Source organism: Bradyrhizobium sp. CCGB20 (assembly GCF_024199855.1).
Taxonomy (GTDB): Bacteria; Pseudomonadota; Alphaproteobacteria; order Rhizobiales; family Xanthobacteraceae; genus Bradyrhizobium.
Window position 1 is genome coordinate 3,367,606 of sequence record NZ_JANADN010000001.1, and the last position, 115,343, is coordinate 3,482,948.

Genomic DNA, 115,343 nt, shown 5'->3' on the forward strand with positions numbered 1-115,343 from the left:
AACTTGCTTCTTTCTTAACCTGCCTTGCTGGCGTTTCTTGTCGACATCTTGGGGAAATCGAATGCGTTTTGTGTCTTTCAGGCCCGCGACCTCAGTCCTCGCCGCCACCGCGCTGTTGCTCATCGCCACCGCGCCTTCGCAGGCACAAACCAGGGCGGAGACGTTGCGCTACGTCACGGGCTCGGCGGTCAATACGCTCGATCCCAACATACCCGGCTCGACGCGCGAATCCTTCGCGCTGAGCATGAGCACGTACGATCGGCTGGTGGCGTTCGGCCGCAAGCAGCTCAACGGCAAATGGGTGTTTGATCTCGACACGATCACGGGCGAGCTCGCCGAATCCTACGATGTCAGCCCCGATGGCCTGAAGCTCACCTTCCGCCTGCGCAAGGACGCGAAATTCCAGGACGGCTCGCCGGTCACGGCGGAGGACGTCAAATGGTCGCTGGATCGCTGCGTCACCGCGCCGATCCTCGGCAAGGCGCAGCTGCTCACGGGCTCCCTGACCTCGGCCGACCAGTTCAAGGTGATCGATCCTCTCACCATCGAAGTGACGCTGCCCAAGCCCGACAAGCTCGCGCTGCCTAATCTTGCGACCGTCTATCCCATGATCATCAACTCGAAGCTCGCCAAATCCCATGCGACGGCGGATGATCCCTGGGCCACCGCATGGCTGAAGGAGCACACCGCCGGCAGCGGCGCCTATGTGGTCGAAACCTTCAAGCCGGGCGAGCAGGTCATCCTCAAGCGCGACGAGGCCTGGAATCGCGGCTCAGCCAACAAGCCAGCGTTCTTCAAGCGCGTGATCGTGCAGTCCGTGCCGGAGCCGGCGACCCGTGCCAATCTGGTCGAGCGCGGCGACGCCGACCTCGTGGTCGACCTCCAGGCCAGCGACGTGCAGTCGCTCGAGGCCAAGGGCAAGCTCAAGGTGGTCTCGACGCCGCAATACAATGCGATCACCTATGTCTCGATGAACAACCAGATGCCGCCGTTCGACAACGTCAATGTGCGCCGCGCCATCGCTTACGCGCTACCCTATGACGACATGTTCAAGGCCGCTCTGTTCGGCCGCGGTGCGCCGCTGTTCGGTGCGACCTGGCCGGACGGCAAGCCGCTGAACGGCATCTATCCGTTCCAGCAGCCGGTGAAGCTCGACCTCGACAAGGCGAGGGAATATCTCAAGGCCGCCGGGCTTCCCGAGGGCTTCTCGACCACCTTCAGCTTCAACGTCGGCCAGTCCTCGACGGCGGAGCCGATGGCGGCGCTGGTCAAGGAGTCGCTCGGCAAGATCGGGATCAAAGTCGACATCCAGAAGCTGCCGGATGCGCAGATGTCGACGCAGATCAACGAGAAGAAGCTGCCCTTCTACACCGAAGGCATCGTCGCCTGGCTGCCCTCGACCGACTACTTCTACCGCAACTTCTACACCGGCAATCAGCGCTGGAACTACAGCTCGATCAACAATCCCGATCTGGCCGCGATCGCGCAGGAAGCTCGCTTCGAGCCGGATAAGGCCAAGTACGAGGAGGCCGGCCGCAAGCTCAACGCGATGCACGCCGATCTGATGCCGCAGATCATGCTGTGGCAGCCGAACCAGGATGCGGTGATGGCGGCGTCCGTCGAGGGCTACACCTACGAGTTCCACCGCCAGGTCGACTATCGCGACGTCAGCCGCAAGTGATAGCGTCAAGCGAAGGGAGCTCTGACAGGTGACGACCGGTCTTGGTGCAACATTGCTACGGGCGGGCAGGCGGCTTTTGTCGTCGCTGCCGGCGTTGTTCGGCGTGCTGGTCTTCACCTTTCTGCTGATGCGCGTCCTGCCGGGGGATCCCGCGGTGTTCTTCGCCTCGGGGCCCAACGCGGGCAAGGAGGAGATCGAGCAGATCCGCAAGCAGATGGGGCTCAACAGGCCGGTGCCGGAGCAGCTCGTGTTCTATCTGTCCGACATCGGCCACGGCAATCTCGGCCGCTCCATGATGACCGGGCAGCCGGTCCTCAAGGATCTGCGCGAACGGCTGCCGGCTTCGCTGGAGCTCACCTTCACGGCGCTCCTGATCGCGCTGATCGCGGCGGTGCCGCTCGGCGTGCTCGCGGCGCTCAGGCCCGGATCGGTCGTCGATCACGGCGTGCGGCTGTTCTGCGCGCTCGGCGTCTGCGTGCCGACCTTCGTCTCGGGCCTGCTGCTGATCTATGTCTTCTACTATCTGCTCGGGCTCGCGCCTGATCCGACCGGACGGATCGACGTCTTCACCTCGCTGCCGCCGCAGCGGACCGGCTTCCTGTCGATCGATTTCCTGCTCGCCGGTGACGTCGAGGGCTGGTGGGCGGCCTGCAAGCAGTTGATCCTGCCGGCCGTGAGCATGGCGCTGTTCGTGATCGCGCCGCTGGCGCGGATCACGCGCGCCTCGATGCTGGTGTCGCTCGGCAGCGATTTCGTGCGCACCGCGCGCTCGGTCGGGCTGTCGTGGCACAAGGTCGTCGTCACCTATGCGCTTCGGAACGCGATCCTGCCCGTCATCACCATCGCGGGCATCGTGTTCTCGACCATGCTCGGCGCCAATGTCCTGGTGGAGAAGGTGTTCTCCTGGCCGGGCGTTGCCTCCTACGCGCTCGATGCGCTGCTGTCCTCCGATTATGCGCCGGTGCAGGGTTTTGTGCTGCTGATGGCCAGCCTGTTCGTGCTGGTCAATCTGGTGGTCGACATCTGCTACGGCATCGCCGATCCCAGGGTGTCGATCGAATGACCAGTGCAACTCTCCGCCATTCGGTCTGGATCCTGCGCGGCAATCCGCTCACCGGCGTCGCTGCGGCCGGTGTTGCGCTGTTCGTCCTGCTTGCGATCTTCGGGCCGTGGATCGTGCCCTATGATCCCGTGGTCTCCAATGTCTCGGAGGCCTTGCAGCCGCCGAGCGCGGCGCACATCGCCGGTACGGATCAGCTCGGCCGCGACGTGTTCAGTCGCCTCGTCATCGCGGCACGGCTCGATCTCGCGATCGCGGTCTCGGCGGTCGGCATCTCCTTCGTGATCGGCGCGGTCGTCGGCGCGTTCTGCGGCTATTCCGGCGGCCGGCTCGATCGCGGCGTCGGCCGCTTCGTCGACGTGATGATGGCCTTTCCGCTGTTCGTGCTGGCGATGGCGATGGTTGCGGCGCTCGGCAACCGGATCGAGAACATCGTGATCGCGACCGCGATCATCAATCTTCCGTTCTACATCCGCTTCGCGCGTGCCGAGGTCAACGTCCGCCGCAATGTCGGCTGGGTGGAGGCCGCGCGCGCCTGCGGCGAGAGCCATTTCTCCGTGGTGTTGCGCTTCCTGCTGCCAAATATCCTGCCGGCGATGGCGGTGCAGATCTCTCTCAATCTCGGCTGGGCGATCTTGAATGCCGCCGGCCTGTCCTTCATCGGCCTCGGCGTCAAGCCGCCGACGCCGGAATGGGGCATCATGGTCGCGGAGGGCGCGCGCTTCATCTCGACCGGGCGGTGGTGGCTGGTGGCCTTTCCGGGCCTCGCGCTGATGATGGCCGTGCTGTGCTTCAATCTCCTCGGTGACGGAATGCGGGACATTCTCGATCCCCGGATGCGCACATGAGCGAGCAGCTGCTGGGGATCGACGACCTCCACGTCGCGTTCTCGACGCGGCGCGGCATGGTCGAGGCCGTGCGCGGGGTGACGCTCTCGGTCGAAAAGGGCGAGATGCTCGGCCTCGTCGGCGAGAGCGGCTCGGGCAAGTCGGTCACCGGCTTTGCGACGACGCGCTTGCTCGATGCGGCCGGGCGCGTCACCGGCGGAAAAATCCTGTTTCGCGGCCAGGACGTGACGAAGCTCAGGGGCGACGACCTCCGTCATCTCCAGGGCGCCGCGATGTCCATGATCTTCCAGAATCCGCGGGCGGCGCTGAACCCGATCCGGACGATCGGCCTGCAGATCGCGGATGCGATCCTCACCCACAAGCGCATCTCGAAGGAGGCCGCGCGCGCCGAAGCGCTGGATTTGCTGCGCGCGGTCCAGATCCGCGATCCCGAGACGCGGATGAACGCCTATCCGCACGAGCTCTCCGGCGGCATGTGCCAGCGCGTCATGATCGCGATCGCGATCTCCTGTAATCCGGCGCTCCTGATCGCGGACGAGCCGACCACCGGCCTCGACGTCACCACGCAGAAGGTGGTGATGGATCTGCTCGCGGACATCGCCGCCGCGCGCGGCATGGCGACGATCCTGATCACGCATGATCTCGGGCTTGCCGCTCGCTATTGCCGCCGCATCGCCGTGATGGAGCGCGGACGCATCGTCGAGGAAGCGAGCCCCAAAGCGCTCTTCACCGCGCCGCAGCATGCCTATACCAGGCGGCTGGTTGCGGCATCGCCGACCGCGACCTCCCGGATCGAGGACCTCGTGACGGAGGAGGAGCGGGAGCGCCACGCGACCGCTGTCAGCAAGCCGAGGCAGGAGCCCGCGTACGGCACGCCGCCGCTGCTGGAGGTGCGCAAGCTGGCAAAACGTTTCGACCAGGGCGCGGCGGCGGTTGCGGACTTCTCGATGACCATGGTCGGCGGCGAGAGCGTCGGGCTCGTCGGCGAGTCCGGCTCCGGCAAGAGCACGACCTCGCGGATGATCTGCCGGCTGATCGACCCGAGCGAAGGCGATATCGTGTTCGACGGGCAGTCGATCGGCCACGTCGCGGCGCGCGATTTTCACCGCTCTCCGCTCCGCAAAGACATCCAGATGGTCTTCCAGGACCCGAACGAGAGCCTCAACCCGCGCTTCACGGCGTTCGACTGCATCGCCCATCCGCTGATGCGGCTCGACGGCATGCGTGCGGGTGATGCGTTGCGCAAGCGGGTGGAAGAATGTGCGGAGCGCGTGGGTCTGCCGCTCGATCTGTTGCCGCGCTTTCCGCACCAGCTTTCCGGCGGCCAGAAGGCGCGTGTCGGCATTGCCCGCGCCATCGCCTGCCGGCCGCGGCTGCTGGTTCTGGACGAGCCGACCGCCGCGCTCGACGTCTCGGTGCAGGCGGTGGTGCTGCAACTGCTCGACCGGTTGCGGCGCGAGAACGACATCGCGCTGCTGTTCGTCAGCCATGATCTCAACGTCGTCCGCATGCTCTGCGACCGCACCATCGTGCTGCGCAATGGCGGCATCGTGGAGCAGGGGGAGAGCCGCGCGCTGTTCGATAATCCGAAGACGGACTACACGCGCAAGTTGGTCGAGGCGATTCCGCATATCGAGACCGGGCCGGCGCTGGCGGCTGCTCTTTGACGCCCGGGCGAGCCGAATTGGTGGTGAGATCCCGCTGGCGAAGGTCCGGTTAGTGGCATACCATTTGCACGCCAATGGGCTCTGGTTTCACCTGCCTTTGGCCAACGATGGCCGGCATCACAGCATTACTGGGAGGACTTCATGGATCGCAGGACCGTATTGAAGGGACTGGCTGGCGTGGGCGGTCTGGCATTGACCGGCATCTCGGCCCCGGCGATCGCACAAGGCGCATCGGCCCGCACCCTCCGCTTCGTGCCGCAGGCCAATCTCGCCAATTTCGATCCGATCTGGGGCACGCAATATGTCGTGCGCAACGCGGCGGCGCTGGTCTGGGACACGCTCTACGGGATCGACGCGCAGCTTCAGCCGCAGCGACAGATGGTCGAGTCCGAGGAGACCTCCGACGACGGCAGGACCTGGACGTTCAAGCTGCGTCCAGGTCTCAAATTCCATGACGGCGAACCGGTGCTGAGCAAGGACGTCGTCGCCAGCCTGTCGCGCTGGGCCGCGCGCGATCCGATGGGCCTGATGATCCTTGCGATCCAGCAGGAATTGACTGCCGTCGATGACCGCACCTTCAAATGGGTTTTGAAACAGCCCTTCCCGAAGATGCTCTATGCGCTCGCCAAGAACAACGCGCCGTGCTCCTTCATCATGCCCGAGCGCATCGCGAAGACCGACCCGTTCAAGCAGATCACCGAATATGTCGGCTCGGGACCGATGAAGTTCGCCAAGAGCGAATGGGTCCCCGGTGCCAAGTCGGTGTTCGAGAAGTTCGCCGATTACGTGCCGCGGCAGGAGAAAGCATCGTGGCTCGCCGGCGGCAAGCAGATCCTGGTCGATCGCGTCGAGTGGCTGGTGATGCCGGATCCGGCCACTGCGGCCGCCGCCTTGCAGAACGGGGAGGTCGACTGGTGGGAGAACCCGATCGCCGATCTTGTGCCCGTGCTGAAGAAGAACAAGAACATCAGCGTCGATATCGGCGATCCCCTGGGCAATATCGGCTCGTTCCGCATGAATCATATGTTCGCGCCGTTCAACGACGTGCGGGCGCGGCGCGCGGTGCTGATGGCGCTGAGCCAGGAAGACTACATGCGCGCGATCGTCGGTGACGACGATGCGCTGTGGAAGTCGCTGCCGGGCTTCTTCACGCCGAATACGCCGCTCTACAGCGAGCTTGGTGGCGAAATCCTCAAGGGCAAGCGCGATTTCGACGCCGCCAAGAAGCTGCTCGCCGAGAGCGGCTATTCGGGCCAGCCGGTGACGTGCCTCGTCGCGCAGGACCAGCCGATCACCAAGGCGCAGGGCGACGTCACCGCCGACCTCCTCAAGAAGCTCGGCATGAATGTCGACTTCGTCGCCACCGATTGGGGCACGGTCGGCTCGCGTCGCGCGGCGAAGACGCCGCCGGGGCAGGGCGGCTGGAACATGTTCCACAGCTGGCACGCCGGCGCCGACTGCATCACGCCCGCCGCCTACACCGCCATCCGCGCCAATGGCGAGAAGGCCTGGTTCGGCTGGCCCAACAGCCCGAACACCGAGAAGGAGATCGTGACCTGGTTCGACGCCAAGAATCTCGAGGAAGAGAAAGCGGCGATCGGGCGGGTCAACAAGTCGGCGCTCGATGACGTCGTCTATGCCCCGACCGGCTTCTTCCTGACCTACACGGCATGGCGCAAGAACGTCTCCGGCATCACGAAAGGGCCGCTGCCGTTCTTCTGGGGCGTGTCGAAGTCCGCATGATCGTGCGTTGAGGCCAGATGCTCTCCTACATCCTCCGTCGCATCGTCGCGACCCTGCCAGTGATGGCGATCGTTGCGTTGTTCGTGTTCAGCCTGCTTTATATCGCGCCGGGTGATCCCGCCGTGGTGATCGCAGGCGACCAGGCAAGCCCGGAGGATGTGGAGCGCATCCGCCAGAGCCTCGGCCTCGACCGGCCTTTCCTGATCCAGTTCGGAAGCTGGGTCTGGCGCATCCTGCACGGCGATCTCGGCACCTCGATCTTCACCAACCTGCCGGTCTCGACCATGATCGGGCAGCGGTTGGGGCCGACGCTGTCGCTGATGATCATCACGCTCCTGCTGACCATCGTCGTCGCCGTGCCGCTCGGCGTGGTGGCGGCGTGGAAGGCCGGCAGCCTGATCGACCGCGCGATCATGGCCTTCGCCGTGTTCGGCTTCTCGCTGCCGGTCTTTGTCGTCGGCTACATGCTTGCGTATATCTTCGCGCTCGAGCTCGAATGGCTTCCCGTGCAGGGCTATACGCCGCTGAGCGAGGGGTTTTGGCCGTGGCTGCAAAACCTGATCCTCCCCGCGATCGCGCTCGGCTGTGTCTACATCGCGCTGGTCGCGCGCATCACCCGTGCGACCATGCTCGAAGTGCTGCAGCAGGATTATATCCGCACCGCGCGCGCAAAAGGTCTCGGGCAGGGCGGCATCCTGTTCATCCACGCGCTCAAGAACGCGGCGGTGCCGATCGTGACCGTGATCGGGATCGGCATCGCGCTGCTGATCGGCGGCGCGGTCGTCACCGAAAGCGTGTTCGCGATCCCCGGCCTTGGCCGGCTCACGATCGACGCGATCCTGCGCCGAGACTATCCCGTCATCCAGGGCATCGTGCTGCTGTTCAGCTTCGTCTACGTCCTCGTCAACCTGATGATCGACGTCACCTATACGCTCGTTGACCCGAGGATCCGCTATTGACCGATACGACCCTCAATCCGCAATCGCTGCCGGCCGGTTTCGTTCTCGCGCCGCAACTGCCTGAAATCCAGCGGCCGGTCAGGATCCGGCGGGGCTTCATCGGGTTGCTCCGCGGCCATCCCACGGTCGCGATCGGCGGCGCGCTGCTGCTGACGCTGGTTCTGATCGCGGTCTTTGCGCCGTATCTCTGGACGGTCGATCCGACGGCACTCGCGCCCGCCAAGCGCACACGCGCGCCGTCGGCGCTTTACTGGTTCGGCACCGACGTGCTGGGCCGCGATATTTATTCGCGCGTGATGTTCGGCGCCCGGGTCTCGCTCACGGTTGGCCTGTCGGTTGCGCTCCTCGCATCCGCGGCGGGGCTTGCCATCGGCATCGTCTCCGGCTTCGTTCGCTGGGCCGACGGCATCCTGATGCGCTTTATGGACGGCCTGATGTCGATCCCGCCGATCCTGCTCGCGATCGCGCTGATGGCGCTGACACGCGGCAGCGTCGGCAACGTCATCCTGGCCATCACCATCGCCGAAATCCCGCGCGTCTCGCGTCTCGTGCGCAGCGTCGTGCTGTCGCTGCGCGAGCAGCCCTATGTGGACGCGGCGGTCGCCTGCGGCACGCGCACGCCGATGATCATCCTGCGCCACATCCTGCCCAACACGCTGGCGCCGATGCTGGTCCAGGCAACTTATATCTGCGCCAGCGCCATGATCACGGAGGCGATCCTGTCCTTTATCGGTGCCGGCACGCCGCCCACCATCCCGTCCTGGGGCAACATCATGGCCGAGGGCCGCGCGCTGTGGCAGGTCAAGCCCTACATCGTGTTCTTTCCGGCGGCGTTCCTCTCCGTCACCGTGCTCGCCGTGAACCTGCTGGGCGACGGCCTTCGCGATGCGCTCGATCCGCGCATGGCCAAGAGCCTGTGATGTCGGGGAGCTGATCGCGATGGCTTTGCTCGAAGTCGAGAATCTCCAGACCCACTTTCGCACGCCGGGCGGGATCAACCGCGCGGTCGACGGTGTCTCCTTCCATGTCAACGAGGGCGAGACGCTCGCCATCGTCGGCGAGTCCGGCTGCGGCAAGTCGGTGACCTCGATGTCCTTGATGCGGCTGATCCCGGAGCCGCCGGGCAGGATCGCGGGCGCGATCCGCTTCGCGGGCCGGGACCTGCTGCAACTGCCCGACCGCGAGATGCGCGCGATCCGCGGCAACGACATCTCGATGATCTTTCAGGAGCCGATGACGAGCCTCAACCCGGTCCTTACCGTCGGCCGCCAGATCCGCGAGACGCTGATGATCCATCAGGGTCTCGAGAAGCAGGCCGCCGAGGCGCACGCGATCGAGATGCTGACGCTGGTCGGCATTCCCGAGCCGAAGCGGCGCGTACGCGAATACCCGCATCAGCTCTCCGGCGGGATGCGCCAGCGCGTGATGATCGCGATCGCGCTGGCCTGCAATCCAAAGCTCCTGATCGCGGACGAGCCGACCACCGCGCTCGACGTGACCATCCAGGCGCAGATCCTCAAGCTGATGCTGGACCTCAAGCGCCGGGTCGGTGCGGCGATCATCCTGATCACCCACGATCTGGGCGTCGTCGCCGAGATCGCCGAGCGCGTCATGGTGATGTATGCCGGCCGCAAGGTTGAGGAGGCGCCGGTGGCCGAGCTGTTCCGTTCGCCGCGTCATCCCTATACGCAAGGCCTCCTCGGCGCAGTGCCGAAGCTCGGTTCGTCGCTGGCCGGCACCACGACGCGCCTTGCCGAGATTCCGGGGCAGGTGCCCGATCTCAGAAAGCCGATCACCGGCTGCGTCTTCGCCGGCCGCTGTGCGCTCGCGACCGATCTGTGCCGGCAATATGCGCCGGGACTCGAAGAGAAGGGCCCCCGTCACATCGCCGCCTGCCACTACGCCGCCAAGGGAGCGGTCGCAGCATGAGTCCTCCGCTGCTCCAGGTCAACGACCTCAAGAAACATTTTCCGGTCAACAAGGGCCTGTTCGGGCGACAAACCGAATGGGTCTATGCCGTCGACGGCGTCTCCTTCGAGATCGCGAAGGGCGAGACGCTGTCGCTGGTCGGCGAATCCGGTTGCGGCAAATCCACGGTCGGCCGCGCCATCCTGCGCCTGTTCGACATCACCGCAGGGCAGGTGATCCTCGACGGCCAGCGTATCGACGACGCACATCCGAGCACGATGCGCCAGATGCGCCGCCGCATGCAGGTGGTGTTCCAGGACCCGTTCTCAAGCCTCAACCCCCGCATGCGCGTGCGCGACATCCTGGCCGAGCCGATCCGCAATTTCGGCCTGGCGAAGTCCGCGACCGATCTCGAAACACGCGTGACGGCGCTGATGGACACCGTGCGCCTGCCGCGCGAGGCGCTGAACCGCAGGCCGCACGAATTCTCCGGCGGCCAGCGCCAGCGCATCGGCATCGCGCGGGCGCTCGCGGCGGAGCCCGAGCTGATCGTCTGCGACGAGGCCGTCTCCGCGCTCGACGTCTCGGTCAAGGCGCAGATCGTCAATCTCTTGCAGGATCTCCAGCGCGAGTTCGGCCTGGCGCTGCTGTTCATCAGCCATGATCTCGCGATCGTCGAGCACATGACCCACCGCGTCGCGGTGATGTATCTCGGCAAGATCGTCGAAGTGGCGCCGCGCCGCGAGATATTTGCAGCGCCGAAGCATCCCTACACGCAGGCGCTGCTCTCCGCGGTGCCGCTGCCCGAGCCCGGCGCCCAGCGCAATCCGATCATCCTCAAGGGCGACGTGCCGAGCCCGATCAATCCTCCGCGGGGATGCCGCTTCCACACCCGCTGCCCGCTGGTGTTCGACCGCTGCCGCACGGTGGAGCCGACGCTGCGCGCGATCGGACCGGAGCAGTGGGTGGCGTGTCACCTCGAAGACGGTGCGCCGGCGACGGCTTGATAGCCGCCGCCGCGCGCCGATCCCGATCTACTCGACCGTGACAGCCGTGACCTGGACCCAGTCATTGCCGTCGAACTTCTGCACCACCAGCCGCTTGAACGGGACATAATTGTCCGGCGTCGTGCTGTAGGTGGTGCCCGGCAGCAGTGAAGGCGCCGGGACGTTGTTCAGATGCGTCGCCTGGTACAGCAGGTTCTCGCGCGTCAGATTGTCCCCGCAGGCCTCGATGATTTTCCCCATGATGTAGGCGAAGGAATAGACGGCAAAACCGATCTCGTTCTTGGGGTCTTCGTTGGGAAGATACTTCTTCATGAAGGCCTGATAAGCCACGACATCAGGATCCTCCGCCCATTTCGGGCTCGACACCTGCTTGTAGGGCGTTGCCGCGATGATACCGGTGACGGAATCGAAGCCTGCGGCCTCAAGGAATTGCCGGCCGACCGACGGGCTGACGACGAGCTGCAGCGGCTTCCAGTCGAGCTCGAAGGCCTTCTTCATCGACTGCGAGGCGGCCTTGCCGAGCGAGACGTTGAAGAACACGTCGGCGCCTGACGATTTGAGCTGTGCGACCTGCGAGTCCATCGTGGGATCGGTCAGCTCGTAGGTGACCTCTTTGACGATCATGGTCGAAGCCTTGTCGCCGAGCCCCTTCTTGAAGCCGGAGACGTAGTCGCGGCCGAAATCGTCGTTCTGCATGAGGATCGCTACCTTCGCGTCCGGCTTCACCGACAGCAGGTACTTTGCGAGGATCTCGCCCTCGGTGCCGTAGAGATGGAATGCCGGCGTCGACCATTTGAACGCCTTCGGCTGGTTCCACTTGTTGGCGCCGGTCGAGACCAGCAGCTGCGGAACGCCCTTGCTGTTGAGATATTTCTGCACGGAGGACTGCGCTGCGGTCCCGGACGAGCCGAACAGTGCGAGTACGCCGTCGCTCTCGACCAGCTTGCGGGTCTGTTCGACGGTCTTGGGCGGCGAGAAGGCATCGTCGAGCGAGATCAGATTGATCTTGCGGCCGTTGATGCCGCCTTTCTCCTCGTTGAGCATCTTGAAATAGGCGACCTCAGTGCGGCCCTGGATGCCGTGGACCGACAGCGGGCCGCTATAGGGCATGGTCTGGCCGAGCTTCACCTCGGTATCCGAGGCGCCTTCGTCGTATTTCTTCTCGGCGGCATTCGCGCCTGTGACGAAGAGGAGCCCGGCGGATAAGACCGCCATCGCCGACAACAATCTCTTCATTTCATCCTCCCGATCGTGTTTTGTTATTCACCCTCATCCGGGTGCACTTGCCCTTGCGGCGAGTTCTTCGCGGAGCTGCCGCTTGACGATCTTGCCGCTCGCCGTGCGCGGCAGCTCCTCGGTGCGGATGTCGACATGGACGGGCAGCTTGAAGGCGGCGAGCCTCGGGCGCAGGTGCTCGATCACCTGGTCCGCAGTCAGACGTGATCCGGCCTTGGCGCGCACGACGGCGCCGACGAGCTCGCCGAGCACGCGATCGGGGATGCCGACGATGGCGGCCTCGAAAATGTCGGGGTGCGCGAGCAGGGCGTCCTCGATCTCGACGCAATAGACGTTCTCGCCACCGCGGATCAGCATGTCCTTGGCGCGGTCGAGCAGATAGACGAAACCTTCCGCGTCCATCCGGACGATGTCGCCGGTGCGGTACCAGCCGTCGCGGAACGCGGCTGTGGTCGCCTGCGGATTGTTCCAATAGCCCTTCACGACGTTGCCGCCGTAGATTTCGAGCTCGCCGACGGCGCCCACGGGCAGAACGTTTCCGGCGTCGTCGATGACGCGCAGGTCGCATCCGGGAACGGCGGGCCCGACGGAATCCGGGTGCGCGAGATAGTCCTCCGCCCCGTTCGACGTCGAGACCGAGGAGGTCTCGGTGGCGCCATAGCCGGTGCCGCCGAACTTGCCGGGGAACAGCGCTGCGACCTTGCGGGTCAACTCCGGCGATGCGGCGGCGCCGCCGTAGGAGAGACCTTCGAGGCTCGACACGTCGCGCCGTTCGAAATCCGGCGATTCCAGCAACTGCCACGTCATCGACGGTACGCCGGACATGCCGTTGATGCGCTCGCGCTCGATCAGCTCAAGCGCCGCTTCCGCGTTCCACTTGTACATCAGCACGATCTTGGAGCCGTTCGCCAGCGCCGGGATCATGATCGAGTGGCATCCCGTGACATGGAAGAACGGGACCGGAAGCAACACCGCTTTCTGCACGTTCGGCGGCGCGGGCAGGGGATCGCCGCGCCGGATCGCCGCACGCGCGCCCGAAAACGCGATGTTCACGAGGTTGCACATGATGTTGCGATGCGTGCCCAGCGCGCCCTTGGAGCGACCTGTGGTGCCCGACGTGTACAGGATGGTCGCGTCGTCGTCGGGATGGACGTTCCGATCGGGCGGCGCGCGGTCGAGCAGGGCGCCGTATCGCGACGGCGGCCCGATCAGATCCTCCAGCGCGGTCGTTTCGCCCCGGGCCTCGGGCGCAGCTCGCACCGCGATCAGAGCGGCAGCGTGATCGGCCGTGAGCGATTTGAGGCGTGCCAGCCGCTCGCCGTCAACGATGGCCACGTTCGCGCCGGAATCGCGCAGACCATAAGCGAGATCGTCCCCGGTTCCCCAGGCATTGAGCGGCACTGCGATCGCGCCGATGATCGTCGCTGCCCAGAATGCGATCGGCCATTCCGGGAAGTTCCGCATGGCGATGGCCACGCGGTCGCCCTTCTTCACGTCGAAATCATCGGCAAGCCGCCACGCCAGCGCGGATGCCGCGCGATAATGTTCGGCAAAGGTGAGACGTTCGTCCTCGAAGGCGATGAAGGTGCGGTCGCCCCACGCCTTGCTGGCCTCGAAGATCGCACGGAGATCGCGGTGGGCCTTCTTGTAGGCGCGGATGGGGCGCCCCGCGACGGTGATCGTCTCCATCTCGAACGGTGCGCCGGGAGAGGTGAGGATGCGATAGGTTTCGTCGAGCGAGACCGCCGGCCATTCGCGTCGCTCGCTTGTCATGAGAGCAATCTGCGAGGCGAGGCCACGAGTGACGGCATGCGCTTCCCTCCGCTGAACACGGCTTGTCGAGCACCGAGCGTTGTTGGCGCGACGCAATCCTCGACGCGCGTCAAGAGCTTGGGTGATGCGGAAGAGTCTGACTTGCGCTGACTTGCTGGCGAGCCCTCACCAAAGCGGGAGGGGTGATATGCAGCCGGCGGCTGGTCGACGCGAAAGCGGGCCGTCGCGGTCAGCCGCGGTGCGTTTGGATTGCATCAGGTCTGGATCGAGACGCGCAGGACGGCCATCCTGCGACGATGCCATTATCCCCGTGTTTGGCCCGACGGGTCAAATCCGTTTGCCCGTGAAAATTCGTAAGTCAAAACAACGCCATCTCTACTGTGCATGGGGTTGTTTTCGAGCTTCTTGTTTTGAGCGCTCAGCTCTTTTCCGACCAATCAGCCCTGGCGGCGCAAGAAACCTGTTATCGTGACTTTCTCCCAGATGCCGGCCGCCGCAAACGGATCGGCGCGGTTGAAGGCTTCGACTTCGGTGCGGCCGGGAGCCTCGATCAGGAACAGGCTGCCGATCATGCTCTCGCCGTCGTCGGAGACGAGCGGCCCCGACATCACGATCTTGACGCCGAAGCGCGAGGTGTCGCTCAGGAAAGCCTTGTGAGCGTCGTAGTTGGCGAGCCGCGTCGGCAACGCGCCGCTGCGGTCGAGGGCGTGAATGGCGAACAGCATGGTGTCTCCGTTTTCTTGGTTCGGTTCTTGGGACGGCCGCGAGCGCGGCCGTCCGGATATGTCGTGATCGGCCGACTTACTTGGCGCCGAGCTTGCCGGCGTCCTCGAAGGTCGGGCAGGTCCGCTGTTCCAGCGGCACGTCGAACGGCTGGTAATTGTCCTTGGTGATGACGGTCGGTTTCAGCACGATCTCGTTGATGACCGGCTGGTTGCGCAGGGAGCGGATCGCCATCATGGTGCCGAGGCATCCCTGCGCAAATCCGTTGTAGTCGCCGCTTGCGAGCAGCTTGCCGGACTTGATCGCGTCGATCGCCTCCTTGGTGCCGTTGATGCCGATCACCTGGGCCTTGCGGTTGGCGCCGTCGAGTGCCTCGATTGCGCCGACTGCCATGGCGTCGTTGGCGGCGAGCACGCCGTCGATCTGCGAATTCGACTGCATCAGGTTTTCCATCACCTGGAGCGCCTGCAGCCGCTGGTAGTTGCCGGGCTGCGAGGCCAGCAGTTTTGCGCCGGGCGTTTCCTTCAGCGCGTCGTTGAAGCCGCGGACGCGGTCGACATTGGTCAGCGAACCCTTGACGCCCTCGATGATGACGATGTTGCCCTTGCCGCCCAGCGTCTTGAGCAGGAAGCGCGCCGTCTCGAGCCCGAGGCTGTAGTCGTCGGCGCCGACGAAGGAGAGGAATTTGCCGCCCGCCGAGCGGTCGGTGATGTTGACGACCGGGATCTTGGCTTCGTTGATCTTCTCGACACCGGGCACCATCGCCTTGTAGTCCACCGGCGTGAACACGATGGCGCTCGGCTTCTTCACCACGACATCCTCGATCTGGCTGAGCTGCTCGGGGATCGAGTCCGGCTTGGTCGGGATGTACTGAAGCGTCTTCGCGTTCAGCGTCTTCGCCATGTTGTCGGCGCCGACCCGCACCGTCTGGAAGAACGGGTTGGTCTGGTTTTTGGTGAAGACGGCGATGGTTTCGCCGTCGGCGCGCGCCTCCGTGGTGAGCGTAGCCGCCATCAGCAGCGGCAGCGCCAGATAGCCCAGTTTCCGTGTCATGTTGCCTCCATCCCTCATTTTGCTTGTTGGAACTCTAGAAACTCATTGCGCGCGGCGGCGGGTCTTCATGTCGAGCCAGACCGCGAGAATGACGATGATGCCGGTGACGAGCGGCTGCCAGTTGGCGCTGACCGACAAGAGGTTCATGCCGTTCAGCACCAGCGTCAGGATCAGCGCGCCGATGAAGGTGCCGAACACGGTGCCGACACCGCCGAACAGCGAGGTGCCGCCGATCAGCACGGCCGCGATCGCGGGCAGTGTCAGGCTTTCGCCGATGTCGGCCTCGGCCGAATTGAGCCGCGACAGGAAGATGATCGAGGCAAGGCCCGCCATGGTGCCTGATACCGCGTAGACCAGCAGCAGGCGCCGCGCGACCGGAATGCCGGAGAGTCGGGCCGCGACCGGATTGGCGCCGATCGCATAGATCTCCTGGCCCCAGATCGTTCGCTGCGCAAACAACGTCCCGATCCCGAGGAACACCAGCAGCAGATAGACCGGGATGGGCAGCCCGAACAGATAGCCGCTGCCGATCTGGCGGAAGCCTGCCGGGAAGCCGTGCAGCGTCTCGCCCGCCATGTACCAATAGGTGAGGCCGTTCAGCACCCAGAGCATGCCGTAGGTGGCGATGAAGGAGGGGATGCGCAGCGCGGTGACCATGATGCCGTTGAGGAGGCCGACGAGGCCGCCGCAGGCAAGCCCGGTGAGGATGCCGAGCGCCGGCGATCCCGTCTTGTGGATCACGGTGCCGGCGATGCAGGCCGACAGCGCGACATTGGCGCCGATGGAAAGGTCGAGGCCCGCGGTCAGCACCACCAGCGTCAGGCCGGAGGCGATGAAGAAGGTCAGGCTTGCTTGTCTCAGCACATTGAGGATGTTGCCGAGGCTCAGGAAGGAATCGCTGAGCACGGCGAGCACGGCGCAGATCAGCAGCGCCGCGAGCAGGCGATAGAACACCTGGACGGCATCCTGCGACAGGAACGAGCGGGGCGGCATCATCGCCTCTTTGGAGATGTCGGTCATGCGCGGCTCCTGAGGCCGTCGAGGAACAGGGCAACGATGACGAGGACGCCGACGCTTGCGACCTGCACCGAAGAGGGCATCGAGATCAGGTTGAGCCCATTGCGCAACACGCCGACGGCGATCACGCCGAGCAGGGTACCGAGCAGCCAGCCATTACCGCGCTCGAACGAGGTGCCGCCGACGGCGACAGCCGCGATGGCATCGAACTCGAGCCCGAGGCCTGCGGTGGGATGACCGGAATTCATGCGGGCGGTCATCAGCAGGCCCGCAATGCCGGCCATGGCGCCCCCGATCGCGTAGACCGCGATCAGCAGTCGGTTCGGCGAAAGACCGGCATAGCGCAGCGCCTCACGGTTGCCACCGAGCGCGAAGATGTAGGTGCCGAAGCGGGTGTGGTAGAGCAGGCCGTGGAAGGCCGCGTAAGTTACGAGCGCCATCACGATCGGAACCGGCACGCCCAGAAGCGTCGCCGAGTAGATGTCGCGCACGCTGTGGGGGATACCGACCACGCTCTGGCCGTCGCTGACGATCAGCGACAGGCCCTGCGCCATGCCGAGCGTGCCGAGTGTCGCGACGAAGGGCGGGATGCCCAGGATCGCGACCAGCCAGCCATTGGCGACGCCGAAGGCTGCGCCGACCAGCAGGCCGGCGCCGAGCCCCAGCAGCATCGACTTGGTCGCGAGCGACACGATGGCGACGCAGAGCGAGGTCAGCGTCAGCACCGCGCCCATCGACAGGTCCAGCCCCTCGGTCATGATGATCAGGGTCATCGGCAGCGCGAGCATGGTCAGGATGGTCGACTGCACCAGCACGTTGGAGAGGTTGGCAACCGACAGGAAGCCGGGCGCGATCGCGCTGAACAGCGCGATCAGCAGCACCAGCACGATGGCAACGCCGGGAATGCGTTGCAGCGGATTGGGCTCTGAGACGACCGCGGCTTCACGCATGATGCATCCCCAGTCGCACGATGTTCTCCTCGGTCAGCTCGTTGCGGGTCAGGTGTCCGGCGATGCGGCCCTCGCGCATCACATAGGCGCGGTCGCAGACGTGGCAGATCTCGACCTGCTCGGACGAGATCATCAGCGCCGCCGCGCCTTCCGCGACGAGACGGTCGATCAGGGCAAAGATCTCCGATTTGGCGCCGATGTCGATGCCCCGCGTCGGCTCGTCGAAGATGAAGAGCTTTGAGCCGGCCGCCAGCCACTTGCCGATGACGACCTTCTGCTGATTGCCGCCCGAGAGCAGGCCGACGGTCTGGCGTGCACTTGGTGTGGCAATGCGCAGCTGCCGGATCAGGCCGTCGGAGGTGCGTTGCGCGCCGCGCTGGTCGAACAGGCCGCTTGGGAACAGTTTGCGCAGCGCCGACACCACGAGATTGTCGCTCACCGAGCGCAGCAGCGCGAGACCTTCGCTCTTGCGGCTCTCCGGGATCAGCGCGATGCCGCGGCGGGCGGCGAGGTCGGGCTCGCCGGACATGCTCTTGCCGTCGAAGATGATCTCGCCGGAGCTGACGGGATCGGCGCCGAAGATGGCGCGGGCGACCTCGCTGCGGCCGGAGCCGACCAGACCGCACAAGCCGACGATCTCGCCCCGGCGCACCTCGATATTGATGTCGGAGATGCCGGTGGACGCGCTCAGGCCCTTGACCTCAAGCAGCAGCTCGCCGGGCTTGTCGGCAAAAGTGCGCGGATAGGTCATGTCGACGTTGCGGCCGACCATCATGCGGACGAGCTGGTCCGGCGTGACGTCGGCAGGGCGCACGCCGTCGATGCGCCGCCCGTCGCGCAGCACCGTGATGCGGTCGCCGAGCGCGAACACTTCGGCCATTCGGTGGGAAATGTAGACGATGGACACGCCGTCGGCCTTCAGCCGCGCGATCAGCGCAAACAGCAGCTCAGTCTCTCGGTCCGACAGCGCGGCTGTCGGTTCGTCCATCACGAGGATTCGGGCGTTCTGGCTGATCGCCTTGGCGATCTCGACCATCTGCTGCTGTGCGACACCGAGCTTGTCGACGGTGGTGGAGGGATCGATGTCGAATCCGATCGTATCAAGCACGCGCTTCGCATCGGCCAGAATCTTGCGGCGGTCGAGGGTGCCGGGAATGCGGCCCTTCGGCTCGCGGCCAAGGAAGATGTTCTGGGCGATATCGAGATAGGGGACCAGCGAGAATTCCTGGAAGATCACGGCAATGCCGAGCTTCTGCGCATCCGCGGTCGAAGAGATCGCGACCTTGTCGCCCTTGTAATAGAACTCGCCGGCATCGGCGCGGTAGGCGCCGCAAAGCACCTTCATCAGGCTCGACTTGCCGGCGCCGTTTTCACCGAGCAGCATATGAACTTCGCCCGGATAGACCGCGAAGGACACGTCATCCAGCGCCTTGACGCCGGGAAACTCCTTGCTGATGCCGCGCAGTTCCAGCAGCGGCGTGGGCTCGGAGGGCTGAATGGCCAATGCGGCGTTGCTCATGCGCGCGCTCCGCTCGCAAAGATCTTTCCGGGGTTCATCAGACCATTCGGGTCGAGTGCGGTCTTGATGGATCTCATCACATCAACGGCCTCGCCGAGCTCGTCGGTGAGATAGCCGATCTTGCCGAGCCCGATGCCGTGCTCGCCGGTGCAGGTGCCGTCCATGGCGATGGCGCGGGCGACCATGCGGGCCTGCAGCGCTTTGGCGCCTTCGGCTTCGTCCGGCCTTGCCGGGTCGATCAGGATCAGCATGTGGAAATTGCCGTCGCCGACATGGCCGACGATGGGCGCAGTAAAACCGTGCTCGTCCGCATCGCGCCGCGTCTCGGTCAGGCATTCCGCCAGCCGCGAGATCGGCACGCAGACATCGGTGATCACGGCGCGTGCGCCGGGCCGGAGGCCCAGGCCCGCATAAAGTGTGTTGTCGCGGGCGTGCCAGAGCCGGCTGCGGTCCTCCGGTGCTTTCGCCCAGGCAAAGCCATGGCCGCCATGGTCGGCGGCGATCGCCTGCGCGGCTTCGGCCTGCTCGGCAACTGACGTCTCGGAACCGTGGAATTCGAAGAACAGGGTGGGGGCTTCGCGATAGCCGAGCTTGGCGTAGGCGTTGATGCCGCGCATCATGACGTCGTCGAGCAGCTCGATGCGCGCCACGGGGATCGCGGACTGGATCACGGAGATCGCGGTGTCCACGGCATTATGCAGGGTGTCGAAGCTGCAGACCGCGGCCGAGATCGCCTGCGGCACCGGGTGCACCTTCAGCGTGATCTCGGTGATGATGCCGAGCGTGCCTTCCGCGCCGACGAACATGCGGGTTAGATCATAGCCCGCGGCTGACTTCCGCGCGCGTTTGGCGGTGCGGATGATGCGGCCGTCGGCCAGCACGACCTCGAGCGCCATGACGTTGTCCTTCATGGTGCCGTAGCGCACCGCCATGGTGCCGGAGGCCCGCGTGGACGTCATGCCGCCGATCGAGGCGTCCGCGCCGGGATCGATCGGGAAGAACAGGCCGGTGTTACGAAGCTCTGCGTTCAGTTGTTTTCGCGTGATGCCGGGCTGCACCACGACATCCATGTCGCTGTCGTGCACCGTCAGCACCTTGTTCATGCGCGCGAAGTCGAAGCAGACGCCGCCGGCGACCGCGGCCGCATTGCCTTCGAGCGAGGTGCCGGCGCCGAACGGCACGATCGGCATGCCCGCGCTCGCGCAGAGCTTGACGATCTCCGCGACCTCCTGCGTCGTCTCGGGGAAGACGACGATATCGGGCGGCAGGCTCTGATAATGCGATTCGCTCTGCCCGTGCTGATCGAGCACGCCGCGCGCAACGCTCGCGCGCGGGCCGATCATGCCGGTGAGGCGATCGGCCAAGATGCTCGTGCTGACCCGCGGTCCCATCCTTAAGCTCCCGTCTGCTCCCTGTTGCCGGACTCTTGTTGGTCCGCGGCCACCCAGTCTAGGCGGCTCTTGCGTTGCTCGCGACCTGCTTCAGGCCGAAATCATAGTTGAGATGAAAATAGTCGCGCTCCACCATGCGACCATCCGGCGCACGGCCGGCGGGATGGTGGGCGAACTCGCGGATCAGGCTGTCCTTGACGCCGAACACCACGTCGGAGTCGAGGTATTTGTCGCCGGCAACGAACACGTGGGTCACCAGTTGCTCGAAGCCGGGCGCCGAGATCATGAAATGCACGTGCGCGGGGCGCCAGGGATGGCGGCCCTGCACCTCCAGCATTTCGCCGACCGGCCCGTCATGCGGGATCGGATAGGCCGCCGGCTTGATCGACCAGAAATGGAAGCGGCCGTTGGCGTCGGTGTGAAAGCGCGCGCGCATCGCGAGATCGCCGATGTCGTCGAGCTGCTGCACGTCGTAATAGCCGTCATCGTCGGAGTGCCAGACGTCGACAATGGCGCCCGCCAGCGGTTGTCCATCCACCGTCGAGACCGAGCCGGTGACCAGCATCGGGTCGCCCTCCATCGGGCCGGAGATATCGGCGCCGCTGTCCTTCTCCGGCGCGGCCTGGACGAAGAACGGGCCGAGCACGGTGGTCTCGGTCGCGCCTTCCGGCACCGGATGGTTGATCGCATCAACCAGCATGGAGACGCCGAGCGTGTCCGACAGCAGGATGAATTCCTGGCGCTTGTCGTCGCACATGTGGCCGGTGCGGGTCAGGAAGTCGATGCCGTATTCCCATTCCTTCTGGGTCGGCCGGATCTCGCGGACGAAAGCATGGAGGTGCCGGACCAGCGCCTCGCTGACCTGCTTGATCCGCGGATCGGTTGCGTCCGCGATCCGCTCCAGCACCGCATCCGTGATGGTGTTTTCGTTGAAGTTGCGCATGGGTGTCCCCGTTGATCAGACTTTCGGCTCGCCGAGGCCGGACAGCCGTTCGAGATGCTTGACGGTCGCGATGAAGTCGGTGTCGCCATCGCCCTGCGCGACCAGCGAGCCATAGGTCTCACGCACTTGCGCGGCGAGCTGAAGCGGCACGCCGACGGCATGACCGGCGCCAAGGATGAGATCGAGGTCCTTGGCCATCTGCTTGCAGGAGAAGGTGGACTCGAAATCACGGTTGCGCAGCGGCGCGGTCTTGTACTTCACCATCGGCGAGGCCACCGCGCTTTCGTCCAGCACCTTCAGAATGTCCTGCCAGGCGATGCCGCCCTTGCGTGCCAGCGCCAGGCTCTCGGCCATCATCGCCGCCGACACCGCGATCATCAGGTTGACCGAGAGCTTTGCGTAGCGCGCTTCCTCGGCGGGTCCGAGATAGGTCTGGGCGCGGGTGAAGGCCGCGAACAGCGGTTTTGCGTTGTCGACGGCGTCCTTCGGCCCCGAGACGAAGCAGGTCAGCGCGCCCGTGTGAACGATGCTGGCATTGCCGGAGACCGGCGAGCGCAGATAGGCAATGCCGCGGGCTTGTGCCGTGGCTGCAACTTCGGTGGAGGCCTCGACGCTCACGGTGCTGGTTTCGATCAGGACGGCTCCGGGCGCCATCGCGACAATCAGTCCGGCGGGGCCCAGCAACGCGCCACGCAAGGCAGCGTCATCGGGCAGGGATGTGATGACGGTGGCCTTGCCGCTTACGGCTTCGGGCGGCGAGGCGGCAATCGAAATGCCTTGCGCACGCGCCTCGCTGATCCGCGCTGCACTCTGGTCGAATGCGGTGACGGCATAGCCGGCCTTGGCGACAAGCGCCGACATCGGCAGGCCCATCTTGCCGATGCCGATGAAAGCGACGTTTTTTGAAGTGTCTGTCATTGGTCTTGTCCCTGGGACGCTCAGGCGCGGTGTCCCTGTCGTTCGATGTCCTGCACCAGTCGCCGGCCGGATTGCGCCAGCAGTTCTTTCTTCGTCTCCAGCCCCTCGACCGACAGCTGGCCGTTCCGTTTCTTCCAGGCGCCGCCGATCATGACGGCCTCGATGTTGGCGAGGCTCGTCTGCATCACCACGGTGGCGACGGGATCGTGCACCGGAAAGAGGTTGAGGTCGGAGGCGTTGATGACGACGAGGTCGGCGAGTTTTCCGGGCGTCAGCGACCCGATCTGGTGCTCGCGGCCAAGCATGCGGGCGCCTTCGGTCGTGATCCAGCGCAGCGCCTCGCGCACCGGGATCGTGGTCGTCGCCGGAATGGTGCCGCTGGCCTTGCGGCTCTCCGCATTGTCGAGCGCCCGCTGCATCGACAGCGCGACGCGGGCGGCGGAAAACAGGTCGCCGGCCAGAATGGATTCGAGATCGATCCCGATCGTAGGTCGCACGCCACGTTTCAACAGCCTTCCGGTGATCGGAAAGCCATGGCCCTGGATCATCTCGTTCTCAGGCGTCACCGAGAACGACACGCCGAGATCGACCATCCGGTCCAGAAGATCGTCCGGCAGATCGTTGCCGTGGACGATGTTGATGCCGGGACCGACGAGACCGGCCTCGACCAGCTTGTCCCAGCCGCCGGGCGTCTTGGCCGGACCGCCGCCCTGATGCATCGATGCGATCAGGTCGAACTCATGCGCCAGCCGGAAATCCTGCATGGCGACGTCGAGCGTCGAATAATGCGGGCCGAGAATGGCGAGCCCGAGCGTGACGAGACCCTCGCGGTCGGCGAGGGGGCCTGCGAGCAGCCGCTCGACCTCGCGGCGCGGATGCGGCACTTCCGAGAAGTGCGGCTCGCCCGGTTTGGGCTCAGGCTTCGGCGAACCATGGAAGAACGCGGCGCGGATGCCGCTTTCGATCAGGCCGCGCACGGCAGCGTCGGTATGATCGGGCGTCGGGTTGTTGTGGCACCAGTCGACGAGGGTGGTGGTGCCGCAATTGATCTGGTTCAGCGCACCGACCAGCGTCGCGATGTGGATGTCGTCAGGCCGGAACGCGGTCGCGAGACCGGCATGCATGCGGCGGAAATATTCGAGCAGCGTCCAGTTCGCGGCATAGCCGCGCAAACCCGTCTGCCATGTGTGCATGTGCGCGTTGATCAGGCCGGGGATGACGATCCGGCCTTTGCCGTCGACGATCTCGGTCTCGGCCGCACCGCTGCCGAGGTCGATCGATGGACGCACATCGACGATGCGGCTGCCCTCGACCAGCACATCGCCGGTGCGGAGATCGCCGATCGCGTCATCCATGCTGATGACGGTGGCTGATTTGATCAGCGTGCGCCGCATCGCTTCACGCCGCCGCTTTGATGGTTACAGGCGGCTCGCCGGCCCAGGCGCGTGCGATGAGGTCGCGGATGGCGCCGCGCTCGAGTGGCCGCGGATTCCAGTAGGCGTTGGTGACGGCGAGATCGGCCGCCTTGTCGATGCCGCTCTCGGGCATTCCGATGTCGCGCAACGCCAGCTTCGCGCCCAGCCGCTTGGCGAGGTCGTAGAGCCCCTGCGATGCATCGGCCGCACCGATCGCGCGCGAGATGCGTGTCATTGCCTCGGGCACCGCCGGCGCGTTGTAGGCCAGTGCATGCGGCAGCACGATAGTGTGGGTCTCCGCATGCGGCAGGTCGAAGGTGCCGCCGAGCGTGTGGCAGAGCTTGTGATGCAGCGCCATGCCGACGGTCCCAAGGCAGACGCCGCACAGCCAGGCGCCGTAGAGCGCTTCGGTGCGGGCCTCGCGGTCGTCGCTTTTCGCCGCGATGGCGGGCAGGGCGCGAGCCAGCGCCCGAATGCCTTCTTCCGCCATCAGCGAGGTCACGGGATTGGTGTCGCGTGCGTAGAGCGCCTCGACCGCATGCGCGATCGCATTGATGCCGGATGTTGCAGCTAAGCTCGCCGGCAGCGTCAGCGTGAGGTCGACATCGTAGATCACGGTCTCCGGCAGCACGGCCGCGTCGCGCACCGTGGTCTTGAGGCCGTTCTCGGTCTGGCCGACGATCGGCGTCATCTCCGAGCCGGCATAGGTGGTGGGGATGCAGAGCTGGTTGACGCCGGTGCGCAAGGCCAGCGCCTTGCCGAGGCCGGTGGTCGAGCCGCCGCCGAGCGAGACGACGCAGTCGGCCTCGCACGCTTTCATCGCGGTGAGCGCGCGCTCCGTAACGTCGACCGGCGTATGCATGGTCGCGCCGGGAAAGATGCCGGCATAGAGGGAGCCGAGCGCAGCCCCCAGGCTCTTGCCTTGCGCCTCCTGCTGCGGCGTCGTCAGCACCAGCGCGCGCTTGCCGCCGAGCCGCTCGACCTCGGCCCTGGCCGAGCCAAGCGTTCCGCTGCCGAACACGACGCGGCAGGGCAGGTTTTCAAAGGTGAACGAACCGATCATGCGCCGGTCTCTTTGATGGGATAATCGACCTGGAAGCGTCCGATCCGCAAGTCACCCAGCGCCTCGCGCACGCGCAGATGCTCCGGGTGGGTGGCATAGGCCGCGAGCGCGGCGTGGTCGGTGAACTCGGAGAACAGCACGACGTCGCAGGCGTAATCGACATCGCTGACGTCCATACCGACTTCGATATGGGTGAGGCCGTCGATCCGGCCGCGCAGCCCCTCGAACAGGGTCTTGACCTTCACCCGGGCCGCGGAGCGCTCCGCGGGCGTCTCCCCGCGCAGCCGCCACATCACGATGTGCCTGATCGGGCCCGACATTTCCTGATTTCCTCGCCTGCTATCTTGCTTGTGTTCTGGCCATTTTGACTTGCGGGATACGGAAATAAAGGCCAATAATTGTAAGTCTCTTTTTCTATAAGTGGAAAAATGGATCGTTTGCTGCAATTGGAGGTGTTCTCCAAGACGGCCGAGCTCGGCAGCCTGTCAAAAGCCGCCGAGGCCTTGCGCATGTCGAATGCGGCGGCGAGCCGCCATCTCAGCGCGCTCGAGGAGCGTCTTGCGGTCAGGCTGATCGAGCGCAACACCCGCCGGCTGTGGCTGACCGAGGCGGGGCAGGAGCTGCTGGAGCGCTCCAGCCGGGTGCTGAGCGAGCTGGCGGAAGCCGAGGACATCGTCAGCGATCGGGCGCTGTCGCCGCAGGGCACGCTGCGGGTCACGAGCTCGCTGTCCTTTGCCGTGATCTATCTGGCGCCGATGCTGCCGGCCTTCCGCGCGCGCTATCCGAAGCTCAACATGCAGATCACGACCGCCAACCGGTATCCCGATTTCATCGAGGCCGGCATCGACGTGGCGATCCGGACGCGCGAGCAGGAGCCGGATTCGAACATCGTGGTCCGCCGCATCGGCCAGATGCGGCGCGTGCTCGCGGCCGCGCCCTCCTATCTCGCAAGCGCCGGCGCGCCGGAGCAGCCCGCCGATCTCGCGCGCCACAATATGCTGGTCTACAATCTCGCGAACGATCCCTTCTCGCTGCGCCTGCGCAGGGGCCACGGCGCGCAGACGATCCGCATCACGCCAACGCTCGACAGCAATGACGGCCAGGTCATCCGTGGCGCGGCGCTGGCAGGCCTCGGCATCCTGATCCAGCCGCTCTACATCGTTCAAAGCGACATCGCCGCGGGCCGTCTTGTTCCGGTCCTGGTGGATTGGGAGCTGCCACTGCTCACCATGAACATCGCATACCAGAACCGCGCCGGGCTGCCCGCCAAGATCAGGGCCTTTTCCGACTTCCTGGTCACCCACATCCGCGAGCATTCGGAGCCGGGGATCTGGATGGACGCGACGAAGTGAGCAAGTAGCATCCATGTATCTGGGCATCGATCTCGGCACTTCGGCGGTCAAGACCGTTCTCGTCGACGGTGCCCAGCGCGTGATTGCCAGCGAGAGCCGGCCGCTCGCGATCGCCTCGCCGCAATCAGGCTATTTCGAGCAGGATCCCGCGCAGTGGATCGATGCAACCTTCGCCACGCTGGATGCCTTGAAGGCGACACATGCCGCCGAGCTGGCGGCAGTCGAAGGCATTGGACTGTCCGGCCAGATGCATGGCGCCACGCTGCTCGATGCGAGCTCGAGACCGTTGCGGCCTTGCATTCTCTGGAACGACGGGCGCTCGGCCGCCGAGTGCCGTCTCCTCGAACGACGCTGGCCCGCCTTGCGTGCGATTTCAGGCAACAAGGCGATGCCGGGATTCACCGCGCCGAAGCTGCTCTGGATCGCGGCGCACGAGCCTGAAATTTTTGCGGCGACGCGGCTCGTTCTGCTGCCAAAGGCCTATTTGCGGCTGGTGCTGAGTGGCGAGGCGATCGAGGACGTCTCGGATGCATCGGGGTCGCTCTGGCTCGACGTTGCGCGCCGGGACTGGTCGGACACAGCACTGGCGGCGACCGGCCTGTCGCGCGATCACATGCCGCGTCTGGTCGAGGGATGCGCGCCCGCAACGACACTGCGTGCCGAGCTCGCGCGGCGCTGGGGCATGGCGAGGCCGCCGATCATCGCGGGCGGCGCCGGCGACAATCCGGCGGGCGCGGTCGGCATCGGTGCGATCCGGCCGGGAACCGCGTTCGTGTCTCTGGGAACCTCAGGTGCCTTGCTGGCACCGACCAGCAGGATCGCCGCCAACCCGGACCGCGCGGTGCATACCTTCTGCCACGCCATTCCCGCCATGTGGATTCAGGCCGGCGCGATCCTCTCGGCGGCCTCCTGCCTGGCCTGGATCGCGCGCCTGTTCGGCGTCACCGAGGCCGAATTGCTGGCGCCGCTTGGATTGCACCCGCAGGCGCCGTCGCCCGTGAGCTTCCTGCCTTATCTGGCGGGTGAGCGGACGCCGCACGACGACCCCGCCGTGCGCGGCATGCTGGATGGCTTGAGCCATGGCACCGATCGCGGGACGATCGTGCAGGCGGTGCTGGAGGGCGTCGCCTTCGCGCTTGCCGATTGCCGCGACGCGCTCGCGGATGCCGGCATTGCGATCATGGAAGCCGACGCCATCGGCGGTGGTTCGCGGTCGCGGTTCTGGCTCTCGGTTCTGGCAAGCGTGCTGAATGTTCCGGTCCACCGCTTTGCCGGCGGTGAAACCGGCGCGGCGTTCGGTGCGGCGAGATTGGGGCGGCTTGCTGTCACCGGTGAGGCGATCGCGGCCGTGTGCACGCCGCCGCAGCGCATCGAGACGTTCGAACCCGACGCAGGACTGGTCGATGCTTATGCCGAACGGCTTCCCGCGTGGCGTGAACTGTATCGGCCGCGCAACTAGCGTCGCCCCGATGTCGCATTCCCCTGTGTTCGCTATTGCTCCGTGCGGCGGCCTTTTGTTTAATGCGTGAACCGCGCTGACGAAAAGATTGAGACGCGGGTAGGAAACGCATTGTGCGTCGGGAGGCACGATGAACGATCCGATCCTCGAGATGCGTGGGGTCTCGAAATCCTTCTTCGGCATCAAGGCGCTGCGTTCCGTCGATCTCACCGTCTATGCCGGCGAAATTCATGCCCTGATGGGGGAGAACGGCGCCGGAAAGTCGACGCTGATGAAGATCCTGTCGGGCGCCTACAGGCCCGATCCCGGTGGCGAGATCCGCATCGAAGGAAACCCGGTGCGGATCGAAGGTCCGCTCGGCGGCCGCACGGCGGGTATCTCCATCATCTACCAGGAGCTGTCGCTGGCTCCCAATCTCAGCGTTGCCGAGAATATCTATTTGGGACGGGAGATGTCGCGTGCAGGTTTGCTGGCGCGCGGCGCCATGCGTGAGGGCGTCGGTCCGATCCTGAAACGGCTGGGCGCAGACTTCCTGCCGTCGACGCTGGTGGCGCATCTCTCCATGGGCCAGCGGCAGCTGGTCGAGATCGCGCGTGCGCTGCACGCGAGATCAAAAATCCTGATCATGGACGAGCCGACCACCGCGTTGTCGGCCGGCGAGAGCGCGCGGCTGTTCGCGCTGATCCGCCAGCTCCGCTCTGAGGGGCTCGCCATCATCTACATCTCGCACCGCATGGACGAGGTCTACGCGCTCGGCGATCGCGTCACCGTGCTGCGCGACGGCCGGCTGGTCGGGTCGCTCGACAAGCAGGACATCCGCGCCGACACCATCGTTCGGCTGATGGTCGGGCGTGACGTCTCCTCGTTCTACAAGAAGGATCACGATCCGGAGGCGGGGCGGGGGCATCCCGTGCTCGCAGCGATCGACATGGCCGACGGCCAGCGCGTCAAGGGCTGCTCGCTGACCGTGCATGCGGGCGAGGTGGTCGGCCTTGCCGGCCTGATCGGCGCGGGTCGCACCGAGCTTGCGCATCTCATCATCGGCGCGGCGCCCAGAACCTCCGGCCGTCTCGAGCTGGAAGGACGCCCGGTCGATATCAGCACGCCGGGTGAGGCGCTCGACGCCGGGATCGCCTATCTGACCGAGGACCGCAAGGCGCTCGGCCTGTTCCTGGACATGTCATGCCAGGACAACATCAACCTCGCGGTGCTCGGCCGCGATGCCCGGATCGGCTACATCCTCGACCGCGACAAGGCCCGCGACCGTGCCAGGAGGGCGTTCGCGGCGCTCGGCATTCGTGCCGCCAATATCGGCGTCACCGTCGGTGCACTGTCCGGCGGCAACCAGCAGAAGGTGCTGCTGTCGCGCCTGCTCGCGACCACGCCAAAGGTCCTGATCCTCGATGAGCCGACGCGTGGCGTGGATGTCGGCGCCAAGTCCGAGATCTATTCGATCATCGACAATCTTGCCAAATCCGGCACCGCGATCCTCGTCATCTCGTCCGATCTGCCCGAGATCATCGGCATCTGCGACCGCGTCGTCGTCATGCGGGCAGGGCACATCGCCGGTGAAATCGAGCGTGGCGCGACATCGCCCCTGAACCAGGAAGACATCATGGCGCTCGCCACGGGGATGGAGCAACTCGATGCATGACAGCCCTCCGAAGGCAGACACCGCCGCCGCTGCGAGCCTCGCGGCCGCGCAAGAGACGAAGCGTCAGCGCATAAGGCTTCTGATCCGCGCCGCCGGCATGTTGCCGGTGCTGTTGATCCTGTGCGGCGGCTTCCATTTTCTGTCGGAGGGCCGCTTCTTCACCGGACAAAATCTCGGCATCGTGTTGCAGCAGGCCGCCGTGAACACCGTGCTCGCCGCAGGCATGACCTTCGTCATCCTCACCGGCGGAATCGACCTCTCGGTCGGCTCGATCCTGGCGGCCTCCGCGATGGCCGGGTTGACACTCTCCAAGCTGCCGGAGCTTGGAATGCTGTGGCTGCCGGCCGCGCTGCTCACGGGCCTTGGCTTCGGCGTCATCAACGGCGCGCTGATCGCGCTCCTCCGCCTGCCGCCTTTCATCGTCACGCTCGGCTCTCTCACCGCCGTCCGCGGCCTGGCGCGACTGCTCGGGGCCGACACCACCGTCTTCAATCCTTCCATTCCCTATGCCTTCATCGGCAACGGTTCGCTGACGCTCATTCCAGGCGTGGCGTCGATCCCGTGGCTCTCCGTGATCGCCTTGCTCGTCATCCTCGTCTCGTGGCTGGTGCTGCGCCGGACCGTGCTCGGCGTGCACATCTATGCGGTGGGCGGCAATGAAAGCGCGGCGCGGCTTGCCGGCATCAAGGTCTGGGCCGTGCTGATCTTCGTCTACGGTGTTTCAGGGCTTTTCGCCGGGCTCGGCGGCGCCATGCAGGCGGCGCGGCTCTATGCGGCCAACGGCCTCCAGCTCGGCCAGTCCTACGAACTCGATGCGATCACCGCCGTGATCCTGGGCGGCACCTCGTTCGTCGGCGGCATCGGCTCGATCTGGGGCACGCTGGTCGGCGCCTTGATCATCGCGGTTTTGTCGAACGGCCTGATCCTCGTCGGCGTCTCGGACATCTGGCAATATGTGATCAAGGGCCTGGTGATCATCGGCGCCGTGGCGCTGGATCGCTACCGGTTGCAAGGCTCCGCCAGAACTTGAAAAGGCTCCGCCAGAACTTGAAAGGGCTCGGTCAGAACCTGTGAGGCTCGGCGCGTAGCTACGAGATTCCGCTGCGGCAACTGGTCTGCCGTGCCGGGGATGAAGACAGACCAGGGAGGAAGCCAATGTTGAAGACGATCACGCTTGCCGGCGCCGCGACGGCGCTTGCCCTAAGCACCGCGCCGTCCTTCGCCAAGGAGCTCAAATCGATCGGTGTCTCGCTCGGCTCGATGGGCAACCCGTTCTTCGTCGCGCTGTCGAAGGGCGCCGAGTTCGAGGCCAGGAAGACCAATCCCAATGTGAAGATCACGACGGTCGGCTTCGAATACGACCTCGGCAAGCAGGTCACCCAGATCGACAACTTCATTGCCGCCGGCGTCGACCTGATCCTGTTGAATCCCGGCGATCCCAAGGCGATCGGGCCGGCGATCAAGAAGGCGCAGGCGGCGGGCATCGTCGTCGTCGCGGTCGACACCGCGGCCGAAGGCGCCGATGCCACCGTGACCACGAACAACGTGCAGGCCGGCGAGATCTCATGCCAGTACATCGTCGACAAATTGGGGGGCAAGGGTGACGTCGTCATCGAGAACGGGCCGCAGGTCTCGGCCGTGATCGACCGCGTCGTCGGCTGCAAGAACGTCTTCTCGAAGAATCCCGGCATCAAGGTGCTGTCCAGCGACCAGGACGGCAAAGGCTCGCGTGAAGGCGGTCTCACCGTTGCGCAGGGCTATCTGACCCGCTTTCCCAAGATCGACGCCATCTTCGCCATCAACGATCCGCAGGCGATCGGCACCGACCTTGCGGCGCGCCAGCAAAGCCGCAGCGGCATTGTCATCACCGCGGTCGACGGGGCGCCCGACATCGAGGCCGCGCTCAAGGATCCCTCGGCGGCGCAGATCCAGGCTTCCGCTTCGCAGGACCCGTTCTTCATGGCGCGGCGCGCGGTGCAGGTCGGCGTCGGCATTCTCAATGGCCAGAAGCCGGCCTCGACCGTCGAGCTCCTGCCGTCGAAGCTCGTGACCAGGGACAACGTCGCCGAGTACAAGGGCTGGACCTCGGATCGTTCTCAATAGAACGCTGCCCCCCAGCGGGAAGCGCTCGAACCACGAGATGACGGGCGGCGTTGTGATCGACGCCGCCCCGGGCGGCCCCTTGTGCTAGCTTTGCATGATCTCGATCGGGTCGATTCGGAAACAGATCTCGTGAAAGCCAGGACATCCGGCACCGCATGGCGGCATGCCAATATCGGTCGCCTGCTCAACAACGCAGTGCGGCGCTTCGAAGGCCGCGTGCTCGAGCTGATGAGCGAGAAGGGGCACGACGAAACGCGGATCGCGCATGTCGGCCTCACGCGCAATCTCGACGTGGAGGGGACCAGGCTGACGGAGCTCGCCCGCCGCGCGTCCATGAGCAAGCAGGCGATGGGCGAGCTGGTCGATCAATGCGCCGAGCTGGGCCTCGTCGATCGCATCGCCGATCCGACCGACCGGCGCGCGCGCATCGTCATGTTCACGCCGGCCGGGCGCAAATGGCTCGATGCGTTCCGCGACGCGGTCGACGTCGCCGAGCAGGAGATGCGCGCCGAGCTCGGCAAGGCCGCGATGGATGCGATCCTGAAGGGACTGGCGGTTTACGGCGCGAAGTTCGACACGCTCGATGAGGACGATTAGTCAGGCTACTTGACGATATCGTCAGGCTACCTTACCATGCAGGATAATGCTGGTAGGGAGAAGCGTCTTGGAAACACGTCTGACGGCCTCGGTGCTCATCGTGGGCGGGGGGCCATGCGGGCTGATGCTGGCCAACGAGCTCGGCCGCCGCGGCGTGTCCGCGGTGCTGGTCGACGAAAAGCCGGGCACCGCATTCAATCCGCAAGCCAATGCGACGCAGGCGCGCTCGATGGAGCACTATCGGCGGCTGGGATTCGCGGACGAGATCAGACGCGAGGGCTTGCCTGCCGATTATCCGACCGACGTCGCGTATTTCACCCGCTATGCAGGCTACGAGCTGGCGCGGTTTCAGCTGCCGTCGTCGTCGCGTGCGGGCGAGCTCGTCAGGGGCATGTCCGGCTCCTGGAGCGCGGCCGAGCTACCGCATCGGGTCTCGCAGAAATATGTCGAGGCTGTGCTGCGCCGCCATGCCGAACGGCTTCCCGGAATTCAGCTCAACTATGGTCACAGGCTGGTCAGTTACGTCGAAAGCGATGACGGCGTCGTCGGTGAAATCGAATGTCTCGACAATGGTCGCCGCTTTGAGGTTCGCGCCGACTTTCTCGTCGGCGCCGACGGGCCGCGCTCGATGGTCCGCCAGTCGCTCGGGATCGTCTACGGCGGCGAGACCGGAGCGCAACGCGACTTCATGGGCGGCCGCATGCTGGCGGTGTATCTCCGTTCGCCCGGCTTCTACGCGAGCATCCCGCATGCCAGGGCGTGGATGTACAATTGCTTCAACGGCGACCGCCGCGCCTTCATGGCATCCGTGAACGGGCGCGACGAATTCGCGTTCCACACGCAACTCCGGCCGGGCGAAGACGAGAATGCGATCACGATCAGCGCGGCCAAGGCCGCGTTCCAGCGTGCCTGCGGCGCGCCGATCGCGTGCGAGGTGCTGTCGTTCCTGACCTGGACCGCCGGTCACGCGCTGGTTGCGAATGGGATGCAAAGGGGCAGGGTGTTCCTCGGCGGCGATGCGGCGCATCTGTTCACGCCGACCGGCGGGCTCGGCTACAACACCGCGATCGAGGATGCGGTCAATCTCGGCTGGAAGCTCGCAAGCGTCGTCAAGGGCGCGAGCCCGGCTCGGCTGCTCGACAGCTACGAGGTCGAGCGGCGTCCGGTAGCGCTCCGCAACACCGACTATGCGCGGCGCTTCGCCGACTCCCTTGGTCTCTTCGCGCCCGCGCCGGAGATCGAGGACGCAACGGACGCAGGCAGCGAGGCGCGGCGGGCTGCGGGCGCCTATCTCGAACAGCACGCGCGTGCCGAATTCAACATCCCCGGCGTCACCTTCGGCGGACGTTACGACGGCTCGCCGATCATCGTCTCCGACGGCAGCCAGCCGCCGCCCGATGCCGCGAACGTCTATGTTCCGAGCGCCTGTCCCGGCGGTCGCGCACCGCACGCGTGGCTGGAAGACGGCGCGTCCTTGTACGACCTGTTCGGATTCGAGTGGACTCTGCTCCAGTTCGGCGAGGTCGCGTCGGCTCACGCCGCGGTCGCTGATTCCGTTCGCATGTTCGGGGTCGAATTGAAACTCGTCACCCTGCCAAAATCCTTGCGCGATCTCTATGAGGCGGACCTCGCCTTGATACGTCCCGACCAGATCGTGGCCTGGCGCGGCAGCGCATCACAGGCCGGAACAATCGGGCGCGTCCTGGCCCGCGCGCTTGGGCACGGCGCGAGCGACGGCGCGCGGCTGGCAAGCTGATCGATTTCCCGCCGCCTTTGGCGCGGGGCGGCCAATCACAACAAGACGACAATGACACCGGAGGAGGAAACGTGACGACGAGAACACTGGAGGACTACGACGATCATGCCGCCATCGCCGCCACTGCCGAGCAGACCGCGAGCAGCCGCCGGCGCATCCTGATCGCCGGCACCATCGGCACCGCGATCGAATGGTACGACTTCTTCATCTACGGCCTGATCGCGCCGCTGGTGTTCGATCAGCTGTTCTTTCCGAAGTTCGACCAGCTCACGGCGACCATTGCGGTGTTCGCGACGTTCGCGGTCGGATTTCTGGCGCGTCCGCTCGGTGGGCTCGTGTTCGGTCATTTCGGCGACCGCCTCGGCCGTAAATCCGTCCTCCTGTGCACGCTGCTGATGATGGGCCTTGCGACCATGTCGATCGGCCTGTTGCCGACCTATGCCAGTGCGGGCGTGGCCGCGACCATCGCGCTCGTCGTGCTGCGCTTCCTGCAGGGCTTTGCGCTCGGCGGCGAATCGACCGCGGCGATCCTCATGGCGATCGAGACGGCGCCCGGCCACCGGCGCGGCTTCTCGGCCGCCGTGATCCAGGCCGCAGGGCCCGTCGGCGTCGTGCTTGCATCGTTTGCGGCGCTGGCGATCTCGCGGCTGCCGGAGGCGGACCTGCTGTCATGGGGCTGGCGCGTTCCGTTCCTGATCAGCGCCGTGCTGGTCGCGCTCGGCGTCTACATGCGCCTGCGTATCGAGGAGAGCGCAACATTCCGCGAGGCGGAGGTGACTGATGCCGCGCCGGCGGTCGAAGCCGTGAGGGAGCACTGGCGGCCGATCCTCATCGTCTTCTTCGCCGAGATGGCGCAGACATCCTATTTCTATCTGACGGCCATCTTCACCATCTCCTTTGCGACGCGCCAGCTCGGCGTCCAGAAGGACGTCATCACGCAGGCCGTGCTGTTCGCCAACCTCGTCGGCCTCGTTGCCATGCCGCTAATCGGCGCCTGGTCCGACCGGATCGGACGCAAGCGCCTGTTTCTGGCCGGCGTCGTGCTCGCAGCCATCTCGATGTTCGCGTTCTACGGTGTGGTCGCGACCCGCGACACCTTGCTGGTGACGGGCGCGGTGATCCTCGCCGCGGGGGTGATCCATCCCCTGATGTTCGGCAGCGAAGGCAGCTATTTCCCGGAGCTGTTTCCGACCCGCATTCGCTTCACCGGCGTCTCGATTGGAAAGCAGCTCGGCACGGTGCTCGGCGGCGGCATCGCGCCGCTCGTCGCCACCAGCCTGTTTGCGCAGACGGGATCCACCTACGCGATCACAGGATACTACGTCGTGCTCGCACTCGCGGCGATGATCGCGCTCGGCTTCGCGCGTGAAACCAGCAAATCGCGCCTGCTCGGCTGAGCTTGGCCGCAACATCAGGGAGAGTCTCATGGACGTCGGTCTTCTCATCAACGGGCAGGATCAGGCCGCTTCGACCGGCCAGGTGTTCGAGCGGCGCAATCCGCTGTCGCAGGAGGTCGCGAGCCGCGCAGCCGCCGCGACGGTCTCCGACGCCGACGCCGCGGTGGCGGCGGCGTCCGCCGCGCTTGCCGGATGGTCGGGGCTCGGCCCGAATGCGAGGCGCGCTTTGCTCCTGAAGGCCGCCGATGCGCTCGACGCCAAGCGCGATGCCTTCATCAGGATCATGATGGCCGAGATCGGCACCACAGAGGTCTGGTCGGCCTTCAACGTCAAGCTCGCGGCCGGCATGCTGCGCGAGGCGGCATCGCTGACGACGCAGGTCGCGGGCGAGGTGATCCCGTCAGACAAGCCGGGATGCATCGCCATGTCGGTCCGCCAACCGGCCGGCGTGTGCCTCGGAATCGCGCCGTGGAACGCGCCGATCATTCTCGGCGTCCGCGCGGTGGCGACGCCGCTTGCCTGCGGCAACACGGTGGTGCTGAAGGCATCGGAGATCTGCCCGGGAACGCACCGGCTGATCGGAGAGGTGTTCAAGGACGCAGGCTTTCCGCCCGGCGTCGTGAACGTCGTGACCAATGCGCCGACCGATGCGCCCGCTTTGGTTGAGCGTCTCATCGCCCACCCCGCCGTGCGGCGGATCAATTTCACCGGCTCGACCCGCGTCGGCCGCGTCATTGCCGAGCTCGCCGGACGCCATCTCAAGCCGGTGCTGCTTGAGCTTGGCGGAAAGGCGCCGCTGGTCGTGCTCGACGATGCCGACCTCGACGCCGCGGTCGCGGCCGTGGCGTTCGGCGCCTTCATCAACCAGGGCCAGGTCTGCATGTCGACCGAGCGGGTGATCGTCGACGAGGCGGTGGCCGCGTCCTTTGTCGAGAAGCTTGCGAAGAAGGCGGGCGCGCTTCCGGCCGGCGATCCGCGCTCCGGCCCGGTGGTCGTCGGCTCGATGATCGACGAGGCGCCGGCGAAGCATGTCGTCGCGTTGATCGACGACGCTGTCGGTAAGGGCGCCGTCAAGCTCGCAGGCGGCGAGCGTGCCGGCACGGTCGTCCCGGCAACCGTGCTCGACCGCGTTGTATCAGGCATGCGCATCTACACCGAAGAAAGCTTTGGTCCTGTCGTTTCGGTGATCCGCGCCCGCGGCGTGGACGACGCGGTCCGGCTCGCCAACGACACCGAGTACGGCCTCTCGGCCGCCGTGTTCGGCCGCGACGTCGCGCGTGCGCTGACGGTGGCGCAGCGTATCGAAAGCGGCATCTGCCACGTCAACGGCCCGACCGTGCATGACGAGGCGCAGATGCCGTTCGGCGGCGTGAAGGGATCGGGCTACGGCCGCTTCGGTGGTCAGGCCGGGATCGCCGAGTTCACCGATCTGCGCTGGATCACCATCGAGACGCAGCCTCAGCACTATCCCTTCTGATTGCGCTCGAAGCGAAGCATTCAAGGACAGCGGCCAATGAACTCAAAGATCCTGACGGTTCGGGAAGCGACCCTCGGTGTGCTTCGCTCCTTCGGCGTCGATCGCGTCTTCGGCAATCCCGGCTCGACCGAGCTTGCCTTCCTGGGCGACTGGCCCGATGACATCGACTATGTGCTCGGTTTGCAGGAAGCCTGCGTCGTCGGCATGGCGGACGGCTATGCGCAGGCGACGGGGCGGCCGGCCTTCGTCAATCTGCACTCGGCGGCCGGGCTCGGTCATGCGCTCGGCAATCTCTTCACGGCGTTCCGCAACAAGACGCCGATGGTCGTGACGGCGGGGCAGCAGGCGCGCAGCCTGTTGCGGATGCGGCCCTATCTCTTCGCGGAGGATGCCGCACAGTTTCCAAAGCCCTATGTGAAATGGAGCGCGGAACCGGCGCGCGCCGAGGATGTCCCTGCGGCGATCGCGCAGGCTTTCCTCACCGCCATGCAGCATCCGCGCGGCCCGACATTCGTGTCGGTGCCGTCGGATGATTGGGCGCGGCCGGCCGTCGCTGCGCCGGTCCGCCACATCGCGACCGAGTTTGCACCGGATCCGGCGGCAATCGTTCGACTCGGCGCGGCGATTGGAGCGGCCAAAAGACCTGTTTTCGTTGTCGGGCCCGAGGTTGATCGCAACGGCAGCGTCGACGCCATGGTCGCGGTGGCTGAACGGGTGAGGGCAGCCGTCTGGGCAAGCCCGATGTCGAGCCGTTCGAGCTTTCCCGAATTGCATCCGCAATTCTCAGGCTTCCTTCCGGCCGCGCCGGCAGGGCTCGCCCGCGCGCTGCGCGGCGCCGACCTGATCGTCGTGGTCGGCGCGCCCGTGTTCACCTTCCATGTCGAAGGACAATGCGAGTTGCTCGACGACGGAACGCCGGTCTGGCAGATCACCGACGATCCGACCGAAGCCGCCTCCGCTTCTGTCGGCGACACCATCATCGGCACGCTCCCAAAAGCGCTGGCTGCGCTGCAGTCGGCGCTGCCTGACGTCGCGGAGCGCGAGGTGCCGGCCGCGCGCGCCCGGCCTGCGGCTCCTGCCGCGCAAAATCCGATTCCGCCGGCGTTTGCACTGAGCCGGTTGTCGGCGCTGATGCCGCGCGATGCGATCGTGGTCGAGGAGGCGCCGTCGCATCGTCCGGCCATTCAGCAATTCCTGCCGCGGCCGGGCGCGGACAGTTTCTATACGATGGCGAGCGGCGGGCTTGGTTACAGCCTGCCGGCCGCAATCGGCGTGGCCCTGGCACGGCCTGGCCGCCGTATCGTCGCGCTGATCGGGGACGGATCCGCGATGTACTGCATCCAGGCGATCTGGACCGCGGCGCAACGCGGTCTGCCGATCACCTTCGTGATCATGAACAATTCGGGCTACGGCGCGATGCGCGCCTTCAGCCAGCTCATGCAGGCGCACCGCCCGCCCGGAATCGATCTGCCCGGGCTCGACTTCGTTGCGCTCGCCAGGGGGATGGGGTGCCCGGGGCGGCGGGTCACCGACGCCGGCGATGTCGACCGCATCCTGAGCGAAGCGTTGGATTCACGCGGTCCTGCGCTGGTCGATATCGCAGTCGACGACGCCACGACGGACCTGTTCAGTCATCCGCGCTAGCACGCGGTGCGGGGGCTGGTTCGCGGGGACAAGACGACCGACGGCAGCCTGCTTGCGATGGCGCTGGTCTTGGGTTGAACACGCGATCCGTCGATCACCTCGAGCCGGCCGCAGCGGTTCAAGGTGTGCAGCTTTCTGCCGGACCATGCCGGTCCGGGCTTCAGGGAGTGGCGGACGACCTGCTTGAACGTCGTCGGAGACAGTTCGACCACCTCAGCGAGGCCGAGCGCAGCGCCATATCCGTTGGCGCAATCCTGCACCGGCCGCCACAATTTGCCATTGATGGTGACGAAATTCCCCGCCGGTCGCGTGGTCGCCCGATCGATCAGCACCGGGTTGCTGGCATGAGGCAACCAGGGGCCGAGCAGGTGCTCGGCGTAATAGATCGCCAGCGAATCCGAATAGCCGCCGGTTCCGTCTCGCCAGGCTCCGAACAAATAGTTCAGACCGTTGTGCCGCGCGATCGTCGCATCGGCGAGTTCGAGGCCTGACAGCAGCGTCGCGTGCCGCTCCCACTTGTCCGGAAAGCGAACGCATTTGTAGAGGGCGACGTCTCCATTGAGCGAGCTCTCCGGGATCATCCACAGCTCGCCATCGTCCTCGATCAGGAACGGATAGGACAGGTGCCAGGGCTCCTCCAGCACGGGCACGACGTCGCCGATCGGGCCGGCATCGCCGAACTCGACCGCCGAGATGATGCCTTTTCCAACCCGGTGATCGAGATCTTCGAAGAAGAGGAATGTGCGTCCCCGCCATGTGATCGGGAAGGGATCGGCGTAGAAGTGATTTCCGGGATCGCCGAGGACGTTCCAGTTGGGCCCGGAGAGATCGCCGGTCTGCCACACGCCCGCGCCATCATTGAAGCGCCATCCGACATGCCAATGCGGGGCATAGCAGCAGAGGCGGTAGATCTCCTTGGCGATCGATACGGCGAGGCCGCGCACAACATAGGCCGCCGGCTGCTTGCCGTTGCCGGTGCGGGCGGGACGCGCCAGCTGCGGCACGATGCGCGGCCGTCCCGACAGGATGGCTGCCACCATGGTCAGGGTTCGCGCCATGACCGTATCGAGCCCGCCGCTCAAGCCGGCTGCGGTTTCCGCGGACGGGTGGCCGCGATCGAGCACTGCGCCGTCGACCTCGTTGACAATCTCGATCACCGGCAGGTCGCCGGCGAGAACTGCAGCGAGTATGGCGTTTTCGCCTGCGGCACCATTAAACAACGGGCGGAGATACAGCTGGGCCGAACAGTTCGGATCGCGCGCGGCGCCCGTAAAATCGACGATCACGTCGGCGGTCCCGGCATGCGCCGATTCCGGGATGATCTTCAGCCTGTCGGCGCCGCTGGGTTTGCCCTTGTGCAGCACCACGCGCTCGAGCCCGAACAGTGCGTCGAGACCTGCGGGCCGCGGCTCCGTCGCTGCGGTCCATGCGATCTGGACCGGAACGTCGCGGCCGTCGATCGACAGCGTCTGGCGGTGCATCCACCGTCGCGCATAGTCACGTTCGCAGCGAAACTCGATGATCATGTCGAGCCACCTTATTCCGGCGCATCGGGTCAGATGACCTGGTTGAGGATTTGAACGTATTCCTCAACCATGGCATCGACCGAATAGCGCAACCTCAGGCCTTTGGCGTTCCGTTGCAGTTCGTCGCTCAGTGTCTGGTCGGTCAGGAGCCTAGAGACGGCCGCCGACAGCTTCGCCTGGTCTGAAGCATCGACAAAGAGGGCCGTGGGCTTTCCTTCGAAGGACAGCACCTCGCGCAGCACCGGAAGATCCGTGACGACGGAGGGAACGCCGGCGTTGGCTGCTTCGACGGCGGCGAGACCAAAGGTTTCGGCCTGCGTCGGAAACACGAAAATATCGAGACAGGCGAGAAAGTCCGCGATCTGCCGCGGGGCGATTTCGCCGAGCAGATGCAATCGGTCCGAAACCTTCAGCTCGTCAGCGAGCTGCCTCAGCCGCGCCTCGTCGGCGCCCTGGCCGGCGAGTGCAAGGTGCCAGGATGGCTCTTCGGGCAGGAGGCGTATCGCCGCGTCGAGCCGCTTGTGCGGGTGCAGCCTCGCCGCGCAGCCGAGCAGGACGCGGTCCGGCGGCAGGTCGAACTTCTGTCGTGCGGCGCTCTTCGGCAGGACGAGAGCCTTGTCTTCGAAGCCGTGCGGGACATGCACCATGCGCGCTCGATAGGCCCGGGGGTAGCCCGAATACTCGCGCTCCATGTCCTGCGAGTTGAGCGTGATGCGGTCGAAGAAGCCGAGGCTGCCCATGACGATGTCGGCCGTGCGGACCGGCCATCTCATCGACAGCGCGGATGACACCTGATTGGCGACGACAGGCGCGCGGGTGACGAGGCGCGATACGCCCGCGCCGATGACGTTGCCGAAATGCTGGAATGTCAGGACGGCGTCGGGCCTGGTGGTCCTGATATGACCGCCGAGCGTCCACAGCATCCGCAGCAGCGCCACTGGATTTCCCGGCCGGCTGGAGGCGCAGTAGAACGTCTCAGGCGGCTCGTCGAACGAGTCGGATTTGCGGAAAAAGAACAGGTTGGAGACGCGGTGGCCGCGGGCGGCCAGGCCGGCGCCGAGCAGCCTGGAGATTTCCTGCGCGCCCGCGTTCTCGGCCTGGGTTTGGACGAGAAGCACGTGCAGCTTTCGTCCGCTGCCGTCCGGGCGCACGAGTGCTGCCGCGGTGGTCTCGCCCAATTCCCTGTTCGGCTGGTAGTGCAGCACGGATCCCGACCCGCTAAAGAAACGAAATCTTCACCTTCTTGATCCCGTACCTAACATGCAGGCGTCGGGCAGACACCGACTAGAAACAAACGGAGTTAATGCGAGACCCGCGGATCAGCATCGTTCGCGCCGAATTCCGCGGGTTCCTGGAGGGTGCGCAGCGAGCGCGTTAACCAACAGGCACACGCGCAAAAGGCGCGGATGAGACCAGGCGGACAACGCGATTGACGCCTATTCGGCCGAGTCGGCGCCGCGGACCGCATAGCTGCCGCGCTTCCACGCCGAGAAACGCAAGAGCACGAGAACCGAAGGATCGACCCCGGTTCGCCGGCGGCACAAAATATTGAGCGCGATGGTCGTGAGCGCCAGCGACACGGTGGCCGCAATCGCAGCACCAAGCACGCCGAGCCAGGGGATCAGGACGAGGAAGCCGACCAGCCGCAGCGCGACGTTCGCGGCGACGACGGGGACATAGATGCGTTCATGGCCGGTCAGCTGGAGGATCGCCGCCGATGGGCCGCCCGCGGCCTGGATGGCCGTTCCGATCGCCAGCACGATCAGGACCGAGTGCTGCGCGGTGAAATGAGGGCCGAACAGGTTGAGAAGATAGGGGCCGCCGATCCAGATCAGGGCGAGCCCGGCGACCACGCTCAGCGCGGTCACTTCCGCCATGAGCTGCAATGTCCGCTCGAATTCCCGGTGGTTCTTGCTGAAGTACAGCGCAGGAAGCCGGCGCGCCGCGAACGTGTAGAGCGCCGCGGACAGCATCGCAAAGATGTTGGCGAGGCGCGAGGCGGCAAAGTAGATCCCGGCGGTCGTCGGATCCAGCATCCAGTAGACCAGAATGACGTCGAAATACTGGTTCGCGACTTCGAGGATGGAGGCGAGCCAGAAATGAAGCGCGCTCGAGCGCCAGCGCGACGTTTCGGAGCGCGCCGCCGTCGCGCGCAGATCCGGCAGCGCCCGCGCAATCGCAATGACCTGCGCGATCAGGCCCACCGACATCGCAATCGTCATTGCGGCGATCAACTCGGCGGGGTCGAGCTGCCGGTGACCGAACAACATCGCAAGCAGAAACAGGACGACGATGACCCGCCAGAAGAACTCGCGATTGCCTTCGCCCATGAGAATGCTGACCAGCGAGCGTGCGATCTGGCTGCCGAGCATCAGTCCGGCGCTCACGGCCGTGTAGGCCGAGACCGCGAGGATTAGCAGCCACCGATCGCCCCTGAAGTGAGCGACCAGCGCGACCGCTGCGATCGCGATCAGCATCGCGACGGAGCTGATCTTGAAGCTTGAGAGGAGGACACCTTTGGTGAGGTCCGGCCTGTCGTCGACCTGATACTCGTTCAGGAATCGAACCAGCAGCGCTTCCTGGCCGACCAGTCCCACGACTGCTGCGATCTGGGCAACCGAAAGCCAGGTCGCAAAGATGCCGAATCCATCGGGCGACATCGTCCGAGCCGCCAGCGAGAACAACGCAAACGCGAGCGCGCCGCTGCCAACCTTCAGAAGGATGGTCCCGACGACACCGCGCGTGACGTCACGCCGCAGAAGCTGAACAATGGAATCGATCATCGACGATACGGGGCGTCCCCCGAAGATACGCGTTGCAATGGCGGCGGGAGCCTAGCATGCCGGAAAATCGCGAGTGTTAATGCGCGGTCTCGGGATTGCGTCGTCCATGGTCGACGAAGGTCGTACGCCGCTGCTTCACGGCGGAACAGCTGCGTCCCTGATGTCCCGGATTGAGCAAACGTCGGCTCGACCGAAAAGCGGCGTGATGTCCGGTCGGCACGCGATAAGAGGCGGAGCCAGCCGGCTGGCGGCTGTTCGAGCATCGGAATGGCTCCTCAGGAATGAATTTGAACTGTCGATCTGACGAGAGAGCTGAATTTCGTGATCATTCCTGAGCAAGGCGCGTGCCGGGATGTCGTCCGGCCAATCAAGGCTCCCGTCATTAACCTCAATCGCCGGAATTGATCGCGTTTGGCCCTGCGATACGACATCAGGCGAGGGAATTGCACATGGAACCACCGTTAACCGTGGGAGCCCAGAAACCATGACGACGGATAGAACCGTGACCGAGCCGATCGATACCGCCGGGACTGCGGCTGTAGACATCGCGATCGTCGGCGGAGGCCTTGCGGGATCGCTTGCTGCAGCCGTGCTTGCGCGGGCAGGGCATCGCGTCGCGCTCGTCGACAAACGCGCGGTGCATCCGGACGAATTCCGTGTCGAGAAGCTCGGCGGCCAGCAGCTGGAGATGTTCCGCAAGCTGGGCTTCCTCCATGCGCTCGAGAACGTCGCCTGCCGGTATGACCGGGTGCTCAATATCCGGGAAGGCAAGGTGGTCGATGTCAGCGTCGGCCAGTCTTACGGATTTTCCTACGCCAATCTCGTTGCCATGGCGCGCGGCCAGCTGCCGGACCCCTCCAGTCTGATCGTCGACGACGTCACGGCAATCAGCCCCAGCGACGATATCCAGCATATCGAGCTTGCCTCCGGACGGCGCCTCGACGCGCGCCTTGTCGTTCTCGCCACCGGCATGGCGGGCGCTCTTAGCTACAAGCTCGGCATCAAGCGGCGCGTGTTGGCCGAGCGTCACTCGGTGTCGTTCGGCTTCACGATCGCCCGCAAGGACGGCGTGCCGTTCGATTTCGAGGCGTTGACCTGCTACGGCGAGCGCACGGCTGACGGTATCGACTATCTCAGCCTGTTTCCCGTGCATGCGGGCATGCGGGCAAACCTCTTCATGTTCCGCGACCCGACCGATCCGATCATGCGCGAGCTGCGCCGCGAACCGGAGGCGACGGTGTTGCGCCTGCTGCCGGGATTGCGGCCCTACCTCGGCGACTTCGAGGTGACCGACAAGGTGCAGAACTGGGTGATGGACCTGACCGTGGTGGAAGGGCATCTGCAACCCGGAATCGTGCTCATCGGCGATGCGTTCCAAACCAACTGTCCTGCGGCCGGCACGGGCGTCGCCCGCCTGCTGGTGGACGTCGATCGTCTCTGCACCGAGCACGCGCCGCGCTGGCTTGCGACTGCGGGCATGGGCACGGAGAAGATCGCGCAGTTCTATTCCGATCCCGACAAGCTCGCGGCAGACCAGCGCTCGCTGAAAATGGCGCGATTCCGTCAGGCCCTGACCTCGCGCAACGATATCGGATGGGACGTGCGGCGCCGCCTGCACTTCCTGCGGCGCAGTCTCACGCATCGCCTCGATCAGATGCATCCCGGCTGGCTCGGGCGCGTCCGCGGCGCGCTGCGCGCCTGAATTCTGCGTCCCATCGCCTGCGCATCGATCAGCGCGTAGGCGTCGGAGTGCGCGCGGGCAGCAGCCTGAAATCCGAGAGCCGCTTGACCGCCTGCTTGAGCCAGGGGGCCTGCTTCAGTGCGAACAGGCTGACGGCGCCCGCAGTGCTGCCGGCCTGCGTCACCATCCACATCGGCGACGGCTGTCCGCCGAACAGTTTCTTGTACGGTTCGTCGCCAATGGTGAAGTCGAGCATGCGATCGCCGCGCTCGATGCAGTCCTTTGCGACCTGCTCGAACATCAGCGAGCCCAGGGACTGGCTCTTGTATCCGGCAATGTCGAAGGCGCTCATGATGACGAGGAAGCTGCCGCGATGGCTGAGGCCCAGCACGGCCGCGATCACGTTGCCGTCCATCTTCGTGGCATAGAGCCGGACAAACGACCCGAGACCGCGCATCGCCACGTCGGAATAGAAGCCGTAATATTCGGGGCGCTGGAGCAGATCGCCATCGCCTTGGGCCTGAAACCGCGGGCCGCGATATTGCTTCATCGCGTCCATCGCCTCGGAGATGGAGGCGCTGTCGTCGCAGCAGAAGAAGCTCAATGCTCCCTTCTTCTGGAGCTGACGAGATTTCTTGGCGAGCTCCTTCTGATAGGAGCGATCCAGCGCGCTGGCACGCCATTGCTCGAACGGGGCGACGAGAACGGTCGCGTAGGCGTTCGTATCCATCGACACCCGGCGCGGCGCGCCCAGGAGGCTTTCGATCGGAAGCCGTCCGTCGGGCAGCTTGGTCATGCGGAGCAGATCGAACGGACGGACGAGGCGCCGGATCTCGCCGCAGGCGCCTTCGTCCTCCAGCAGGCTGGAAAACACCTCGGGGCTACAGACCGGCGCAAGATAGTCGGATACGCGCAGATCGGCGAATTCGATGGTGCGGATCGGGCCGCGCCGGATCCGGAGCAGGGGCAGCACCATCGCCAGCGCACCGCTCGCGCGGTGGCGGACCACGACGACCAGCGGCCTGGCGCCGGCATGGGAGGCGAGCTTGGCGTAGAGACTATCCAGCCAGAGCGGGTGCTGAAACGCAGTCGCGGCAGAGCTGTCGAACAGCTCCGCGTATTCCGGAGACAGAAAGTCGAAATCCTGCTCGATGGCGATATCGAATGTGTCGCTTGGCTTGTTCATGCGTGACCAGGGAAACCAGATAACCCGGAAAAAGTCGGCCGAGCCGGATCTCGCGCTTTTATAGCAGGGTCGTGACGGCCAACGCACCGGCTGGGTGCAATTTGCATTAACGCGATTGAAGCAGATTTGTATCGTTACCGAATTGTTAAACCCGGCGATCGTTCGGTCCCGGGGCCCCAATCCGCGCTTTCTAATGATTAACGCGGATCGGGCTCGGGGACGATAACGCAAGCTTGATCCGGATCGAGCCTGCGGGCGCGAGACCGGCTGTTGGCCTTTGCGAGGCTGCTTGTGTTATCCGCCGTCTCGCGCACGGCAGAACAGATCAACGCCGCCCACCTGTCCGCCCTTCAGCGCGATCTCGATGTTCGCATGCGCGCGATCCGAGGACGCGCGGTTGAGCGGCGCGCCTTCCGCGAGGGGAGCTATCGTCGTCAGCGCGTAGATGCCCATCGCCTGCAACGCATGGCCGGATGTGTCGCCGCCCGCGACCACGGCGCGCGGGAGCCGCGCGGTGTCCAGAATGGCGTCCAGTGCCTGGCCGAGCCCGGCGCCGATGCGCTCGTTCACTTCGCCTGCGGTTGCGCCGCTCGCCTTGATGGCCGCGTTGAGGGCATCGATCGCGGGATCGTCGGGGCCGCTTGCGGTGACCAGCAATGTATCGCGTCCCGACGAAAGCGCGGCGAGCGCACGCTCGACGGCACGGCCGATTTCCTGAGCCCATTCCGCCGCGTCGACGGCGCGCGTCGCATCGAGCCGCTCGACATCGAAGCCGTTGTTCGCGGCATAAGCGATCTGCGCGGCGGTGACGGGTGAGCAGGAGCCAGAGACGCAAGCAATGCGTTCGACGCCTGCAAGACGTAGATCGCACTTGCTGTCGGGGATCAGGCCTGTTGAACGCCAATAGGCGACCAGGGCCTGCTCGACTCCTTGAGAGCCCGCGACAAACAGCCGTTCGCCGCGATGTTCCCAGATCAGGCGGCCGGCTTCGATCAGCGAAGGCTGGTCGAGCACGTCGAGCGAGATGATCTCGGTGCCGGCGGCCTTCGCGCGCGCGAGCGCCTGATCTGCACCGCCATTGCCCATGGTGACGAAGTCGATCAGCCCGATCGATCGTGCGGTCTGCTTTGCGAGATGCCGGCCGAGATCGGATTCGTCCATCGGCGTCACCGGATGACGCGACATGGTCGGGTGCCGGTCGAGGCGACGGCCGACGCCGTTCACGGTCGCGAACAAATGGCCGAACATCTGATAGCGGCCCATGGCCGGCGATCCCACGAGGAGCGGATGCCAGCTGCCACCGAGCCGCGGCACGGCGAGATCGATCGCACGCCCGATCGAGCCGATATGCGGCGCGGAGTCGAAGGTCGAGCACACCTTGTAATGCACGATCGGCGCGCCGATGCCGGCGAGCACGTCGAAGGCCGGCGGAAGGTGTTGCTCCATCCAGGCAGGATCCTTCGCGCGTGCCGTTCCGGCAATGCCGATGCCACGGAAGTGGCTGGCGGACGCGAGGCGTTCGGGCGTCGGAGGCTCGAGGAACAGGATGGTCGGCAGGCCCGCGAAGGTGAGGGCCTCCATCGCCGCGGACGAGCCGGTGTAATCGTCGCCGTAGAAGGCAACGAGTGGACCGTCGGGCAGGGCGGAGGCACCGCTCATGGCGTGCCCGCGATCGCCGCATCCCATGCCGCGCGCAGATCGGCGACGCCTGCGGCTGGTCCATCGGGATGGGCCAGGATGCCGCCGCCGGCCGCGAAGATGAGGTCGGTCGAGCCGAGCGCGCGCCAGGTAGGCAGGGCCTGTGCCGGCGTCTGGCCCGAGGAGAACACTGGCATCGCGATGCATGGCTTGTGCGCGAACATCGGCGTCAGCGCGGCCTTGGCGGAGGTGACCACGCTGTCATCGGTCTCGCTGAACTTGTTGCCGATGCCGTTGACATGCATGTGGTCGGCGCCGGCCAGCCGCCAGATCTTCTGCCACGCCGTGTAGTCCCAGCCGAGCGCGGGATGACGGTTGAGCGCGCCCCAGCCATTGCGATGCGCATGAACAGGAAGCTGCGTGTGGCGGCCGAGCTCGACCATGCCCGCGAGGCCGACCGAGTTGATGCTCGCCATCACGCAGGTGCCGCCTTCGGCCTGCACCAAATCATGGCGGCGGCGCATCTGGTCGATCTCGCCGGTCAGGTTGAAGGCGATCATGACTTTCTTGCCGGCTCGATCGGCGTGGTCGTTGACGACGCGCATCACCGCGCGCACGCGTTCGTCGAACGGACAATAGGCGCCGTCCGATTGCAGCTCGTCATCCTTGATGAAGTCGATGCCGGCCTCGCACAGCGTGGCGACCAGATTGGCCGTCTCGGCGGGGCTGAGCCCGATGCTCGGCTTGATGATGGTGCCGATCAGCGGACGTCCGCTGACACCGGTCAGCTCGCGCGTCCCGGCAACGCCGAATTTCGGTCCGGGATAGGCGGACGCGAATGCAAGCGGTAGCCGCAGGTCGAGCAGCCGCAGGCCGGTCAGCTGGCGCAATTCCCAGAGATTGCCGGCGATCGCCGTGACCAGATTGGGCAGCGATGCGCCGATATTGTCGAGCGGCCACGACAAGGTGACGCGCGCGCGCTGCCACGGACCGTCAGGGTTGATCGGACGAGCGACCGGGAGTGACGGCACCGTTACTGGGTCGAGCAGCTCGAGGCTCTCGACCCGTGCGGCCGCACGTGCCTTCAGCTCCGGCGTCTCGCCGGGCACGGCGACGAACGTTCCGCTCGACTGCTCGCCCGCCATCGTTTCCGCGGCATGCCGCGGATCATCAGGCGTTTCGATCAGATAGTCGGCTTCGATGCGAACAGGATTTGCCGTCACGGGATCACAGGCAATCTAGAGCTTGGTGAGATCGGGGAAGGGACGCACGGGGTCGCGTCCGTCCCAGTCCTTGGCGGCTGCGCGGATCAGGTCGAACATCTTGCCCTTGGGCCCCGCGACTTCAGACAACTCGATCACCGTTCCCGGATGATATTCCGTATCGAAATAGACAAAACGCCCGCGCGCGCCGACTTCGCCGCTCATGACCGGCTTGAAACCCTCGGCCTCGAGGCGGGAGAGATCGGCGTCGTAATCTTCGGTCCAATAGGCGACGTGTTGCAAGCCCTTGTTTCCCGCTTTCAGGAAATCGGCGTACATCGACGGCACGTCGTTGCGGATCTGGATCAGCTCCATCTGCAACGGCCCAGAATTCGCCAGCGCCACCGAATTGTGCGGCTCATAGGCCTTGCCGCGATAATGGTAGTTCACGATCGGAACGCGGGGATTATAGAACCACGGCCCGATGCCGAGCTCGCGGCTCCAATAGTCCATCGCCTTTTCGATGTCGTCAACGACGTAACCGGCTTGCCGGATCTCGCCAAAAAAACGGCTCATTGCATGATTCCCATTGTCTTCAGAATTTGAGGAAGCCGATCGACAGCCACGGAACGGCTGCGACGATGGCGAGGCCGATAAAGAGCGCGGCGACATAGCCCCAGATGTGCTTGAGGCCTTCGTCCGGCGATATCTTGCTGATGGCGCAGGCGCCGTAATAGCCGACGCCGAAAGGCGGTGCGAACAGGCCGATGCCCATCGCCAGGATCACGACCATCGCATAGTGCACTTCATGCACGCCGGCCTGCTTGGCGATCGGAAACAGCAACGGGCCGAACAGCACGATGGCCGGAATGCCTTCGAGCACGCTGCCGAGCACGACGAAAGCAACGATGGAAATCGCGAGGAAGCCGTAGGAGCCGCCCGGGATCGCTGCCATCGCCTTCGCCAGTTGCTGCGAGAAGCCGGATTGCGTCAGGCCCCAGGCCATCGCAGTGGCGCAGCCGATGATGAAGATGATCGCGCCCGTCAGGGACGCCGTCTCGACCAGCATGGCTTTCAGCCGCCGCCAGGGAAACTGGCGGTAGACCAGAAGGCCCATCAGCACCGCGTAGGCGATGCCGATGGTCGAAACCTCCGTGGCGGTGGCAACACCTTCGACCACCGCCGTGCGGATCACGAAGGGCAGCAGGATGGCGGGCAGGGCGACCATCATGAGTTTTGCGATCTCGCGCTTCGAGGCGCGCCGCACGTGGCTCAGATCCTCGTGCCGGTAGCGATACCAGACGACCACGCAGAGCGCCGTGCCGACGACCAGGGCCGGCAGCAGCCCGCCCGTGAATAGCGCGGCAATCGAGACACCCGTCACGGAGCCGATGGTGATCAGCACGATGCTCGGCGGAATGGTCTCGGTCTGCGCGCCGGTGGCCGACAGCAGCGCGACGAGATCGCCGGGCTTGGCGCCGCGCCGCTGCATCTCCGGCAGCAGCACCGGGGCGATCGCGGCCATGTCGGCGATCTTCGAGCCGGAGATTCCGGAGACCAGGTACATGGCGCCGATCAGCACATAGGATAGCCCGCCCCTGACATGACCGAGCAGGCTCGCCAGGAACTGGATCATCGCCCGCGCCATGCCGGTCATCTCGATCAGTGCGCCCAGGAAAATGAACAACGGCACCGCGAGCAGGATCAAATGCGACATGCCTTCATCGAGACGGCCGACCATCACCATCATCGGAACGCTCGTGGTCAGCGCCAGGTAGCCAAAGGTCGCGAGCGCAAAGGAGAAGGCAATCGGCACGCCGGCGAACACGTTGGCCGCGACGACGCCGACGAAGAAGATGATGAGGTTGTAGCGTCCGAGCGGGGCGAGAAGCGGTCCGGCAAGCCAGAATGCGGCAATCAGGATCGCGGCGGTGATGAAAGCCGCGGCGATCAGCGCGGGGCGGTGATGCGTCGCGAGCCGGATCGCGGCGACGACGGCCATCAACGTCATCCCGACGGGAATTGCGGCTGCGCGCCAGGCATTGCTGATCTCCAGCGCCGGGGTGACGATGATCTGCTCCTCGCTTGCGTAGTCGAAGGCGGGATGCAGGATCAGCGCCAGCAAGGCCAGCGGCGCCACGGCTGCGATCGTGTCGAGAAAGGCGCGCGCGCCCGGGCCGACATGGCTGACGAGCCCGGTCATGCGCATGTGCTCGCCCCGGCGCAGCGCGATCACCGCGCCCAGCATCGAGAGCCAGAGAAACAGGATCGAGGCCAGTTCGTCCGACCAGATCAGCGGGTTGTGGAAGACGTAGCGCATGACGACGCCGGCGAGCATGATGCCGATCTCGGCCAGCACGAGGCCGGCCGCGACGGTCTCGACCACCGCACCGAGCCAGCGGTCGACCGTGCGGAAGGCGCTCGCGAACTCGCGCGAGCCCGCGTCGGACGCAGGGGGGGCGGCGGCCTCCAGATAATCCGTCATCTGATGCTCTGCGATCGTCATCGCGCTCAGGCCAGCTTGCCGACGGCGCCTTCGAGCAGCGCCCAGGTCTCGTCGCTGAAGCGGCCCTTCCATTCGCCGTAGAAGCCACCATCGCGCAGCTTTGCGCGGAACGAGTCGGGCGAAGGCTTGGTGAAGTTCATGCCCTTGCTCTGGAGATCGGCCTGCACCGTCGCATTGAACGCCTTGATGTCCTCACGCTGCTTCACGCCGGCGTCGTTGATGGCGTTGCTGACGATGGTCCTGAGATCGGCGGGAAGGGCGTTGTAGGCGCGGGCGTTGGCGATGAACCAGAAGCCGTCCCAGATGTGGTTGCTGATGGCGCAGTATTTCTGCACCTCGTAGAGCTTCGCCACCTGGATGATCGGCAGCGGATTTTCCTGCGCGTCCACAATGCGGGTCTGCAGCGACGAATAGACCTCGCTGAATTGCAGGCTGGTCGGCGAGGACGACAGCGCCTTGAACATGGAGATGCTGAGCGGGCTCACGGGCACGCGGATCTTGAGCCCGTCCATGTCCTTGGCGCTCTCGATCGGCTTGGCGCCGCTGGTGATCTGGCGGAAGCCGTTGTCCCACATCTTCTCGAAGGTATGGAGGCCGACCTTGGCCATGGCGGCACGGACATGCGCGCCAAGCCCGCCGTCCATCGCTTTCCAGACCTGATCGTAATCGGCGAAGGCAAAGCCAACCGCGTTGATCGCGGCGACGGGCACCAGGGTCGCGACCACGAGCGCGGAGGGCGTGAAGAAGTTCAGCGCGCCGCTGCGCACCTGGGCGAGCATGTCGGTGTCGCCGCCGAGCTGGTTGTTCGGGAAGATGACGATCTCGACCCGGCCATTGCTTTCCTTGGCGATGCGGTCGGCGGCTTCCTGGGCGCGGATGTTGAGGGGATGCGTCAGCGGCAGGTTGTTGCCGTATTTCAGCGAAAATTCAGCCGCCCGGGCCGGGCGGGAGAGGCCGCCGATCAGACCCGCCGCGGGAAGGGCGGACAGGGCTTGCAGGGCGCGCCGGCGGGTCAGGGGCATGGGCTTCTCCTCCAATGACGATTTGATGTTATTTGATGTTTCTGAGACAATGTTGATGCGAAAATTGCGGCTCCGCGCTACGGTGTCAAACGATAATGATGATGGTTTTTGATGTATCTGACGTTTGGTCGTTGAGATGGACAAACCGGTCACCCCTTCGCTGAGCCGCATCGTCGACGTGGCGCGCCGGGCCGGCGTCTCCACGGCGACCGTCGACCGCGTTCTGAATCGCAGGCCCGGTGTGCGGGCGATGACGCAGCAGCGCGTGCTCGCCGCGGCGTCCGAGCTCGACTACATGCCGGCCGAGAATCTCCTGGCGGCGATGCGGCCCAAGCCGATGCGGCTGCTCTTCCTGCTGCCTGCGGGCACCAACCGCTTCCTGTCCACGCTGGGGCAGTTGATCGCGCATTCCGACGGCCGGCTCGCTCCTTTCAACGTCCATTGCCAGGTCGACACCATCAAGAGCTTCAATCCCGATCTGCTGGCGCGCCAGCTCTGGCGCTCCCGCGACAAGGCGGACGGCATCGCCTTCATGGCGCTCGAGCATCCGGTCGTGAGGGAAACCGTCGACAGGCTGGCGGAGCATGGCGTGCCGACGGTGACGCTGATCTCGGATATCCTGAACGCGCGCCGCGCGGCCTATATCGGACTGGACAATCGCTCGATCGGGCGCACCGCGGGCTATCTGATCGCGCGCTTTCTGGGCGAGCGTGCGGCCAAGGTCGCGATGATCGCGGGCAGCCGCAGCTATCGCGCGCATGAAGAGCGCGAAATGGGCTTCCTGCACGTCTTCGAAGAACTGTTCCCTTCGATCAAGGTCGTGGGTCTGCGCGAAGGCCATGATGATGCCGACCGCAACTACCGCCAGACGCGCATGCTGCTCAGCCAGCATCCCGATCTTGCCGGAATCTACAACATCGGCGGCGCCGCCGACGGTGTCGCCCGCGCCCTGAAGGAAGCGAACCGGGAGCGCGACGTGGTCTTCATCGGTCATGGCTTGACCTCGGACACGCGCAGCTTCCTGCTCGATGGCACCATGGATGCCGTCATCACCCAAAGTCAGCTCAACACGATGATGAGCTGTGTCGGGATCTTCGACAACCTGCGCGCGGGCCGCAGCGCCATGCACGGCATCGAGGCACCGCGCAGCGAGATCATCTTTCGCGAGAACATTCCGGCGCTGGGGAGCTAGCTGCGCATCAGCCAGTCATGATCGCTCCGGGATCAGGTCGGCTGGCATGACCGCCATGATGCAATTCTGCCAGTGTTTTGCCCGACGAGTCAAAACGAGCGGAGCCTGAGGAAGTCAGGCGCGTTGGACGGCCGAAATTGCGTCGCCGAGGGAGGGGACTCGCGCTCTGCGCCTGCCGAGCGATTTAGCTAAACGTCAGATCGACTTAAGCCGCGCCACCGCCAGCAACCGGCGAGGGGCGGTTCTACTGTGCATGGGGTTGTTTTCCAGATTTTTGTTGGGCGAGGCTCTTGCCGGCCGCTCTACAGGCCGGCCGCAACGCCGAGGCGGCCGATGCCGGGGAGCTTGAGCGCCGGCCGACGGATGTCGATGCCCAGCACCGCGCCGAGGAAATTGATCTCGATCCCTTCGACCCAGCCGATCGTCATGCCGAGGTACCCCGACAGCGAGGCGTAGAGGCCGGTGCCCGAAGGCGTGATGCCGGCCCAGCGTCCGCTGTACGGATAGTCCTTGCCGACCGCGGTCGGAGGAAGGACGGCACGAAGCTCGGGCACGGCGTCCAGCGCCGCCTGCACGAAGGTGTTGGAATTCGGCCCCGGCCAGGCGCTGTAATCGCCATAGGCGCGGAACTTGTAGGTCTCGATGACGTTGCGGATTTTTGGGATCAGCTCTTCAGCCGTGGCGCCGTCGACCGCCACGACTGTCTCGGGCATGGCGCCGAACCAGCGGCCGTCGGGCGCAAATCCGTTGCTGCGGATCGGGTCGCCCCACGCCGTGTAGTCGTATCGGCTATAGGTGCCGGCACCTTTCTCCTTGACGACGATCCAGGTGTGGACGGCGAAAATGCTGCGCCACCGCACCGTGCGCGCGGCAAAGACCCGGATCAGCGCCTCCGGATTGGCGGACGCCGGCGGCAGCAGGCCGGCACTCGAGCGATCCGCCGTCTGCCAATTGCCGCGGCCGTCGCCAAAGACATAATAGCGCCCGGCCGACAGCCCGATCGGCACGAGGATCAGCAGCAGAAAGAGATACAAAAACTTCCTCAAGGGCGTGCGTGGTCAGGCGGGAGGATACTGTGAATATAGTTCGCCCCGCAGGCCGCGCCAGCGCGCGTCCGCTCTTGTATTTGGCGGGGGCACCCCCATGTTCCCGTTTATGATGAAGCTCTCCCTCATCGAAGACCAGGCCATCCAGGCGCGAATCGCGTTCATCGCGGGCGCCGAGACGTTCGATCGCATCTTCGCCGGCATCCGATTCGACGAAGTCGACGGCAATCTGCTGTTCGCGATTGCCAGGGATGAAGATTGCGCGGCCGAGATCGAGGATGAGTTCTCGCATCACCTCGCAGTGGTGGCGACGCAGGTCCTCGGGCAGAGCGTCGACGTGGTCGTGGTGCTGCCGAAGGTCCTGCAATAGGCCTTAATTTGGGCGTGCACGCCGGTCGTTTGGGCCTGTGTCCCTGCTTTTCAACGCAATCGCAAAATTGTAATGACGTCCTTGGGCGCCTAGGCCCGATTTGCGTTATCGACCGAGCTCTACGGGAGGGCTCGTCGATGCGCGCCTCTATTTGCGAAACAAAGTTGGATACACATTGGCGCCCACCAGGAAAGCCCGGGCCACGACCGGCGCGAAAAAGACAAAGAGCAAGAGCTCGAAAAGCAAGAGCGTAAAAAGCAAGAGCTCATCGCGTTCCACGGTCTCGTCCTCATCGCCGCTCGGCATGCTTGCGCTGCATCTGCGCGAGCAGTGGGAGAAGTCGGGCCGCGACGGCCTTGTCTTCCTCTGCGACGACGAGAACAGGGCGGAGCGGCTGGGCGGCGTGATCCACGCACTCGACCCGTCGGTCGATGTGCTGGTGTTCCCGCGGCTGAACAATCTGCCGTTCGATGGGCTTGAGCCGTCGCGCGAGATCGCTGGGCGACGCAGCTCGGTGCTCCGGCGGCTTGCCAGGACGAAGAAGCCGGTCTTCCTCGTGTCGACAGCAGAAGCCATCATGGAGCGGCTGCCGCTGCCGGCGAGCTGGTCGAAGACCAGCCTCAGCCTGAAGGTGGGCGGAGCCTTTTCGGAAGCCGAACTGGAGGGCCGTCTGGAAGCGCTCGGCTACGACCTCGACGAAGAGGCGGAATATCCCGGCGGCGTCCTGTTCCACGGCAAGACGTTCGAGGTGTTCCCCGCCGGCGCACTCAGTCCCTTCAGGATCGAGCATTCCGATGGGACTATCCGCAAAATCGTCGCCGTCGATCCGATCGAGCATGAGGTCGTGTTCGAAACGAAGGAATTGCTGATCGATCCGATGTCCGAACAGATTGCGCTCGGGGGCAAACGCGGGCAGCGGGCGACCCTGCCGGACTATTGCGATCGTGCGCGGTGGATTGTGGATGCCGGCGTGCTCGGCCATGCCGACAGCTGGCTGGGCACCATCGAGGAGGCGGCCGGCCGCAGGGATGCCGAGCGCGAGTATCTCGGCAGGGACGAGTGGAAGCGGCTGAAGAAGCGCATGAGCGTGTTGCCGCAGAAATCGGCCTTTACGCAGACACCGGATTTCTCCAAGGCCGCTTCGCCAAGAAAGATCCTGCGCGCATTTATTGACGATATGCAACGCGCCGGATCGCGGCTGTTGTTCGTCGCGGCCATCGAGGACGACCTCCGCGCGATGGAGCGGATGAGCGGCATCAAGGCGGAGCGCTGCGCCGATTGGAGCGAGGCAACGGAGGGACGGGATCGCGAGACGGCGTTCCTGGCCGACTTCGATGCCGGCTTCGTCGGAACGGGCCGCAAGCCTCTGGTCATCGTGACCGCGTCCGACGTGCTCGGCAGCAGGGCCCATCATCCGCAGCCGATGGCGCGGAGCTGGACCGCCGCGTTCGATCATCCTGATGTCCCGGAGCGCGGCGCGGCCGTGGTTCATTTGCAGCGTGGGCTCGCTTTGCTCGACGGCTTGCAGACCTTCGCCATGGGGAAGGGGGTGCGGCGCGAGATGGTCAGGCTGGCGTTCGCCGGCGACAACGCCGTTCTCGTGCCTCCGGCCGATCTTGCCTTGATATGGCCGTATGCGGCCGAGCCCGGCAAGCTGGCGCGCGACAAGGCGGACGGCAGCACGTGGTGGGCGCGGCGAACCGAGGCCGAGGCTGAAATTCAAACCGCCGCCAAGGCGCTCGCAAAACACATCAGCCAGCGCCACCGCCGCCGCGCACCCAAGCTGGTCGCGCCGGGTCCGCTCTATGAAAGGTTCGTCGCGCGGTTTCCGTATTTCACGACGGTAGACCAGGCCAAGGCCATCCAGGACGTGCTCGATGATCTCGGGGCAGGTCATCCGATGGATAGAGTCGTCTGCGGCGATGTGGGGTTTGGCAAGACCGAGGTAGCGCTGCGCGCGGCCGCCGCCGTGGCACTATCCGGAAAACAGGTTGCGATCGCGGTGCCGACAACCGTGCTGGCGCGGCAGCATGTCGAAACCTTCCGCAAACGCTTCGGACCTCTCGGGATCGAAGTCGGAAGCCTGTCGCGGGCCACCTCGGGTCCGGAGACGCGAGAGACCAAAGAGGGCTTGCGAAGCGGCCGGATGAAGGTCGTGGTCGGCACGCAGGCGCTTTCTGCAAAGGACGTGAAGTTCGCCGATCTCGGCCTCGTCATCATCGACGAGGAACAGCATTTCGGGGCGGCAGAGAAGGCGAAGCTTTCAGGCTTGGCAAAGAATGCCCATACGCTCTGGATGAGCGCGACGCCGATCCCGCGCACGCTCGCGGCGGGGCTTGCGGGCTTCCGCGATCTCAGCGTGATCGCAACGCCGCCGGTTCACCGGCTTCCGATCGTGACCAAGATCGCGCCGCTTTCGGATGCGGCCATCGCCGGCGCATTGCTGCGCGAGCGGCGGCGGCACGGCCAGAGTTTCCTGATCTGCCCGCGCATCCAGGATCTGGAGCCGATGCTGGCGCGCGTGCAGGCACTCGCTCCCGATCTTCGTATCGTTTGTCTCCACGGCAAGATGCCGGTCGACGAGCTCGACGACCGCATGATGAGCTTCGTCGACGGCGAGGCGGATGTCCTGCTGGCGACCAACATCGTGGAAAGCGGTCTCGACATTCCGCGCGCGAACACCATCGTCGTGTGCTGGCCCGAAAAATTCGGCCTCGCTCAGCTCCATCAGCTCAGGGGGCGGGTGGGACGCGGCGGAACGCGCGCCTTCGCCTATCTCCTGACGGAGTCGGCCTCGGCGCAGTCCGAGAAGCGTCTGGCCGTGCTTGAGGAGTTCAGCAAGCCCGGCGCCGGCTTCGCCATCAGCGAGCGCGACCTGGATCTTAGGGGCGCTGGCGATCTGTTCTCCGAGCAGCAATCGGGGCACGTGCAGGTGTTCGGCCCGGTGCTCTACAGTCATCTGCTGAAGCTCGCCTCGGAACGGATCAACGATTCCGGCGCCTTCCTGTGGGTGCCCGATCTGAACCTGCCGGTCGGCGACATGCTGCCCGAAGGCTACGTGCAATCGGACGCGGTGCGGCTCGAGATCTATGGCCGCGCCGCCAGATGCCGGAGCGACGACGATCTGGAAGATCTGGAGGAGGAGACCTCGCGGCGTTTCGGCAAGCTCCCGCCGGAGGCGCGCGATTTCTTCGCAGCCGCCAGACTCAGGATCGATTGCAAGCGGCGCGGCATCGTCAGGCTCGATGTCGGGCCGGAGGCTGCCGCCGCGACATTCCTCCCCGGCCGCCTGCGGAAATCCAAGGCGCGATCATTGCAACGCGACGGCGATCGCGTCGTCTACGCCGCCCGCGGCCACGATGACCCGTTTGACCGGATCGAGGAGTTTTTTGAGCTGCTGGACGAATGACAGCCAAACTCGCTACGCCTTGGTGCCGACCTCTATTGCGGCTCGATTCCGGCCGCTTTGATAATCCGCCCCCACTTGCCGATCTCAGCCTTCAGGAAGGCTTCGAGGGCTTCCGGGGTCGCGCGCTCGGCTTCGACCGGAGCCATGCTGAGCTCGGCGAAGCGGCTGATCAGGGCGGGATCCTTTAGCGCCGTCTGCAGCGCACCGACGAGCTGGTCGACAACCGGCTTCGGCGTGCCGCGCGGCGCGTAGAGGCCGTACCAGGTCGTGACATCGAATGCGGGAACGCCGGCCTCGGCCGAGGTCGGCACATTGGGTAGCGTCGCCACGCGCTTCTTGCTGGTGATCGCGTAGCCCTTGATCGTGTTCGACTGGATGTAGGGCGTCGGCCCGGTCGCGGGATCGCAGTAGACATCGATATGGCCGGCGATGACGTCGTTCAGCGCTGGCCCGCCGCCCTTGTAGTAGATCGGGGTGAGCTTGGTGTCGGTCGCGCTCATGAACATCAGGCCGCAGAGCTGCGAGGCCGAGCCGAGACCGACGTTGCCAAAAGTCATCTTGTCGCCCTCGCCGCGGATGCGCGCGATCATCTCGCCGAGATCCTTGGCCGGAAAATTCGGCCGCGCCACGAGGATCATCGGAACGTCCGTCACGAGCCCGATCATGGCGAAGTCGCCGACGGGGTCGAACGGCAGCTTGGCGTAGAGCGCGGGCGCTGTGGCCTGGCCGACATGCATCAGGAGGAGGGTGTAGCCATCAGGCGCGGCCTTGGCGACGCGGTTGGTGCCGAGCGTGCCGCCGGCACCGACCACATTCTCGATGACGATGGACTGCTTCAGCGTCGCGCTCATGGCGTTGCCGAGAATGCGCGCGATGACGTCGCCGGGACCACCGGCGGAGAAGGGCACGATCAGCGTGACCGGGCGGGCAGGGTAGTCGTCTGCGAGAGCCGCCCCACAGGGCGAGAGCAGGAGACACAGGATCAGCGATCGTACGAGAGACAACATCGAACACTCCCTGAATTCTTGTTTTTCTAGTCGTCGGAGGGCGTCGCCTCCTTGGCGGCGTTTCGTTCAATCATGTCGAGCGCGGCCACCGCAGCCGCGTTGATGTGATCGACGCAGCAGCGCTCGGCGAGGTCTGGATCGCCGTTCTGGATCGCGCGCCAGATCGCGGTGACTTCGCGCAGGCTCTTGTTGATCCGTTTCGGCTGCGACATCGACGTGATCCGCAGCAGCTGAATGCGGTCGTGCAGCGGCTTGAGCATGCGCTCGATGAAGGCGTTGCGGCAGCCGCCGATCAGCGCGGCATAGAAGTCGGTCTTGGCTTCGAGGCTGCCGACGAGATCCTGCTTGGCCGCGGCCGCCTTCAGCCGCGTCAGGGCTTCCCCGATGCGCCGAGCCACTTCCGGATCGTGGAGCCTGGCGCATTCGCGGCCGGCGAAGCCTTCGAGGACCGCGCGTGCCGCATAGAGCTGCCGGGCTTCCTCCAGGCTGATCGTGGAGACCACCGGACCGCGGTGCGGGACGATGTTGACGAGGCCATCGGCTTCGAGGGCACGCAGCGCTTCGCGGATCGAGGGGCGGCTGACGCCCATCATCTCGCAGAGTTCGCGCTCGACCAGCCGCTGGCCCGGCTTCAGCGTTCCCGACATGATCGCCTCGCGCAGCTTTTGCGCGACCATCGCCCGGACGGTCGGGACGTCCTCGATGCGGAGTGTCGACTGCAATTCGCTACGTCTTTCCATGTCCGGGCCCTGGTTGGGAAAAGTCAGTACCGGTTTACAGGCAGAATCATCATTTCGGCAATTTGAACGTGCGGGGGCTGGTCAAGGGCGAAGACGATCGAGCGAGCGACATCGGCCGGCTCGAGCGCCATCCTGAACTGGTCGAAATAGTCCTTTTCCTTCTGCTGATCGCCGCGGTAGCGGGTCAGGATGATGTTGGTCCGGGTCAGGCCGGGCTGGAGTTCGGTCACCCGGATCGCGGTTTCCGCGAGCTCACCCCGGAGGGTTTCGGTGAACATGTGCACGCCCGCCTTGCTGGTGCTGTAGGCCGCCATATCCGGGACAATACGGACCGCGTTGATGGAGCTGATGTTGACGACATGGCCGGAATTGCGCTGGACCATGCCGGGGAGGATCGCGCGGGTGACGCGCATCAGGCCGATCAGATTGGTCTGGATGATGTTGGACCAGTCGTCGGCAGAACCAATGTCGAAGCGAGTCCGTCCGCCGATATCGTGTCCGGCATTGTTGATGAGAATGTCGACCGGTTTGAAATGACCTGGAATGGCATCCGGCAGGCCATCCACAGCCTTTGCGTCGCTGATGTCGAGCTGAATCGGAAACACTGCGGCGCCCGCCGTCGCGGCCAACTCCTGGAGGGCCTTGGCGTCGCGATCGACCAGCACGACGCGGCGGCCGCTCTCCAGCAACGCTTTGGTGATGGCGCGTCCCATGCCGCCGGCGGCGCCCGTCAGCACGACGGTCTGGCCCGATTGTTCAGTCATCGCAGCACTCCCATTCCATTGCTCTCATGCAATCGACCAGCCGCCGTCGATCGGCAGGCTGGCTCCGGTGATGTCGTTTGCGGCGGGGCCACAGAGAAAGACGACCATGGCGGCGACGGCGCTCATTTCGACAAAGCGCTGCGTCGGCTGGCGCTCGCCGAGATACTCACAGGTCACGTCGTCGACCGGTCGGCCGCTGTTCGATGCGATCGTCGCGATCTTGTTCAGGATGGCGGGCGTCGGCAGCGTGCCGGGGCAGATCGTGTTGCAAGTGATGCCGCTGCGCGCCGTCTCAATGGCCACCGCGCGGGTGATCCCGAGGATTGCCGTCTTTGTGGTGACGTAGTCGATGCGGTCCTCGACGGCGCGGCTCGAATAGATCGAGCCCATGTTGATGATGCGGCCCCAGCGGCGCTGCTTCATGGCCGGCAGCGCCAGGCGGATCAGGTGGAACGGCGCGGAAAGATTGACGGCCAGCGCCTGCTCCCAGCGATCGGGCGGAAACTGCTCGATCGCCGAAAAATGCCGGACAACGGCGTTGTTGACGAGAATGTCGATGGCACCGCAGCGGTCGAGCAGGTCGGCGATCATCGCTTCGATCGCCTCGCGCTGGGCGAGATCGGTACCGGCCGCGATGACCTCCACGCCGAAGCGGGCGCGAAGATCATCCGCGGCCTGCTTCGGCGCGACGAGATCGTGAAGGACAATGTTGGCGCCCGCGCCGGCGAGCCCTTCCGCGACGGCAAAGCCAAGGCCTGCGGTCGCGCCGGTCACGAGTGCCCATTTGCCCTTCATCGCCAGGCGCTCCGCTATGTCTTGTCGAGCTCGGCGAAGACTTCCTTCGCATTCCGGAAGGCATCGACGCCCGCCGGCACGCCGCAATAGATCGCGACCTGCATGAAGACCTCGCGGATCTCCTCCTTGGTAGCGCCGTTGGCGAGCGCGCCGCGGACATGCGTCTTCAATTCGTGCGGGCGATTGAGCGCGCAGAGCATGGCGAGGTTGAGGAAGCTGCGGGTCTTTCGCGTCAGGCCTTCGCGGCCCCAGACGTAGCCCCAGCAATATTCCGTCGTGAGGTCCTGCATCGGGCGATTGAATTCGTCCGCGGATGCGATCGCCTTGTCCACGAACTCGTTGCCGAGCACGCTCTTGCGGATTTCGAGACCGCGGTCGTAGGTTGCCTTGTCCATGTTGTTTTCCTTTATTTGCGGGCGTCAGTTCTTCGGCCAGAACGGCTGTGCCAGCGCGAGCTGCGGTGGGAACACCGTCACCGGCACGCCGGATTGCCATTGCACGATGGTCATGCCGGCGCCGACGCGGCGGCCTTTCTCGTCGAACTTGATCTCGCCCAGCGGATAGTATTTCGAGGGGCCGGCATCCATGGTGCGCAGCGCTTCGCCCACGGCGACACGGTCGGCCTTGCCGGCCTTCTCCAGCGCGTCCTTGATCACCCACATGTCGCCATAGGTGGAGATCGCGTTCTGCGTCATCCATGGCTCCTTGTAGCGGGTCTTCAATTCGGCAATCAGCGCCTCGTGTCCCTTGGCGCCCCAGCTCGCGACGCAGGTCAGCACGCCCTGGAGCAGCTCGGGGCTGACGGTCTGCAGCATGTCCGGCTCGGCGATCGCGATGCCGAACGAGATGGTCGGGACCTTGCCCTGGCCGAGGCCGAACTCGTTCATCTTCTCGAGCAGCAGTTTTGCGTCCGAGATCACCGTCGGCAGGAAGAAGAGCAGGTCGGGCTTTGCCGAACGGATCTTCTGCACCAGCGATGTCGCGTCCGCCAGCGGCGGCGTAAAAGTCTCGTCGACGATCAGCTGCAGCTGGTTCTCCGCCAGCAGGCCCTCACGCATCGCCTTTGCGGAGGCGATCGAGGCCCCCGTGTTGTCGGTCAGGATCGCGACCGTCTTCGGTCGCTTGCCGGAGGCCGTCTCCGCCAGCTTGATGATCTGAGGCAACGCTTGCCGTGCCTGCGAACCTGCGGTGGCGGCGGTCTGGAACACGTATTTGAATCCGCGCTCGGTGATGAGGTCGGAGTAGGAGAGGGTGAGCATGGGTAAATTGGCGCGCTCGGTCACCTCGGTCACTGCGAGGGTGAACGAAGACAGATAGGCGCCGCTGGCCGCAACGAGATCGGTCTCCTGCGCCACCATGCGCTGGGCCGCGTTCTTGGCCTTCTCCGTGGTGTCGCCGGAATCGAGCACGACGAGCTTCAGCTTGGCGCCGCCGAGCGCCTTGATGCCACCTTGCGCGTTGATATGGTCGACCGCCATCTCGGCGCCCTCGCGCATCACCGTGCCCGGGCGGGCATAGAGCCCGGAGATCGGCACCAGCAGGCCGACCTTCACTTCGGAAGGCTGCTGCGCCCAGGCGCGGGATGCGATCAGCGTGCCGGACGCGCCGGCCAGCAGGGTTCGCCGCGAGATCGTGATCTTGCTCTTTGCAGTCATGACAATTCTCCTCCCTGAAAAATCGCGCGACGCTATTAGGATTTCTTCGGCCAGAACGGCTCCGCCTGCGCGAGCTCGGGCGGATAGACGGTGACAGGCACGCCCGATTGCCATTGCACGATGACGACGCCGGCGCCGACGCGGCGGCCCTTCTCGTCGAACTTGAGCTGCCCGCCCGGATAGTATTTCGACGGGCCCGCATCCATGGTGCGGAAGGCCTGCGCGACCGAATTGCGGTCGGCCTTGCCGGCCTTCTCCAGCGCTTCCTTCATCAGCCACATGTCGCCATAGGTCGAGATGACGTTCTGCGTCATCCAGGGCTCCTTGTATTTGGCCTTGAGCTCGGCGATCAGCGCCTCGTGGCCCTTCGAGCCCCAGTTGGCGACGATGGTCATGATGCCCTGCACGGTCTCGGGGCTCACGCTCTGGAGCATGTCAGGTTCGGCAATGGTGATGCTGAAGGACACGGTCGGGATCTTGCCCTGGCCGAGGCCGAACTCACTGATCTTCTCCAGCCCGAGCTTGGCGTCCGACACCGCATTCGGCATGAACAGCAGCAGATCGGGCTTTGCCGAGCGAACCTTCTGGATCAGCGGCGTCGCGTCCGACAGCGGCGGGGTCCAGACCTCCTCGACCACGAGCTGGAGGCCTTCCTGCGCGAACAGCTTTTCCTTGAGCGCCTTTGCGGTAGCGACGGAGGTCGCGGTGTTGTCCATCAGCATCGCCACGGTCTTCGGCTTCTTGCCTGAGGCATTCTCGGCGAGCTTCATCAATGTCGGCAGGCCGAGCTCGGACTGGCGGCTCGCGGTCGCGGCGGTCTGGAAGATGTATTTGAAGCCGCGGTCGGTCAGCAGATCCGAATAGGACAGCGTCAGCACCGGCAATTCGGCCCGCTCGGTCACTTCGGTGACGGCGAGGGTGAAGGAGGAGAGATAGGAGCCGGTGGCGGCGACCAAATCGGGCTCCTGCGCCACCATGCGCTGCGCCGCGTTCTTGGCCTTCTCGGTGGTGTCGCCGCAGTCGATCACGACCAGCTTCAGCTTGGCGCCGCCGAGCGCCTTGATGCCGCCTTGCGCGTTGATATGCTCGATGCCCATCTCGGCGCCCATCTTCATCACCTGGCCAGGGCGGGTGTAGATGCCCGACAGCGGGACGATCAGTCCGACCTTGATCTCGGCCGGGGCCTGTGCGCGGGCCACGCCGGCAAGGCCCACGGCAGCGGCGCCGGACAGCACGGTCCGGCGCGTCAGCCCCTTCGATGTCTTGTTCATTTTGTTCTCTCCCTGGTCTTTGTTTTTCTGTTCGTCACATGCCGAGATAGGCCTTGCGCACGCGGTCGTCGGCGCGCAGCGTGTCGTTGTTGCCTTCGAGCACGACGTATCCGGCTTCGAGGACGTAGCCGTGGTCGGCGGATTCCAGCGCTTCGGCGACCCGCTGCTCGACCAGCAGCATGGTCAGGCCGGAATGGCGGCGGATCTCGATCAGGCGCTCGAAGATGAAATCCGCGGTCGAGGGCGCGAGCCCCATCGATGGCTCGTCCAGCATCAGCAGCTTGGGCGAGGAGGCGAGGCCGCGGCCGATCGCGAGCATCTGTTGCTGGCCGCCGGACATCGTGCCGGCGAATTGATTGCGGCGCTCCTTCAGCACCGGCAGCCATTCGAAGATGCGCTCGATATTGGCCTGCCAGTCGCGCCGGCCGCTTTCGGTCATCGCGCCCATTTCCAGATTCTCCATCACGGTCAGCGACGGGAAGACCTGGCGGCCCTCGGGGACGTGGGCGATGCCCAGATGCGCGCGCTGTGGCGGCGGCACTGCGAGGAGATCGACGCCGTCGAACGTAATTCCTCCGCCGCTCGGCTTCACGATGCCGGAGATCGTCTTGAACAGCGTGGTCTTGCCGGCGCCATTGGGCCCGACGATCGCAACGAACTGGCCCGCGCCGACATTGATCGACACGTCGTTCAGGACGGGCTTGGCCGAATAGCCCGCGCTCAATCCCTCAATTCGCAGCATGGCCCACCCACTTCTTGCCGAGATAGGCCTCGATCACACGGCTGTCGCGCGTCACGACCTCCGGCAGGCCCTCGGTGATGACGGCGCCGTGGTCGAGCACGAGGAAGCTGTCGACCAGCCGGACCATCGCCTGCATGGTGTGCTCGATGATGGCGATGGTCATGCCGTCGCGTGCGAGCTGCTGGATCACGGCGACGACCTCGTCTGCCTCTCCGTGGCCGAGGCCCGCGAGCGTCTCGTCAAGCAGCAGGATGCGCGGTTGGCCGGCGATCGCGCGCGCCAGCTCCATCAGGCGTAATTCCTTGGTCGAGAGCTCGCCGGCGACACGATCCGCCACCGCGGAGAGCCCGACACGAGCGACCGCGTCGGCGGCCAGCTTGCGCGCCTCCTCGTCGGAGCGGGCGCGGACATAGGCGCCGACCACGACATTGTCGAGGATCGACATGCGCAAGAACGGACGCATGACCTGGAAGGTGCGGCCAATGCCGGCCTCGCAGATCACGTGCGGCCGCTGCCCGGACATGTTGCGGCCGTCGATCAGAACCTCGCCCTGGCTCGGCTTCAGGAAGCCGTTGAGCAGATTGAACAGCGTGGTCTTGCCCGCCCCGTTGGGTCCGATGATGCCGAGGATCTCGTTCTTGTGCAGCTTGAAGCTGACGTCCTGCACGGCCTTGAGGCCGCCGAAGGAGCGCGAGAGGTTGCGGACCTCGAGCACGACTTCGCCGGTGGCTGCACGTTGTCGCGCGGCGGGCTTCAGCGCCGTGACGTTGGCGGTCGATGCTTCGGGGACGCCGCCGCCGACCGACTTCGGCGCGAGCCGTTTGCGCATGAGATCGCGCAATTTCCAGAACAGACCTTCGGGCGCCAACAGGATGACGCAGACGATGGCAAGGCCGAAGATGACGCCCTGGATGCCGGGGATACGCGCGCCGGCCTCGGCGTGCAGGATCTCGGCGAGCGGGATCAGGATCACCGAGCCGATGACCGGGCCCCAGACGGTGCCGACGCCGCCGAACATCGCAACCGTCAGTGCCTGCGCCGAGACCAGCATGCCGAACACCGATGCCGGGGTCACGACCAGCAGCACCTGCGCGTAGAACCCGCCGATGGCGGCGGCGATTGCCCCGCTCAGCGTGATGGCGCGCAGCTTCCAGGCCAGCGTGTTGATCCCGGCCGCTTCAGCCGCGGCCTCGTTCTGCTTGATCGCGAGCAGCGCCATGCCAAAGCGCGAGCGCTCGATCATTTGCGTCAGCACGATGGTGGCCAACATGATGGCGAGCCCCAGCAGCGTATAGATGTGGGGATCGGAGAACTGCATAAAGGCGATCGGCGCATCGCGCTTGATCGGGAGCGTCACCTCCTGAAAGCCGAGCCACTCGAACACGTAGAGAATGGCGAGCGGGTAGGCGAGCATCGCAAGGGCGAAGTAGTGGCCCTGCAGGCGAAAGGTCGGAAATCCGATCAGGAGGCCGGCGATGCCGCCGAGCAGGGCGGCGACCGGGATCAGCAGCCAGGGCGAGATGTTGAAATAGATCTGCCCGAGCGCGGTGGCATAGGCGCCGATGCCGAAGAAAGCGGCGTGGCCGAACGAGATCAGCCCGGTATAGCCGCTGAGCAGATTCCAGGACAGCCCGAACACCGCCCACACCGGCACCAGCGTCAGGATGAGCTGGTAGTAGGAGTTGGTGACGCCGAGCGAGATCCCGGCATAGGCGAGCGTGAAGAGCAGGGGAGGAAGAAAGGATCGTATCCGGAGCATGGTCACGTCCTCTCGACCATGCGCCCGAAGAAACCTTGCGGGCGGAAGAAGATGATGAGGAGAAAGACCGCGAAGATCGCGGCGTTCTGCAACTGCGTCGGCAGGATCAGCGTCGACATCTGCTGGACGAGGCCGATCGTCATGCCGCCCCAGAACGCGCCGATGATGCTGCCCATGCCGCCGAGCACGACGCCGGCATACATGACGATGACGTATTCGAGGCCGACGAAAGGATGGAACGGATAGTTGGTGGCGAGCAGGCCGCCGGCGATTGCGGTGATGCCGCAGCCGAGCGCGAAGGCGGTGCGGTGCGCGCGGTCGACGTCGATGCCCATATAGGTCGCTGCGGTCGGATTATCCGCGGCGGCGCGGAGCGACTTGCCGATCCGCGTCCGCGTGATCAGCAGCGCGAGGAGAATCATGATCGCCAGCGAAACGACCGCATCGATGCTGCGCGCCTTGTTGAGGAACACGCTCATGTCGAAGAAGGGACCGAGCTCCCAGGCCGAGCTCGACAGCGGCGTGCGGATCGAGGCCAGCACCGAGCCGAACACGATGAGGCCGCCGTTCTGCAGGATCAGCGCGATGCCGAGCGTGAGGATGAGCTGCGCGTAATGGCCTTCGCCCTCGAGCGAGGCGGTGCGCGTCCCTGATACGTGCGAGATCAGCGCGAGATGGACGAAATAGCCGAACACGGCGAGCACGGGCCCGGCCAGCAGGATGGCGACGAACGGTCCGACCGTATTGCCGAACAGCGCCTGGATGCCGGCGGCGGTGAAGAGATAGAAGGCGGTGTACATGCCGAGCATCATGAAATCGCCATGGGCGAAGTTGATGACGCGCATGACGCCGAAGATCAGGCCGAGCCCGACGCACATCAGGCCGTAGACGGCGCCGATCAGCAGGCCCGCGGCGAGCGCTTGAAAGAATCCTTCCATCAGCCCTGCCTCCGCATGGCGCTGGCTTGCCGACGATCATGCGCCGGTGGCGCTGCTAGGCTGGTCTCCCGGTCGACCATGTTTCCCCCGTACACTTTGGCATTTCTTATGATGCCGATCGTAAAACTCGTTCCGGCGCGTCCAGACGGCATTGTGCTGCGATGACAGCGGCATCGCCGTGCTGTTCGCAATCGTCGATGAGTTGCTCGAGCCGATGCGCGCGGTCCTTGCCGAGGACATGGCCGGCGGCGGCGCGGAAGCGCGTGCGAATGTCTGAGGGCGTTGCGGCGATGACGTCGGGCAAAGCGTGCCGGATCGTCCGGCCGCCCCGCAGATGCACGGTCACATCCGCGCCCTGCTTACCCGGGAAGGCGGCGGTGAAGCCGGTATCGGCTCGAAGGTCCGTCACCGAAACCAGGCGGATAATGTCGGCATCGTCGAGCCCGGCATAATTCTCTTCCTCGATCTCGCCGCGCACCAGGGTGGCCGCGACACTGAACGGGATGCTCATCTTGGCCTGGAGGGCGTTGCGATAGGGCCCTGCGGACTCGCAACCCGGATAGCGAACAGCGGCATCCGGCGCGCGAATGACGACCCGCTCGATGTCGTCGGCACTGACGAGCTCGTGCGAGACTCGGAGCGCGGCCTGTACCGCGGTCTGCGCGAAATTGCAGGCGGGCACCGGCTTGTTGTAGACCGCCATGATCTCGCATTCGCCATCGGGGAACAGCGCGATGCTGCCGGGCGCTGCCTGGCGCCGATAGGCGGCGAACAGGCCGGCTTCGCCCTCGAGGATCGTTTCGGAGCCGAAGGCGCCGGCCGCTGCAAGACCGATGGCCTTGATCGCGTTGCTGGCGGCGAAGCCCGGATGGAAATACATGTCCGAGCCGCCGGCATGCGGCCATTCGTTGAGGCCGCTGGACGTATTGGCCGCAATCGCGATGGCACTGGTCGCGGCATCTTCGGACAGGCCGAGCGCGAAGCTTCCCGCGAGCGCCGCGCCCGGCGGCGCCACCAGGCCCGTCGGGCGATAGAGCCGCGCAAGGTCGGAGGTCAGCAGCGCGCGGCCGATCCGCGCGCCGGTCTCGTAGCCGATGATGGCAGAAGCGAGCAGCCTCGCGCCGTGCAGCGGCGTCTGCTCCGACAGCGCGAGGAGAGTTGGCCAGATCACGACGCCATGGTGTGCGATGCTGGCCGCATGCATGTCTTCGCGGACGAGGCCATGTCCCATCACGGCATTCGCGAAGGCGGCGTCGGCCGGCGAGGAAAGTTGCGCGGTCCCGATGATCGTCGCGCTGCCGCCGCTTTGCGCGATCGCAACCGCCTGGCGACTCCAGGGATGATGGCCGGCCTCGAACGCGCAGGAGAGGAAGTCGAGCAGGCAGAGTTTTGCCTTGGCGACGACGTCGGGCCCGAAGTCTCCGAGATCCAGCGCAAGCACGCTCCGCGCCATCTGGCGCGCGAGCGATACCTTGCCGGATCCGGTCGGGCCGATCGTCATCGCAATCGCTCTCCCTGAAGGTGTGCGCGATCAGCCGCGCATCTCGACCCCGGCCCACTCCTCGAGCACTTTGGCGATCGAGGTGAAGTCGGACGCGGCGCCGTACTTGGCGTTGGTGATCGCAAGCATCTGCCGTACCACCGCGCCGCAGACCATCGGCACCCCCATCGCCTCGGCTTCGTCGACGCACAGGCGGACATCCTTGTAGGAAAGGCCGGTGGCGAATCCGAAATCGAACGTGCCGGGCAGGACCGCGCGGGGGAATTTGTCCTCGGAGGCGCTGTTGCGGCCGCTGCTGGCGTTGATGATGTCGATCAGCACTTTTGCGTTGACGCCGCCCTTGACGCCCATCGCGACGGCTTCCGAGGTGATGACAAGCGCTGCTGCCGCCATCAGATTGTTGGCGAGCTTGGCGGTCTGCGCCACGCCGGGCTTGTCGCCGGTGTAAAACAGCTTGCCGAAGTTCTTCAGGATCGGCTGGACGGTCTCGTAGGTCGCCTGCGGGCAGGACACCATCACCGCCAGCGTGCCGTTGACGGCGCCCTTGATGCCGCCGCTGACGGGCGCATCGACCAGCGTCATGCCCTTGGCCTTCAGGCCTTCCGCAACGAGCTTCGCCGCGCCGGGGCCTGAGGTCGACAGATCAATCACGATCTTGGCGCGGTTGCCGCTGCTGATGCCGTCCTGGCCGAGCGTGACGGCCTTGACGATGTCGGGCGTCGGCAGGCTCACGAGCACGATGTCGGCGCGCGAGGCGACGTCTGCCGGAGATTTGCCGGCTTCAGCGCCGCGCTTGACCAGCGGCTGGGTCGCATCAGCCTGCGTGTCATAGACGACGAGCGAATAGCCCGCGTCGATCAATCGCCCCGCCATGGGGCCACCCATGCGGCCCGTGCCGATTACGCCGAGGATCTCTCCCGCCATCGTCTACTCCCTGTCGCGCGATCCCGTGACGGGCGCGCCTTCTTGATCTCGTTGGTCAAACGCTTTCGCCGGCCGGCCACTCGGCCGCCGTCGTCGTGGCAGCGGGATCCCGCGCCAACGGCCGGGATTGTTATGATTGTCAGACAAGCTGTCAAGCATAACATTTAGGGTCGACAGTTTGCCGCGGATCGTCATATGGTCCGGGAAAACGAGGAAGACGCCCCGCGTGCCGCAAGCCCCAATTCCGAGTGTGAGCAAGACGCTCGCTGATTTCGTTGCGTCCTCGTCATGGGCGGACGTGGAGGCGCAGAGCCACGAGGCGCGGCGATCGATCCTCAATTTCTTCGCGACCGCGCTCGGCTCCGCACGCGATCCAGTGGTCATTGCTGCGATGCGCACCTTGTCGCCGTTCAGCGGCGCCGCGACATCGACAATCATCGGCCATGCGGAGCCGATGGATGCGCTGTGCGCCTCGTTTCTCAATGCGATCTCGGCCAATCTGCTCGACTTCGACGATACGCATCCCGAGACGATCATTCATCCCGCAGCGCCGGTCGCTGCGCCGATATTGGCGCTCGCGGAGGCGCGCAAGCTGTCGGGGCGGGAGGTGCTGACGGCATTCATCCTCGGCGTCGATGTCGAATGCCGGATCGGCAACGCGGTCTCGCCGCGCCATTACGCGCGTGGCTGGCACATCACCTCGACCTGCGGAATCTTTGGCGCGGCAGCGGCGTGCGCGAAGTTGTTGGAGCTGCCGGCGGAAGGGATTGCGAACGCCATCGGGATCGCGGCGAGCCAGTCGGCCGGCAATGTCGAGAACCTGCCGAGCGCTGCCAAGAATGTCAGCGTGGGCAACGCTGCGCGCAACGGCTTGTTCGCCGCGCTGCTTGCGCAACAGGGCTACGAGGCGGCGCCGTGCGCCATCGAGGGACCGCTCGGCTGGGCCCGCACCATGGGCGACCAGCCCGATCTTGCCCGTCTGCTCGACGGTCTCGGCAGGAGCTGGGAGATCGCGAAGAACACCTACAAGCCCTATCCCGCCGGCATCGTGTTCCATTCGGTCATCGATGCCTGCCTGCTGTTGCGCGAACGGATTGGCCGGCGAACCGATCAGATCGAGTCGGTGGCCGTGCAGGGTTCGGCGCTGCTGCTTGCGCGTGGCGATCGCCCCGTCAACAACGAGCGCGATGCGCGCGTCAGCATCCATCATTGCGTGGCGTGCGGGCTGCTGCTCGGTGCGGCCGGCGTGACCGAGTTCGCGCAAGAGACCGTGGTCCGGCCCGATATCGCGAAGGTGCGGCAGAAGGTGAGAGCAGAGCTTGATGCCCAGATGCCGGATGGTGCTGCGCGCGTCACCTTGCGCCTGTCGTCCGGCGAGGTTCTCACCGAGACCGTGATGTCTCCGCGCGGCAGCCAGGCTGCGCCACTGTCGGATCGCGACATCGAAGAGAAGCTTCGCGAGGGCGTGCGGACCGGTCGAAGTGACTGGGATGCGGATAGCGTGATCTACGCGGTCGGGCGGATCGATGCAGTCGATGACGTCGGAAAACTCCTGCAATCGCTGCGGCCGCCCTCGGCGTTGCGCCAGACAACTTCCAACTAGAATCTCTCAAGACCGGAAAGGGACGATCATGAGCAAGACCGAACTGTTCGAAAAGGGCCTCAAGGTTCGCAAGGAGGTGCTCGGCGAGGATTACGTCAACAAGTCGATCGCAGGCGCCGACGAGTTCACGCGCACGATGGCGGAGTGGTCCACCGAGTTCTGCTGGGGTGCCTTGTGGACGCGGCCCGGCGTCGACCGGCGCACGCGCTCGATCGTCAATCTGGCGATGCTCGGCGCGCTGAATCGACCGCACGAGCTGAAGCTGCACGTGAAGGGCGCACTGAAGAACGGGCTGACCAAGGAGGAGATCAAGGAGATCCTGCTTCAGGTCGCCGTCTATTGCGGCGTTCCCGCCGGCATCGACGCCTTCCGCAATGCGCGCGAGGCTTTCAACGAGGTCGATGCGGCCGGTTCTTGAGCGCGGGTGTCCGATGGCTGACCCGGAATACGAGCTCTTTGCCATCCGCTACGCGACGCGGGATGCGCAGCGGAGCGAGCACTTCATCGGCGGCGACCCGCATGACGGGCCGATGCCGATGGATTATTTCATGTGGCTGGCAAGGGGAGGCGGGCGCACCCTTGTCATCGACACCGGGTTCAATGCCGACATCGCAAAGCAGCGCAGGCGGACATTCCTGCGCTGCCCGGTGGAGACGCTCCGCGCGTTCGATGTCGACGTCACTGATGTCAAAGATGTGATCCTCACGCATCTGCACTATGACCACGCCGGCAATTTCGACCGGTTTCCGAATGCGCGGTTTCATCTCCAGGAGCGCGAGCTCGCCTACGCCACCGGGCGCTACATGCAATATCCGAGACTGTCGCATTCGTTCGAAGTCGAGGACGTCTGCGGGATCGTGCGGCTGAACTATGCGCGCCGGGTGCTGTTCTACGACGGCGACGCCGAGATTGCGCCCGGACTGACGGTGCATGCGGCGGGTGGGCATTCCGCCGGTCTTCAGTTCGTCCGCGTCAACACGCGCCGTGGCCCTGTCGTGCTCGCCTCCGACGTCAGCCATTTCTACGAGAACATGACCAGCGAACGGCCGTTCACGACGGCGTTTCATGTCGGCGACATGCTGGTGGGTTTTGACAAGCTCCGCGCTGCGGCGCCGGACGTGGACCACATCGTTCCCGGGCATGATCCACTGGTCATGAAGCTCTATCCGGCGCCGACCCCTGATCTGAATGGTATTGCCGTTCGCCTCGACGTGCCGCCGGCCGGAGCCGCTCGTTCTTAGGGGCGTTGAGCGGTACCCAAAAAAGCTGCGGAAGCGCTGCACAAAAGGCGTTGGTGCCGCCGCTTACCTCAGACCCAGCCGCCATCGACGATGTAGTGCTGAGCTGTGCAGGCGGAGGCCTCGTCGGAGGCGAGGAAGACGGTGAACTTCGCGACCTCGTCGGGCATGAGCTTGCGTTTCAGGCATTGCCGTTGCATCAGCTCGACTTCGCCCTGAGGCGTCATCCATTTCTCGAGCTGGCGCTCAGTCATGATCCATCCCGGCGCGATCGCGTTCACGCGGATATTGTAGGGACCGTAGTCGCGCGCCAGAGAGCGTGTGAGACCGATCACGCCTGATTTGCTGGCGGTGTAGGCGGCCATGCCGCCTTGTCCGGCGATCCAGGACACGGAGCCGAAGTTGATGATAGCGCCGGCGTTCGCCGCCTTCATGTCCGGCAACACGGCCTGCGCTGCAAAGAACTGGTGCTTCAGGTTCACCGCGATGCGGTCGTCCCAATACTCCGGCGTCATCTCCTCGGTCCTGTGCCGTTCGTCATGGGCGGCATTGTTGACGAGGATGCTGATCGCCCCGTGCACGTTGCGCGCCTCCGCGACGCCGGTGCGTAACGCGGCGATATCGGTCACGTCGACGCGCATGAAATGCGCGCTGAGACCTTGATCCGATAGCTCGCGCTCCAGGTGCTGCCCATCCTCGGCCTTGATGTCGAAGAACACGACATTGGATTTCTGCTGCGCAAAGCGCCGCACGATCGCAGCGCCAATTCCCGACGCGCCGCCGGTGACGAGAACGACCTTGCCGGTGAGGTCGGAATAAACGGCGGCCATGGGGACCTCTCGATTTGCATTGCGGACGGTGTGACGCGCTCCCAACCCCCTCGCAAACCTTAACCAGTTCCCGGGTGAGGTGCATAGATCAGAATTTTAGTTGCGTACCTCAAAAACTGAAGGCAGGATTGCACCCAACGAATAAGAACCTGTTGGGAGGATTGTGATGAGACTGCTCAGGAAGCTGGGACTCGCCACTGCCGCATGCCTGCTTTGGGCCAGCACCGCCGCAGCCGACACGACGGTGAAATGGCTGCACATCGAGGCCAATCCGGCCCAGGTGAAGATCTGGGAGGAGGTTGCGAGGGCCTATGAGGCGTCGCATCCCGGCGTCAAGGTCGAGATGCAATTCCTCGAGAACGAGGCTTACAAAGCCAAGCTGCCGACCATCCTGCAATCCAAGGACCGGCCCAACATCATCTACAGCTGGGCCGGCGGCGTCCTGAAGACGCAGATCGAAGCCGGCGTGCTCGACGACATCACCGATCAGGTGAAGGGTTACAGCGACAGCCTGACGCCGGCAGCGCTCGCCGCCTTCACAGCCAACGGTCGCGTCTATGGTCTTCCGACCGCGCTGTCCCAGGTCGGCTTCCTCTGCAACAAGGAGCTGATGGCCAAGGCGAAGGTCGACCCCGCAGGGATCAAGAGCTGGGACGATCTGCTTGCCGCCGTGAAAACGTTGAAAGCCGCCGGCGTGACCCCGATCGTGGTCGGCGGCGCCGACAAATGGCCGCTGCACTTCTATTGGACCCATCTTGCGGTACGTATCGGCGGCAAGCCGGCGTTCGATGCGGCGCTGCGCGGCGAGGACGGCGGCTTCGCCGGGGAGACGTTCCAGAAATCCGGCGAGTTGTTCAAGCAACTCGTCGATCTCCAGCCGTTCCAGAATGGCTTCCTCGGCTTCAAGAATCCGCAGGCCGTTGGCTATTTCGGCGACGGCAAGGCGGCGATGACGCTTGCGATCAGCACCGTCTATCATTTGCAGCGTGCTCTGGCCGCCGACAAAGTCGGATTGAGCGAAGACAAGATCTGCTGGTTCGACTTCCCGGTCGTGGCCGGCGGCAAGGGCGCGCCGACGGATACGCTTGGCGGCATCACCGGCTGGCTGATTACCAAGGGCTCGCCGAAAGAAGCCGTCGATTTCCTGAAATACTTCGTCTCGAAGGACGTGCAGACGCGGCTTGCGGCGGGCAACTTCATCATCCCGGTGGTGCAGGGCGCGGAGGTCGGCCTCAACAACGCCTTCATGAAGCTGATCGCGGCCAATCTGGCGAGGTCGAATTACCACCAGAACTTCTATGACCAGAGCCTCGGTCCGTCGGTCGGTCGCGTCGTCAACGACGTCACCGCGGAGATCGCCGGCGGCAGCATGAGCCCGCAGGACGCTGCGAAAGCGATTGAAGCGGCGTGGAAGCAGGGCAACTGACGGTGGCGCGGCGGCTCGCGATCATGTCGGCGATGGGCGTTACCGGTGAGACGGCCCCGCAGGCGCTGCGCGGCCCGAGCTGGGACGGCCGCTTCACTGTCCTGATCCTGTTCCTGCCGCCAGCGCTACTGCTGTTCACGCTGTTCGTGGTGCTGCCGATCGGCGAGGCGGCCTGGTACTCGGCTTTCAACTGGAACGGGTTTGGCAGGCCGACCAACTGGATTGGCTTCGACAATTACCGTTTCGTGCTGGAGACGCGTGCTTTCTGGCTCGCGCTGCGCAATAACGGGCTGATCATCGCTGTTTCGCTCGCCATCCAGCTGCCGCTTGCGCTCACGCTGGCCTTGATGCTCGCCGAACGCTTTCGCGGGGCGGTGGCCCTGCGCATGCTGTTCTTCATGCCCTATATCCTGGCCGAGATCGCGACCGGGCTGATCTTCAGCTTCGTCTATGACGGCGACTACGGCCTTGTCGCCTCGATCTGGCGCAGCTTCGGCGCCGAGCCCCCGCATCTGCTGGCCTCGACCGACACGGCGATGCTGGCCGTGCTGATCGTCATCGTCTGGAAGTACTTCGGCTTCCACATGATGCTGTTCATCGCGGCGCTCCAGAGCCTCGACAAGAGCCTGATCGAGGCCGCGCGCATTGACGGGGCGACGCGATCGCAAGCCCTGCGACATGTGGTCATCCCCTTGCTCTATCCGACGATCCGGCTCTCCGTGTTCTTCGCCATCGTCGGCTCGCTGCAGCTGTTCGACCTCGTGATGCCACTGACGCGCGGTGGGCCTGCGGACTCCTCGAACACGATGGTGAGCTTCCTCTACAACAACGGCATCTCCCGCATGCGGGTCGGTTATGGCAGTGCCATCGGCGTCATTCTGTTCATGATCTGCGTGACCTTTGCCTTCACGTACAAGCGATGGTTCATGCGCGATGAGTAACGCCGAGACCAGCCGCGCGCCGCTCGATCCCGCCGTGCTGTTCAAGGCGGCGTTCCTCACCGCGGTTGCCATCTTCGTGCTGGTGCCGCTGCTCGCGACCCTGCTCGGCGGCTTCAAATCGCTCGGTGAATTGCGGGTGAACCCGTTCGGCCTGCCGCAGCACTGGGAATGGAAGAACTATGCCGATATCCTGTTCTCGGGGCGCTACTGGCAGCTCTTGCGCAACTCGCTGATCATCTCGACCCTCACGGTGGTCCTGACCCTGATCGTCGCCTCGATGGCGGCGTTCACCTTCGCCCATGTCAGGTTCTACGGCAGCTCGATGCTGCTGAGCTACCTGACGCTCGGCCTGCTGTTTCCGGCCGCGACCGCGGTGCTGCCGCTCTTCATCAAAGTGCGCGATCTCGGGCTGCTCGATACCTATTTCGGTGTGGCTCTGCCGCAGGTGGCCTTTAGCCTTGCGATGAGCGTGCTGCTGCTGCGCCGCTTCTTCAAGGACATCCCCTACGAACTGCTGGAGGCCGCGCTGGTCGACGGCTGCAGCTACATAAAATTCTTCCGCTACGTGACGCTGCCGTTGTCGCGACCGATCCTGGCGACCGTCGGTACCATCACTTTCGTCAACAGCTGGAACGCCTATCTGTTGCCGCTGGTGATGCTCAACACCGATTCGCTCTATCCCTGGCCGCTGGGTATCATGATCTATCAGGGCGAGTATTCGTCCGAGTGGCACCTGATCCTGGCCTTCATCACGCTGACCATCCTGCCGACTATCGTTCTCTTTCTTCTGGCGCAGAAACACATCGTCGCCGGCCTCACCGCAGGCGCGGTCAAGGGATGAGCGTACTTCACGGAGATCACAATGAGAAAAGTCGGCATTGGAGTCATCGGCTGCGGCAATATCAGCACGGCCTATCTGAAGGCGGCTCAGCGCTTTCCAGTCATGGAAATCAAGGCGCTTGCCGATATGCGCAGCGATGCGGCGGAGCGGCAGGGCGCCGCCTTCGGGCTGCCGGCGATGCGGGTCGACCAACTGCTCAAACGCGATGACGTCGAGATTATCATCAATCTCACGGTGCCGCTCGCTCACACCGACGTCAGCCTCGCCGTGCTGAACGCCGGAAAGCACGTTCATTCCGAAAAGCCGCTCGGCATCAACGTCGCGGAAGCCCGCAAGGTGATGGATCTCGCCGCGCAGAAAAACCTTCGCGTCGGCTGCGCGCCCGATACGTTCCTTGGTGGTGGGCACCAGACCGCGCGCAAGCTGATCGACGACGGCGCGATCGGCACGCCGGTCGCGGGCAGCGTCTTCTTCGGCTGTCCTGGCCACGAGCGCTGGCATCCGGCGCCCGGTTTCTACTATCTGCGCGGCGGCGGGCCGATGCTCGACATGGGCCCGTACTACATCACCAATCTCGTGCAGCTGCTCGGCCCGGTCGCGAGCGTGATGGGCTCGACCGCGCGCCCGAAAGCCGAGCGGCTGGTCACCAGCCAGCCGCTGAACGGCACGCTGATCCCGGTCGAGGTGCCGACCCATGTCGCCGGCACGCTCGAATTCGAGAGCGGCGCGGTCGTCTCGATCGCGATGAGCTTCGATGTTCCGAAGCATCGGCACGTGCCGATCGAGATCTATGGCGACAAGGGCAGCATGCTGGTGCCGGACCCGAACCGCTTCGGCGGTGAGGTACAAGTCGCAAAGACTGGCGGCGAATGGGAGCCGGTGCCGTTGACACACGGTCATGTCGACGGCGAGTTCCGCTCCATCGGGGTCGCCGACATGGCCGCCGCGATTCTGAACGACCGGCCGCACCGCGCCAGCGGCGCGCTCGCGTTTCACGTGCTCGAGGTGATGGAGGCGTTCCAGACCTCCGCCGAAGAAGGACGGCGCGTCAAGATCGGGAGCACCGTCGAGCGGCCGGCGGCGCTGCCGGCCGGACATGAAACCGGACAGATCGACTGAGGGAATGACCATGCGCAAGGCAATGATTGTATGGGGCGGCTGGCCGGGACACGATCCCGATCTCTGTGCCTCGATGATCCGCGGCTGGCTCAAGGCGGAAGGTTTTGAGGTCCGGATCGAGACGACGACAGAAGCATTCGGCGATCCGGCGATCCATGATCTGTCACTGATCATCCCGATCTACACGATGTCGAAGATCGAGAAAGCGGAAGCGCTCAATCTCTGCGCGGCCGTGCGGAGCGGCGTCGGACTCGCCGGCCATCATGGCGGCATGGGCGATGCGTTCCGTGATTCCGTCGACTACCAGTTCCTGTGCGGCGGGCAGTGGGTCGCGCACCCCGGCAATATCATCGACTACAAGGTCGACTTGACGAAGCCGGATGACCCCATCATGAAGGGGCTGAAGAGCTTCGAGCATCGTTCCGAGCAGTATTACATGCATGTCGACCCCGCCAACGAGGTGTTGGCGACAACGACCTTCACCGGCGAGCACGCGCCCTGGATCGAGGGCGTGGTGATGCCCGTGGTCTGGAAGAAGCGCTACGGCGCGGGCAGGGTGTTCTATTCCTCGCTCGGCCACCGCGCTTACGAGCTCGACGTACCGGAGATCCGAACGTTGATGATCCGCGGCATGCTGTGGGCGGCGCGCGAATGACGGCGACGCAGCCGGTGGTTCGCGCCACGCTTGAGGACGTCGCGCGTGCCGCGGGCGTTTCGCTCGCAACCGTTGACCGGGTCGTCAACCGGCGCGAAGGCGTGCGTGCCAAGACCGTCGCCCGCGTCGAAGCTGCGGTTGCAAAACTCGGCTATCGTGCCGACGTCGCGGCCGCGCGGCTCGCCCGTGGGCAGACGTTCCGCTTCGCCTTCGTGCTGCCGAGCGGTAGCAACAGCTTCATGACCAACCTGGCCGAGCAGGTCCAGCGCACCGCGGAATGGCTCGCCGGCCACCGCGGATTCATCGATATCCTCCATGTCGACGTGTTCGATCCGGATGTGCTCGCCCCGGTGCTGGAAAACCTGTCGCCGGTCTATCAGGGCGTCGCCGTCATCGCGCTCGACCATCCCAGAGTGCGCGCCGCGATCGACGAGCTCGCCGCGCGCGGGGTCGCTGTGGTGACCCTGGTGTCGGACGCGCCGAGCTCGCGGCGACTGCATTATGTCGGTATCGACAACCCGGCCGCGGGACGAACCGCGGCAACGCTGATGGGACGTTTTCTCGCAGGCGGCGAGGGGAAGGTTGCCGTGATCGCGGGATCGCTGTCGTTGCGCGATCACACCGAGCGGCAGTTCGGCTTCCACCAGATCCTGTCCAGCGAGTATCCGAACCTGCGCGGGATACCGGTGATCGAGGGGCGCGACGACAGCGAGCGCACGCGGGAGCTCACTGCCGCCCTGCTGGCGCGCCACGCCGATCTCCGCGGCATATACTGCTGTGGCGCCGGAAACCGCGGCATTGCCGATGCGCTCGAGGCCTCGGGCCGCGCCCGCGAGGTGGTCTGGATCACCCATGAGCTGACCCAGTATACGCGGCGTTTCCTGGTCCGCGGCACGCTCGATGCCATCATCAACCAGGATCCCGGCCATGAGGCGCGGTCCGCGGCGCGAGTTCTGCTCGCGCATTGTTCGGGGGAACCCATCAGCCCCGACCAGGAGCGCATCCGGATCGACATTTTTCTGCGGGACAATCTGCCGTAACGCTCGCGCGCCGTCTTCAACGGTCCATCAGAATTTCGCTGCCATTGCGGCGAGGCGTTGATGGGCTCTTTCACGGGCGGCCTCGATGGGTGGTCGCGGTCCGGTGGTCGGCCCGATCGGCACGAAACGGACATTGCTGATACCGACAAAGCGCAAAATTTCCCGCAGGTAAGGCGTTGCCATGTCGATGCGCCCGCGGTTCATTCCGGTGGCGAAATCGCTGCCGCTGGCGAGGATCACCGTGGTCGGCCGGTCCTTCAGCAGGGGGATATATCCCAGGGACGGGTCGAACCGAAAGGTGAGACCGGGCTGGACGATGACATCGAACCATTGCTTGAGCTTATAGGGAATGCTGAAGTTCCACATCGGCGTCGAGATCAGCACCCGATCGGCGAGCGCAAAGCGCAGAGCGATCCGCTCGGCTTCGGCAAAACTGTCGCGCTGCGCATCGTTGAAAGCCTGCGCTTTCATGCGCGCATATTTGGCCTCGACGATGGGACCAGAAAATTCCGGCAGCCGTTCGCGCCAGAGATCGACAACGTCGATGTCCCAGTCAGGTCGCGCCTGACGAAACCCCTCGAGGAAGACGCGCGCGCCGGCGCTCGACTCGGAATCGGTGCGGGGTGAGCAGGACAGGTGCAGGAGCTTTGCCACCGCTCATCCCAGCGCTCTGATGACCGCGTCGGCCTTGGTGACGACGGCGACGTTCTGCATGGCGAAGTTGATCGATGCGGCGTGCCAGTCGGCATTCATGGTCGAGCAGCAGTCCTCGGGGACGATCATGAAATAGCCCTTGTCGGCACCGGTCCGCGCGGTGTGCTCGATCGACATGTTGGTCCAGGCGCCGGTGTTGATGATCATGTCGCGGCCGGTGGCTTTCAGGATCGTCTCCAGCCGCGTGCCTTCCCAGGCGCTCATCCGCATCTTCTCGACGACGAAATCGCCGGGCCGCGGCTCCAGGCCCGAGACCGGGGAGGCGCCCCAGCTTCCGCGCACCATGGCCTTGCTGTCGACGAGGCCTTCGAAGAGCGGCGCATTCAGCGTCACCCCGGGCGCGCCGGGCTCGACCACGAACCAGACATGGATGATGGCGACGCCGCGCGCCCGCGCGGTTTCCGCGAGGCGACGGACATTCTCGACGACATGCTGCTGTTTCGCATGAACCGGCGCACCTGACTCGGCGAATGCGCCGCCCTCCATGATCACGTCGTTCTGGAGATCCTGGATGATCATGGCACAGCGTCGCGGGTCGAGCTGCATCTCGCCGTCGGCGACGATCGGGGCTGCTGGCGCGGAGCCGTTGGCCGCGCCGCTGCCACTCCGCCGCCCGCTCATATAGGGCTCATGACGTGGGCCGACCTTGGTCGGAATCGCACAGACCGAATGCGTCGAGGTGAGATAGAGGGTGCGGAAATCCGACCCGCCCCAGGTGAGGTTGGCGACCAGTTCAGGCACGCGGAGCTTGCCGAGCAGCTCGCCGCCCGGCGAATAGACCCAGACCCCGCCGGGCGCGGTGACCCAGACATTGCCGTGCTGGTCGCACTTCATGCCGTCGGGCAAGCCAGGCTCGAGCTCGGAGCGGATGCCGCTTGCGAACACGCGCGCGCTCGACAGCGAGCCGTCGCCGCTGACGTCGAAGACGCGGATCAGCGCCTGCACGGTATCGTTGACATAGAGCAGTTTTTCGTCGGGCGAGAAGCATAGCCCGTTTGGCTGGTCGAACAGATTGCGATCGACCACGAGCTTCGGCTCGCCGCCTGGCACGATCCGATAGACACCCTGGAAACCGAGCTGGCGCGGCCGCTCGACACCATAGACCGGCATGCGGCCATACCAGGGGTCAGAGAAGTAGATCGCACCGGAGGAGTGCACGCAGACGTCGTTGGGACTGTTGAGCTCCTGTCCGGCGAAGTGCGAGGCGAGCACCTCGCGCCGTCCGTCTGGCCGCTCGCGGATCAGCGACGAGGTCGCGTGCTCGCAGACGATCAGATTGAGCTCGGCATCATAGGTCATGCCGTTGCACTTGTTCGAGGGGCGCTTGACCTCGGCGATGCCGTGCCGCGCATCCCAGCGCCGGCGCACGTCGCCCGGCATGTCCGAGAACAGGAGATATTGATCGACCGGATGCCAGATCGGCCCCTCCGTGAAGTCGAAGCCTGTGCCGACCTGCGCGACCGGCGCATAGGGGTCGATCAAGGTCTCGAATGCGCTTCGCAAGGTGACATGGGTCATCGGTCGATCCTTGAGGTGTCAGGCGGGGAACCAGTTGCGCGCCGGAAGCGACTGCACGATCGGTCCGGGGACCTGGTCGTGCAACCGTCCGACGACCATACCGCCTTCGATCTTGGCCGGCCTGTCGTGCACCGGCAGCAGATAGCGCGAATTGCTCAGGAGCTTCTTGATCGACGCTTTCTCGGCCCGCTTGCTGGTGCCGTGGTTGCCGGTGGTGCGTGGCTCCCAGTCGTGAATCTCGTGGAAGGGCGTGACGATCTGGTCGTTGAAGTCGTAGATCACGTCGCCGCAGATCGTCGCAATCCCGTCGGCGGTCTCGACGATGATGTTCATCGAGCCCTCGGTATGCGCATTGGCGGCATCGCAATAGACGCCGGGCATCAGCTCGACAGGACCTGTGATCTCGAGGTCGAGGAAGCGCAGCGCACTTTTCGTGTGCAGCCGGTCGATGAGATGCTTGATGTCGGGCGCCGGATATTGCGGATGCATCAATCCCGAGACGGAATATTCGAGCTCCTTCCGGTTGAGGACGACGGTCGTATTCATCGGGAACAGATCGTCCTTGCCGGCGTGGTCGATGTGCAGATGGGTGTGGCAGACGAAGCGAACGTCACCCATGCGCACGCCATGGCGCGCGAGCTGGTTCTCGATCATGTGCTCGTGGTATTGCAGGCCGCGCATCCCGAGCGTTTCCATGATCTGGTTGGAGCGGTAACCGGTATCGACCACGACCGGATATTTGCCGCCGAGGATCAGGAAGCCGAGGGTGAGGACGCGGCGTGTACGGCCGCAGTCGCGGCCGAGGACCAGAAAGCTCGATTCCAGCTCGATATCGCCGTAGTCCAGGATCTTGATCTCCAGCGCCATTCGTTTCCCTCCCTCATCTGTTTTCTTGTCTGTCAGAGCCGATAGACGCGCGCCGCGGTGTTTCGGAAGATCGCGTCCTGTTGCCCGGTGCCTAGCGGCGCAGCCGCCGCGCGAAACGCGTCGACGAGCTCGCGATAACTGGTCCACAATTTCTCGATCGGAAAGTTGGAGCCGAACAGGCAGCGTTCGGCGCCGAAGACCGCGACGGTGTCGGCGACCACAGCGGCGACATGAGCGGGATCGTTGCGATGGATGAAGGTGCCGAGCCCGGAGAGCTTTGAGACCACATTCGGGCAGGCGGCGAGCCGGGCCATTCCGGCGCGCCAGGCCGCGCGTCCCGCCGGCGAGAGATCTTCGAGCATGCCCGCATGCTGCAGGATGAAGGTCACCTTGGGGCAGGATTCGGCGAGCTGCGCGGCATCCGGCATCTGCGGTGTGAAGACCTGGAGATCGAAGCTCCAGCCGTAGTCGGCGAGATGCGCGATGTTGCGGCGGACCATGGGATCGAGGCAGAGGTCGGGCTTTGCCGCGAAGCGGTAGAGCGGGTTCTCGTGCCAGTGCAGCTGCATGCGCACGCCGCGCACCAGCGGATAGCGCTTCAGGCGATCGAGTTGCGGGCGCACGTCGTCGGCCGTGAAATTGGCATAGGCGACGATGGCGTGGGGCCAGCCGTGTTCGTCGGCCGTCGTCTGCACCCAGGCCGTCTCGTCCTCGAAGCGGTCGTTGGCCCAGTTGGTCTGGACATAGACGGAGCGGGTGACGCCGCTACCCTTGAGGTCGTCGAGATATTCCTGGATCGGATAGTCGCGCCTGATCGGCTCGTAGGGTCCGAAGATGCGGGGCTGCATGGGGCCGGTCAGCCAGGGCAGGTCGGCCTGCCGCCAGATATGATGATGCCCGTCGACAATGTCGGTCACGCAACTCTCCTTCGTCCCAGTGCCAGCACATGCGCGACGATCGACGCGCTCGATCCGCCGTCGACGAGATCATCGACGAAGCGCTCGATGGCGACGAGCGCTTCGGTCTGCGGGCGGAAACCCGGTCCCGTCGCGAGCGGCGTCAGCCAGCTCACGCGCCAGGCCCGCCGCGACAGTTTTGCCACGGCGTCGCGCAGCGCGTCGGGTTCGCCACGCTCTAGCCCGTCCGAGACGACCACCACGGCTGCTCCGCGCGCATAGCCGCCAAATCGAGGGACCGCGAGGAAGGCCTGCAGTGCGTCGCCGATACGGGTGCCGCCGTCCCAATCGCTGACGAGGTGTGCCGCCGCGTTCAGCGCTTGCTCGCGACGCTTGAGCCGCAACGGGCGGGTGACGCGGGTCAGCCGCGTGCCGAAGGTGAAGACCTCGACATTGGGCGCGGCCTGCACCAGCGCATGCGCGAGCTTCATGTTCTCCTCGGTGCGGCTCTTCATCGAGCCGGAGACGTCGATCAGCAGCAGGAACTTTCGCGGGCGCGGGCGGCGCTTCAGATGTCCGAGGCGCAAGATCTCGCCGTCGCTCCGCACGCTGTCGCGCAAGGTCCGGCGAAGGTCGGCAAATGGGCCGCGGCGGGCGCGCATGCGCCGGTGGCCGCGCCGCCGCGGCAGGCGCCGGGGGGCCTCGCGCGCCAGGCGCCGGAGCGCGTCGGTGGTGGAGAGCTGGGCGAAGCGGCGCTCGACCAGCGCTTCGGCGCGCGTCGCGGTGAGGCCGGATTCGTTGGCGTCGTCCGAGAGCAGCGGCTCCTCGTCGCCACGACCTTCCTCCTGGAGCCGGACAGTCTCGTCGTCCTCGCCGTCATCGGCATGTTCGATGGCTTCGCTGCCACGGAAGTGGAGATCGAACAGCCGGTCGAAGGTTGCACGGCGCTCGGGCGGCGGGGCGAGGGTCGCCAGTGCCGCCTGCCTGATATCCCGGAGGTCGCGCGGGCCGAGCAACTCGATCGCCGAGAGAAATGCGGTGGTCTGCTCCGGTGCGACCGCAAAGTTGTTGGCGCGCATCAGCGCGACGAAGGAGACGAACACGCGGGTAGCGCGCGGGAGTTGTGGCTCAGCGGTCATGCGGTCGCCTCCGCAAGCATCGCGTCGAGCCGGGGCGAGATGAAGTGCAGGTCCTCCTCGTCCTTCAGCGCCACGCCGATCGAGCGCTTGAACGCATCAGGCCAGCGCGCGCCGCCCTTGTTGAGGAGCGTCGCGGCCTCGGCCCAGTCGACGGCTTCGGCGATACCTGGCGCCTTGCTCAGTGGTTCGCGCCTGAGCTTGCTGACGGCCGCGACGACCGCCCGCGCGGTCGCCTCGGCGACGCTGGAGGCCCGCAGCATCACGATACGCGCCTCCCGTTCTTCCGTGGGATAGTCGATCCAGTGATAGACACAGCGGCGGCGCAAGGCTTCGTGCAGGTCGCGCGTCCGGTTCGAGGTGAGCACGACCACTGGCCGCTCGGCGGCGCGGACGGTGCCACGCTCGGGGATCGAGATCTGGAAGTCCGAAAGGAATTCGAGCAGGAACGCCTCGAACTCCTGGTCGGCGCGATCGATTTCATCGATCAGCAGCACGCTGGAGTCGGGTGCGCGGAGCGTCGCCAGCATCGGCCGCTCGATCAGAAACGTCTCGCCATAGATGTCGATGCTCTCGTCGCCGGCCTGGCGGATCGCGAGCATCTGGCGTGGATAGTTCCACTCGTAAAGCGCGGCTGACGCGTCGATGCCCTCGTAGCATTGCAGGCGGATGAGGCGGCGGCCGAGGACGGCGGCGATGGCTTTCGCGGCCTCGGTCTTGCCGACGCCGGGGGCGCCTTCGAGCAGGAGCGGCTTGCCGAGGGCAAGGCCGAGATAGGCCGCGGTCGCGAGCCCTTCGTCGGCGAGGTAATAGGCTGCCCGCAGCGCCTTCTCCAGCGCCTCGGGGCTGTCGATGCCGACGATGTTGCCGCGAACTGCCATGTCAGCCTCAGCGTCGCGCCTGTGGCCGCGCGCCGCCCTGGGTCCTGATCGCGCGCAGCACCTTTTCCGGCGTAATCGGCAGATCGTCGATGCGAACGCCGACGGCGTTGAAAATCGCATTCGCGACAGCGGGCAGCACGGGATTGGCGCACATTTCGCCCGGTCCTTTGGCGCCGAACGGGCCATCTGGCGCGGGGCGCTCCAGCACGGCGATATCGTGCGGGCAAATGTCGCCCGGGCCGGGCATCAGATATTCGACGAAGTCGCGGGGGCCGTGAACAGGGTCGGGATAGTGAGGCTCCGTCGTCTCGTAGAGCGCGTGGCTCACCCCCATCCAGGCACCACCTACGAGCTGCTGCTCGACCAGACGCGGATTGAGCGCGCGGCCGAGCTCGTAGGCGGAGTCCATGCGGACCATCGCGACTTCACCGGTCTCGTCGTCGACCTCGACCTCCGCCACGAGACAGGCATGGGCGTAGCATGTCGCCGGCGACATCTCGCCGGTTTCGGGGTCGACATTGGACAGGGGCACGAGGAATATGCCGCGGCCGGAAATGGTCTTGCCCTGCTTGAACTGGGCGGCGATGGCGACGTCCTTGGTCGAGATTGATCGATGTGGCGCACCCTTGACGTGGATGTTGCCGCGTCCGTCGGTTTCGAGATCGGCGGCGTTGACCTCGAGCTCCTCGGCGGCTGCCTCCATCATCACGCCGCGCGCCTCGCGGGCCGCCGCCATCACGGCATTGCCGACGCGGTGGGTACCGCGCGAGGCGAATGAGCCCATGCAATGCGGGCCGGTGTCGGAATCCGCGGTGTCGACATAGACGTCTTCTACGGGAACGCCCAGCGTCTCTGCGCAGATTTGCCGCGTCACCGACTTCATGCCCTGGCCGAGGTCGATCGACGACAGCGCCACCGTGAACTTGCCGCTCGGGTTGGAATGGACCAGTGCCTGGCTGGGATCGCCGCCGAGATTCATGCCGATGGGATAGTTGATCGACGCCATGCCGCGTCCGCGATGCCGGGTCATCTCAGCGCCTCCTGGTGCCGAACACGGAAGAGAAGCGGGTCGCGCCATGCGAGGGCGCGGCCGGCCGCGGTGGAGGCGGCGGCGGCGCAGGCGGCGGCGGCTCGCGCGGTGGTTCGCGGGTGACCGACGGAGGGAGCCGGTCATAGGTCGTGCGCTGCTGTGCCGGCGCGGCGGGGCGCGCGCGCGCATCCGTCGGTGTCGATGGAATGATAGCCCGGCTGCCGCCGCCGTCCTTGCGCGAGGAGGCGCGTTTGAACTCGTCACGGATCGGCCATTTGGCTTTTTCGGCGGCGACCTGGACGCATTCGATCAGTGCGGTGTTCTTGGCTTCGCGCCGATGCGCCTTCATGTCGCCGTCGCGATAGGCATTGAGGATGCGGAACTCCATCGGATCCATGCCGACGAGATTTGCCAGCTTGTCCATCTGGCACTCGATCGCGAAGTCCATCGCTGTGACGCCGAAGCCGCGCATCGCGGTGGCGGGCGTCCGGTTGGTGAAGACGCAATAGACGTCGCCATAGACGTTCGGAATGGTGTAGGGGCCGGGTAAATGCGCGGCGCATTTGACGGCGGCGTAGCTGGACAGTCGCGTATAGGCGCCGCTGTCGAAATAGGCGCGGATCTTGCGCGCGACGATGCGGCCGTCGCGCATCACGCCGTCCTTGATGTAGATGCGCTCGGCGCCGCGCGGCGGGCCGTACTGCATCTCCTCCTCGCGCCCGAACACGTAGCGCACGGGACGTCCGGTCAGCATCGCGCCCAGGATCGCGAGCGGCTCTGTCAGCGTATCCACCTTGCCGCCAAAGCCGCCGCCGACCGTGCCTCCGATGAAGTGGAAAGTGTTGGACGGCACGTCCAGGATCTTGGCGCAGGTGTCGACCGAGAAGAACAGCGCCTGCGTCGAGGTATAGACGACATAGCGGCCGTTGGTGTCGGGCGCTGCAATCGCGCCATTGGTCTCGGTTGGCGCGTGCTCGATCGGCGACATCTGGTAGCGCTGCTCCAGCACGTGATCGGCGGTCGCCAGCGCCGCGTCGGCATCGCCGAAGCGCAGTTTCTGATGGTCGTAGACGTCGTGATAAGTGAACGTGTTCTTCGGATAGGTCTCGTTGACCACGGGCGCGCCGGGCTTCAGCGCGTCCTCGACGTCGAACACGGTCGGCAGCGGCTCGTAGTCGATCCGCACCTTTGCGATGGCCTCAAATGCCTCGCGCTCGCTGTCGGCGACGATGGCAACGATCGGTTCGCCCTTGTAGCGGACCTTGTCGACCGCCAGCGAAGGCTCGTCGTCCTTGCCGAAATTGATCAGGCTGAGCAGCGTGTTGAGATTGACCGGCACGTCAGCGCCACGGATGATCCGACGTACGCCAGCCGAGCGTTCGGCTTCCGCGGTGTCGATATGGCGCAGCCGCGCGTGTGCCTGCGTCGAGCGCACGACCTTCAGGTGCAGCATGCCCTGAAGCTTGTGGTCGTTGAAATAGCTCGACGTGCCCGTGACATGGCCGAGCATGTCCTGGCGCTGCGTACCCCTGCCGATTTCCTTGAGGTTGTCGTCGCGCTCGTCGGCGAAAATGTCCTTGCGCAGTTCCAGCATGGTCGCGTTCCCTAGGCGCTGACCCGGCCGCCGGCGGCGGCGAGGATGGCATCGATGATGGGCTCGTAGCCGGTGCAGCGGCAGATATTGCCGGAGATTGCCTCGACGACATCGGCTCGGCTGGGCTGCGGATTGCGGTCGAGCAGGGCCTTTGCCGCCATCAGCATGCCCGGCGTGCAGTAGCCGCACTGGGCGGCAAAGTTGTCGGCGAAGGCGCGCTGGAGCGGGTGCAGGTTCGGGCCCTGCTTCATGCCGTCGAGCGTTTCGATGGAGCGACCCGCGGCGGTCTCCGCCAGCGTCAGGCATGACAGGTGCAACTCGCCGTCGATCAGCACACTGCAGGTGCCGCAGCTGCCCTGGCCGCAGCCGAATTTCGGCGTCATATCGCCGATCAGTTCGCGCAAAGCGACCAGCAGGTTGGTGCCGCCGTCGACGAAGATCGCGACGTCGCGGCCGTTGTGACGAAACTGCAAGGGAATCTTGGACATGACGGTCTATTCCTGTCCCGACAGCAGACGGCGCAGGTGGACGCCGACGATCTCGCGGCGGTACCAGGCGCTGCCGAGTGCGTTGTCGGAGGGCGATGTTCCTTCAGACGCCGCGGATGCGGCAGCCGCGATGGTCGCGCTATCCAGTGAGCGGCCTTCGAGCGCGCGTTCGGCGGCGCGGGCGCGGATCTGCGTTGGAGCCATCGAGCCGAGTGCGATGCGCGCGCCTGCGATCCTGCCGCCGCTGATCGGCAGGTGTGCCGCGAGCGTGATGACCGAGCCGCCCTTCGGCTTGATCCGTGCGATCTTGCGATAGCGGAACGCCTCCGTGCTGGCCGGCCGGGTGCAGGACACCGACAGCACCAGGGTCCCGGCCTGCCGCTCGCGTGCCTGCAAGAATTCCTCGATCGGGATGTCCCGCGCGCCAAAGCCGCCTTGCACGGCGACAGTGGCATCGAGGGCGAGCAGGGCGACGGTGAAATCGCCGTATGGGCTTGGCGCAAAGAGATTGCCGCCGACGGTCCCCATGTTGCGCACCGCGGGGCCTCCGATCGAGCGGGCAGGGGCGTGCAGGAAGGCGATGTCGCGTTCGGCGAGGATGCGCGCGAAGGTCACGCCGGCTCCGAGCGTGATGCGCGGACCGGATGCATCGATCCGCGTCAGGGCCTGGTCCCGCGCGCGAACAACGGTCGAGATCGAGACATCGCCTTCGTTGAGCGCACGCATCACCAGCGTGCCTCCGCCGAGATAGCGCGCGCTGCGGTCCGAGGACAACACCCCGGCGGCCTCACTGGCGCTCGCAAAAGTCTTCACTGTGACGGCCATGCTAGGCGGCCTCCTTCAGGTGCCGGCGGATTGCGTCGAACCCGGCCTGATAAACGTCTTCGGCCACCATGTGGGTGATGCGCTCCCGATCCTCGGGCCTGGTCGTGAAGCGCGACTCCCAGTGCCAGAAGGTGCGGTCGCCATCGGTCACCGGCAGCAGGCGGACATGAGCGACGTAGTTGAACATCGGGATCGGGGTATCGAGCAGGCAATAGCTGAAGCTTTGTTCGAGGTCGGACAGCGCCAGTAACTGCTCGCGCAGCTCGGAGCCGTCCTTTAGCTTGAACCTCCTGACACAGCCGATCTTGTCCGAGGAATGCGCGCGCTCGATCGATGAAGTTGCAACCGCGGGGTGCCAGTGGTCGTGTCCGTTGAAATCACGCAGCATCGACCACGCCGCATCCGTGGGGGCGTCCAGGATCGTGCTTTTGACGATATGCGGCATGGAGTTCACCCTCCGAACTGGCGCTTGAGGGCATCGAAGCCGCCCTGGAAGACGCCGCCGCCGATATTGCCGACGAGCTCTGCTTCCCGTTCGGGTGCGCAGTCGAACTCGGCGGTCCATTCCATGAAGGTCTGGTCGCCGTCGGTGACCGGCGTCAGCCGCAGGGTCGCGACATAGTTCTCGACGCCCATGGGGGAGTCCAGGATCGAATAGGTGCAGAACATGTCGTAGTCGGAGAGGCCGAGCAGCTTCTCCCGGATGCGATCGCCGTTGCGCAGGCGAAAATCGCGGACACAGCCGATCTTGTCCGAGGGCTCGCCGCCTTCGATGCGGCTCTCCGCGATTGCGGGGTGCCAGTTCGGCAGGCCGTTGAAGTCGCGCACCCGCGCCCAGACGCGATCGTTGCGCGCATTGACGACGGTCGAGACATAGACGCGGGCCATGGTGCGACCTCAGCTCTTCTTCCGGGGGCCACGCTCGGAGGGCGGCTCGCCCTCGGTGGAAGGCGAGGGAGCGGCAGTCGGCTTCTCGCCGCCGCCTCCACCGCCGCCCTTCCGGGCGGACTCCTTGATGCCCTGCATGTCGCGCGCCTCGCGGATCAGGCCCGGCATCTTGGCGAGGCTGCCGCCTTCGACTCCAATGTCGGAGAGGATGGAGTCGATCAGCGGCGCCTGGACGCGGTAGCGCAGTGCGGAATCGATCACCTCGTCGGTGGCGCTGCGGCCGCCGTTGCCGCCATGGCCGTTGCCGTTGAGGCCGTCGACCTGGAGGATGCGAATACCCTCGATCTTCTCCATTGGCTTGACGCTCTCGCGCACGATTCCCTCGATCCGGTCGAGCAGCTTTCGGCGGAACAGCGAGTAGCGGGCCTGGTCGGTCAGCACGTTCTCGGCCTCGTTGAGCAGCCGCTGCGCCTCGGCCTCGACGGCCGCGCGTACGCGCTCGGCTTCGGCAGCAATGCGAGTTTCCTCGGCCTGCTTCTCGGCCAGCATGATTTCCACGCTTTTACGGCGCTTGGCGATCTCGTTTTCACGTGCGGTGATGACGCGTTCGGAGGCCTCCGTCGCCTGTATCCGCGCTTCCTCGGCCGAGGCCCTCGCTGCGGATTCCTCCAGCGACTTCAGGTGGATCGCGATCGCCTTCTCCATCAGGACGGTCTCCACCTCCTTCTCGCGGTTGACTTCGAGCTTGCGTAGCTCGCGCTCGCGGCCGATGCGGGCTTCATCGAGCCCTCGATCGGAGGCAATGCGGGCGCGCTCGACCTCTTCGCGTGCGGAAATCTCGGCTTCCTGAAGCGACTGGACGCGGGCGACCTCGAGCTGCTCGATCGAGCGGCGGCGTTCGATCCGTGCCGCCTCCAGCGCCTGCTCGCGCGAGACGTCGGTGGTCTCGACGTCCTTGCGTGCGACGATCTCGGCCTGTTTGACCTGGCGGTCGGCGTCGATGCGTTCGGAGCGCTTGGCGGAGATCGCGATCACGCGGTCCTCGTCCGCCATCTCGATCACCTTCTTCTGCTCGATGTTGAGAACCTCTCGCTTCTTGGAGGAGTTGATGCGCTCGGCCTCGAGCGCGAGATCGACGGTGATCCGCTGGCGCTCGATGGCGTCGCGCCGTTTCAGCTCGGCCGCCTCCAGGACGCCGGTCCGCTCGATTTCGAGCGATCGCGTGTCCCGCTCGGCCTGGATGCGCTCGGCAGCGACCGTCTTCTCCTGCGCGATCCGCGCGGCCTCGATCGCTTCCCGCGAGGCGATGTCGGCTTCCTCGACGGCGCGGTTGCGGGCGATTTCGAGCGAACGAACGCGCTCCTCCTGGGCAATACGGGTGGCTTCCGTCGTCTCGCGTGCCGCGATCCCCGCGACATCGAGCGTCTGGTTGCGCTCGATTTCCAATTGCCGCGTATTCTGCTCGGCGGCGATGCGCTCTGCGGCAAGCGTCCGCTCGCGGGCGATGCGCGCAGCCTCGACCGCGCGCTGGGCCTCGATCTCGGCTTCCTGGATCGCGCGCACCTGCTGGATCTCGAGCGCGCGGGTGCGCTCGTCCGACGCGATGCGCTCGACATTGACGATCAGGGTCTGGGCAATGCGGGCCTTTTCGGTCGCCTCGCGAGCGGCGATCTCGGCTTCGTCCACGGCACGCGTCCGCTCGATCTCGCGGCGCCTCGTCTCTTCTTCGTTGGCGATGCGGGCGTCGGTCACCACCCGGTCCTGCTGGATGCGCGCTTTCTCGATCGCCTCGCGGGCGGCGATCTCGGCTTCCTCGACGGTGCGCATCCGGTCAATTTCGCGCTGACGCACCTCGCGCTCGGAGGCGATGCGGCTGGTGTCGATCGACCGCTGGTTGGCGATCCGGGTCTTCTCGATCTCCTCGCGCGCGAGCAATTCCTTCTCTTCGATGGTGCGCGTGCGCTCGATCTCCCGCTGGCGGGTCTCACGCTCCGAGGCGATGCGGGCTTCCGCGATCGCCTGGTCGTTGGCGATGCGCGCCTTCTCGATGGTCTCGCGCGCGGAAATCTGCGCCTGCTCGGCTTCGGTCTCGCGCAGGGCCCGTTCACGCGCGACCTCGGTGCGTTGCAGCGCGCGGCGCATCTCGATGTCACGCTCCTGCTCGAGGCGCGCCGTCTCGCTTTCGCGCTCGATCTCGAGCGCCTGTCGTTCGGCCTCCAGATTGCGAGAGCGGATCTTGATCATCGAATCCTGCTCGATGTCGTTGCGCAGCTTGCGCTTGGCCTCGATGTCCTCCATCAGGCGCGTCAGACCTTCGGCGTCGAAGCGGTTCGAGGGGTTGAAGAATTCGAGATCGGTCTGGTCGAGATCTGTGATCGCGACCGACTCCAGTTCGAGCCCGTTCTGGGCGAGGGCCTCTGCCGCGTTCGCCTTGACGCGGGCCACATACTCGCCGCGTTGCTCGTGCATCTGCTCCAGGGTCATCTCGGAGGCGACCGAACGGATCGCTGAGATGAACTTGCCGGCGAGAAGGGCGTGGAGCTGCTCTGGCTCCATGGTGCGACGGCCGAGCGTGGCGGCTGCGATGGATACGGCTTCGCGGGTCGCCTGAACGCGGACATAGAAGTCGGCCTCGATGTCGACGCGCATGCGGTCTCGGGTGATCACCGCGTCTTGCCGGGAGCGCACGATCCCCATCGGCTGCACGTTCATGTTGACGGGCGTGTAGTCGTGGATGAAGGGCAGCACGAACGCGCCGCCGTTGATCACGACGCGCTCGCCAAGCAGGCCGGTCCGGACGAATGAGGTCTCCTTGGACGAGCGATGGTAGAGCCAGTTCACGATGTAGACGGCGATTACGATCACCACCACGGCGATGATCATCCAGAGGATCAATTCACCGACCAGTGTCCCTGACATGCTTTCCTCCCTCGACCTTCCGGCGTTATCGCGCGCCGATCGCCTTGAATTTGCGCACCTGATCCGTCAGCGCCCGCTCGACCGGCAGCCGCTCCATCGAGGAGGCGCCGTAGAAGCCGTGGCAGTGGCGCGTGTTCCTCATGATGAAGTCGGCGTCGTCCGGATCGGCGATCGGTCCGCCATGGGCGAGCACCAGAATGTCCGGATTGACGCTGAGCGCGGCGGAGGCCCAGGTGTCGATGTGCGCCGGGCAATCCTCGAGCCTGGGCGCGGTCTGCGCGCCGATGGTGCCCCCGGTCGTCAGGCCCAGGTGACAGACAATGATATCCGCGCCCGCGATCGCCATCGCGGCGGCTTCCTTCTCGCTAAAGACGTAGGGCGTCGTCAGCAGGTCCTTCTCGCGCGCCTTTGCGATCATGTCGATCTCGAGCGCGTAGGACATCCCGGTCTCTTCGAGATTGGCGCGGAAGGTGCCGTCGATGAGCCCAACGGTCGGAAAGTTCTGCACGCCGGCGAAACCGAGCGCCTTCAACTGGTCCAGGAAAGGATCCATGTCGCGGAACGGATCCGTGCCATTGACGCCAGCGAGCACCGGCGTCCTGGTCACGACCGGCAGCACTTCGCCGGCCATTTCCAGTACGATCGCGTTGGCGTCGCCATAAGCCAGCAACCCTGCAAGCGAGCCGCGGCCGGCCATGCGATAGCGGCCGGAATTGTAGATGACGATGAGGTCGACGCCACCGGCTTCCTCGCACTTGGCCGAAAGGCCGGTGCCGGCGCCGCCGCCGATGATGGGCTCGCCGCGCTTTGCCATGTCGCGGAAGCGTTTCAACAGTTCTGCGCGTTCAAACCGGGCCATCGGTCACCTCGCTAATCTCCGGCGCGCCCCGGTGCGGCCGAACAAGGTCCGGAACGCGTTGACAATTGTGGAGGCGAACTCGGGATCGTTGATGTTCTTGGAGACGCGGATGAGCTGACGGTTGGCGGTCTGCCGCACGTTCCGCTCCAGCGCGCGGAACAGCGCAGCATCGGCATCGGGATCCCAGAACGGCTGTCCCCGCGCGTCGAGCGCGGAGACGCCGCCCTCGGGCAGGAAGAAACGCACAGGGCCGTCCATCTGGTTGAGCCGATCGGCGATCCAGCGTCCCATGCGTTCGTTTTCTTCCGCCGTGGTCCGCATCAGGGTGACCTGCGGGTTGTGGACGTGGAATTTCCGGCCGCGGTAGCGCTCCGGAATGGTCTGGGCGGCGCCGAAATTGACCATGTCGAGCGCGCCGACCGAGCCGACATAGGGCAGGCGGCTGCGGATGATGGCGCCGAAGCGGTCGTCGGTTGCCGGGAACACGCCACCCATCAGGAGATCGCAGACCTCCGTCGTCGTGAGGTCTATGACACCCGCGAGCTGTCCGGAATCGACGAGCTTCTCCATTGAGCGGCCGCCGACGCCGGTGGCGTGGAAGACGAGGCACTCGAAATCCTCGCGCAGGTCGGCCGCGATCTTCTGTACCGCCGGCGTGGTGACACCAAACATGGTGATGCCGACCGACGGCAATCCGCCGTCGCCGCGGTCCTTCCGTGCATGCTGATCGAGGCGCGCCCTGACCATGCCGGCCAGCGCATTGGCGCCATTGGCGAGCACGGTGCGCGAGATCGAGTTGAGGCCCTGCACGTCGGTGACCGAGTGCATCATGGTGATGTCGGCGGGGCCGACATAAGGCCCGACGTCGCCGGAGGCGACGGAGGAGATGATCAGCTTGGGCACCCCGACAGGAAGGGACCGCATCCCCGGCGCAACCAATGACGCCGCGCCGGAGCCGCCCGCCGAGATCACGCCGGCAACATTGCTCTGGCGCCGCAGCCAGCTGGCGAAGGCCTCGGCCATGGCGGTGACGGCGGCGCCGCGGTCGGGTCCGAACACCGCCGATCCGCCGCGACCATGGTTCAAGGCGATCTCCTGGGCGGAGACGTCGCTGGCGGCGTGCCTGCCGCTGGTGGAGACATCGACCAATCGCGTGCGCAGGCCGCTCCCGGCGATGATGTCGCGGATGAAGCGAAGCTCCGCGCCCTTGGTATCGAGCGTGCCGACGACGAGCACGACCGGGGGGCCCTGCGTTTGCGCCGCGACCGGCTCGCGCCTGCGCCGCGCAGTCTCTTCGAGACGCGTCACTTGTGTCGAGAACGTGCGGGCGGCGGCCTCGATGCGGGCGATCGGCACCGGCTGTGACCAGCGGGTGGGCGGCGTCGGGTTGGAAACATAGACGCGGATTGGCCCGTCCGGACGCGCCTGCTGCGGTTCTGGTTTCGCCTCCGTACCCGCCGCCGGCACTTCGATGTCGAGCTCGGCGTGCACTCCGACGCCGAGCAGGCGCTGCTGCAATGCGCGGTCGGCGGCAAGCCGCGCGGAATCGATGATGCGGTTGACGCGGCCGTTGACCATGATCGCGACGTTGCGCGACACGGCCGTAGCCACGCCGATATTCTGCTCGATCACAAGTACGGACATGTCGCCGTCCTCGCCAAGACGCAGCAGCATCTCCTCGACCTGGGCGACGATGACCGGTGCAAGCCCCTCGGTGGGCTCGTCCATGATCAGGAGCTGCGGATTGGTGAGCAGCGCGCGGGAGATGGCGAGCATCTGCTGCTCGCCGCCGGAGAGCTGGCCGCCGCCATGATCCTTGCGCTCGGCCAACCGTGGAAACGTCTCGTAGATGCGCTCGACCGTCCAGGCTCCGCGCCGCAGGCCGGCGGCAAGCTGCAGATGCTCATCGACACTGAGCGAACGCCACAGCCGCCGTCCTTGCGGCACGTAGCCGACGCCAAGACGCGCAATGTAGGCCGGCGGTCGGCGTGTAATGTCATGGCCGCGGACGCGGATCGAGCCGCTGCTGACCGGGGCCAGTCCCATGATGGCCTTGCACAGCGTGGTCTTGCCCATGCCGTTGCGGCCGACGACCGAGAACACTCCGGCCTCGAGTGTCAGGTCGACGCCTTGCAGCGCATGCGAATGGCCGTAGTAGACGTCCAGGCCGCGGACCTCGAGTGCGGCGGCGGAGCGGCGGACCTCATTCATGGCCGCCTCCGAGATAAAGCTCCTGCACCTCGGGATCGGACTGGATCTCCTGCGGACGGCCTTCTTTGAAAATGCGCCCGTTGTGCATCATCGTGACGCTCTCGACGACGCGCAACGCTACGTCCATGTCGTGCTCGATGATGATGTAGCCGATATGCGCGGGCAGCGAGATCAATATCTCGATCAGCTCGGCACGCTCAGTGGGCGACAGTCCCGCGGCCGGTTCATCGAACAGCACGAAGCGCGGCGCGCCGGCAAGCGCCAGCGCGATCTCGAGCTGGCGCTGCTGGCCATGCGCGAGCTCGGCAACCTGCTGATCCTTCACGCTCGTGAGATGGACGGCCTGGACGAGGTTGTCGGCCGCGTGCATCAGCGCATCGTTTTGACCGGGGCGGAGAAACGAGAAGCGCCCCCGCGAGACGCCGCGGCAAGCGAGATAGACGTTGTCCTGGACTGTGAGGCCGGGGAACAGCGCGGAGATCTGGTAAGTCCGGCGCAGGCCGCGGCGGATGCGCTCATAGGGCGGGAAGTGCGTGACGTCCTCGCCGAAGAAGCGGATGGTGCCGGAAGAGGGTGGGAAGTCGCCTGTAATGCAGTTGAACAGGGTGGTTTTGCCGGCGCCGTTGGAGCCGAGCACGGCGCGCCGTTCGCCGGGGCGAACGGTGATGGTGACGTCGGTGAGCGCCGCGAGCGCGCCAAACAGGCGCGTCACGCCACGAAGCTCCAGCGCCGCGCCGGCGCCGACGGCAGAGAGGCGTTGCGCGACGCTATCCATGGCCAGATCCTCGGCCAGAGCTTCCTCCACGACGCCCGCTTGAACGGGCCGCGTTGGATCGCTGGCGTTTCCACCAGCTCTGCCAGAGCCCGATGACGCCGTCCGAGGACCAGAACACGATCGCGAGGAAGCCGAGGCCGATCAGCAGCCGGAAGCGGTTGCCGTCGAGCCCGAGCTTGACCAGGAAGTCGATCGCGAAGGTGCGGAGCAGCACGAAGATCAGCGCGCCGATGAAGGGGCCGATGGGTCGCGTGATGCCGCCGACCACGGCGATGATGAGGATGTCGATGCAGGCGCCGACGCTCACCGAGCCAGGCGAGATCTGCCGGTAGTTCCAGACCTGGAGCACGCCGGCCAGCGCCGCGACGAAGGACGCGAAGGCGTAGGCCGCGACGCGATGCGCGTTGACGTTGAAGCCGAGGGCCGCCATGCGGCGGGGATTGTCGCGCACGCCTTGCAGCGCCAGGCCGAATGGCGCGCGGGAGACGTAGTCGACGGCGAAGTAACACATCGCGGCCACCGCGAGCACGATGTAGTAGAATGGAATGTCGGCGCGCCAGTTGACGCCCCAGAAATGCGGCGTGGCAACGGTGTTGATGCCGGTATGACCGTTGAAGATCGCCCAGTTCTGGTTGGTGAAATAATAGAACGCCGCGCCGATCGCGAGCGTGATCATGATGGTGTAGATGCCTTCGGTGCGCACGGCCAGCGCGCCGCCGAGCGTTCCGAAGATGGTCGCGAGCGCCAGCGCCATCGGAACCGCGAGCCACCACGGCCAGCCCAGGCTGATATTGGCGTTGCCGCTGACGCCGAACACCGCGACCATATAGGCGGAGAAACCCGCGATGGTGAGCTGCATCAGGCTGACCATGCCGCCATAGCCGGCGAGGAACATCAGGCTCAGCGCCATCGTGCCGAGGATCAGCGTGGTCGCAAAGATCTCGATCAGGAAGAAGCCGTTGGCGATCAGCGGCATGAGCAGGAGAATGCATGCGACGATCCAGGCCGCCGGATTGTCGATCTCCGGCCACCGGCGCAACGCAGGGCCGTGCGCGGTGGCGGCGGGGCGAACGGTGACGCGAGCGTCGTGAGCCAGCGACATCTCAGCGCCTCGCCACCAGGCCCTGCGGCCGGATTGCCAGTACCAGCACCATGATCAGGAAGGTCACGACGATGGCATAGGTGGGGATGTAGACGGAGCCGAGCTGCTCGGCGAGGCCGATGATGAGCGCGCCCAATGCAGCCCCCGGGATCGACCCCATGCCGCCGACGATGACGACCACCAGGGAAGCGAGCAGGAAGCGGATGTCCTCGCCGGGCGAGAGCGACTGGAAGGTTCCGCCGACGACGCCGGCGATGCCGGCAAGCCCGGCGCCGAACGCGAACACCCCCACGAAGACGAGCTGGATCCTGACCCCGGTCGCAGCCAGGATGTCGCGATCGTCGACACCGGCGCGGATGATCATGCCGATGCGCGTGCGGTTGAGCGCCAGCCACATCGCCACGCCAATCACGACCGAGGCGGCGAAAATCACCAGCCGGACCAGCGGATAGCGGAGATAGACCGGTTCGCCGGAGGATTTGACCGCTGTGACCAGAGGCAGCTCCACGGGGCCGATCAGCCAGTTTGGCGTCTGGATCTGATAGAAGTCGCCGCCGCAAGCCCACAGCATGAGGTCGGCGAAAACGATCGAGAGCCCGATCGTCACCATGGTCTGCCGCAAGTCCTGGCCCTCCATGCGGCGGAAGACGATGAGCTGAAGCAGGACGCCGACCAGCGCCGTCAGGATGAAGGCGATGATGAAGCTGAGGAGCCAGGAGCCGGTCGAGGCGCTGATGGCGTAGCCGACATAGCCGCCGAACAAATACAGCGAGCCGTGCGCGAGGTTGACGTTGCGCATCAGGCCGAAGATCAGCGTGAAACCGCTGGCGACCAGGAAGTAGAGCCCGCCGAGCGTGATGCCGTTGAAAACGGCGTTGAGGAAGACGCGCTTGCGGCCGATTGCCTCTTCAAGGCCCGGCGGCCACACCGCGAAGATCAACCACAGCGCCACGGCGATCGCGATGATGACGATCAGCGCCCATGCGGGATGGCGCTCGACAAAGCGGGTCATGATCGCCGCTCCGTCGTCACGTCACCCCAGCCCTCTCCCCGCAAGCGGGGCGAGGGGGCATGCAAGCCGTTGCCGGCCGCGAGCCCTGTCATCGACGTGCGTCCTCCCTGGACTGCGCGGTCCTCTTGTCGGGACCGCGTTCTGCACATCCTAATAGGGCAGCCGGGTGCGCGCTTGATCGTGAGTATCTTTTCGCGCGCCCGTCAGGCGCGCAAAACCTTGGCCGCGCGGCGATAATCGGTCGGCGCCATGCCGACATTGGCGGCGAAGAAGCGGGTGAAACCGCTCTGCGATGAGAAGCCGAGATCGAAGCCGATATCGGCGATGGGTGCTTCGCTCGCCACCAGAGCCTCCAGCGCCTGCTCCATCATCAGCGTGTTGAGGTAGAGGTGCGGCGTGACACCCGTCTGCGTGCGGAATAGCCGGTAGAAATGCGGCCGCGACAGGCCGGATTCGCGCGCGATGGTGTCGAGCTCGATCTCGGCGCCGGGACTTTCCGACATCATCTTGATGCACTTGCGCACGCGAAAATCGGTGACGGAGCCATTCGCGCGCGGATCGCGCGCCGTTTCGGCCTGCTGCCAGCTCTCGTCGTAGCAGACGTCGATCAGCCGTCTCAGCTCGCCATCGAGGCTATTGAGGGAGGGAGCGCCGCACACGAGCGCGGCCGCGTGCCTGATCTGCTTGTCCAGCGCAGCCGACCGCGCGAACTGGGTCCGGCCGAAGCGCAGGCGGTCGGCGCCGGGCGCATCGGGGGCGAACCACTCCGCATTGACATAGAGCACGAAGAAAACGGCGCCGACCTCGAGATCAGACGGCAGAAAATTATGCGGTTCCCATGGATTGACCGCGACCACGGAACCCTCGGTGAGCTGGTAACGTCCGTCGCTGACATCGATGCATGCGGGGCGGCCCCCGACATGGAAGATCAGATGACCTTCGCGATGTGCGTGGATGTTGAAAGGGCGGTTCAACTGATAGACCGTCGCCCGGCCAAAGCGGCCGTGGAAGACGGCGAGCGCCCGGCTCATGCCTTCCCTCCCAGAAGCTCTTGTCTTTTTTTGGTAGCGTTCAACAACCGGGGAGAGAATGCAAGGGCGCACGATGTCCGCGCCTTGCAAATCTCTCCCCGGTCAGTCATCGCTCGCGAACGAGACTACGTCAGTACTTCTTACATTCCGGTACTGTACGGCTTGGCAAACCAATCTTGGCGAACACCGCTGGGTCATAGCCCAGCGTCTGGTTGACGTTCGGGATCACCTTCACGACTTTCGAGAACAGTGCGCCCTTGCCATCGTCGACGACTTCCGTGACGAAGTTGGTGCCGATCGCCTGGCGATTGGAGTCGAGCTTGATCTTGCCGTTCGGTGCATCGAGCTCGATCTTCGCAAGCGCCGCCTTGTATTTGGCCTGGTTATTGGAAAGATCGCCGTTGACCTCGCGCAGCGCGAGGATCAGCGCCATGGTCGAGCCATAGTAATTGGTCGCAAGCAACGAAGGGCTGGGGAAGCGCTTGTTGGGCGGGAAGGCGTCCTGGTAGGCCTTCACGAATTTCTGCCAGCCTGGATCCTCCCAGGTGTCGGCCTGGCCGCTCGCCGCGATCGTGCCGACCAGCGCGTTCTTGGCGTTGCCCTTGGACGAGAGGATGGTCTGGTCGATCATGATGGAGCCACCCATCAGATGTGCCTTGCCGCCGGCCTGCTGGTACTGGTTCAGGAAGTTGACGGCGTCGGCCCCGCCGAGCCCGAGGTAGATGGCGTCGACGTCGTCGGGCAAGGCCGCGATGACGGAAGCAAAGTCCTTGGTGCCGAGTGGGACCCATTGCCGGTTGGTGACCTGTCCGCCGGCGCCGCAGAATTCGAGCACCAGGCCGAACACCTGCGTATAGATGAAGGAATAGTCTTCGCCGACGGTCGCGATCTTGCGATACTTCTTTTCCTCATAGGCGTATTTGCCGAGGCCGACCTGCCACTGCGCGCCATCCATGTTGTAGCGGAAGAAGTTCGGCGCGGGATCGACATAGGTCGTTTCCTGGGCGCCGGAAGCGGCGTTGATGAAGGTCAGCTCGGGATGGGTCTTGGCAAAGTTCTTGACCGCAATACCCTCGTCGCCGGAGAGCGGCGACAGCAGGATCTGTACCTTGTCCTGCTCGATCAACTTGCGCACGGCGCGCACCGCGGAGTCCGGTGTCGCGTCGGTCGAGGCGACGATGAACTCGAGCTCCTTGTCGCCGACCTTCTTGCCCAACACGTTGAGCGCCGTCTGGTGGCCGCGCATGCCATCCTCGCCGAGCACCGTGTAGGTGCCTTCCAGCGTTGCGGTGACGCCGACCTTGATCTTCTCCTGGGCGATTGCGGCGCCTGAAAGAAACAGGCTGCTCAAAGCGATAAGTCCCAAACTGCCTCTCAACATTGATCTCCTCCCTGTGTCGTCGTTTTTGCCGCAGCATCCACGGCGCCGTCCCTGGGCGGCGTTCGTTGGCTCGTGCGGTACTTGAGCGAAGGCTAGCCGAAGTCGAATTCAGCGGACGCGTCAGGCCGCCCTGTGGCTTGACGGGCAGTCTCATTTTGAATGCTGCGGCGCGATTGGCTTCGCGGTGCAATAGGCGACCGGCCTAACGAATTTGCGGGGCAGTGCGTGCGGGGCGCGGTCCTTCGTGCGGCAACGATCAAGCGTTGGACGGGGTGGCCTTGATGGCGACGGCCTGGCCCGCTTTCGCCGGCAAAGGATCGAAGACGATGGGCCTGGAGCGACTGATCGAACGCATGGGGGACAACGAATTCGACCTGATCGCCGTCGGCAGGGGGCTGATCCCGCTATGCAACTTAGGGTGAATTCGCACCGGACTTCCGTTACAATCCGTGAAAATGAATCACCATGCAGCTTCTCACGATCCCGTTCTTGTCGCGCTGTCGATCCTGATCGCCGCGCTTGCCTCCTACACAGCGCTTGACCTTGCGACGCGGATGCGTGCCGCGTCCGGGCGGGCGCGTCCGGCCTGGCTTGCCGCCGCGGCCACCGCTATGGGCGGCGGCATTTGGTCCATGCATTTCGTCGGCATGCTGGCTTTCAGGCTGCCCGGGGTCGAGATCTCCTACGACCCGTTCCTGACCTTTCTATCGCTCGTCGTCCCCATTGTCGTCGCGGCCGCCGCCTTCGCCGTGGTCGGACGACGCCCGCAGGCCCTCCTGGTATCCGGCTTGGCGATGGGACTGGGCATATCCGGCATGCACTATACGGGCATGGGCGCAATGAGGATGGCGGCGTCCGTCGAGTACGATCCTCGATGGGTCGTGCTCTCGATCGTGATCGCGATGTGCGCCTCGGTCGTGGCGCTCTGGCTCGCCTTTCGCAAGACAAATGCGACGCAGCGGCTGTTTGCAGGGCTTGTCATGGGTGTCGCGATTTCCGGCATGCACTACGCGGCCATGGAAGGTGCCTCGTTCGTGCCTGCGACCACCATGGCGGGACACGCTGGACATGTCGTGGGTCGGGCGCCGCTGGCGTTTCTGCTCGCCGGCGCCACCATCCTCATCCTGAGCATCGGGATTGCCGCTGCCGTCTACGATAGGGCCTCGGCGGAGCGCGCCCAACGCGAGGCCAGTGCGCTGAGGCGCAGTGAGGAACGCTTTCGGCTCCTGGTGGAGGGGATTGCCGATCACGCCATGTTCATGCTCGAGCCGAATGGGTCCGTGGGGAACTGGAATCTCGGGGCGCGCAGGCTGATGGGTTATGGCGACGATATCGTCGGGACAAGCTACGCGATCCTTCATACCGACGAAGACCGTGCATCCGGGGTGCCGGCACGTGCGCTCCTTGAGGCTGAGCGGGACGGCAAGTCGGCAGCAGAAGGCTGGCGCGTGCGCCGAGATGGTAGCCGTTTCTGGGCGGAGGCAACCCTTGTCGCGGTACGGAACGAAAGCGGCTCGATCACCGGGTTTGCCAAGATCGTGCGGGACATCAGCGAGAGAAGGCGGGCACAGGACGCGCTGGATCGGGCACGCGAAGCGCTGACTTTATCGCAGAAAATGGAGACCATCGGTCAACTCACCGGTGGCGTGGCCCACGACTTCAACAACTTGCTCGCTGCCGTTCTCGGCAGCCTCGAGCTGTTGAAAAAGCGCCTGCAAACAGATGATCCAAAGATACAGCGTCTTGTGGACAACGCGATGCAAGGCGCGCAGCGGGGTGCTCTGCTCACCCAACGCCTGCTCGCCTTCGCTCGTAAACAGGATCTCAAACCGGCTGTCGTTGACATCGCCGCGCTGGTGCGGGGCATGGCCTCACTGCTGAAGTTCGAGGCAGGCGTTCGTATCGACACACTGTTTCCGTTGGACCTGCCAAACGTAAAAATTGACGCCAACCAGCTCGAACTGGCTATCCTCAATCTCGCGGTAAACGCTCGTGATGCGATGCCGGCCGGTGGCCTGATAACCATATCCGCCCGAGACGAGCAGCACGAAGCCGGCGCTCCTCGCTACGTCGCGCTCTCGGTGAGCGACACCGGCTGCGGCATGGACGAGGAGACGCTCAAGCACGCTCAGGAGCCGTTCTTCACGACGAAGGGCATCGGCAAAGGCACCGGGCTCGGACTATCGATGGTTCACGGCCTCGCCGAGCAGTCCGGCGGCAGGCTTGTCTTGAAGAGCCGCCTTGGGGTGGGTACGACGGCCGAGATCTGGCTGCCAGTAGCCGGGGAGGAGGCTGCGCTGCAAGCGCTGCGCGCGGAGGCTCCGGCCCCCATACTTCGGTCCAACCGCCGGCTTTCTGTGCTTCTGGTCGACGACGATCCTCTCGTGCTCGAGAATACGGCGGCGATGCTGGAGGATCTTGGGCATGCAGTGGTCGAGGCACGGTCGGGCGAAGAGGCATTGTCTCTTCTCCGCCGCACGCGGACCATCGAACTCGTTGTCACCGATTATGCCATGCCGGGCATGACTGGCCTGCAGCTTGCTGAAGCGGTGGTCGTGGAGCGTCCCGGGACGGTGATCCTCCTGAGCACCGGATACGCGGAGCTTCCCATCGGAACGCGTTCCAACCTGCAACGCTTGTCGAAGCCGTTCGATCAGGCCGCGCTCGAGAAGGCTATCGATGGAGCGATGCAAGAGGGGGAGCACACGAGATCTGTCGTCGCGTTTCGGCCAAAGAGCGCGTGAGACTGTCGAGACCCGTCGTGCTTTGGCAATGCGCAACCTTGGGATGTTCGCCTGGCTGACCGATGGCGCCGACTGAAAGCTGTCCGTTGCTGCATGCCACGGTGATCCGTCGACGCTTGGCGTCGAAGTGCTGCTTCTTCTGAAATTGCCGATGTGCAGTGTCGAAGTTGCAGTCGCACGGCGTGCCTGGCTGGCGGCTGCCGATCGGCGCCGCCAGCACATTTAACCAAGGCCCCCGACGAAACCAACATGATTGCGCGGGGCCGGCAGGAAGTACTTCAAGCAGGGAGAAGAGCGGCTTGGTGACGAGAGCATGCCTTTGTCGTGGTGGAGGCATGCCGGTGCTTGGAAACTGACTTGCCGATTACATGAAAGTCTTTATTCAAGTCGACGCACCGCGCGGATTCACAATTGTATACCCTCTCAATGATCGCGCGTGTATTCGCGTTGTGTGTCCACCCGAGTTGCCGTCGTATGCCATCCAGACGTCGCCTCCGATATGCTGCTCCAGGACGAAAACGTGCCCGTGTCTTGCCGCGACCATCCCTGGTGCTGGCGACGTACGCGGAAATCGCAGCCAGTTTGCCGCAAGATTCAACTCCGGCACGATGCGGCCAAACAAGTGCAAAGCTGCGGCACAACCACAGAATGAGGACGGGCAACCTGACGGGCGACCACCAACGATCCGAGTGCTGGCCGGACTATCAAGTGTTGCGGTACTCGTCCCGGCGACGACGGCGAGTTGTTTTGAACGGTAAGTCCGCAATGAGTATTGCACCCCTTTACGCTGGTTCAAGGTTTGCGAGGAGTAAGAGAAGTCGCAAGGCATGGTGACGTTGCATTCAGAGGCACGTTCTGTGCGATATGGTCTTGCTTCCGAATTGGCAGAGGTGATTACAACGAAGCAACAGGCGGAAATAACTTGCTTGAGCATTGCAGGCTCCAGATTAATGGATCCTGCCCCGAGCAATGAAAAGCAAACAACAGATTGGCTGAAATGGGTCCAAAGAGCGACCTAACGCTGGATCAGCGGCCGGCTATACTTCAGGGGTAACTCCGGACGCGCCGATCGCTGAAGAGCGCCTTATGGACCGTGGACGCGGCATCCGCTTCACGGGTCGATCATGGCCACGTAGTCCACGTGAAGTGTGATTGGTCCCTTCGATCCGTCCAAAATTACGCGGAGACTTTTCGGATAGTATCCGGCCCCAACCACCGTTCCGGTCTTTCCGGCCAAGCGAGGACCGGCTGCCGGCTCTACCTGAATTCGTGAGCCCGGTGGAAATTTGAGGTTCGTTTGGGCCGACCCTGACATGACGTCCTCGGCAACGAATGAGCTAATTCTACTCGAAAAGTCGCTAGCGCGCGCAGTGAACGAACGGGCGGGACAAATTCGATCGCGCGCACTGGTCGAAAAGCGGTCGCCAGCAACGGTGGCGAAGAGGTAACTTAATCCGGCGCCTAAGACCGAATATCTTGCTTCCGCAATTCGCGATTTGCCTCGCAAGCGAGCGCTATTTTGGTGCCACAATACCGGCGCATGCTGACGCCGCTCCGCTTGAATTCTCTATCCGCCTACATCCACCTACGTCACGCCCCGTAATGAACAACGGAAATGATTTGGAGAACATCCGTCATCGGGGGTAATCCGCGGACATGAATCAATACGGTTCGTTGCCGCTTGCGGCTCCGAACAATTTTGTCGGCGTTGTGCCGGATCTCAACGATGGTCTCGGCTCCAAGCGGCCGCATATCGTTGAATCATCTTTCAAAACAAGTTTCCCGTCAGATCTGGCAATCGGCGCCGACGAGTTGTTGTGCAAACTTTGGGCACAATAATCCCTTGGTTACGCCTGATGGAACGGAAATTCCTGCCTCAAACGTAAACATACGTTCACCTCGGTGGGACGCACGATCGGTTGTCGGGCGCTCAGACCTACAGGTCACTGGGGGTTTCAACACAGACAGGGGAATATCATTGGCAACATTACACTACGCTGCGGGCGGGGGTCTGGACTCGCAAGGTAACTTCGCACCAGCTGAAGCTGGCTTCAATCTCGCGGATGTCCAGTATGTCGACCAGGTGAATGCACTGCCCGACGGCGTGCAGGGTCTGGTCTGGCTCGATCAGTACCAAGGCGTGACTCAGGACTTCATCGACCAGGTGACGCCTTTCCTCAACAATCCGAAAGTGTTCGGTTTCTACCTTGTGGATGAGCCCGATCTGACCGGAGAGTGGGGACCGCAAGCCGACCCAGCGGATCTGAAGGCTGAATCCGACTGGATTCATGCGCACTCCGACGCCAAGACGTTCACCGTCCTGATGAACACGGGGTCATCGGACGATCCGAACTACATGAACAGCTACAACCAGGAGAACACCCACATCGATTACTTCGGTCTCGATTGGTATCCGGTTTGGACGGATCGTCCCGACGTCGACCTCAGCACCATCGACAAGTACGTCGCTGCTGCCGAGCAGGCCGGAATTCCGCTCGAGTCCATCGTTCCGGTTTACCAGGCGTTCGGAGGCGGCGGCTGGTCCACCGAAACCGGCAGCCAGGTCGCGGTGCCCTCTGCCGAGCAAGCGCAGGCGATGATCGATCATTGGGCGGACCTCGTTCCCAATCCGGCGTTCGACTATGCTTACGCTTGGGGTTCGCAGAATGGCGATACCGCGCTTGAGGATTTGCCGGAGCTGCAGCAGGTGTTCCTGGCGCACAATACCAGCGAGCACACGTCGTCGGGTGGCACGACCGTTCCGCCCGTTACGGATCCGGTGACCGATACGCCGCCGGTTGCGGACGATGGCGGCAGCACCGGCACGGATGGCAGCACGCCGCCGGTTGCGGACGCTGGCGGTAGCACCGGCACGGACGGCAGCACGCCGCCTGTTGCGGACGCTGGCGGTAGCACCGGCACGGACGGCAGCACGCCGCCGGTTGCGGACGCTGGCGGTGACACCGGCACGGATGGCACCACGACGCCGCCGGTTGCCGACGCTGGCGGCAGCACCGGAAGCACCCCTCCCGTGTCGGGCTCGGACGGAACGACGGATCCGTCGACCGGCGGTACGACGGACACTGGCGGCTGGGGTGGCCATCACCACGGCAACTGGGGCGGTGGCAACTGGTCGGGCGGTTGGCAGACGAGCGACGGCGATGGTGGGCACTACCACCGCGGCGGTGGGCTCGATTTCTCGCAGTGGATCAATGCCGCCACGTCGTCCGTGTCCGGATCCGGAGATCATTCCTGGTGGCGGGGTCACAATGCCACGTCGACCGCGACTGCGGATGCTGCGTCTGACCAGACGGATACGTCGGACACAGGGTCGTTCGTCTCGCATCTGGCTGATCTGATGTCTCACCATCACGATCATCACGCGTGGCACTCGTAAGCTCGTAGGTCGTCTACAACAACAAGGACATACGCGCGGTGCGCCGCGCGTATGTCTAATCTGGGGGAGTTCCTCGCGACCACAGGGGCGGTCGAGAGGCGGGGTGGCATTCCGCGCGCGGCGGAATGTTGAAATGCGGGCGTCTTGGCGTCCGATCATGCAATTTTCAACCGCTTACCGCCGCCCGGCCAAGGGCGGCCCGGATATGCACATGCACGCTTCGGCAAAACAGTCTGCGCTTGCGGACGCTTTCCGTCGGATACGTCCCGGCCTGCTCGCGGCCGGCGGACTGTCCATTTTCATCAACCTGCTGGTGTTCGTTTCGCCGCTCTACACCATGCAGATCTACGATCGGGTGCTGACGAGCCGAAACGGGATGACGCTGCTGCTGCTCTCGGTGATCGCGCTCGTGCTTTTCATCAGCTACGCGGCGCTCGAGCATTTTCGCAGCCGCGTTCTCGTGCAAACTTCGCTTCACTTTGATCGGATAATCTCGGGGGACACGTTCGAGACAGCGCTCGGACAGGCGCTGAGCACGAGCAGCTCGCATCACGTTCAGCTGCTGCGCGACGTCGACACCTTGCGTGAAGTGTTGTCGGGCGGCGTCATCACGTCGCTGATGGACGTGCCGTGGACGCCGATTTTCCTCGCGATTTGTTTTCTGCTCCATCCGCTGATCGGCCTCGTCGCCCTGATCGGCGCGGTCATTATCCTGACGCTGGCCTTCCTCAACGAGCGGCTTACGAAGACGCCGCTGAATGCGGCTGCATCGAAGAATCTTCATGCACTGGACCGCTTGACCTCGTCGCTGCGCAACGCCGAAGCGATCCGCGCGCTTGGAATGGGACCCGCGGTCCGCGCCGCCTGGGCGGAAACTCATGGTCAGGCGCTGTTGCAAAGCGCGACGGCCGGAGAGCGAGGCGGGACTTTGCTCGCGATCTCGAAATTCCTGCGCATGGCGATTCAGGTGTCCATCATGGGAGTGGGCGCATACCTCGCGATCCAGCAGGAAATCTCGGGAGGTGTGCTGTTTGCGGCGTCGCTGATCATGGGGCGCGCGCTCGCACCCGTGGAGGCTTCGGTATCGCAATGGAAGGCGCTGGTTGCCGCGCGGACCTCCTATGCCCGGCTCAATCGCGCGCTCGAGGCGCGTTCGACAGTGGGGCGGCCGACGAGACTGCCGGCACTGGTGGGGCAGGTCTCGCTCGAGGCCGCGACGGTGCTCGTCCCCGGATCGCAACTGCCGGCCATCGCCGACGTCTCGTTCCGCCTGGCGCCCGGCGAAGTGGTCGCCGTGGTTGGGCAGTCCGGCTCTGGAAAATCGTCGTTGGCGCGGGCCCTGGTCGGTGCCTGGCCGCTGGTGCACGGCTGCGTGCGCATCGACGGCAACGACGTCAGGCATTTCGATCCCAATTTCCTTGGACAGAACCTCGGCTACCTTCCTCAGGACGTCGAACTGTTTGCCGGTACCGTGCGCGACAACATTGCACGTTTCCGCGACGACGCCTCCGACGAGGCGGTCGTCGAGGCGGCGCAGTTGGCGTCGGCGCACATGATGATCCAGCGTCTCCCGAAGGGCTATGACACCGTGATCGGAGACAACGGCGCAGGTTTGTCCGGTGGTCAGCGGCAGCGCATTGGGCTCGCGCGCGCACTGTTCGGCAAGCCGGTGCTGGTCGTGCTCGACGAGCCGAATGCAAACCTCGATGGTGACGGCGATCGCGCGCTGGCCGATGCGATCCAGCGGCTGAGGCAGAACAAGGTGACGATCGTGATCATCAATCACCGCCCGAACCTGCTCGCCGCGGTAGACAAGATCGTGTTCATGCACGAGGGACGGCTCGGACGAATCGGGACGCGCGAGGAAATGTTGCCTACGCTGCTTGGGAAAACGGTTGCGCCGATGCGGCGTGACGTGCGCGAGCCCGCTGAGCATCATCGCGCTGATCGCCATCACCATGCTGATGGAAGCCATCGTGGCGATGGCGCTCACCGTCACGCGCAGCTTTCAAATCAGGTGCGTCAGGCGCACGCGACGAGGCAGTAATGGACAAGATGTTGCAGCGGGGAGCAGACGCTCTTCACGACGAACTGGCGCAGATCCTGAGGCAGTTCAACAGAACCAATCAGGCGGCGCAGGCGCCGCGAGCTCCGAGCAAACTCCTTGCGACGGCGGAAACGATAACAACGACAACAAAGTCGCTGCTCCATCTTGCCAAGGCGAAACTGCCGATTCTTGCCAAGACAAAACTGCCGAATCTTGTCAAGGCGAAGCTGCCGATCTTGTGGTCCCGAGCGTCCGTGGACAACGACAACGAGGGTCCGTCGGGCGATTGGCAGACGCCTGCGCGGCGGGGCTTCCTGGTCGTATTCCTCACCTTTGGTGTATTTGGCGGCTGGACCGCCCTCGCATCGATCGACGGTGCCGTGGTGGCGGCCGGCTCCGTCGTTGTCGAGAGCGACCGTAAGGTGGTGCAGCACCTCGAGGGCGGAATCGTCCAGAACCTGCTGGTCACAGGCGATGCTCATGTCGCGGAAGGTCAGGTCCTGTTGCGGCTCGATCCGACCCAGGAGCGGGCCAAGGAGGAGATCGCTCGCTCGGCGGTGTACTCGGCGGTTGCCGAGGAGGCGCGCCTGCACGCGGAAGCCGAAGGGAGAGACAGCATCACGTTTCCGTCCGAGCTGCTCCAGAAGGTTTCCGATCCGAACGCGATACGTGCAATGGGTGACCAGAAGCGGCGCTTCGACGAACGTCGCGCTGCGCGAAAGATCGAGGTCTCGATTCTCGAGGAACGTATCGCGCAGGCGCAGCGTCAGATCCAGGGGAATACCGCTCAAAACAAGGGCGCGCGGGCGCAGTTCGACAGCGTCAGTCAGGAATATACCAAGCTCAAGCCGCTCGCTGATCAGGGCATCGTACCGTTCGCCCGCGTCGCCACGCTGGAGCGTTCCAAAGCGGATCTCGAGGGCAAGATCGGCGCATACGAGGCGGATATCGCTCGTTATGGCCGCATCATCGACGAGTCGCGGCTCCAGATCGACCAGGTCGGGCAGAAAGTGCTGGAAGAGGCAACCGGCAAGCTCACCGATACGCGCGCCCAGCTTGCTGATGCGCGTGAGAAGCTGCGCGTCGCGGTCGATGTCCTGGCCCGGATGGAAGTACGCGCACCGCGATCGGGGCGGATCGTGAACCTGAAAGTTCACACGATCGGTGCCGTGATCAAGGCGGGCGACGTGTTGATGGAGATCGTGCCAGACAACGACGTTCTCGTGGTGGCCGCAAGGGTGTCGGCACTTGATATCAACCACGTCCAGCTCGGCCTGCCGACAGAAGTGCGGCTTCCATCGTTCAAGGCGCGCACCACGCCGATCGCTCTCGGAGAGGTTCTTTCGATCGCGGCCGACGCCGCGCGCGACGATGCCACGCATCAGCCCTATTACGAGGTGAAGGTCTCGGTCCAGGTGACGCAATTCCCTGAGAAGGTCCGTGAGAAGCTCAAGCCGGGCATGATGGCCGATGTGCTGATCGCAACCGGAGAGCGCACAATTCTTGCCTATCTGACCCAGCCGATCACGGACGCGATCCGGCGCGGGATGCGGGAGAGCTGAGAACGTATCGGCTTTCGCTGGCTGGCCCGCGCAAGGGCCGCTGGGTTCGGAGTGCTACCCTGCAATGCCAACCATCATGACGGGGAAGTGCTCGAACCTGGCTATTCCTTCGCGTACGCCATAACGACGCGACCGGAACCCGTCTCGTCCGAGACCACGCCGACATTTTCGTAAGCGTCGTTGCGTTCGAGCAGGGTTGCCACTTGTCGATCCTGGCCGCGGCCCACTTCGAACAACAGCAATCCTCCTGGCCGCAAGTAGCGAGGTGCGTCTTTCGTAACGCGCATATGGATGCTCAATCCGTAGGGCCCGGCCGCGAATGCCTCGCGCGGCTCGTCTGCGAGCAGGGAAGCGCGATCGCCGTTGAGCCGGGCCTCCGAGATATAGGGTGGGTTGCAGACGATCAGATCGATGGTTTGCTCGAGTTGCAGGCCTGTCAGAGCCCCGAACAGATCGCCCTGGAGCACGGTGATACGAGACCCGAGGTCCTTATGCGCGACGTTACGCCGGGTGAGCTCGACACATCCCTCAGTCAGATCGCTGGCCCAAACGTGAGCGCCAGGAATATTGAGCGAGATCGCGCAAGCCAGATTGCCGGCGCCGCAGCACATGTCGACGATCCGCGGCGCGGGAAGGCCCGTTCGGCGCAGTGCTTCAACCGCGGTGCTGCCAAGCAGCTCGGTTTCCGGCCGGGGCACCAGCGCGCCAGGAGCAACCAGAAGTTCGATTCCCATGAACCGGGTGCGTCCTCGCTCATAAGCCTCGGCTACATTGATCGTTTCGCTCATCGCATTCAAACCTCACGCGTGACGCATTCCTTCAAATGTTCAGCCCGCCTTCTGGCTGGTCAGCCAGACCGCCAGGCGCAGATCTTTGCAAGCCGCCCACGGACGGCGTCGAGACCGGTCAGTTCAAATGTTTCCTCGTAGGGTGTAGCCGTGTCGGCATACACTTTGGCCAGAAGCCGCCCTGTCCCTGGCATGGAGTTTATGAAGCGGACGGTATCGCCCGGAAGGGCAAGGCTTCGGCCGCCATCAGCAACCCTCCAGCGCTGGTCGACAGGCGGCTGATCGTTGATCTGGAATACGACCCTAATTTCGGTGACCGGAGTTTTGGTCCAGGAACTCGCCGAGGAGAGCAACAACTCGGTCCTATTGCCGCGACAATGTATGGCGAGCGACGAGGGTCCATCCTTCCGGCCGGTTCGTCCGGTGGTCTGCGCGGCGATCTGCGGCTTGCGGTCCACCGGTGATGTCGTTTCGCTGATGATCCAGTTCGGAATTTGAGGAGCTCTGACGGATTGCTCAGGTGCTTCCGCAATCTGATCGTCGACGCATGTCATGTGCTCCATTCCCTGCAACCGCGCGCATGCCTTCGAACGATCTGGCGTGTCGCCGGCTTGAGCGCAGCTTAGATGACCGATACCCGCGAGCAAGGAGGCCGCAAGGGTACCGAGTCGCTTCATCGCGACAGTCCGACTGTCGCGCTGGGCGAGCGATCGAGCCATTCCTGCGCCGGAGCAAACCGGGTCAGAGTGGGGACACTGGCGCGGAGATTCACGTCCTTCCATTTTGTATCGAAGCCAGCGGACTGCAGCCGGTCGAGCCGTCCGAACAGGTGGTCGACGAAGCGCACCATGCGCCGGTAGCGATCGGTCTGCGGCTGCCAGTTGTAGGCGGCAAGAATCGTGGGGACGGCAATGGTCGCGATCCGCTTGCCTTCTGGCACGAGGTTTGGGTAGTCCTTCGGATCGAGGGACGACGGAAGATAGTAGTCTTCAAATCTGGGGTCGTATTCGATGGGCAGGAACTTGAAGCCTTCATCCCAGCGTCCTTTCAAGAAGGCATCGACCGGCTTTGATGTGATGAAGACGACCGCTGAAATGTCGCCGCTCTTCATCTGCTGCAATGCGACCTGGTGGGGAATGAACATCTTTTCGACATTCAGTCCCAGCCGGCTGAAGATCAGTGGACCAGAATATGCGGCTGCTGTGCCCTGGGTGTTGAAGTTGACCTTCTTTCCCTTGAGGTCGTCGAGCGACTTGATCTCGGGACGCACGAAGATGTGCAGCTCGGCCGGGAAGAGGTTGAGAACATAGACGATGCGCCGTTCGATCGACGGAACCTGCGCCTTGTACTCGTCCAGGGCATCCATGTTGATGATTGCGGCATCAACGCCCCTGAGATAGAGCAGCGAGTTGACGTTTTCGGTGGCGCCGGTCGTCACGATCGGAATGACGTGAAGCTTGTCTTCCTCGTTGACGACGCGTGCGATCTCTGCGGCGAGCCGAAGCGGCGCGCCCTCGATAAGTCCTCCGGCGAGCCCCACCGTCCATGCATTGATGCGTTCCTTTGCGGCCGTATCGGCATTCCGTGCCAGCGGCTCGCGCGGCGAACGAGATTGGGCGCTGGCAGCAAGCTGCAGGCCGAACAGTGCCAATGCGACCGTGAATGCGAGCTTGCTCAATGACATGGACCTCTCCACTCTCTGGTCTGGTTTCGAAGGCTCGCTCCAGCGGCTATTTGAGCCCCTTGATCCGTCCTTCTGCATCGCGAATGCCGCCAACCTGAGCTCGTTCATACAGTTCGCGCGCCTTCGCGGGATCGCCGGCGACGCCGCGGGCGTCCCAGGATTGCAGCACGTGAGGATCGTAAGTTTCGGCCAACATAAAGGCCGCTTGCGCGCTGCCATGTCCAAGAATGTATTCCAGCAATCCGCGGGCTCCGTTGATGTCCGCCTGCCGCAATAATGCGCTGGCGCGCGCGAGCAGTCTCTCCTCGTTCGCAAGCGGGCGCTGCGCTCCGCTTGCGGTTTGGCGGTCCACCGCTGCCATGGCCCTCGGATTAGAGGCGGGCAGGGCAGTGGCCTGTGTGATCTGCGCGCTCGGTGCTATCGGCGCGGATGCCGAAGGCGAGAGCGGAAGCGTAGCGGCAGGCGGCAGGCTGCTTTGGCTTGGTGCGCGGCCCGGGGGCTCGCGCGAGGGCGCCGCTACAACAGTGGAAGCACTCCATGCGGCCAGATGATCCCGAACAGACGGGAGCGTTGAGGGCCGCGCGGCGCCGCTGCCGGGACGCTCCTTTTCGCGGTTGGCTTCGGCCTTTGCGGCGGCGTCGGCGGTTCGTACAGCCTCTGCCCGCGCCAGGTCGCGCTGATCCTTCAGCGACGCCGCCTCGCGCGCGAGAGCGTCCGCGCGGTCGCGCTGCTGTTCGACCTCCCGCTTCAGCGCCAGCTTGTCCCTGTCGTCTGCAGCGCGGTGGGCAGCCAACTCAGAGTTCGCGGTTTGCGCTGCACGGAGCTCGGCCTGAAGGGAGGTCAACTGGCGCGCCGCGCTCTCGGCCCTGTCTCGCTGCTTCTCGAGTTCCCGTGTCAGCATCGACCTTTGATCGACATCTGCAGCGTTGACCCTCGCGGTCTCGGAGGCCGCGATCCTGATGGTGCCGAGTTCGCCGATCAGGGCTTCTGTCTTGTCCTGCTCCTGCTTTAATTCGCGCTCGAGAGCTTGCCGTTGTGCGGTCTCCGCCGCGGCAGATTTCGTGGCTTCGGATGCTGCGCTGCGGGCGGCCTCCAGCTCCGAGCGAAGCGAGGCTAGCTGGAGAGCAAAGCGTTTGGCCCCATTCCGTCGGTCAAGCGGACGTTCCTGCTTCAGCTCGGCTTCGGATGCCTGCATGGCCTTTGAGGCCGCGACCCGTGCGACCTCGAGCTCCGCCCTCAGGAAGGTGAGCTCACGTGACAGAGTGTCAGTCTTTTGCCGTTCCTGTTCGAGCGCCTGCGTTTGCTGAATACCGATCTCGAGGGCGCGGACA

99 protein-coding genes (1 of these 99 running past the window's edge) are annotated in these 115,343 nt (G+C 64.9%); 38 read left to right on the forward strand and 61 right to left on the reverse strand.

What is annotated here, in order from left to right:
* Positions 1-61: 61 nt before the first annotated feature.
* From NLM15_RS15420 to NLM15_RS15460, 9 genes are all read left to right on the forward strand, one after another.
* A complete protein-coding gene (locus tag NLM15_RS15420; RefSeq protein ID WP_254117916.1) occupies positions 62-1,681 on the forward strand; it encodes an ABC transporter substrate-binding protein in 1,620 nt (539 codons plus the stop codon).
* A gap of 28 nt (positions 1,682-1,709) precedes the next feature.
* A complete protein-coding gene (locus tag NLM15_RS15425) occupies positions 1,710-2,744 on the forward strand; it encodes an ABC transporter permease (protein ID WP_254117917.1) in 1,035 nt (344 codons plus the stop codon).
* Positions 2,741-3,589: an ABC transporter permease gene (locus NLM15_RS15430; protein ID WP_254117918.1), complete on the forward strand. Its 849-nt coding sequence runs from the start codon at positions 2,741-2,743 to the stop codon at positions 3,587-3,589. The genes NLM15_RS15425 and NLM15_RS15430 overlap by 4 nt, the downstream gene beginning before the upstream one ends.
* The gene (gene nikE / locus NLM15_RS15435; protein ID WP_254117919.1) at positions 3,586-5,256 is read left to right on the forward strand and encodes an ABC transporter ATP-binding protein; all 1,671 of its coding nucleotides are present in this window, start codon (positions 3,586-3,588) and stop codon (positions 5,254-5,256) included. Before NLM15_RS15430 ends, nikE begins: the two co-directional genes overlap by 4 nt.
* A gap of 141 nt (positions 5,257-5,397) precedes the next feature.
* Positions 5,398-6,999, forward strand: a complete 1,602-nt coding sequence (locus NLM15_RS15440) for an ABC transporter substrate-binding protein (protein WP_254117920.1) — start codon at positions 5,398-5,400, stop codon at positions 6,997-6,999.
* 17 nt (positions 7,000-7,016) lie between these two features.
* On the forward strand, positions 7,017-7,958 hold the full coding sequence (locus NLM15_RS15445; RefSeq protein ID WP_254117921.1) for an ABC transporter permease: 942 nt from the start codon (positions 7,017-7,019) through the stop codon (positions 7,956-7,958).
* Positions 7,955-8,878, forward strand: coding sequence for an ABC transporter permease (locus NLM15_RS15450; RefSeq protein ID WP_254117922.1), 924 nt, complete (start codon positions 7,955-7,957; stop codon positions 8,876-8,878). The genes NLM15_RS15445 and NLM15_RS15450 overlap by 4 nt, the downstream gene beginning before the upstream one ends.
* 19 nt (positions 8,879-8,897) lie before the next feature.
* Positions 8,898-9,887, forward strand: a complete 990-nt coding sequence (locus NLM15_RS15455; RefSeq protein WP_254117923.1) for an ABC transporter ATP-binding protein — start codon at positions 8,898-8,900, stop codon at positions 9,885-9,887.
* Complete coding sequence (locus tag NLM15_RS15460; protein WP_254117924.1) at positions 9,884-10,873, forward strand: ABC transporter ATP-binding protein; 990 nt, start codon at positions 9,884-9,886, stop codon at positions 10,871-10,873. The genes NLM15_RS15455 and NLM15_RS15460 overlap by 4 nt, the downstream gene beginning before the upstream one ends.
* A 27-nt stretch (positions 10,874-10,900) precedes the next feature.
* Here NLM15_RS15460 and NLM15_RS15465 read toward each other — a convergent pair whose 3' ends face one another.
* From NLM15_RS15465 to NLM15_RS15525, 13 genes are all read right to left on the reverse strand, one after another.
* Positions 10,901-12,109: an ABC transporter substrate-binding protein gene (locus NLM15_RS15465; RefSeq protein ID WP_254117925.1), complete on the reverse strand. Its 1,209-nt coding sequence runs from the start codon at positions 12,107-12,109 to the stop codon at positions 10,901-10,903.
* A 33-nt stretch (positions 12,110-12,142) separates the two neighbouring features.
* Positions 12,143-13,882, reverse strand: coding sequence for a class I adenylate-forming enzyme family protein (locus NLM15_RS15470; RefSeq protein ID WP_254117926.1), 1,740 nt, complete (start codon positions 13,880-13,882; stop codon positions 12,143-12,145).
* A gap of 437 nt (positions 13,883-14,319) precedes the next feature.
* A complete protein-coding gene (locus NLM15_RS15475; RefSeq protein ID WP_254117927.1) occupies positions 14,320-14,607 on the reverse strand; it encodes a YciI family protein in 288 nt (95 codons plus the stop codon).
* Between the two features lie 76 nt (positions 14,608-14,683).
* Positions 14,684-15,658 (reverse strand): sugar ABC transporter substrate-binding protein, encoded by a 975-nt coding sequence (locus tag NLM15_RS15480; RefSeq protein ID WP_254117928.1) that lies wholly within the window; start codon positions 15,656-15,658, stop codon positions 14,684-14,686.
* 42 nt (positions 15,659-15,700) lie between these two features.
* Positions 15,701-16,678, reverse strand: coding sequence for an ABC transporter permease (locus NLM15_RS15485; protein WP_254117929.1), 978 nt, complete (start codon positions 16,676-16,678; stop codon positions 15,701-15,703).
* Positions 16,675-17,625, reverse strand: coding sequence for an ABC transporter permease (locus NLM15_RS15490; protein ID WP_254117930.1), 951 nt, complete (start codon positions 17,623-17,625; stop codon positions 16,675-16,677). Before NLM15_RS15490 ends, NLM15_RS15485 begins: the two co-directional genes overlap by 4 nt.
* On the reverse strand, positions 17,618-19,144 hold the full coding sequence (locus tag NLM15_RS15495) for a sugar ABC transporter ATP-binding protein (protein ID WP_254117931.1): 1,527 nt from the start codon (positions 19,142-19,144) through the stop codon (positions 17,618-17,620). Before NLM15_RS15495 ends, NLM15_RS15490 begins: the two co-directional genes overlap by 8 nt.
* Complete coding sequence (locus NLM15_RS15500) at positions 19,141-20,535, reverse strand: FAD-linked oxidase C-terminal domain-containing protein (protein WP_254117932.1); 1,395 nt, start codon at positions 20,533-20,535, stop codon at positions 19,141-19,143. Before NLM15_RS15500 ends, NLM15_RS15495 begins: the two co-directional genes overlap by 4 nt.
* A gap of 58 nt (positions 20,536-20,593) precedes the next feature.
* Positions 20,594-21,478 carry an intradiol ring-cleavage dioxygenase gene (locus tag NLM15_RS15505; RefSeq protein WP_254117933.1) on the reverse strand — a complete coding sequence of 295 codons (885 nt, stop codon included), beginning with the start codon at positions 21,476-21,478 and terminating at the stop codon, positions 20,594-20,596.
* A gap of 15 nt (positions 21,479-21,493) precedes the next feature.
* On the reverse strand, positions 21,494-22,396 hold the full coding sequence (locus NLM15_RS15510) for an NAD(P)-dependent oxidoreductase (RefSeq protein WP_254117934.1): 903 nt from the start codon (positions 22,394-22,396) through the stop codon (positions 21,494-21,496).
* A 20-nt stretch (positions 22,397-22,416) separates the two neighbouring features.
* Entirely contained in the window at positions 22,417-23,790 is a 1,374-nt protein-coding gene (locus tag NLM15_RS15515; protein ID WP_254117935.1) for an amidohydrolase family protein, read from the reverse strand.
* 4 nt (positions 23,791-23,794) lie between these two features.
* Complete coding sequence (locus NLM15_RS15520; RefSeq protein ID WP_254117936.1) at positions 23,795-24,874, reverse strand: maleylacetate reductase; 1,080 nt, start codon at positions 24,872-24,874, stop codon at positions 23,795-23,797.
* Complete coding sequence (locus tag NLM15_RS15525) at positions 24,871-25,194, reverse strand: Dabb family protein (RefSeq protein ID WP_254117937.1); 324 nt, start codon at positions 25,192-25,194, stop codon at positions 24,871-24,873. The genes NLM15_RS15520 and NLM15_RS15525 overlap by 4 nt, the downstream gene beginning before the upstream one ends.
* Before the next feature lie 108 nt (positions 25,195-25,302).
* On the opposite strand from NLM15_RS15525, the gene NLM15_RS15530 reads away from it, so the two are divergent.
* From NLM15_RS15530 to mdlC, 10 genes are all read left to right on the forward strand, one after another.
* Entirely contained in the window at positions 25,303-26,226 is a 924-nt protein-coding gene (locus tag NLM15_RS15530) for a LysR family transcriptional regulator (protein ID WP_254117938.1), read from the forward strand.
* Positions 26,227-26,239: 13 nt separating this feature from the next.
* Entirely contained in the window at positions 26,240-27,685 is a 1,446-nt protein-coding gene (xylB, locus tag NLM15_RS15535) for a xylulokinase (protein ID WP_254117939.1), read from the forward strand.
* A gap of 130 nt (positions 27,686-27,815) precedes the next feature.
* Positions 27,816-29,339: a sugar ABC transporter ATP-binding protein gene (locus tag NLM15_RS15540; RefSeq protein ID WP_254117940.1), complete on the forward strand. Its 1,524-nt coding sequence runs from the start codon at positions 27,816-27,818 to the stop codon at positions 29,337-29,339.
* A complete protein-coding gene (locus NLM15_RS15545) occupies positions 29,332-30,369 on the forward strand; it encodes a ribose ABC transporter permease (protein ID WP_254117941.1) in 1,038 nt (345 codons plus the stop codon). The genes NLM15_RS15540 and NLM15_RS15545 overlap by 8 nt, the downstream gene beginning before the upstream one ends.
* A 125-nt stretch (positions 30,370-30,494) precedes the next feature.
* Positions 30,495-31,442 carry an ABC transporter substrate-binding protein gene (locus NLM15_RS15550; protein ID WP_254117942.1) on the forward strand — a complete coding sequence of 316 codons (948 nt, stop codon included), beginning with the start codon at positions 30,495-30,497 and terminating at the stop codon, positions 31,440-31,442.
* A 129-nt stretch (positions 31,443-31,571) separates the two neighbouring features.
* Complete coding sequence (locus NLM15_RS15555; RefSeq protein ID WP_254117943.1) at positions 31,572-32,039, forward strand: MarR family winged helix-turn-helix transcriptional regulator; 468 nt, start codon at positions 31,572-31,574, stop codon at positions 32,037-32,039.
* 46 nt (positions 32,040-32,085) lie between these two features.
* Positions 32,086-33,795, forward strand: coding sequence for an FAD-dependent oxidoreductase (locus NLM15_RS15560; protein ID WP_254117944.1), 1,710 nt, complete (start codon positions 32,086-32,088; stop codon positions 33,793-33,795).
* A 71-nt stretch (positions 33,796-33,866) separates the two neighbouring features.
* Positions 33,867-35,192 carry an MFS transporter gene (locus tag NLM15_RS15565; RefSeq protein ID WP_254117945.1) on the forward strand — a complete coding sequence of 442 codons (1,326 nt, stop codon included), beginning with the start codon at positions 33,867-33,869 and terminating at the stop codon, positions 35,190-35,192.
* Between the two features lie 28 nt (positions 35,193-35,220).
* Positions 35,221-36,669: an aldehyde dehydrogenase gene (locus NLM15_RS15570; RefSeq protein WP_254117946.1), complete on the forward strand. Its 1,449-nt coding sequence runs from the start codon at positions 35,221-35,223 to the stop codon at positions 36,667-36,669.
* A gap of 36 nt (positions 36,670-36,705) precedes the next feature.
* Entirely contained in the window at positions 36,706-38,313 is a 1,608-nt protein-coding gene (mdlC, locus tag NLM15_RS15575) for a benzoylformate decarboxylase (RefSeq protein WP_254117947.1), read from the forward strand.
* Here the strand turns inward: mdlC and NLM15_RS15580 are convergent.
* The 3 genes from NLM15_RS15580 to NLM15_RS15590 form a co-directional block, all read right to left on the reverse strand.
* The gene (locus NLM15_RS15580; protein WP_254117948.1) at positions 38,310-39,839 is read right to left on the reverse strand and encodes a hypothetical protein; all 1,530 of its coding nucleotides are present in this window, start codon (positions 39,837-39,839) and stop codon (positions 38,310-38,312) included. The genes mdlC and NLM15_RS15580 overlap by 4 nt on opposite strands.
* 29 nt (positions 39,840-39,868) lie before the next feature.
* Entirely contained in the window at positions 39,869-41,044 is a 1,176-nt protein-coding gene (locus NLM15_RS15585) for a glycosyltransferase family 4 protein (protein ID WP_254117949.1), read from the reverse strand.
* 231 nt (positions 41,045-41,275) lie between these two features.
* Positions 41,276-42,622: a lipopolysaccharide biosynthesis protein gene (locus tag NLM15_RS15590; protein ID WP_254117950.1), complete on the reverse strand. Its 1,347-nt coding sequence runs from the start codon at positions 42,620-42,622 to the stop codon at positions 41,276-41,278.
* 484 nt (positions 42,623-43,106) lie between these two features.
* On the opposite strand from NLM15_RS15590, the gene NLM15_RS15595 reads away from it, so the two are divergent.
* Positions 43,107-44,324 carry an NAD(P)/FAD-dependent oxidoreductase gene (locus NLM15_RS15595; protein WP_254117951.1) on the forward strand — a complete coding sequence of 406 codons (1,218 nt, stop codon included), beginning with the start codon at positions 43,107-43,109 and terminating at the stop codon, positions 44,322-44,324.
* Positions 44,325-44,352: 28 nt separating this feature from the next.
* Here NLM15_RS15595 and NLM15_RS15600 read toward each other — a convergent pair whose 3' ends face one another.
* The 6 genes from NLM15_RS15600 to NLM15_RS15625 all read right to left on the reverse strand — a co-directional run bounded on the left by NLM15_RS15600 (position 44,353) and on the right by NLM15_RS15625 (position 51,857).
* The gene (locus NLM15_RS15600; RefSeq protein WP_254117952.1) at positions 44,353-45,489 is read right to left on the reverse strand and encodes a GNAT family N-acetyltransferase; all 1,137 of its coding nucleotides are present in this window, start codon (positions 45,487-45,489) and stop codon (positions 44,353-44,355) included.
* Between the two features lie 294 nt (positions 45,490-45,783).
* On the reverse strand, positions 45,784-47,148 hold the full coding sequence (locus NLM15_RS15605) for a four-carbon acid sugar kinase family protein (RefSeq protein WP_254117953.1): 1,365 nt from the start codon (positions 47,146-47,148) through the stop codon (positions 45,784-45,786).
* Positions 47,145-48,350 carry a ribulose-bisphosphate carboxylase large subunit family protein gene (locus NLM15_RS15610; protein WP_254117954.1) on the reverse strand — a complete coding sequence of 402 codons (1,206 nt, stop codon included), beginning with the start codon at positions 48,348-48,350 and terminating at the stop codon, positions 47,145-47,147. The genes NLM15_RS15605 and NLM15_RS15610 overlap by 4 nt, the downstream gene beginning before the upstream one ends.
* Before the next feature lie 15 nt (positions 48,351-48,365).
* Positions 48,366-48,905: a VOC family protein gene (locus tag NLM15_RS15615; protein WP_254117955.1), complete on the reverse strand. Its 540-nt coding sequence runs from the start codon at positions 48,903-48,905 to the stop codon at positions 48,366-48,368.
* 19 nt (positions 48,906-48,924) lie between these two features.
* Complete coding sequence (locus tag NLM15_RS15620) at positions 48,925-50,814, reverse strand: TRAP transporter large permease subunit (RefSeq protein WP_375166837.1); 1,890 nt, start codon at positions 50,812-50,814, stop codon at positions 48,925-48,927.
* A 26-nt stretch (positions 50,815-50,840) separates the two neighbouring features.
* Complete coding sequence (locus tag NLM15_RS15625; RefSeq protein ID WP_254117957.1) at positions 50,841-51,857, reverse strand: TRAP transporter substrate-binding protein; 1,017 nt, start codon at positions 51,855-51,857, stop codon at positions 50,841-50,843.
* Between the two features lie 136 nt (positions 51,858-51,993).
* Here NLM15_RS15625 and NLM15_RS15630 point away from each other — a divergent pair, with 136 nt between their 5' ends.
* On the forward strand, positions 51,994-53,049 hold the full coding sequence (locus NLM15_RS15630; protein ID WP_254117958.1) for a LacI family DNA-binding transcriptional regulator: 1,056 nt from the start codon (positions 51,994-51,996) through the stop codon (positions 53,047-53,049).
* Between the two features lie 302 nt (positions 53,050-53,351).
* On the opposite strand, the gene NLM15_RS15635 is transcribed toward NLM15_RS15630, so the two are convergent.
* The gene (locus NLM15_RS15635; RefSeq protein WP_254117959.1) at positions 53,352-54,083 is read right to left on the reverse strand and encodes a DUF3750 domain-containing protein; all 732 of its coding nucleotides are present in this window, start codon (positions 54,081-54,083) and stop codon (positions 53,352-53,354) included.
* Positions 54,084-54,204: 121 nt separating this feature from the next.
* On the opposite strand from NLM15_RS15635, the gene NLM15_RS15640 reads away from it, so the two are divergent.
* A complete protein-coding gene (locus NLM15_RS15640) occupies positions 54,205-54,465 on the forward strand; it encodes a hypothetical protein (protein ID WP_254124248.1) in 261 nt (86 codons plus the stop codon).
* A 147-nt stretch (positions 54,466-54,612) separates the two neighbouring features.
* On the opposite strand, the gene NLM15_RS15645 is transcribed toward NLM15_RS15640, so the two are convergent.
* On the reverse strand, positions 54,613-54,771 hold the full coding sequence (locus tag NLM15_RS15645; RefSeq protein WP_254117960.1) for a hypothetical protein: 159 nt from the start codon (positions 54,769-54,771) through the stop codon (positions 54,613-54,615).
* Here NLM15_RS15645 and NLM15_RS15650 point away from each other — a divergent pair.
* On the forward strand, positions 54,770-57,874 hold the full coding sequence (locus NLM15_RS15650; protein ID WP_254117961.1) for a DEAD/DEAH box helicase: 3,105 nt from the start codon (positions 54,770-54,772) through the stop codon (positions 57,872-57,874). The two genes, NLM15_RS15645 and NLM15_RS15650, sit on opposite strands and share 2 nt — an antisense overlap.
* Positions 57,875-57,906: 32 nt before the next feature.
* On the opposite strand, the gene NLM15_RS15655 is transcribed toward NLM15_RS15650, so the two are convergent.
* The 12 genes from NLM15_RS15655 to NLM15_RS15710 all read right to left on the reverse strand — a co-directional run bounded on the left by NLM15_RS15655 (position 57,907) and on the right by NLM15_RS15710 (position 69,970).
* Entirely contained in the window at positions 57,907-58,881 is a 975-nt protein-coding gene (locus NLM15_RS15655; protein ID WP_254117962.1) for a tripartite tricarboxylate transporter substrate-binding protein, read from the reverse strand.
* Positions 58,882-58,907: 26 nt separating this feature from the next.
* Positions 58,908-59,621 (reverse strand): GntR family transcriptional regulator, encoded by a 714-nt coding sequence (locus NLM15_RS15660; RefSeq protein WP_254117963.1) that lies wholly within the window; start codon positions 59,619-59,621, stop codon positions 58,908-58,910.
* A 23-nt stretch (positions 59,622-59,644) separates the two neighbouring features.
* The gene (locus NLM15_RS15665; RefSeq protein ID WP_254117964.1) at positions 59,645-60,385 is read right to left on the reverse strand and encodes an SDR family oxidoreductase; all 741 of its coding nucleotides are present in this window, start codon (positions 60,383-60,385) and stop codon (positions 59,645-59,647) included.
* A gap of 24 nt (positions 60,386-60,409) precedes the next feature.
* Positions 60,410-61,180 carry an SDR family oxidoreductase gene (locus tag NLM15_RS15670; RefSeq protein WP_254117965.1) on the reverse strand — a complete coding sequence of 257 codons (771 nt, stop codon included), beginning with the start codon at positions 61,178-61,180 and terminating at the stop codon, positions 60,410-60,412.
* Between the two features lie 14 nt (positions 61,181-61,194).
* The gene (locus NLM15_RS15675) at positions 61,195-61,575 is read right to left on the reverse strand and encodes a carboxymuconolactone decarboxylase family protein (protein WP_028140570.1); all 381 of its coding nucleotides are present in this window, start codon (positions 61,573-61,575) and stop codon (positions 61,195-61,197) included.
* Positions 61,576-61,599: 24 nt separating this feature from the next.
* Positions 61,600-62,835, reverse strand: coding sequence for an ABC transporter substrate-binding protein (locus NLM15_RS15680; protein WP_254117966.1), 1,236 nt, complete (start codon positions 62,833-62,835; stop codon positions 61,600-61,602).
* 35 nt (positions 62,836-62,870) lie between these two features.
* Positions 62,871-64,106 (reverse strand): ABC transporter substrate-binding protein, encoded by a 1,236-nt coding sequence (locus tag NLM15_RS15685; protein WP_254117967.1) that lies wholly within the window; start codon positions 64,104-64,106, stop codon positions 62,871-62,873.
* A 34-nt stretch (positions 64,107-64,140) separates the two neighbouring features.
* Positions 64,141-64,848: an ABC transporter ATP-binding protein gene (locus NLM15_RS15690; protein ID WP_254117968.1), complete on the reverse strand. Its 708-nt coding sequence runs from the start codon at positions 64,846-64,848 to the stop codon at positions 64,141-64,143.
* Positions 64,835-66,607 carry an ATP-binding cassette domain-containing protein gene (locus NLM15_RS15695; protein WP_254117969.1) on the reverse strand — a complete coding sequence of 591 codons (1,773 nt, stop codon included), beginning with the start codon at positions 66,605-66,607 and terminating at the stop codon, positions 64,835-64,837. Before NLM15_RS15695 ends, NLM15_RS15690 begins: the two co-directional genes overlap by 14 nt.
* Before the next feature lie 2 nt (positions 66,608-66,609).
* The gene (locus NLM15_RS15700; protein ID WP_254117970.1) at positions 66,610-67,545 is read right to left on the reverse strand and encodes a branched-chain amino acid ABC transporter permease; all 936 of its coding nucleotides are present in this window, start codon (positions 67,543-67,545) and stop codon (positions 66,610-66,612) included.
* A gap of 106 nt (positions 67,546-67,651) precedes the next feature.
* On the reverse strand, positions 67,652-69,046 hold the full coding sequence (locus tag NLM15_RS15705; RefSeq protein ID WP_254117971.1) for an MmgE/PrpD family protein: 1,395 nt from the start codon (positions 69,044-69,046) through the stop codon (positions 67,652-67,654).
* A gap of 30 nt (positions 69,047-69,076) precedes the next feature.
* Positions 69,077-69,970 (reverse strand): NAD(P)-dependent oxidoreductase, encoded by an 894-nt coding sequence (locus tag NLM15_RS15710; RefSeq protein WP_254117972.1) that lies wholly within the window; start codon positions 69,968-69,970, stop codon positions 69,077-69,079.
* 226 nt (positions 69,971-70,196) lie between these two features.
* Here NLM15_RS15710 and NLM15_RS15715 point away from each other — a divergent pair, with 226 nt between their 5' ends.
* The 3 genes from NLM15_RS15715 to NLM15_RS15725 are packed head-to-tail and all read left to right on the forward strand — an operon-like array spanning position 70,197 to position 72,814.
* Positions 70,197-71,573 carry an MmgE/PrpD family protein gene (locus NLM15_RS15715; RefSeq protein ID WP_254117973.1) on the forward strand — a complete coding sequence of 459 codons (1,377 nt, stop codon included), beginning with the start codon at positions 70,197-70,199 and terminating at the stop codon, positions 71,571-71,573.
* A gap of 28 nt (positions 71,574-71,601) precedes the next feature.
* Entirely contained in the window at positions 71,602-71,991 is a 390-nt protein-coding gene (locus NLM15_RS15720) for a carboxymuconolactone decarboxylase family protein (RefSeq protein WP_008557256.1), read from the forward strand.
* A gap of 13 nt (positions 71,992-72,004) precedes the next feature.
* Positions 72,005-72,814 (forward strand): N-acyl homoserine lactonase family protein, encoded by an 810-nt coding sequence (locus NLM15_RS15725; RefSeq protein WP_254117974.1) that lies wholly within the window; start codon positions 72,005-72,007, stop codon positions 72,812-72,814.
* A gap of 68 nt (positions 72,815-72,882) precedes the next feature.
* Here NLM15_RS15725 and NLM15_RS15730 read toward each other — a convergent pair whose 3' ends face one another.
* Complete coding sequence (locus NLM15_RS15730; protein ID WP_254117975.1) at positions 72,883-73,641, reverse strand: SDR family NAD(P)-dependent oxidoreductase; 759 nt, start codon at positions 73,639-73,641, stop codon at positions 72,883-72,885.
* Between the two features lie 166 nt (positions 73,642-73,807).
* On the opposite strand from NLM15_RS15730, the gene NLM15_RS15735 reads away from it, so the two are divergent.
* Genes NLM15_RS15735 through NLM15_RS15760 form a run of 6 tightly spaced genes read left to right on the forward strand, consistent with a single transcriptional unit; the run spans position 73,808 to position 79,663 of the window.
* Positions 73,808-75,067 carry an ABC transporter substrate-binding protein gene (locus NLM15_RS15735; protein WP_254117976.1) on the forward strand — a complete coding sequence of 420 codons (1,260 nt, stop codon included), beginning with the start codon at positions 73,808-73,810 and terminating at the stop codon, positions 75,065-75,067.
* A gap of 2 nt (positions 75,068-75,069) precedes the next feature.
* Positions 75,070-76,008 (forward strand): carbohydrate ABC transporter permease, encoded by a 939-nt coding sequence (locus NLM15_RS15740; RefSeq protein WP_254124249.1) that lies wholly within the window; start codon positions 75,070-75,072, stop codon positions 76,006-76,008.
* Positions 76,001-76,849 carry a carbohydrate ABC transporter permease gene (locus NLM15_RS15745; protein WP_254117977.1) on the forward strand — a complete coding sequence of 283 codons (849 nt, stop codon included), beginning with the start codon at positions 76,001-76,003 and terminating at the stop codon, positions 76,847-76,849. The genes NLM15_RS15740 and NLM15_RS15745 overlap by 8 nt, the downstream gene beginning before the upstream one ends.
* A 21-nt stretch (positions 76,850-76,870) precedes the next feature.
* A complete protein-coding gene (locus NLM15_RS15750; protein WP_254117978.1) occupies positions 76,871-77,968 on the forward strand; it encodes a Gfo/Idh/MocA family protein in 1,098 nt (365 codons plus the stop codon).
* A gap of 10 nt (positions 77,969-77,978) precedes the next feature.
* Entirely contained in the window at positions 77,979-78,623 is a 645-nt protein-coding gene (locus NLM15_RS15755) for a ThuA domain-containing protein (protein ID WP_254117979.1), read from the forward strand.
* Positions 78,620-79,663 carry a LacI family DNA-binding transcriptional regulator gene (locus NLM15_RS15760; protein WP_254117980.1) on the forward strand — a complete coding sequence of 348 codons (1,044 nt, stop codon included), beginning with the start codon at positions 78,620-78,622 and terminating at the stop codon, positions 79,661-79,663. Before NLM15_RS15755 ends, NLM15_RS15760 begins: the two co-directional genes overlap by 4 nt.
* Positions 79,664-79,690: 27 nt before the next feature.
* Here NLM15_RS15760 and NLM15_RS15765 read toward each other — a convergent pair whose 3' ends face one another.
* The 20 genes from NLM15_RS15765 to NLM15_RS15860 all read right to left on the reverse strand — a co-directional run bounded on the left by NLM15_RS15765 (position 79,691) and on the right by NLM15_RS15860 (position 101,790).
* Positions 79,691-80,317 (reverse strand): NAD(P)H-dependent oxidoreductase, encoded by a 627-nt coding sequence (locus NLM15_RS15765; RefSeq protein ID WP_254117981.1) that lies wholly within the window; start codon positions 80,315-80,317, stop codon positions 79,691-79,693.
* 3 nt (positions 80,318-80,320) lie between these two features.
* Positions 80,321-81,895: an isochorismatase family protein gene (locus tag NLM15_RS15770; RefSeq protein WP_254117982.1), complete on the reverse strand. Its 1,575-nt coding sequence runs from the start codon at positions 81,893-81,895 to the stop codon at positions 80,321-80,323.
* A gap of 18 nt (positions 81,896-81,913) precedes the next feature.
* Positions 81,914-82,762, reverse strand: coding sequence for an MBL fold metallo-hydrolase (locus NLM15_RS15775; protein WP_254117983.1), 849 nt, complete (start codon positions 82,760-82,762; stop codon positions 81,914-81,916).
* 32 nt (positions 82,763-82,794) lie between these two features.
* Positions 82,795-83,679, reverse strand: coding sequence for an amidohydrolase (locus tag NLM15_RS15780; RefSeq protein ID WP_254117984.1), 885 nt, complete (start codon positions 83,677-83,679; stop codon positions 82,795-82,797).
* Positions 83,676-84,797 (reverse strand): VWA domain-containing protein, encoded by a 1,122-nt coding sequence (locus NLM15_RS15785; RefSeq protein ID WP_254117985.1) that lies wholly within the window; start codon positions 84,795-84,797, stop codon positions 83,676-83,678. The genes NLM15_RS15780 and NLM15_RS15785 overlap by 4 nt, the downstream gene beginning before the upstream one ends.
* Entirely contained in the window at positions 84,794-85,675 is an 882-nt protein-coding gene (locus tag NLM15_RS15790; RefSeq protein ID WP_254117986.1) for a MoxR family ATPase, read from the reverse strand. The genes NLM15_RS15785 and NLM15_RS15790 overlap by 4 nt, the downstream gene beginning before the upstream one ends.
* A 7-nt stretch (positions 85,676-85,682) precedes the next feature.
* The gene (locus NLM15_RS15795) at positions 85,683-86,705 is read right to left on the reverse strand and encodes a xanthine dehydrogenase family protein molybdopterin-binding subunit (RefSeq protein WP_254117987.1); all 1,023 of its coding nucleotides are present in this window, start codon (positions 86,703-86,705) and stop codon (positions 85,683-85,685) included.
* 1 nt (position 86,706) lies between these two features.
* The gene (locus tag NLM15_RS15800; protein WP_254117988.1) at positions 86,707-88,299 is read right to left on the reverse strand and encodes a xanthine dehydrogenase family protein molybdopterin-binding subunit; all 1,593 of its coding nucleotides are present in this window, start codon (positions 88,297-88,299) and stop codon (positions 86,707-86,709) included.
* Positions 88,300-88,310: 11 nt separating this feature from the next.
* Positions 88,311-88,787 (reverse strand): (2Fe-2S)-binding protein, encoded by a 477-nt coding sequence (locus NLM15_RS15805; protein ID WP_254117989.1) that lies wholly within the window; start codon positions 88,785-88,787, stop codon positions 88,311-88,313.
* A gap of 6 nt (positions 88,788-88,793) precedes the next feature.
* Positions 88,794-89,612 (reverse strand): xanthine dehydrogenase family protein subunit M, encoded by an 819-nt coding sequence (locus NLM15_RS15810; RefSeq protein WP_254117990.1) that lies wholly within the window; start codon positions 89,610-89,612, stop codon positions 88,794-88,796.
* A gap of 1 nt (position 89,613) precedes the next feature.
* Positions 89,614-90,057 (reverse strand): SRPBCC family protein, encoded by a 444-nt coding sequence (locus NLM15_RS15815; protein ID WP_254117991.1) that lies wholly within the window; start codon positions 90,055-90,057, stop codon positions 89,614-89,616.
* 5 nt (positions 90,058-90,062) lie between these two features.
* Entirely contained in the window at positions 90,063-90,500 is a 438-nt protein-coding gene (locus tag NLM15_RS15820; RefSeq protein WP_254117992.1) for an SRPBCC family protein, read from the reverse strand.
* A gap of 9 nt (positions 90,501-90,509) precedes the next feature.
* Entirely contained in the window at positions 90,510-93,419 is a 2,910-nt protein-coding gene (locus NLM15_RS15825) for a flotillin family protein (RefSeq protein WP_254117993.1), read from the reverse strand.
* Positions 93,420-93,444: 25 nt separating this feature from the next.
* On the reverse strand, positions 93,445-94,278 hold the full coding sequence (locus NLM15_RS15830; RefSeq protein WP_254117994.1) for a phosphoenolpyruvate hydrolase family protein: 834 nt from the start codon (positions 94,276-94,278) through the stop codon (positions 93,445-93,447).
* A 3-nt stretch (positions 94,279-94,281) separates the two neighbouring features.
* Entirely contained in the window at positions 94,282-96,489 is a 2,208-nt protein-coding gene (locus NLM15_RS15835) for an ABC transporter permease (RefSeq protein ID WP_254117995.1), read from the reverse strand.
* Entirely contained in the window at positions 96,482-97,264 is a 783-nt protein-coding gene (locus tag NLM15_RS15840) for an ABC transporter ATP-binding protein (RefSeq protein WP_254117996.1), read from the reverse strand. Before NLM15_RS15840 ends, NLM15_RS15835 begins: the two co-directional genes overlap by 8 nt.
* Positions 97,257-98,366, reverse strand: coding sequence for a branched-chain amino acid ABC transporter permease (locus tag NLM15_RS15845; protein ID WP_254117997.1), 1,110 nt, complete (start codon positions 98,364-98,366; stop codon positions 97,257-97,259). Before NLM15_RS15845 ends, NLM15_RS15840 begins: the two co-directional genes overlap by 8 nt.
* A gap of 1 nt (position 98,367) precedes the next feature.
* Entirely contained in the window at positions 98,368-99,378 is a 1,011-nt protein-coding gene (locus tag NLM15_RS15850; RefSeq protein ID WP_254117998.1) for a branched-chain amino acid ABC transporter permease, read from the reverse strand.
* A 203-nt stretch (positions 99,379-99,581) separates the two neighbouring features.
* A complete protein-coding gene (locus NLM15_RS15855; RefSeq protein WP_254117999.1) occupies positions 99,582-100,409 on the reverse strand; it encodes an AraC family transcriptional regulator in 828 nt (275 codons plus the stop codon).
* Between the two features lie 130 nt (positions 100,410-100,539).
* A complete protein-coding gene (locus tag NLM15_RS15860) occupies positions 100,540-101,790 on the reverse strand; it encodes an ABC transporter substrate-binding protein (protein ID WP_254118000.1) in 1,251 nt (416 codons plus the stop codon).
* A gap of 281 nt (positions 101,791-102,071) precedes the next feature.
* Here NLM15_RS15860 and NLM15_RS15865 point away from each other — a divergent pair, with 281 nt between their 5' ends.
* The 6 genes from NLM15_RS15865 (at position 102,072) to NLM15_RS15895 (ending at position 111,540) form a co-directional block, all read left to right on the forward strand.
* Positions 102,072-102,212: a hypothetical protein gene (locus NLM15_RS15865; protein WP_254118001.1), complete on the forward strand. Its 141-nt coding sequence runs from the start codon at positions 102,072-102,074 to the stop codon at positions 102,210-102,212.
* 33 nt (positions 102,213-102,245) lie between these two features.
* Complete coding sequence (locus NLM15_RS15870; RefSeq protein ID WP_254118002.1) at positions 102,246-104,534, forward strand: MHYT domain-containing protein; 2,289 nt, start codon at positions 102,246-102,248, stop codon at positions 104,532-104,534.
* A gap of 1,656 nt (positions 104,535-106,190) precedes the next feature.
* A complete protein-coding gene (locus tag NLM15_RS15880; protein WP_254118004.1) occupies positions 106,191-106,373 on the forward strand; it encodes a hypothetical protein in 183 nt (60 codons plus the stop codon).
* A 139-nt stretch (positions 106,374-106,512) separates the two neighbouring features.
* Positions 106,513-107,931: a calcium-binding protein gene (locus NLM15_RS15885; RefSeq protein WP_254118005.1), complete on the forward strand. Its 1,419-nt coding sequence runs from the start codon at positions 106,513-106,515 to the stop codon at positions 107,929-107,931.
* Positions 107,932-108,136: 205 nt separating this feature from the next.
* Positions 108,137-109,978, forward strand: coding sequence for a type I secretion system permease/ATPase (locus tag NLM15_RS15890; RefSeq protein ID WP_254124250.1), 1,842 nt, complete (start codon positions 108,137-108,139; stop codon positions 109,976-109,978).
* Positions 109,979-110,232: 254 nt separating this feature from the next.
* Positions 110,233-111,540 (forward strand): HlyD family type I secretion periplasmic adaptor subunit, encoded by a 1,308-nt coding sequence (locus tag NLM15_RS15895; RefSeq protein WP_254118006.1) that lies wholly within the window; start codon positions 110,233-110,235, stop codon positions 111,538-111,540.
* A gap of 101 nt (positions 111,541-111,641) precedes the next feature.
* On the opposite strand, the gene NLM15_RS15900 is transcribed toward NLM15_RS15895, so the two are convergent.
* The 4 genes in view from NLM15_RS15900 to NLM15_RS15915 are tightly spaced (at most 59 nt apart) and all read right to left on the reverse strand, a layout consistent with a single transcriptional unit that may run on beyond the window.
* The gene (locus NLM15_RS15900; RefSeq protein WP_254118007.1) at positions 111,642-112,328 is read right to left on the reverse strand and encodes a HemK/PrmC family methyltransferase; all 687 of its coding nucleotides are present in this window, start codon (positions 112,326-112,328) and stop codon (positions 111,642-111,644) included.
* 59 nt (positions 112,329-112,387) lie between these two features.
* Positions 112,388-113,005 (reverse strand): hypothetical protein, encoded by a 618-nt coding sequence (locus tag NLM15_RS15905; protein WP_254118008.1) that lies wholly within the window; start codon positions 113,003-113,005, stop codon positions 112,388-112,390.
* Positions 113,002-114,012 (reverse strand): TAXI family TRAP transporter solute-binding subunit, encoded by a 1,011-nt coding sequence (locus NLM15_RS15910; protein WP_254124251.1) that lies wholly within the window; start codon positions 114,010-114,012, stop codon positions 113,002-113,004. The genes NLM15_RS15905 and NLM15_RS15910 overlap by 4 nt, the downstream gene beginning before the upstream one ends.
* 46 nt (positions 114,013-114,058) lie before the next feature.
* Positions 114,059-115,343, reverse strand: partial view of a hypothetical protein gene (locus NLM15_RS15915; protein WP_254118009.1) — the 3' portion only. 479 nt of this gene lie beyond the right edge of the window; the window shows 1,285 of its 1,764 coding nt (coding positions 480-1,764); the start codon falls outside the window, past its right edge — the gene reads right to left on this strand; its stop codon occupies positions 114,059-114,061.

Bases quoted from the DNA above. Each gene is read 5' to 3' on its own strand.
- NLM15_RS15420 (WP_254117916.1), top strand. From the start codon at position 62: ATGCGTTTTGTGTCTTTCAGGCCCGCGACCTCAGTCCTCGCCGCCACC.
- NLM15_RS15430 (WP_254117918.1), top strand. From the start codon at position 2,741: ATGACCAGTGCAACTCTCCGCCATTCGGTCTGGATCCTGCGCGGCAAT.
- nikE (WP_254117919.1), top strand. From the start codon at position 3,586: ATGAGCGAGCAGCTGCTGGGGATCGACGACCTCCACGTCGCGTTCTCG.
- NLM15_RS15440 (WP_254117920.1), top strand. From the start codon at position 5,398: ATGGATCGCAGGACCGTATTGAAGGGACTGGCTGGCGTGGGCGGTCTG.
- NLM15_RS15445 (WP_254117921.1), top strand. From the start codon at position 7,017: ATGCTCTCCTACATCCTCCGTCGCATCGTCGCGACCCTGCCAGTGATG.
- NLM15_RS15455 (WP_254117923.1), top strand. From the start codon at position 8,898: ATGGCTTTGCTCGAAGTCGAGAATCTCCAGACCCACTTTCGCACGCCG.
- NLM15_RS15460 (WP_254117924.1), top strand. From the start codon at position 9,884: ATGAGTCCTCCGCTGCTCCAGGTCAACGACCTCAAGAAACATTTTCCG.
- NLM15_RS15465 (WP_254117925.1), bottom strand. From the start codon at position 12,109: ATGAAGAGATTGTTGTCGGCGATGGCGGTCTTATCCGCCGGGCTCCTC.
- NLM15_RS15470 (WP_254117926.1), bottom strand. From the start codon at position 13,882: ATGACAAGCGAGCGACGCGAATGGCCGGCGGTCTCGCTCGACGAAACC.
- NLM15_RS15475 (WP_254117927.1), bottom strand. From the start codon at position 14,607: ATGCTGTTCGCCATTCACGCCCTCGACCGCAGCGGCGCGTTGCCGACG.
- NLM15_RS15480 (WP_254117928.1), bottom strand. From the start codon at position 15,658: ATGACACGGAAACTGGGCTATCTGGCGCTGCCGCTGCTGATGGCGGCT.
- NLM15_RS15485 (WP_254117929.1), bottom strand. From the start codon at position 16,678: ATGACCGACATCTCCAAAGAGGCGATGATGCCGCCCCGCTCGTTCCTG.
- NLM15_RS15490 (WP_254117930.1), bottom strand. From the start codon at position 17,625: ATGCGTGAAGCCGCGGTCGTCTCAGAGCCCAATCCGCTGCAACGCATT.
- NLM15_RS15495 (WP_254117931.1), bottom strand. From the start codon at position 19,144: ATGAGCAACGCCGCATTGGCCATTCAGCCCTCCGAGCCCACGCCGCTG.
- NLM15_RS15500 (WP_254117932.1), bottom strand. From the start codon at position 20,535: ATGGGACCGCGGGTCAGCACGAGCATCTTGGCCGATCGCCTCACCGGC.
- NLM15_RS15505 (WP_254117933.1), bottom strand. From the start codon at position 21,478: ATGCGCAACTTCAACGAAAACACCATCACGGATGCGGTGCTGGAGCGG.
- NLM15_RS15510 (WP_254117934.1), bottom strand. From the start codon at position 22,396: ATGACAGACACTTCAAAAAACGTCGCTTTCATCGGCATCGGCAAGATG.
- NLM15_RS15515 (WP_254117935.1), bottom strand. From the start codon at position 23,790: ATGCGGCGCACGCTGATCAAATCAGCCACCGTCATCAGCATGGATGAC.
- NLM15_RS15520 (WP_254117936.1), bottom strand. From the start codon at position 24,874: ATGATCGGTTCGTTCACCTTTGAAAACCTGCCCTGCCGCGTCGTGTTC.
- NLM15_RS15525 (WP_254117937.1), bottom strand. From the start codon at position 25,194: ATGTCGGGCCCGATCAGGCACATCGTGATGTGGCGGCTGCGCGGGGAG.
- NLM15_RS15530 (WP_254117938.1), top strand. From the start codon at position 25,303: ATGGATCGTTTGCTGCAATTGGAGGTGTTCTCCAAGACGGCCGAGCTC.
- xylB (WP_254117939.1), top strand. From the start codon at position 26,240: ATGTATCTGGGCATCGATCTCGGCACTTCGGCGGTCAAGACCGTTCTC.
- NLM15_RS15540 (WP_254117940.1), top strand. From the start codon at position 27,816: ATGAACGATCCGATCCTCGAGATGCGTGGGGTCTCGAAATCCTTCTTC.
- NLM15_RS15545 (WP_254117941.1), top strand. From the start codon at position 29,332: ATGCATGACAGCCCTCCGAAGGCAGACACCGCCGCCGCTGCGAGCCTC.
- NLM15_RS15550 (WP_254117942.1), top strand. From the start codon at position 30,495: ATGTTGAAGACGATCACGCTTGCCGGCGCCGCGACGGCGCTTGCCCTA.
- NLM15_RS15560 (WP_254117944.1), top strand. From the start codon at position 32,086: ATGCTGGTAGGGAGAAGCGTCTTGGAAACACGTCTGACGGCCTCGGTG.
- NLM15_RS15570 (WP_254117946.1), top strand. From the start codon at position 35,221: ATGGACGTCGGTCTTCTCATCAACGGGCAGGATCAGGCCGCTTCGACC.
- mdlC (WP_254117947.1), top strand. From the start codon at position 36,706: ATGAACTCAAAGATCCTGACGGTTCGGGAAGCGACCCTCGGTGTGCTT.
- NLM15_RS15580 (WP_254117948.1), bottom strand. From the start codon at position 39,839: ATGATCATCGAGTTTCGCTGCGAACGTGACTATGCGCGACGGTGGATG.
- NLM15_RS15590 (WP_254117950.1), bottom strand. From the start codon at position 42,622: ATGATCGATTCCATTGTTCAGCTTCTGCGGCGTGACGTCACGCGCGGT.
- NLM15_RS15595 (WP_254117951.1), top strand. From the start codon at position 43,107: ATGACGACGGATAGAACCGTGACCGAGCCGATCGATACCGCCGGGACT.
- NLM15_RS15600 (WP_254117952.1), bottom strand. From the start codon at position 45,489: ATGAACAAGCCAAGCGACACATTCGATATCGCCATCGAGCAGGATTTC.
- NLM15_RS15605 (WP_254117953.1), bottom strand. From the start codon at position 47,148: ATGAGCGGTGCCTCCGCCCTGCCCGACGGTCCACTCGTTGCCTTCTAC.
- NLM15_RS15615 (WP_254117955.1), bottom strand. From the start codon at position 48,905: ATGAGCCGTTTTTTTGGCGAGATCCGGCAAGCCGGTTACGTCGTTGAC.
- NLM15_RS15620 (WP_375166837.1), bottom strand. From the start codon at position 50,814: ATGACGGATTATCTGGAGGCCGCCGCCCCCCCTGCGTCCGACGCGGGC.
- NLM15_RS15625 (WP_254117957.1), bottom strand. From the start codon at position 51,857: ATGCCCCTGACCCGCCGGCGCGCCCTGCAAGCCCTGTCCGCCCTTCCC.
- NLM15_RS15630 (WP_254117958.1), top strand. From the start codon at position 51,994: ATGGACAAACCGGTCACCCCTTCGCTGAGCCGCATCGTCGACGTGGCG.
- NLM15_RS15640 (WP_254124248.1), top strand. From the start codon at position 54,205: ATGATGAAGCTCTCCCTCATCGAAGACCAGGCCATCCAGGCGCGAATC.
- NLM15_RS15650 (WP_254117961.1), top strand. From the start codon at position 54,770: ATGCTTGCGCTGCATCTGCGCGAGCAGTGGGAGAAGTCGGGCCGCGAC.
- NLM15_RS15645 (WP_254117960.1), bottom strand. From the start codon at position 54,771: ATGCCGAGCGGCGATGAGGACGAGACCGTGGAACGCGATGAGCTCTTG.
- NLM15_RS15655 (WP_254117962.1), bottom strand. From the start codon at position 58,881: ATGTTGTCTCTCGTACGATCGCTGATCCTGTGTCTCCTGCTCTCGCCC.
- NLM15_RS15660 (WP_254117963.1), bottom strand. From the start codon at position 59,621: ATGGAAAGACGTAGCGAATTGCAGTCGACACTCCGCATCGAGGACGTC.
- NLM15_RS15665 (WP_254117964.1), bottom strand. From the start codon at position 60,385: ATGACTGAACAATCGGGCCAGACCGTCGTGCTGACGGGCGCCGCCGGC.
- NLM15_RS15670 (WP_254117965.1), bottom strand. From the start codon at position 61,180: ATGAAGGGCAAATGGGCACTCGTGACCGGCGCGACCGCAGGCCTTGGC.
- NLM15_RS15675 (WP_028140570.1), bottom strand. From the start codon at position 61,575: ATGGACAAGGCAACCTACGACCGCGGTCTCGAAATCCGCAAGAGCGTG.
- NLM15_RS15680 (WP_254117966.1), bottom strand. From the start codon at position 62,835: ATGACTGCAAAGAGCAAGATCACGATCTCGCGGCGAACCCTGCTGGCC.
- NLM15_RS15685 (WP_254117967.1), bottom strand. From the start codon at position 64,106: ATGAACAAGACATCGAAGGGGCTGACGCGCCGGACCGTGCTGTCCGGC.
- NLM15_RS15690 (WP_254117968.1), bottom strand. From the start codon at position 64,848: ATGCTGCGAATTGAGGGATTGAGCGCGGGCTATTCGGCCAAGCCCGTC.
- NLM15_RS15695 (WP_254117969.1), bottom strand. From the start codon at position 66,607: ATGCTCCGGATACGATCCTTTCTTCCTCCCCTGCTCTTCACGCTCGCC.
- NLM15_RS15700 (WP_254117970.1), bottom strand. From the start codon at position 67,545: ATGGAAGGATTCTTTCAAGCGCTCGCCGCGGGCCTGCTGATCGGCGCC.
- NLM15_RS15705 (WP_254117971.1), bottom strand. From the start codon at position 69,046: ATGACGATCGGCCCGACCGGATCCGGCAAGGTATCGCTCGCGCGCCAG.
- NLM15_RS15710 (WP_254117972.1), bottom strand. From the start codon at position 69,970: ATGGCGGGAGAGATCCTCGGCGTAATCGGCACGGGCCGCATGGGTGGC.
- NLM15_RS15720 (WP_008557256.1), top strand. From the start codon at position 71,602: ATGAGCAAGACCGAACTGTTCGAAAAGGGCCTCAAGGTTCGCAAGGAG.
- NLM15_RS15725 (WP_254117974.1), top strand. From the start codon at position 72,005: ATGGCTGACCCGGAATACGAGCTCTTTGCCATCCGCTACGCGACGCGG.
- NLM15_RS15730 (WP_254117975.1), bottom strand. From the start codon at position 73,641: ATGGCCGCCGTTTATTCCGACCTCACCGGCAAGGTCGTTCTCGTCACC.
- NLM15_RS15735 (WP_254117976.1), top strand. From the start codon at position 73,808: ATGAGACTGCTCAGGAAGCTGGGACTCGCCACTGCCGCATGCCTGCTT.
- NLM15_RS15745 (WP_254117977.1), top strand. From the start codon at position 76,001: ATGAGTAACGCCGAGACCAGCCGCGCGCCGCTCGATCCCGCCGTGCTG.
- NLM15_RS15750 (WP_254117978.1), top strand. From the start codon at position 76,871: ATGAGAAAAGTCGGCATTGGAGTCATCGGCTGCGGCAATATCAGCACG.
- NLM15_RS15755 (WP_254117979.1), top strand. From the start codon at position 77,979: ATGCGCAAGGCAATGATTGTATGGGGCGGCTGGCCGGGACACGATCCC.
- NLM15_RS15760 (WP_254117980.1), top strand. From the start codon at position 78,620: ATGACGGCGACGCAGCCGGTGGTTCGCGCCACGCTTGAGGACGTCGCG.
- NLM15_RS15770 (WP_254117982.1), bottom strand. From the start codon at position 81,895: ATGACCCATGTCACCTTGCGAAGCGCATTCGAGACCTTGATCGACCCC.
- NLM15_RS15775 (WP_254117983.1), bottom strand. From the start codon at position 82,762: ATGGCGCTGGAGATCAAGATCCTGGACTACGGCGATATCGAGCTGGAA.
- NLM15_RS15785 (WP_254117985.1), bottom strand. From the start codon at position 84,797: ATGACCGCTGAGCCACAACTCCCGCGCGCTACCCGCGTGTTCGTCTCC.
- NLM15_RS15790 (WP_254117986.1), bottom strand. From the start codon at position 85,675: ATGGCAGTTCGCGGCAACATCGTCGGCATCGACAGCCCCGAGGCGCTG.
- NLM15_RS15795 (WP_254117987.1), bottom strand. From the start codon at position 86,705: ATGACCCGGCATCGCGGACGCGGCATGGCGTCGATCAACTATCCCATC.
- NLM15_RS15800 (WP_254117988.1), bottom strand. From the start codon at position 88,299: ATGCTGGAACTGCGCAAGGACATTTTCGCCGACGAGCGCGACGACAAC.
- NLM15_RS15805 (WP_254117989.1), bottom strand. From the start codon at position 88,787: ATGTCCAAGATTCCCTTGCAGTTTCGTCACAACGGCCGCGACGTCGCG.
- NLM15_RS15810 (WP_254117990.1), bottom strand. From the start codon at position 89,612: ATGGCCGTCACAGTGAAGACTTTTGCGAGCGCCAGTGAGGCCGCCGGG.
- NLM15_RS15815 (WP_254117991.1), bottom strand. From the start codon at position 90,057: ATGCCGCATATCGTCAAAAGCACGATCCTGGACGCCCCCACGGATGCG.
- NLM15_RS15820 (WP_254117992.1), bottom strand. From the start codon at position 90,500: ATGGCCCGCGTCTATGTCTCGACCGTCGTCAATGCGCGCAACGATCGC.
- NLM15_RS15825 (WP_254117993.1), bottom strand. From the start codon at position 93,419: ATGTCAGGGACACTGGTCGGTGAATTGATCCTCTGGATGATCATCGCC.
- NLM15_RS15830 (WP_254117994.1), bottom strand. From the start codon at position 94,278: ATGGCCCGGTTTGAACGCGCAGAACTGTTGAAACGCTTCCGCGACATG.
- NLM15_RS15835 (WP_254117995.1), bottom strand. From the start codon at position 96,489: ATGAATGAGGTCCGCCGCTCCGCCGCCGCACTCGAGGTCCGCGGCCTG.
- NLM15_RS15840 (WP_254117996.1), bottom strand. From the start codon at position 97,264: ATGGATAGCGTCGCGCAACGCCTCTCTGCCGTCGGCGCCGGCGCGGCG.
- NLM15_RS15845 (WP_254117997.1), bottom strand. From the start codon at position 98,366: ATGTCGCTGGCTCACGACGCTCGCGTCACCGTTCGCCCCGCCGCCACC.
- NLM15_RS15850 (WP_254117998.1), bottom strand. From the start codon at position 99,378: ATGACCCGCTTTGTCGAGCGCCATCCCGCATGGGCGCTGATCGTCATC.
- NLM15_RS15855 (WP_254117999.1), bottom strand. From the start codon at position 100,409: ATGAGCCGGGCGCTCGCCGTCTTCCACGGCCGCTTTGGCCGGGCGACG.
- NLM15_RS15860 (WP_254118000.1), bottom strand. From the start codon at position 101,790: ATGTTGAGAGGCAGTTTGGGACTTATCGCTTTGAGCAGCCTGTTTCTT.
- NLM15_RS15865 (WP_254118001.1), top strand. From the start codon at position 102,072: ATGGCGACGGCCTGGCCCGCTTTCGCCGGCAAAGGATCGAAGACGATG.
- NLM15_RS15870 (WP_254118002.1), top strand. From the start codon at position 102,246: ATGAATCACCATGCAGCTTCTCACGATCCCGTTCTTGTCGCGCTGTCG.
- NLM15_RS15880 (WP_254118004.1), top strand. From the start codon at position 106,191: ATGAATCAATACGGTTCGTTGCCGCTTGCGGCTCCGAACAATTTTGTC.
- NLM15_RS15890 (WP_254124250.1), top strand. From the start codon at position 108,137: ATGCACATGCACGCTTCGGCAAAACAGTCTGCGCTTGCGGACGCTTTC.
- NLM15_RS15900 (WP_254118007.1), bottom strand. From the start codon at position 112,328: ATGAGCGAAACGATCAATGTAGCCGAGGCTTATGAGCGAGGACGCACC.
- NLM15_RS15905 (WP_254118008.1), bottom strand. From the start codon at position 113,005: ATGAAGCGACTCGGTACCCTTGCGGCCTCCTTGCTCGCGGGTATCGGT.
- NLM15_RS15910 (WP_254124251.1), bottom strand. From the start codon at position 114,012: ATGTCATTGAGCAAGCTCGCATTCACGGTCGCATTGGCACTGTTCGGC.